This window comes from Micromonospora sp. NPDC047187 (genome assembly GCF_040643355.1).
Classification (GTDB): domain Bacteria; phylum Actinomycetota; class Actinomycetes; order Mycobacteriales; family Micromonosporaceae; genus Micromonospora; species Micromonospora salmantinae.
Window position 1 is genome coordinate 1 of the sequence record NZ_JBEYUF010000015.1, and the last position, 115,343, is coordinate 115,343.

Below are 115,343 nucleotides of genomic sequence, written 5' to 3' on the forward strand. Positions count from 1 at the left end.
CCGGGCACGGCGGGCCCCCGCCCCCACCACCGCAACCCGGCCCCAGCGACCCCCCGGAACGAAGAAAGCTCAGCCGACGACGGAGAACAACCGCCGCCGCGCCCCCAGCAACGCGACGGAAGCCAGCACCAGCCCTACCCCCATCGTGACCAGCAGCGGGCTGGGGTCGCCCGGCAACAGCCCGGCCACCGACCGCGACGCGGTGCCCAGGGCCAGGTAGAGACCGGCCCAGGCGGCCGCGCCGATCGTCGCGCAGCCGAGAAATCGGCGGTACGACATCCGCAGCCCGCCGGCAGCCAGTGGCAGCAGCGCGTTGAAGACCGGCAGGAACGGCGCGACCATCATCATCCGGCCGCCGCCGCGACGCAGGATGCCTTCGGCCGCTGTCCAACGGGCCTCGCCGATCCAGCCGCCGACGCGGCTGTCGCGCAGCCGGTCGGAGTAGCGACGGCCGATCAGGAAGCTCAGCGACCAGCCGGCCAGGCAGCCGATCAGCACCGCGGTGAAGGTGGCCAGCCCGGTGCTCGGGCGGCCGACGCCGACGGCGGCGAGGATCGCGACGTCGCCGGGGACCAGGACACCCAGCAGGGGTACGGCGTCGAAGAGCATGACGAGCCCGAGCGCACCCATCAGCAGCAGAATCGGTAGTTCTCCGATCTGGGCCAGCCATTGCGTCATGCGTCCACGCTATGGCCGTGGCACCACTTCGGACATCGGGTCGTAGCCCCCAGTGACCCCTGGTATCCGCCTCGGGGTCGCCCCTGAGTCGGGGTCCGCCTCAGGCGGGACGCAGCACCTGCACGTGGCGTAGCGACGAGTCGACCGACGGTTCGGTGGTGGGCACCGGGTAGTCGGCCAGCACGGTCAGGCGGTCCGTCGGTAGGTGTCCGCGGCCGGGGTCGCCGACCAGCACGTCGGCACCTGCGGCGGCGGCCCGCTGCAGGAAGGGCAGCATCCGGTCGGCCATCGCGCGGTCGTAGAAGACGTCTCCGGCGACGACCAGGTCGACCTTCGCTTCGGTGCTGTCGAGCAGGTCGTCCCCGGTGGCCTCGACGGCGACGTGGTTGGCTCGCGCGTTGAGGGTGACGGCGGCGACGGCGTACGGGTCGATGTCGTTGGCGGTCACCTCCGCGGCGCCGGCGAGGGCGGCGGCGATGGCTACCAGTCCGGATCCGGCGGCGAGGTCGAGGACCCGGCGGCCGGCGGCCAGCTCCGGGTGGTCGAGGAGGTGGCGGGCCAGGGCCTGTCCTCCGGCCCAGGCGGACGCCCAGTACGGTGCCGGCAGCGCGTGTCCGGCGGCTGCCTCCATCCGGGCCCACCAGACGATCGCGTCCTCGGCCAGGTGCAGCCGCACCTCGGGGACGAACGGGGTGGGCATCAACCGGAGCCGGTCCAGACCGGCGCCGGGCGCGTGAATCTCGCGTTCCAGCTCGGTCAGCGCGTCGGCGGCGGCATCTCTCATCGGCGCAAGCATGCCCCAGCGGCGGTTGGTCGGGGCGGGTTTCACATGCCGCCGCGCAGAGTTCACCCGAGTTCAGTCAAATACCTACGGCACTTCGGCCAGCGGATCGGGGTTTTGCCCGTTACTGTCGAACAGGTACGGGCGATCATCGGCCAGAGGCCGAGGGTCAGCCGCTTTGAACAGGGAGAGATGCATGGCAACCGGCACGGTTAAGTGGTTCAACTCGGAAAAGGGCTTCGGCTTCATCGAGCAGGACGGTGGAGGGCCGGACGTGTTCGTCCACTACTCCGCCATCGCCTCGAGCGGCTACCGGGAGCTCAACGAGGGCCAGAAGGTCGAGTTCGAGGTGACCCAGGGGCAGAAGGGTCCGCAGGCGGACAACGTCCGCCCGATGTAGCTCCGTGCCGGTGACGGCGGCCGGTCTCCGGCCGCCGTCGCAGCGCACTCAAGACGCCGCCGGGGCGGCGGGCAGGTCCCGCCGCCTCCGGAGTGGCCCGACCAACAGAATCATCGGGGTGAGCGCCAGCCAGGCGGTCATCCCGACAATTGCCGTCTCGACGCCGTAACGTGCGCCGATGGCACCGGCCAGCACGGCCGCCAGCGGGATCGTGCCGTAGTTGAACAGATGCATGCTCACCGTCACCCGGCCCAGCAGGTGGTGCGGCGTGTAGGTCTGCCGGAAAGCACCCTTGACCACGTTGCCGACGGCCACCCCGAGACCGATCAGCAGGCCGCCGAGGGCTGGCCAGGCCAGCCCGACGCCGGGCGCGGCGAGCGGGATGAGCAGCGCGGGCGGGCCGGTGAGCGCCGCCGCGATCAGCAGCGCCCGCGCGGTGCCGTAGCGCCGGGCCACAGTGGTGGCGAGCAGCGCGCCGATGATCCCGCCGGCGCTCATCACCCCGACGAGCCCACCCACCAGGCCCGGCTCGAGACGCAGTTCGCGGACCAGGAAGACCACCAGGACGGCCTGGTAGCCGGTCAGCCCGATGTTGCTGGCCGCGCCGAAGAGCGTGAGCACCCGCAGGTACGGGTCCCTGATGACGAAGCGCAGCCCCTCGGTGATGTCCCGGCGCAGCGACCGGGACCGCTCCGAGGGGCGTACACGTGGTTCGCGGGTGCGGATGCGCAGGAGGAACACCGCGGACAGCAGGAACGTGAGCGCGTCCAGCAGCAGCGCGGCGACGGCGCCGATGAGCTGGGCGATCAGACCGGCGAGGCCGGGTCCCACGACGTAGCTGACGGTCTGGGTCGCCTGGAGCTTGGCGTTGCCCTCCGGCAGTTGCCCGGGTCGCAGCAGCACCGGCAGGTAGACCTGGTCGGCGGTTTCGAAGAAGACCCGCGCGGCGCCCGCGCTGAGGGCGACCACGAGCAGTTGTGCGACGGTGAGCCGGTCCACCAGGGCGGCCAGCGGCACGCTGAGGAAGGCCACCGCGCAGAGCAGGTCGCAGATCACCATCACCGGTCGGCGGGGCAGCCGGTCGACCCACGCGCCGGCCGGCAGGCCGATCAGCAACCAGGGCAGCCAGGCCGCGGCGGTGAGCACCGCCACCTGGAAGGTGCCGGCGTCGAGGACGGCGACCGCGACCAGGGGCAGCGCGACAGTGGTGACGTTGCTGCCGACGCTGCTGACCGCCTGGCCGGCCCAGAGCAGCCGGAAGTCGCGGTGCCGCAGCAGCCCTGCGGTCGGCCGGACGTCGCTGGGGTCGCCGCGGGTGGCGGTGGTCACGGTCGGGCCGGTACGCCGTGGACGAACACGAAGACCGGTCTGCGGTCGGCGTCGTCGTCGGGTGGCTCCCGGTCGGCCCAGCGCGCGAGGACGTCGATCACCTCGTGGCTCAGCTCGGCCAGTTCCTCGGGTGTGAGGCGTAGCCAGCGGTCGGTGGAGAACGGCGCGTCGTTCCAGGTGGCCTGGGTGCTGTCGTCGGCGGCGTGCCAGGCCCGGGCCAGGGCGACGTGCCGGTCCAGGTTGAGCGAGGTGGCGGCGTCGGCGACCGCTCGGGCGGCCGGGTCGGCGTCGAAGTCGGCGTTGGACCACCGCAGCCCCCGGGCGACCAGGCGCCACCACCGCTCGCGCCGGTCCCGGGCCAACTCGGGCGCCTCGGTGACCAGGTCGGCGGCGGCGAGGACCTTGAGGTGGTGGCTGACGTTCGCCGGGGCCTGGTCGGTGCGCTCGGCGAGCAGCCCGACGGTGGAGGGCCCGTGGACCTTGAACACGTCCATCAGCCGGCGGCGCAGCGGGTGGGACATGGCGGCCAGCACCCGGGAGTCGGTGATCTGGCGTACGTCGGAGCTGTCCATGTCGACAGGGTGGCATCCGCAACAACTCTTGCGCAATAGTTATTGCTCAACGATCGTTGCGGAGTTCGCCAAGAGGGGCGGCCCGGCGGCCTCGGGCCGCCCCTCGCTCAGGCGACCAGCCGGCGGGCCAGCTCGTCGGCGACCTGCTTGGCCATGGTGGGCGGAATGGCTGCGGCAATCTTCTCCGGCGTCAGCGACGCCAGGACGCCCTGGACGATCGCCGGCTCGTCGGTGAAGTCCCGGTTGGACAGCGCTGTCAGCGCCGCCTGCAACGCACTCACCTGGGCGGCGAGCGACGTCAACGTCGGGTGCGCCGAGACGAAGTTCGGGACCGTGGCATCCTCACCCATCGCCATCCGGGTGTAGATCTGCCCGATCGGGTTGCGACCGTCCAGGACTGTGAGGTTCTTGTGGACGGTGGCCAGCCAGTTGTGTTCTTCGGGGGTCATGTCGTCGTCCTCCAGGAGTCCGATGGAGCTGAGGTAGCGGCGGAACAGGGGCCGCTGGTCGCGGCCCGCCTTGATGGCGTCGCGGAAGAAGCTGAAGTGGGTGTGCCAGCGGTGGGAGCTGTCCCCGCTGGTGCGCTTGCCGAGGCGATCCCACCGCCTCACAGTGGTGCCGTCGGGGCTGTAGATGATCTCCCGGATGTCCCGGGTGTCGGCCGCGTTCGCGGCGCACTGCGCGACGCACCAGACCGAGAAGCTGGGCAGCGTGTTCGTACGACCACCGGAGCGGACATCGAACTGGCCGACGTCCAGCGCCGCCGCGTCGAGGGTCAGCCCGGCCCGGTCGCGGGGCGACTCGACCACCGAGTAGTCGCCGGTGACGACCCGGTCCGATCCGCAGTGGTAGCCGCCCCGGTGGGCCGAGTCGCCGACGATGCCGACCTCGCCCGGGTCCAGGTCGTCTGGCCCAGGGGCGTTGTCGAGGTGAGTGAGGAGCAGGCTTCGGACGGCCAGAAGATTAGCCGGGGCCCGGGTCATGGGGTCCCCCTTTCCGAGAGGCGGGGACCGGGCACGACGTCACACCGCGTACGCGGTGCTGGGCTTCGGGCGAGCCCGGCCTACTGGTGCACGGCGCCGGGCGTTGACTCAACCATAGCCCGCGTTTTGGACAAACGCCCAGCTCAGAGCAGGTCAGTGCAAACTGGAGACTGCCGAGGGTCAGAGTGGACGATTGGCAACAGCAGCGCCGACGGGTGAGCCGGATCGTGCAGAACCTGCCGCCAACCGGCACGCAGCGTCACCGCCGTGCCGAGCGGCTCCCCCGTGCCGGGGTTGCGGGCCCACCGTGGATGGGCGCCGCCGCAGACCTGCACCCGCAGTCGGTGCCCGGCGGCGAAGCGGTACGCGGTCGGCCAGAGTGGCACCGGAATCCGCAGCGCCCCGGAAGAGTCGGGCGGGAAGCGCTCGGGCGTGACCCGCACCAGGCCGTCGCACACGTTCCACGAGCGACCCCGGCGGTCCACGTCGCACAGACGAACGAACACGTCCAGGTACGGCAGATCACTGCGGACGTGGATCTCGGCGCGGACCGGGCCGACCACCTCGACCGGCGCGGTCAGCGGGGCACTGGTGTAGGTCAGCACGTCGGGACGGGCCTCGACGCGCCGGTTGTCGACCGGGCCGGCCCGTTGGGCGACGAGCAGTGGACCGCCCAGCGACGGGGTGGGATCGGCCGGGTCGTAGCGGAACGTGTCCGGTGTCGACGCGACAGGTGGGTGTGCCGCCAGCTCCCCACCGGGTTGCAGGTGCCAGGGGGTCTCGACGGCCGGGGGTGGCCAGTCCGGCAGGTCCCGCCAGCCGCCACCGGCGCCGCCGACGTAGATGTGCACGGGCGGCCGGGCTGGTCCTGCCGGGACGGGCGTACGAGACGCGGCCGGCAGGTGCTCGTCGAGCCAGGCCAACCCCTCGCGCAGCGCGGCCACGAACAGCCCGGGGCTGCCGTGCGTCCACGGCCCGATCACCAGGCGCGGTGGTGTGCCGGCGGCGCGCAGCACGGCGTGGTCGTCGAGCTGGGCGGGCAGGAAGATGTCGTGCCATCCGGTGACCATGACCACCGGCGCCCGCACCTTCGCGACCTGGTCGGCGAAGACCCGGCTCCGCCAGTACGCGGCCTGCGGTGTGTGGTGGCGTAGCCACTCCTGGAAGAACGGGATGGTCACACCGGTGGCCACCCGGTCGGCGTCGGCCAGGGGGAGGTGCTCCAGCGCGGTGGCCAGCCGGGGTTGCCCGCGCTTGAGTTCCCACTGCCGGGCCAGCCACGGCACGGTCTGCGCGTGCAGCAGCTCCGCCCAGGTCAGCACGGTGTCCAGGGCGAAGGACTCCCCCGCGTACGTCGAGTCGCGGGTCGCCGAGGCGGTCACCACGGCGACCATCGCCCGCAGTTCCTCGCCGGCGTCGGCGGCCAGGGCCCACTGGGCGAAGCCCTGGTAGCTGACCCCGAACATCCCGAGTTGCCCGGACCACCAGGGCTGGCGACGCAGCCAGTCCAGCGTGTCCGCGCCGTCGTCGCGCTCGTGCACCAGCGGGGCGAACGTTCCACCGGAGCCGCCGGTGCCCCGGCACGACTGGATCACCGCGTGCCGACCCCGGGCGGCGAGCAGCCGACCGAGCAGCCGCAGCGGTCCACCCCGCCCGTAGGGGGTGCGGATCAGCACGGTCGGCGCGCCGTGGACGGCCGGGGCGTAGTGGTCGGTGCGCAGCACCACACCGTCGCGGGCCCGCACCGGGAGGTCACGGCTGACCCGCACCGGGCCGGGGCGGGTCGGTGGCAGGCGCAGCGCGGCGCTGGCGAGGCGGGTGACGGGGTCCGGCAACGGTCAGCCCGTCGGGCGGCGGGGTGACTCCGGCCGGGCGGCGCGCACCGCGTCGCGGTGCCCGCGCAGCGATTCGCTCATCTCCGCCATGAACCGGTGCACCACCTCCAGCTCGTCCTCGCTGAACCGGGCCATCACCGTGTCGGTACGGGCGCCCAGCGGCCGGAAGAACTCCATGGCCAGGGTGGCGCCCTGGTCGGCGTAGTGCAGCAGCACCTTGCGCCGGTCGACGGTGTCCCGGTCACGGCGGATGTGCCCGGCCCGTTCCAGCCGGTCGATCAGGGCCGTGACGGAGCCGGAGGAGAGGTTCAGCTGCTCGCCGAGACGGCCGGGGGTGATCGGGTCACCGAGCAGCTCGGCGTCCATCACCGCGATCAACGCCTGCAGGTCGGTCGGGTTGAGGCCGTTCAGGTTGGCGAAGGCGTGGCCGACCTGCTGGGCGTCCACCGCGTACCGCCGGAGGTTGTTGGTGATCTCGGCGACCAGCTGCTCGCGGCGCGTGTCGCGCCGTCGGTACATGCCGTGAGTCGCCACCTCGCGCCGCTCTTCCCGTCGTCGGTCTCCCGGGTTGCAGCATAGAACAGCCCCGGATAATCTCGGCTATCAAGATACTCGACTTCCGAAAGACCTTGAGGTCACCTGATGTCTGTGTTCACCAGAGTCGCTCGTGGCCGGCTGGCCGCCTGGCTCACAGTGGCCGCCGCGATCGTCGTGGGCGCTGCCGTCTTCGGCACACCCCAGCCGGACAACCCGGCGCCGGTCTCCGCCACCGGCCTGTCCGTGCAGTGGCAGTCGACCCAGGTGCAACGTCTCCAGGATCAGCTGCCCTCCAGCGACGTGCAGCCGGCCATCGTGGTGATCAGTCGTGGTGACGGCGGCGCGCTGAGCGGGACCGACCGGGCGACCGTCGGCGCTCGCGCCGACGACCTACGCCGACTCGCGGTGGGCGGGCAGGTCAGCCCCGCCCAGGTCTCCCCGGACGGCGCGGTGGCCCTGGTCGCCGTGCCGCTGGACACCGCCGGCGGGCAGGAGGTCGTCACCGACACGGTGACCCAGCTGCGCGCCACCCTCATGAACCTGCCTGACGGGCTGACCGCCGAGGTGACCGGCGCCCCGGCGTTCACCGCCGACCTCTCCTCGGTGTTCGACGGCGCCGACGTCACACTGCTCGTGGTGACCGCCGGCGTGGTCGCGCTGCTCCTGCTGATCACCTATCGCAGCCCGTTCCTGTGGATCGTGCCGCTGGTCGTGGTCGCCGCCACCGAGCAGCTCACCCTGCGCGCGGTGGACGTCATCGTGCCGGGCGTCGGCATCAACCTCCAGCAGGGCCAGGTCACCGGCATCGCCAGCGTGCTGGTCTTCGGCGCCGCCACCGACTACGCGCTGCTGCTCATCGCCCGCTACCGGGAGGAGCTGCGCCGCGAGGAGGACCGGTTCGCGGCGATGCGCGCCGCGCTGCGCCGCACCGCGGAGCCCATCCTCGCCAGCGGCGGCACCGTCGTGCTCGGCGTCCTCACCCTGCTGCTCAGTGAGCAGGAGACCAACCGGGCACTGGCCGTGGCGTGCGCCACCGGTGTGGTCTTCGCCATGCTCTCGGCCCTGTTCGTGCTCCCCGCCGTGCTGGTGCTCTTCGGTCGCGGCCTGTTCTGGCCCTTCGTACCCCGGGTCGGCGGCCCGGTGCGCGAGGGTCGGCTCTGGGGTCGACTCGGCACCGCCGTGCAACGCCGCCCGGTGGTGGTCGCGACGCTGGCCACAGTGCTGCTCGGCGGCCTGGCACTGGGTGGGCTCGGCATCCGTACCGGCCTGTCCGAGACCGAACAGTTCCGGGCCGAGCCCGAGGCGGTGACCGGGGCACAGACCCTGGCCAGGGCCTTCCCCGCCGGCAGCACCCAGCCCGTCGCCGTGATCACCACCCCGGCGGCGGTGCGGGCGGTCACCGCCGCCGCCACCGCCGTACCCGGTGTCGCCTCGGCGCGCCCCGGCGACGCCGGCGCGGCCGTCGCCCAGGTCGACGTGGTCCTCGACGCCGAACCCGGCACCACCGCCTCGGACCGCGCGATCGAGGCGCTACGGGCGGCGGTCGCCGCCGTTCCCGACTCCGCGCCGCCGGCCGCCGCCGGCGCCGACGCCCCGTCCGGGGCGATCGTCGGTGGCTCCGTGGCCGCCACCTACGACTCCGACGAGGCCAACGACCGGGATCTGCGACTCATCCTGCCGATCATCCTGCTGCTGGTCGGCGCCGTGCTCGTGCTGCTGCTACGCGGTCTGCTCGCGCCGCTGCTGTTGGTGCTCACCGTGATCGCGTCGTACTTCGCCAGCCTCGGCGCGGCCTGGCTGCTCTTCGACCACGTGCTGGGCTTCCCGGCCCTGGACAGCGGTGTGCTGCTGCTCGCCTTCGTGTTCCTGGTGGCGCTCGGGGTGGACTACAACATCTTCCTGGTCACCCGGGCCCGGGAGGACGCCCGCAGCGCCGGCACCCGCGCCGGGATGCTCTCCGCCCTGCGGGTCACCGGCGGTGTGATCACCAGCGCCGGAGTGCTGCTCGCCGCGGTCTTCGCCGTGCTCGGCGTGCTCCCGCTGATCACCCTGACCCAGATCGGGATCATCGTCTGCATCGGTGTCCTGCTCGACACCCTGCTGGTCCGCACGGTCCTGGTGCCGGCGCTGGCGTTCCTGCTCGGCGACCGCTTCTGGTGGCCCGGCCGCAACACGCGCGACCCGGTACAGGCCACCCCGCGCTCGCCCGAGCCGGTCGCCGCGCACGACTGACCGACTCGTCGGGGCCGTGGCGAATCCGCCACGGCCCCGACCAGGTCAGTACGCCAGGCAGACGCACTCGCTCATCAGCGCCCGCACGTTGCGCACGTACGACGGGTTGGGGATGGCCAGCGGCTCCCCCTCCTGCGCCACCGCACCGTGACCGAAGTTGTACGCGGCGATGACGGCGTTGAGCAGGCAGGAATTCAGCTCGCTGGTGCACAGTGCCGGATCGAGCCGGAAGTCGGACTCGAAGTACATGTCGCCGATGTACTTCGTCGCCCAGGCCAGGTAGGTGGCGCCGAGGTAGGCGTTGTCCTGGTAGGCGTCGATCTTGTAGCTCTTCTCGAACCGCTGGTTCATCCAGGTAGCGGTGTCCGGCATCACCTGCAACAGCCCGACCCCACCGTCGCAGGCGTAGATGTTGGACTGCCAGCCGCTCTCCTGCCACGCGGTGGCCTTGAGCAGGTTGAGCGGGATCTTGATGTCCGGCGCGGAGACCGGCCAGTAGGTGCGGTTGGCCGCATCGGTCAGCGCTGCCTTCACCTCGGACCGGCTCGCCTGGGTGCCCTTGTAGGTCGGCTTGCAGGAACTGGGTGCCGGCTTCGGGGGCGCCGGCGGAACCTCGGTCTCGGTGGGCGGCTTCGGCACCGCTCGCGGCTTCGGCGCCGCCCGGGTCGGCTTCTTCGTCGTCTTCGGCTTCGGGGTCGCGCTACGACTCGGCGCGGAACCCATCGATTCCACGGCGCTCACCGACGGGCTCGGCTCCCCGTCGACCTCGTCGGAAGGTGCATCGGTCGGCCCGTCGGTGACGGCGACCGGCGCGGCCAGGCCCGATGGGCTCTCCCCCTTGGCGGCGCAGCCGACCAGTGCGCTCGCCAGCAGAAGCCCGGCGAGCACTGCGGCGCCCAGCCGATCGGTGCGTCGAACCATGGCGTTGCCTCCCCCGTGTGATTGTCGCCGCACCCTAACAAGGTTCGACCGGGCGGCGTTGCCCCTGCGAGGGCCGCCGGGGGGCCTGGTCGACCGGGGGCTGACCGTCGCCCACCGCCCGGTCCCGAGTCGCCCAGGCGACCATGAACACCACAGTCCAGAGCACCCCGAGCAGCACCGCCGCGGCCGTCCCGCTCGCCGTGTCCAGTCCGAGGTAGAGCCGCGCGCCGCCGATCCCGAGCACCCCTGCCGCCGCAGCGGTCCAGGCGGCCACCGCCACCGGCCAGTGGGCGCTGCGCGACACCAGCCACGCCAGGGTGCAGAAGCTCGCCGCGACCACGGCGTTCTGGGTGGAGAGCGGAGCCACCTCACCGCCGCCCGGGGCGGTCCCATTCGGGCCGGTCAGTTCGGCCACCAGGGCCAGCACCACCAGCGGCACGAACGCGCCCACAGTGCCGACCACGCTGAGCAGGTCCGCCCGCCAGGGTCGGTTGCGCCACGCCAGCACCGCCGCCACCAGCGCCACCAACAGGATCAGCACCGACCCGCGTACCACCGACACCACTACCAGTGTGGCGTCGGCGGCGTCCGGGGTACGCCGAGCGGCGAACCACCCCGCGATGGCGCCGTCCAGCGCGGCGAGCCCACTGTTGCGGACCGCCACCGCGAGCAGACCGGCGATGGCGAGCCCGGCGGCGAACAGCAGCAACAGCCCGGCGGCCAGATTGAGCAGCAGCGTCCAGGCCGGGCCGATCCGCATGGCCACCAGGAAGAACAGCACCCCGTAGCGGGCGGTGAGCCACCGCACCGGGGGCAGCGCGCCGGCCCGGGACAGCAGCGCGCGCACCGGGTCGGGGTTACGGCCCAGCCATCGACCCACGAGCACCACACCCACCAGGCCGGCCAGCAACAGGAATGTCACCCCGGTGGCCCGGCCGAGCAGCCGGGAGACCGTGTCGTACGACTCACCGGCGAGGTGACCGAGCAGCACCGAACCGCCCACCCAGGTCACCACCCCGGCCAGGTTCCAGAGGGCGAACCGCCGGTACGGCATACCGGCCGCACCGGCCAGCCGGGGCACCAGGGTCCGGGCGAAAGCCACCCATCGGGCGGCGAACACCCCCCGACCACCGAGGCGGGCGAGCATGGCGTCGGCGCGGGCCCACCGTTGCGGCCCGACCCGGTGACCCAGCCCGGCGCGCAGCCGTGGGCCGTACCGCCGTCCGGCCCGAAAGGCCAGCCCATCGCCGAGAACCGCCGCGACGATCATCGCGAGCAACGCCGGCCCGAGCCGCAAGGTACCGTTGTAGGTGAGGAAGCCGACGAGCAGCAGGGTAGCCTCACCCGGCACGAGCAGGCCGAAGATCACCGCGGTCTCGCCCGCCACGATCAGCGCGGCGACCAGGTAGATCCACAGGGTGGGCAGACCCTGCACCCAGGTCAGCAGCTCGTGCACTCAGGCCCCCGGGACACGGGTGCCAGCATGCCAGCCCGGGGAACCACCGGCACAGCGGTTTCACCATAGATCAGGGGCACCTGGGGGTGACCCCGACGCAGCCTGCGCGAGCGCAGGCGGAAGGATAGAGGGTATGCAGCTTCGCACCGACCTCCGCAACGTCGCCATCATCGCTCACGTCGACCACGGCAAGACCACCCTGGTCGACGCCATGTTGCGGCAGGCCGGCGCGTACGGCGCACGCGGCGAGAACACCGAGCGGGTGATGGACTCCGGTGACCTGGAGCGGGAAAAGGGCATCACGATCCTGGCCAAGAACACCGGCGTGCGTTACCTGCCGGCGGACGGCTCCGACCCGGTCACCATCAACATCATCGACACCCCCGGCCACGCCGACTTCGGCGGCGAGGTGGAGCGCGGCCTGACCATGGTCGACGGTGTGGTGCTGCTCGTCGACGCCAGCGAGGGTCCGCTGCCGCAGACCCGCTTCGTGCTGCGTAAGGCGCTGCGGGCCCGGATGCCGATCATCCTGGTGATCAACAAGGTGGACCGTCCGGATGCCCGGATCAAGGAGGTCGTGGACGACACCTACGAGCTCTTCCTCGACCTGGACGCCGACGAGGAGCAGATCGACTTCCCGATCGTCTACGCCTGCGCCCGCGACGGCATCGCCTCGCTGACCCAGCCCGCCGACGGCTCGGTGCCCGACGACAGCACCTCCCTGGAGCCGCTGTTCCGCACCCTGCTGGACACCATCCCGGCACCCTCGTACGAGGACGGCGCGCCGTTGCAGGCCCACGTCACCAACCTGGACGCCTCGCCGTTCCTCGGCCGGCTCGCGCTGTGCCGGGTCCGCCAGGGCACCATCAACAAGGGTCAGACGGTGGCCTGGTGCCGCACCGACGGCAGCACTCAGCGGGTCCGCATCTCCGAGATGCTGATGACCGAGGGCCTGGAGCGCACGTCGGCCGAGACCGCCGGCCCGGGCGACATCATCGCCGTCGCCGGCATCCCGGAGATCATGATCGGTGAGACCCTCGCCGACGTCGAGAACCCGGTCGCGCTGCCGCTGATCACGGTCGACGAGCCGGCCATCTCGATGACCATCGGCACCAACACCTCGCCGCTGGTCGGCCGGGTCAAGGGCTCCAAGGTCACCGCGCGGATGGTCAAGGACCGGCTCGACAAGGAGCTGATCGGCAACGTGTCCCTGCGGGTCCTGCCCACCGAGCGGCCGGACGCCTGGGAGGTGCAGGGCCGCGGCGAGCTGGCGCTGGCCATCCTGGTCGAGCAGATGCGCCGGGAGAGCTACGAGCTGACCGTCGGCAAGCCGCAGGTGGTCACCCGGGAGATCGACGGCAAGACCTGCGAGCCGGTCGAGCGGCTGACCATCGACGCCCCGGAGGAGTACCTGGGCGCGATCACCCAGCTCCTCGCCACCCGCAAGGGCCGGATGGAGCAGCTGGTCAACCACGGCACCGGCTGGATCCGGATGGAGTGGCTGGTGCCGGCGCGCGGCCTGATCGGCTTCCGCACCGAGTTCCTCACCGACACCCGGGGCACCGGCATCCTGCACCACGTCTTCGAGTCCTACGAGCCGTGGTTCGGCGAGCTGCGCACCCGCAACAACGGTTCGCTGGTCGCCGACCGGGCCGGCGCGGTCACCGCCTTCGCGATGATCAACCTTCAGGAGCGTGGCCAGCTCTTCGTCGACCCCACCACCGAGGTGTACGAGGGCATGATCGTCGGGGAGAACTCCCGCTCCGACGACATGGACGTCAACATCACCAAGGAGAAGAAGCTCACCAACATGCGGGCGTCGACCTCCGACGAGACGGAGAAGCTGATCCCGCCGCGCAAGCTCTCGCTGGAGCAGGCCCTGGAGTTCTGCCGCGAGGACGAGTGCGTCGAGGTCACCCCGACCGCGGTGCGCATCCGCAAGGTGGTGCTCGACCAGCAGCTGCGGGGCCGGGCCGCCGCCCGCCGCAAGCACGCCGGCTGACCCACCAGCACCCGACACCGGGCGCGTCGGCCGCAAGCGGCCGGCGCGCCCGGTGATTTTTTCCCCCGACGGGTACGCGAGCCCACCCCCGCTTGATCCGCTACGGTCACCGGCATGACCTGGGATGATCTCGACGCCCACCTGGACCGGGTGCCCGGCACCGTCTCCGCGTACGTGGGGCGGCTCGACGCGCCGCCGACCTGGACCCGCCACGCGGACGCCGGCCACTACGCCGCGAGCACCATGAAGGTGGCGGTGCTCGCCGCGCTGCACCGCGCCGCCGAGGCCGGCACCCTGGACCTGGACGCCCCGGTCCCCGTCGTCAACGACTTCGACTCCGCCCAGCCCGGCGCACCCCGCTTCGCCAACGCGCAGCCCTACGACAACGACGACGCGGTCTGGGACCGCGTCGGCGGCACCGCGACACTGCGCTGGCTGGCCGACCGGATGATCGTGCGCTCCAGCAACCTCGCCACCAACCTCGTCCTCGGCCACGTCGGGCTGCCCGCGGTCGCCGAGGTCTGGGCCCTCGCCGGCGCCCGCAACAGCGTCACCGGCCGCGGCATCGAGGACTTCGCCGCCCGCGAGGCCGGCATCACCAACACGGTCACCGCCGCCGACCTGGCCGCCCTGCTCGGCGCCCTGGCCACCGGGACCGGCACCCCCGGCCCACTCGCCTCACCGGCCGCCTGCACCACAATGCTGGACGTCCTGCTCGCCCAGGAACACCGCGAGGACCTCGCCGCCGGCCTGCCCGAGGGCACCCGCATCGCGCACAAGAACGGTTGGGTACGCGGCGTCCGCCACGGCGCCGGCCTGGTGCTGCCCGACGACGCCCCGCCGTACCTCATCGCCGTCTGCACCACCACCGACCTGGCCGGGGGCGACGACCAGGTGGAGGACGACGCCTGCCTGCTGCTCGCGCACATCTCGGCGCAGGTCTGGGCGGCCCGCCACCAGCTCTGACCCGACAGCCTCGGCGGCGAGGTCAGCGCCACCGACTGCGGCTAGGCTGCTCGCACCCCCACCCCGGAGCCGCCGATGCCCCGCAGTCGCACCGTGCTGATCGCCTTCCTCGTCGTGACGGCCGCGAACCTGTTGGCCAACGCCACCGGCGGCGGCCTGGCCTTCCTGCTGACCAAGCCGCTGCTGATGCCGCTGCTGGCCGCGTACCTCTGGCGGGTCAGCGCCGAACGCGCGGCCCGACCGGACCGGCTGCTACTCGCCGCGCTGGCCTTCGCCACCGGCGGCGACGTCGCCCTGATGATCGACGGCACCGGCTGGTTCCTCGCCGGCATGGCCTGCTTCCTCGGCACGCACCTCTGCTACCTCGCGGCCTTCACCCGACACGGCGCCGCGACAGCGCTGCGCCGCACGCCGCTGGTCGCCGCCCCCCTGGGGTACGCGGTGCTGACCGTCATCGCGCTGACCTGGATGTGGGCGGGGCTGACCGACGTCGGGCTGGCCGTACCGGTGGCCGGCTACGCGATCGCGCTGGCCGCCATGGCGAGCACCGCCGCCACCCAGGGCTGGCGGGTCGGTCTCGGCGCCGCGCTCTTCCTCGGCTCCGACCTGCTGATCGCCGCCGGGGTGGCCGAGGTGGCCCAGCCAGCCGGCGCGCCGGTGCTGGTCATGGCGACCTACGCCGCCGGCCAGGCACTGATCGTCACCGGCCGCGCCGCCGGCACCGGCACCGGCACATCCACCGACGCACCTGTCACTCCAGCAACTGCGCCCGCAACGCCCTGAGGTCGCCATCGGTGAGCCCCAGCCCGTCGCGCAGGTACGCGTCGAACGAGCCGTGCACCCGACGCACCTCGGCGTAACCGGCGTCGAGGTACTCGGCGCGAACCTCCAGCACCGGCAACACCGCGTCGACGTCCAACTCGGGATTCCGCCGACGCATCGCCTCGACGATCACCGCCCGCAGGCTGTCGGTCAGCTCGTTGTTGCGCAGGTAGTCGGCGCGAATGGCCGTCTCGTCCACCCCGAGCGCCGTCAACAGGATGACTGTCAGCCAACCGGTGCGGTCCTTGCCGGCGGAGCAGTGGTAGAGCAGCGGCAGGTTCTCCGGCCGGGACGCCAGCCGCACCGCCTCGGCGAAACCGACCCGCGCCGACTCACCGGTGACGAACCAGCGGTAGATCGCCGCCATCGCCCCCGCCGTGCCCTGCCGGGCCAGCTCCGCGTACGCGTCCAGGTCGTGACCGAGCAGCACCGCCGAGACGTACGTGAAGACCGGGTGCTCCGCGTCGTGCACCGGCAGACGCACCACCAGTGGCTCACCGGCGAACCGGTCCTCCGGCGCGACAGCGATCTCCGAGGCGTCGCGCAGATCCACCACGCACGCCGGCCCCAGCTTCGCCAGCACCGGTAGGTCCTCGTCGGTCAGCCGACCCAGCGCCGGAGTACGGATCAACTGCCCGACCCGGACCCGCCGCCCGTCCGCGCCGACGAGCCCACCCAGGTCACGCGCGTTCGGTGCACCCACCAGCTCCCAGCCCTGCCCGGTCATCCGGTCTCCCCTCCCGCGGTGAACCTTTGTATAGGGTGCCCCATATGACGATCTCGGCGGTACGCACCCACCGGGTTTCCGCCCCCTTACACACCCCGTTCGTCACCGCGCTGCGGCGTACCACCACAGTGGACACCCTGGTCGTCGAACTCGTCGACAGCGACGGCCGGTCCGGCTTCGGTGAGGCGCCCCAGGTCTGGCAGGTCACCGGCGCGTCGGTCGCCGGCGCGCAGGCGTGCGTCCGCGAGTTGCTCGGCCCACAGCTGATCGGCCGTGACCCGGACGACCTGGTGACCCGTTGCGCCGAGGTGCAGCGCGCCGTGGTCGGCAACGAGGCCGCGAAGGCGGCGGTGGACGTCGCCCTGCACGACCTCGCCGCGCGGCGGCTGGGCGTACCCCTGGTGCGGTTGCTCGGGGGCACCACGCTGCGGGTCCCGACGGACGTCACCCTCGCCGCGGGCGACGCGGTGGACCTGGCGACCGCGGCACGGCAGCGGCAGGCCGACGGCTTCGGCGTGCTCAAGTTGAAGGTCGGCACCGACGCGGCCGGCGACCTGGACCGGGTGCGCGCGGTACGGGCGGCCGTCGGCCCCGGCACCCGGATCCGGCTGGACGCCAACCAGGGCTGGACGCCCCGGGAGGCGGTCCGGGTGATCCGCGGCATCGAGGACGCCGGGCTCGACGTGGAGTTGGTCGAGCAGCCGGTGGCCCGTTGGGACCTGGACGGGCTGGCCTGGGTCAGCGACCGGGTGTCCGTGCCGATCCTGGCCGACGAGGCGGTCTTCGGGGTCCGTGACCTGGTGGAGGTGATCCGCCGCCGGGCCGCCGACCTGGTCAACGTCAAGCTGGCCAAGTGCGGTGGGCTGCATCCGGCCCGTACCCTCCTCGACCTGGCCACCGCGCACGGGCTCGGCACTGTGGTCGGCTCGATGATGGAGTGCCAGGTCGGCATCGGGGCGGCCGCGAGCCTGGTCGCCGCGTACGGCACCACAGCGGTCGCCGATCTGGACGCCGCCTGGTGGCTGGCCTGGTCACCGGTGCAGGGCGGCATCCGCTATGACGGGGCGACAGTTGTGCTGCCGGACGCCCCTGGCCTGGGCATCTCCGGCCTCGCTGAAGCAAAAGTGCAAGCTCGTGGTTGATGGCCGTCGGTTTCTTTCATAGGGTTCCCCTGGACAGCCGACACGATCTGGGGGTTGACGTGGAGCTGCAACCGGGCCGCGAGGCCGTCGTCCGGGTCGCCGTGGCGACGCTGTGGACCTCCCCCGAGGCCGTCCGCCCGGTCGACCGTCCGGCGCTGACCGCCGGCGCCGACATCCCGACCTGGGTCTCCGGAATGGACACCGACCAACAGGTCGGCGACTGCGTACTGAGCCAACTCCTGCTCGGCGAACGGGTCCTCGTCAGCGAGCTACGCCCGGACGGCTGGGCCCGGGTCGTCGCGGTCGAACAACCAGCCGCCAAGCTGGACCCCCGCGGCTACCCGGGCTGGCTCCCCGCCGAGCAGCTGGCCGTTCCCGACCCGGCCCACACCAGCATCGACAGTCCGCTGGTGGTGGACGCCACTGTCACCGGGCTGCACGCCGCCCCGAACGGGCCGGTGGTGCTGCCCGGCGTCGTCGTCGGCACCCGGCTCGTCCCGGCCGGCCCCGCGCTCGACGACTGGCGGCCGGTGCACGTCCCCGGCCGGGCCACCCCGCTCTGGCTGCCCGACCGCCACCTGGCCCCGTCCTCGGCCGCGTCGCCGGCCGCCGCGCAGGCACTCGCGGTGGCACAACGCCTGCTGGACGTGGTCTACATCTGGGGCGGTCTCTCCGCGCACGGAATCGACTGCTCGGGGCTGGTGCATCTGGCCTGGCGGCGGTTCGGGGTGCTGCTGCCCCGCGACGCCGACGATCAGGCAGTGGCCACCACCCCGCTGCCACTGGGCGCGGAACGCCCCGGCGATCTCTACTTCTTCGCCCGACCCGGCCGCAAGATCCATCACATCGGCATCGTCACCGCCACCCCAGACGACGGCGGCCAGCGCCGGATGCTGCACGCCTGCTACCGGCGGCGGCGGGTCATCGAAGAGGAACTGCCGGCAGACCGGACCGCCACGCTGGTGGGCGCGCACCGGGTCTGACCGGTTACCGGCCGGGCGCGTGTCCGCACCCGGCCGGTGAACGGTCAGTGTCGGGCGTCGGCCAACTCGCGACGCCGGTCCCGGGAGGACTTGATCAGGCTGGCGGCGGTGGCGACGCCCAGGGTGCCGATGATGACCAGCAGCGACAACCAGATCGGGATGTGCGGCGCCCAGCCGACGTGCTCGCCACCGTTGATGAACGGCAGTTTGTTGTCGGCCAGTGCCTCCAGCACCAGCTTGACCCCGATGAACCCGAGCACGACGGCCAGGCCGTAGCTCAGGTAGATCAGCCGGTCCAGCAGGCCACCAAGCAGGAAGTAGAGCTGCCGGAGGCCCATCAGCGCGAAGACGTTCGCGGTGAAGACCAGGTACGGCTCCTGAGTGATGCCGAAGATCGCCGGGATCGAGTCCAACGCGAAGATCAGGTCGGTGGTGCCGATCGCGATCATCACGATCAGCATCGGGGTGAACAGCCGCTTGCCGGCCACGTGGGTGGTGAGCTTCGCGCCGTCGTAGTCCTTCGAGATCGGCAGCGCCTTGCGGCTCCACCGGATCAGCAGGTTCTCGGAGAACTCGTCCTCGTCCGGCTCACCCTGCCGCGCCAGGTTCACCGCGGTGTAGATCAGGAACGCGCCGAAGATGTAGAAGACCCAGGAGAACTGCGTGATCAGCGCCGCACCCGCGGCGATGAACCCGCCGCGCATCACCAGCGCCAGCACGATGCCGACGAGCAGCACCTTCTGCTGGTACTGCCGAGGCACCCCGAAGCGCGCCATGATGATCACGAAGACGAAGAGGTTGTCCACCGAGAGGCTGTACTCGGTGAGCCAGCCGGTGTAGAACTGGCCGGCCGCGCTGGCCCCGGAGGTCAGCCAGACACCCACACCGAAGAGCAGGGCGAGACCGACGTAGAAGCCGACCCAGAGGCTCGACTCCCGCACACTCGGCTCGTGCGGGCGTCGACCGATGATCAACAGGTCGACGAGCAGGACCGCAGTCAGTGCGACAAGCGTTCCCGCCCACACCAATCCGGACACGTCCAACGTTCATTCCTCCGGCAGACACGCGGCGTCGGGCACACCGTACGCCCCTGCGGGAGCCGGCGTGCCGCTGTCGCTCACTCTGGTGACTGTCGGAGGTCTCTTCCGCCGTCGCCCCGGAGAGGGGCGGCGACCTACGGGGCCGGGTCGGGCGCCGTGGTTCCGGCGATCGACCGTGCTGACGACTCCGTTGCGGGGGAATACTCCCCTCCTCGGTGACCATTGTTGCCCACCACGCCCCGTGATCACACCCCGGGCAGTCGGTGGCGCCGGACACTGCTCGGCGCGTCACATCGCCTTCGGCTTCCTAGGAGGCTAGTGCACGTCTGGTGCGGCGATCGGGTCGGCGAGCGGCCACCCGGCAGCGAGCAGGTCGTCGCAGGCCCGCACCGCCCGGGCCAACCGATCGGCGTGCGACCCGGCCAACTCCACCACCGGCACCCCGCACCCGGCCAGCTCGGCCCGGAAGCGCTCGGTCATCCAGGCCCGCAGGTGCTCACCGTCGCGCAGCCCGTCATCGGTGAACGGCACCCCCTGGTGATCCGTCAGCAGATACAGCGCCGGCCGACGCGCCGCCGCCCGTACCTCCTCCGACGCGCTGCCCAGGTAGCGCTCCTCCCACACCGCCGTCGCCCGCGCGTCGGTGTCGCAGACCAGCAACGGCCCGCTCGTCCGGGCCGCCGCGTCCTCGGCCGCCTGCTGCTCGCGGACCACCGCGCGGAAGTCGTCCCGGTCCCAGGCGACGTCGAAGACGGTCGCCTCCGGCGTTCGTTCCCGCAACCGGGCCAGCTTGCGAGCGGTCAACTCCCGGCCGTACTCCGGCACCCAGGACGTGCCGTAGTGCCCGGCGAGCGCCGCCGCCATCGTCGTGGTCCCGGTCGACTCGGCCCCGACCACCACGACCCGCCGGACGAACCACGCCCGCACCGGCGGGCTGAGCCACCGCCAGTGACCCGCCGGGTCCGCGCGCACCGCCGTCCCGGACACCGGCACGGTCCGCCGGTCCGGATCCACCGACACGGGTACGGCGTGGAAGCGGCGCGCCAGCTCGGCGCCGTACGCCTCGGACGAGAAGACCGCGTCCACCGACCCCGACCCGACCGCCTCGCGGAACACCGCGCAGTGCGCGTCCCAGACCGCCGGATCGGCATAGTCCACCGGGTGGTCGTCGTACCGGCCGACGAAACGGACCCACGGCGTGTCCGCATGCACCTCGCGCAGCCAGTCGAGGCGCAGCGAGAGCGGTACGGACTCCCGACGTGCGGGCGCCACGACGACTGTCACCTCGGCGCAGCGGGCGGCGGCGGCCCGGATCAGCGCGTGGTGCCCGGCGTGCGGTGGATAGAACTTGCCCACCACCATCCCGTGCCCGAACTCCGCGGCGGCCGGACGCGCCGGCCCGCGTGGCGCCGGCGCGCGGCCGGATGTCTCGGCGTTCACGCGGTGACCGGGGCCGGGCCGGGCGGGACCGCGCTCGGCCGGTCGACCCGACGCAGATCCGCGCGCCAGGCCCGCAACCCGAGTACGCACAGGGCGAGGAAGACCAGGTAGAGCACGGCCGTCAGGTGCAGCCCCTTGTACGCGTACAACGGGATGTAGATCAGATCGGCGGCGATCCAGAGCCACCAACTCTCCACCCGCTTGCGGGTCTGCCCGTACGTGGCCAGCAGGGACAGCGCCGTGGTCAACGCGTCCGGCAGCGGCACTGTCGAGTCGGTGGCCCGGTCCAGCAGCACCCAGAGCGCGCCGGTCAGCAGCAGCCCGGCGGCGGCCAGCGCCAGCCACTCCCGCCGCCCCGTCCGACTGACCGTGAGCCGGGTGCGCCGCTCGCCCCCGAACAGCCAGTGCCACCAGCCGTAGCAGCCGAGTGCGACGTAGACGACCTGCAGCCCGGCGTCGGCGTACAGCCCGGCGGTCCAGAACAGCACCATGAGCAGCAGCACGTTCGCGATGCCGATCGGCCAGTTGGCGATCTTCTGCCGGGCCACCAGCCACACGTTGAGCACACCGGTCACGAACCCGAGCAGCTCCGCCCACGTGGTGCCCGTACCGGCCACCCGAAACGCGGTGCCGGTGAGCCAATCGATGATCACGAGGCCACCCTAGGTGCGTCGCCGACGCCGGGCCAGACCCCCGCGACACCGCCCGCCCCGACCGCCGTGGGAGGCTGTCCGACATGGTGCTTGAGGTCGCGCTGATCGACGTACTACCCGGACACGAGGACGCGTTCGCCGCCGCGTACGCCGAGGGTCACCCGGTGCTCGCCGGGGCGACCGGCTGCCGTTCCGTGCGGATGACCCGAGGAATCGAGTCACCGACCCGCTTCGTGCTGCTCGTCGAATGGGACTCGGTCGAGGCGCACGAGAAGAACTTCCGGGCCACCGAACGGTTCGACAAGTGGCGCGCGCTGATCGGGCCGCACTTCGCGGGACCGCCCGTTGTCGAACACTTCCTCGACGTACCGGCCTGAGCCGAGCTGTCGTACCCCGCGGTTATCGTGCCGGGCGCACGCGCCGGCCGCCGGTCCCGACGGGCTCGGGGGCGCCGGGCCCGGTGGCCGCGCGGCGCGTCGTCGTCGGCACCGCTGAGCCGTTACTCGCCAACGCGGCGGGCCAGCGCTGTGACCGTCTCCTCCGGTGACAGCGCCGCGGCCAGCAGCGCCGCGGTCATCCGCTCGTAGCGGTCGACGTCGAGCACGGTGGCCAGCCGGACGTCGGTAGTCAACGCCTCGAGCATGACGGTGCGCGGGTCCGCAGGGTCGGGAAAGGCGTAGCAGGAATACGGTGTGAGCGGATGCAGCCCGCCACCTGCCGCTCCGCGTGGCAACAGCCGCACCGTGACGTGGGACAGGCCGGTCACCGCGACCAGATGACGCAGCTGTTCACGCCAGACCGCCACCGGCAGGTCACCCGGGTCGCAGACCGCCTCGGCGAGCACCGCCGTGTAGCGCGGCGGGTAGGCCCGTCGCAGCACCTCCTGCCGCAGCGCCCTCGCGCGCACCTCGGCCTCCACATCGACCTCCGGCGTGAGCTGGGCGCCGGCGACAACCAACACCCGGGCGTACGCGGGCGTCTGGAGCAGCCCCGGCACCACCGACGGCTGGTACTCGACAATGTCGGCGGCGCCCGCCTCCAACTCGGCGTAGGTGCGTTGCCGTTCGCTCATCTCGCCCAGCGTCTTCCACCAGCCTCGACTGGTCGCCGCGTCCCGGGCGATGACGATCAGCGCCTCCCGGGCGGGCGTGGGCACCTTGTAGACATCCAGCAGATCGAGCACGTCGGCGAGGTCAGGGCGACTCTGGCCCAGCTCGATGCGGGACAGCTTCGACGTCGAGGCCCAGCCCAGCCGGTCGCAGACCTGCTCCAGGGTCAGCGACTCGCGCCGACGGAGTTGGCGCAGCTCTGCGCCGAGACGTGCACGTCGAATGACAGGACTTGTTGGCAGCGGCATCCCGGCCTCCCCACCGAGGGAGACTACGCAGGACGATCACCCAGTGCAATAGCTCGCTCGCGCACCGCAATCAGGGCATTCGACACCGTCGGCCGGCCCGGTCAGCCCGAACACACCGTTCCCGCAGGTCAGTACGGTTTCAGGCCGCGAAGGCCGGGGCCTGCGGCCGCCCGTCCCCCATCGGCGTGGGCGGGCTCAGGGTCGGTAGGTGCCGAAGGACCAGACGTTGCCGGCCAGATCGCGGGCCGCGTAGTCACGGGAGCCGTAGTCGGTGTCGAACGGCTCGCGGATGATCTCGGCGCCGGCCGCGCGGGCCTGGGCGCAGTGGGCGTCGACATCCGGCACGGCCACGTAGACCGACCAGTCGTCGTCGGCCGGCCGGGGCGGGGTGTCAGCCCGACCACCCAGCATGATCATGCCGGTGTCGAGGACCAGTTCGGCGTGCGCGACCGCGCCGTCCGGCGACTCGTGCACGGCATGCGCCCGGAAACCGAAGGCGACACCGAGCCAGTCGATCGCGGCGCGCGGATCGGGATAGCGGAAGATCGGATAGATGGTTCGCATGACCCGATTCTGCGGCCGGCGGTGCGACCCCGGATTGGACGAATGTGACCTCGGCGGGTCGCCGACCCGACTGCGGTCGGCCGGCGGTCGTCAGCGGGCGGAGAGCAGCGCGGCCGGCGTGGCCCCCGCGAACTCGTGGAAGTCCCGGATCAGGTGGGACTGGTCGTAGTAGCCACAGCCCGCCGCCACGGCGGCCCAGTCGACTCCCCGCCCGACCCCGCCGGCCTGCATCGACGCGGCGTGAGCCTGCTGAAAACGCAGCAGCCGGGCCGCCATCTTGGGCGGCAGCCCGACCTCCAGCCGGAACCGGGACGCGAGGTGCCGGCGGCTCCAGCCCAACTCGTCGGCGAGCACACCGACGCTCCCCCGCCCACCGCTGGCGGTCAGCCACTGCCACGCCCAGTCGAGCCGCGGGTCCACCGGCGGGGACGCCGCCAGCCGGGCGGCGAGCACCCGGTCGAGCAGGTCGAACCGTTCCGACCAGCCGGGGGCCTCGGCGAGTCGGCCGCGCAGCCGATCCAGCCAACGGCCCGGGAGCTGCCCGACGCCGACGGCCCGATTGGTCAGCTCACTCAGAGGCAGACCGAGAAGCCGGCGGGCGGTCAGGGGGGCGAGCAGCAACTCGACGCCCTCCCCCACACCCACAGTGCGTGTGGTGCACCAACTGTCGAAGGTGCCGGCCACGAACGAGTCGACAGCGGTGGCGCCACGCTGCGCGCTACGCGGGTCTGTCACGTCCAGCGGAGCGCCCCAGCCCAGGATCAGCACCACGAAGACGCCCGCCGACTCCCGGCGGACCAGCGGCACGTCCGCCCGTTCCCGGTAGCCCACGTACCTGTCGACGAACGGACGCAGGCTGGCGTGGGGCAGCCCGAGGACCATCTCGCCGGTCGGCGCCACCGCCGTCAACAGTGCCCGCCCTTCGCGTGCCCCGGTCGGCCGGGCCCGAGCGGTGCGCTGGGCGGGGCCGACCGGGTGGCCGTCACTTCACGCCGGCGGCGTCCATGCCGCGCAGCTCCTTCTTCAGGTCGGAGACCTCGTCGCGAATCCGGGCCGCCAACTCGAACTGAAGCTCGCGGGCGGCGGCCAACATCTGGTCGTTGAGCTCCTGGATGAGCTGGGCGAGGTCGGCGCGGGCCATCCCCTCCCGTGAGGTGGTGGTCGCGGCGGACCGGCTCCGGCTGCGGGTCTCCTTGACCGGTGCCTTGCCTCGGGAAAGCTGACGCACCGCGCCGCCGACCCGGGAGTTCTCGGTGTCCTCCGCCTCGCGGTAGATGTCGTCCAGGATGTCGTGGATCTTCTTGCGCAGCGGCTCCGGGCTGATGCCGTGCGCCTCGTTGTGCGCGATCTGCTTGGCCCGACGCCGATCGGTCTCGTCGATCGCCGCCGCCATCGACGGGGTGATCTTGTCGGCGTACATGTGCACCTGGCCGGAGACGTTACGGGCGGCCCGCCCGATGGTCTGGATCAGCGACCGGCCACTGCGCAGGAAGCCCTCCTTGTCGGCGTCGAGAATCGCCACCAGCGACACCTCGGGCAGGTCCAGACCTTCGCGGAGCAGGTTGATGCCGACGAGCACGTCGTAGTCGCCCTTGCGCAGCTCGCGCAGCAGCTCCACCCGGCGCAACGTGTCGACCTCCGAGTGCAGGTAGCGCACCCGGATGCCGTTCTCCAGGAGGTAGTCGGACAGGTCCTCGGCCATCTTCTTGGTCAGCGTGGTGACCAGCACCCGCTCGTCCCGGTCGGTCCGCAGCTTGATCTCGTGCATCAGGTCGTCGATCTGGCCCTTGGTCGGCTTGATCACGACCTCCGGGTCGACCAGACCGGTGGGTCGGATCACCTGCTCGACGAACTCGCCCTGGGCCTGCTCCATCTCCCAGGTGCCGGGGGTCGCGGAGAGGTAGACCATCTGGCCGACCCGCTCCAGGAACTCGTCGAAACGCAGTGGCCGGTTGTCGGCCGCGCTGGGCAGCCGGAAGCCGTGGTCGATGAGCATCCGCTTGCGCGACGCGTCGCCCTCGTACATGCCGCCGATCTGCGGGATGGTCACGTGCGACTCGTCGACCACTGTGAGGAAGTCGTCGGGGAAGTAGTCGAGCAGGGCGTGCGGCGGGCTGCCGGGCAGCCGCCCGTCCATGTGCATCGAGTAGTTCTCGATGCCGGAGCAGAAGCCCACCTGCCGCATCATCTCGATGTCGTAGGTGGTGCGCATCCGCAGCCGCTGCGCCTCCAGCAGCTTGCCCTGCCGCTCCAGCTCGGCGAGGCGCTCGGCCAACTCGACCTCGATGTCACGGATCGCCCGTTCCATCCGCTCCGGACCGGCCGCGTAGTGGGTGGCCGGGAAGATCACCAGCTGGTCGACCTCGCGGACCACGTCACCGGTCAACGGGTTGAGGTAGTAGAGCTTCTCCACCTCGTCACCGAACAGCTCGATCCGGATCGCCAGCTCCTCGTACGCCGGGATGATCTCCAGCGTGTCGCCGCGGACCCGGAAGGTGCCCCGCTGGAAGGCCATGTCGTTGCGGGTGTACTGGATGTCGACCAGCCGGCGCAGCAGCTGGTCGCGGTCGAGCTCCTGCCCGATCTGCACCTTCACCGCCCGGTTGAGGTACTCCTCCGGAGTGCCCAGGCCGTAGATCGCCGAGACGGTCGCCACCACGATCACGTCGCGGCGGGTGAGCAGCGACATCGTCGCCGAGTGCCGCAGCCGCTCCACCTCCTCGTTGATCGAGGAGTCCTTCTCGATGTAGGTGTCGGTCTGCGGAATGTACGCCTCGGGCTGGTAGTAGTCGTAGTACGAGACGAAGTATTCGACAGCGTTGTGCGGCAGCAGCTCGCTGAACTCCTTCGCCAGCTGCGCGCAGAGGGTCTTGTTCGGGGCGAGCACCAGGGTGGGGCGTTGCAGCCGCTCGATCAGCCACGCCGTGGTGGCGCTCTTGCCGGTGCCGGTCGCGCCGAGCAGAACGGTGTTGCGGTCGCCGCGCCGAACCCGACGCTCAAGATCGTCGATGGCTGCCGGTTGGTCGCCGGCCGGCTGAAAGTCACTGACGACCTGGAAGCGGCTGTCCAGCCGGGGAATGTCGAGCGCCATGCCGTCAACGGTACGCCGGAGGTCCGACAGGAACGGCCGTCACGCCAGGTACGTGATCGGCTTCAATATTCCCATTGTGTGGCCCATGTCACCGGGACTACCCTCTTCATGTAGGCCGCTCGCGGCGGCCGACCGGGCCGGTGGCCAGGCCAACATCACGGCCGGTCACCCCCGGCACTGCGGTCGCAGCACCCGGCTCGTCCGGCGTGCGCACCCGTGTGGTCGCGCTCGAGGCGCAGACCGGCCGCCGCGAGCGCCCCTGCTCGTCACCCCGGTGCCTCCCCGCCCGTTTCATCTCCGTGGACACCTCTCCGACCCCGGCACCCGACACCGCCCGCACCGCCATGCCCCGACCGGAGGCCGGAAGCCCCGGCAGCGGCCCGGCCAACGGCAGCGGCAGCGGGCGGCACCGCACCGGCTCGACCGGCAGTGCCACGGCGGCCGGCCGAAACAACGACACCAAGAACACGTCCAAGGCCGGCCGAGCCAACGACACCGGAGGCAGGTCCACAGCCGGGCGGTCCGCCGGCGGCGCGCGCCGAGCCACCGCCGGCGGCAAGACCGGCGACACGCGGCGGGCCGCCGCCGAGCGAAGCCTCACGGAGAACCGCGAGACCTCCCGCCCACGCGACACCCCGGACACCGCCGACACCACCGGGGCCGTCGACACCACCGCGCCACCCTCGGCCGGCCGTCGTCGGCGTACGGTGCTGCTGTTGCTCGGTCTGACGGCGGTGACGTCCGCGACGGCGCTGGTGCTCGGGCTGTTGAGCTGGGCGCCCGACCCGCCCGAGCCGGCCCGGCCGCTGACCCTGACGGAGGGCGAGCGGCTGGCCGCCGTGCGGGTCACCAACCTGCGGGACCTGCGCGCCGGCGTACGGGTCACGGCCGGCACCGGCGCCGCCCGCATCGAACTGGTGGGCTGGGTGGACTGGTCCCGGTCACTGCTCTACCTCGACGTGGGCGGGCCGGGAGCGGGCGCCGAACGCGGGCTGTTGCAGAAGAGCGGTCCGGTGCTGGTGATCCGGCCCGATCCGGCGGCGGTGCCCACACCCGCCGCCCCACCACTGATGCCCCCGACGGACCGGTGGCGGCTGCACCGACTGGCACCCGGGGCGCACCTGGCACCGGTGCTCGACCTGCTCCTCGATCTCGCCGCCGACCGTCCCGACACCCCGACCCGGACGGCACCGTCCGACGGAGCGCGCTGGATCGCCCGCGAGGCCGTCCCGGCCGGCCCACTGGACGTGATACAGGCACCACTGCCCACCGGGGCGGCGCCAGCCGCCGGCACGGCCATCGGCACACCCAGCGCCGCGGCGCCCGCCCCGGACCGGCAGACCCGGTACTGGCTCGACCAGGACGCCCGGCTGCACAAGCTGGTGACCCTGCTGCCCGGCGCCGGCCCGGTCACGATGATCTTCAACCGCGCGGACCGGCCGACACTACGGCCGGTCGACGCACTCGGTGGCCGCCCCGGTCTGCCCCGCGCGCTGACCGACGCCGAGCAACGTCGGCTCGACCGGCTGCCGGCGCGGCTGCGCGCCCACGGCGGTGCCACTGTGACGCTGACCGCACCGACGGGCACTGACACGAACCTGCGGGGCGCCGGCTGGTTGAGCTGGACCGCACGCACCGCGTACCTCGCGGTCGCCGACCTGGGCGTACCGGATCGCCGGACCCTGCTGCGCCGCGACGCCGCCGGTCTGGCCCGGGCGGACCTGCGGGCTGCCGATGCCGGCGGCGGCACCGCGGAGGCGCCGGTCCGGCCGCCGCTGCCGCCCCCGGCCGGGGGATGGCGAGTCTCCCGGCCCGGCCGAGACGACCTGAGCGTGCTGGTCGACGCCGCAATCGCCGCCGGGTCGGTCGGGCAGCGCGGCGCGGCAGTGCGGGTACGCGAGGACGTTGCCGCCGGACGGACCGTGGACGTCATCGAGTCGGGTCCGGCCGACGCGCGGCTGCGTTACTGGCTCGACCGGGACGGGTCGCTCCGCCGGCTCGAGTTGCAGACCGACGCCGGCGCGTGGGCGCACCTGGATCTCCAGCCCGCCGTCGTGCCCCGACTGGCTGCCAACCCTCGGCCCGCCGCACCTCGACCTTCGACCCCTCGCTCTCCGAGCCCTCGATCCGGTGCCCGCTGACCGACGCCTCAGGGACGCCAGCCGGTCTGCGCGGCCCACTGCTCGGCCCGCAGGTACTCCTCGTCGAACCACGGGTTGCGAGCCGTGCCGGAATCGCCGGCCTCCGGCGCCGCGTCGACCAGATCCCGCTTGAGCAGCAGGTACGCGGCCCGCTGATCCGGGTCGGCGCGCAGGTGGTCACGCATCAGCAACGCGTACCGCCAACCCGGCGAATCCGCCACCCGCACGTGCAGACGAACCGGGCGGGCCGGGTCCGCACTCCCGTGCAACCGCTTCTCCCACCGGCCCCTACCGGCCGGGCGCGGGTCGTCCCACCACTGCCCCGGCACCCGCGGAAACCCGGCGCTCGCCAGCCGATCGGCAAACGGCCCGTCGGCGTCGGTGAGGCTGGCGACGGCCACCTGCACGTCGATGACGTTCTGGGCGGCCAGGCCGGGCACCGCCGTCGAACCGATGTGATCGATCCGGAGGGCATCCGAGCCGAGCGCGTGCTGGATCCGGGCGGCCAGCCGCGCGTACTGCTCCGGCCAACTCGCGTCGGCCCCGGCCAGCGCGGCCGCGGCCGGCGGGACCACCCGCCGCTGACGCAGGTTGTCCTCGTAGGGCACCAACCGCTGCTTCCAGAGCCTGTCGACGGCGTCGTGCAGCGCCGTCAGACTCCCGTCGTTGGTCAGCACCACGTCCGCCGCCGCCCGGCGACGGGCGTCGTCGGCCTGGGCGGCGATCCTCCGCTCCGCCTCCGCGCGACCCATCCCCCGGTCGCGCGCCAGCCGCTCCAGTCGGGTCGTCACTGCCGTCTGCACCACGACCACCAGGTGGTACGTCGGCGCGAGACCCACCTCGACCAGCAGCGGTACGTCGTTGACGACTATCGCGTCGGGTGCCGCCGCGGCGGCCAGCTCCGCGGTGCGGGCCCGGACCCGGGGGTGGGTGATCGCCTCCAGCCGACGGCGGGCGGTCTCGTCGGCGAACACCACCGCTCCCAGTGCGGCACGGTCCAGTGCGCCGTCGGCGCCCACCACCGCGTCGGAGAAGGCGGCGACGATCTCGGCCAGCCCGTCCGTACCCGGCGCCACCACCTCCCGGGCCACCCGGTCGGCGTCGATCAGCACCGCGCCCCGCTCGACGAGCCGCGCGGCCACCGCGCTCTTGCCTGACCCGATCCCGCCGGTCAACCCCACCCTCAGCACCCGAACAGTCAACCGGATCGACAAGCCCGCCGCCAAACCCACCCATCGCCCGCGTGCCCGCAGGATCGTGGTTGATCCAGGATGTAGTGGTGTGCGGTGCCCGGAAGGCCCCTACATCCTGGATCGAGCACGATCCAGCCGGTCGGTGCCCACCGCCGAGGGTGCCGCGCGGCTGGCGGCGGGTACGGCGAGGGCCCCGCCCCCAGCGATCCGGAGATCGCGGGGACGGGGCCCGTCGTCGTTCAGCGGGTCACTTACCGCCGGCGAGCTTCTCCCGCAGTGCGGCGAGCGCCTCGTCGGTGGCCAGCGTGCCGGCCGGCTCCTCGGCCTGCCGGCTCGGGGCCGGGCTGGACGAGGAGGTGGTGCCACCGCCACCGCCGCCGGCTGCGGCCGGAACGGCCGGAGTCGGGTTGGCGGCAGCCTCGGCGTCGGCAGCCCGAGAGGTCTGCACCTGCTTGGTGTGGGCCTCCCAGCGCAGACGAGCCTCGGCGTACTGGTTCTCCCAGGTCTCGCGCTGCTTGTCGTACCCCTCGAGCCACTCGCCCGTCTCCGGGTCGAAGCCCTCGGGGTAGATGTAGTTGCCCTCGGTGTCGTACGTCGCGGCCATGCCGTAGAGGGTGGGGTCGAAGTGCTCCTCGCCCTCGACGAAGCCCTCGTTGGCCTGCTTGAGCGACAGCGAGATCCGGCGGCGCTCCAGGTCGATGTCGATGACCTTGACCATGACCTCGGAGCCAACCTGGACGACCTGCTCCGGGATCTCCACGTGGCGCTCGGCCAGCTCGGAGATGTGGACCAGGCCCTCGATGCCGTCGTCCACGCGGACGAACGCACCGAACGGAACCAGCTTGGTGACCTTACCCGGCACGATCTGCTGGATCGCGTGGGTGCGGGCGAACTGCCGCCACGGGTCTTCCTGGGTCGCCTTCAGCGACAGCGAGACCCGCTCGCGGTCCAGGTCGACGTCCAGGACCTCGACCTCGACCTCCTGGCCCACCTCGACGACCTCGGACGGGTGGTCGATGTGCTTCCAGGACAGCTCGGAGACGTGCACCAGACCGTCGACGCCGCCCAGGTCCACGAAGGCGCCGAAGTTGACGATCGAGGACACGACGCCCTTGCGGACCTGGCCCTTCTGCAGCTTGTTGAGGAACTCGGTGCGCACCTCGGACTGCGTCTGCTCGAGCCAGGCCCGGCGGGACAGGACCACGTTGTTGCGGTTCTTGTCCAGCTCGATGATCTTGGCCTCGAGCTCCCGCCCGACGTACGGCTGCAGGTCGCGCACACGACGCATCTCGACCAGGGACGCGGGCAGGAAGCCGCGCAGCCCGATGTCGAGGATGAGGCCGCCCTTGACCACCTCGATGACCGAACCGCGGACGACGCCGTCCTCGTCCTTGATCTTCTCGATCGTGCCCCAGGCCCGCTCGTACTGTGCCCGCTTCTTGGAGAGGATCAGACGACCCTCCTTGTCCTCCTTCTGGAGGACCAGGGCCTCGATGTGGTCGCCAACCGTCACAACCTCGGCGGGGTCCACGTCGTGCTTGATCGACAACTCCCGAGAGGGGATGACACCCTCGGTCTTGTAGCCGATGTCGAGCAGGACCTCGTCCCGATCGACCTTGACGACGGTGCCTTCGACAATGTCGCCGTCGTTGAAGTACTTGATGGTCTCGTCGATCGCGGCGAGGAATGCCTCCTCGGAACCGAGATCGTCGTGGGTGACCCGGGTGGCGCTCGAGGGGGCCTCGATGCTGCTCGTCATGTGGGCGGTTGCTCCGGTCGGTGGGTTGTCACAGCAGGCTGGTGTGTCGCAGTGACCTGTTCGCGCCAGCGGATCCGTCGCCGGGCACACCGAACGATCGCCTAGTGAGATCATGATGTGGCTCCGTCGACCGCGCACCTGCTCCCTGCCGAGGCAACGCGATCCGCGAGCGCATCGTCTAGCCTACCGTGCGCATTACCACAGCGTGCAAGCCCTCCCGGGTTCTCTTCGTGCGATGACCTGCGAAAGCCGAACAATCGCCCGGAAAGCACCCCTGCTGTATCCCGCGTCACAGCAGTCCCTCCCGCCCCGCCGGCTCGGACAGCGCGACGTCACCGGAGACGAGTCGATCAAGCCCGCCGCGCGAGGAGTCGCGCAGATCGTGGACGCGCCGCCGTACCCAATGGGGTGGGTGGGGCCTAGCGTGAGCGCGTGGATGACGACAGCCGGGTTACCCGGCGCCGGGTGGGTGACGCCGAGGCCCGGCGCGCCAACCGCGGCTGGTGGGACACCGACGCCGACGACTACCAGGCCGAACACGGCGCGTTCCTCGGCGACGTGGACTTCGTGTGGTGCCCCGAGGGCCTGCGCGAGGCCGACGTCCGGCTGCTCGGCGACGTGTCGGGGCGGCGGGTGCTGGAGGTGGGCGCCGGCGCCGCGGCCGCCGCCCGCTGGCTCGCCACCCAGGGCGCCCGGCCGGTCGCCTTCGACCTGTCCGCCGGCATGTTGCGCCACGCCGCCGAGGCCGCCGACCGCACCGGGGTACGCGTACCGCTGGTGCAGGCCGACGCGCTCGCCCTGCCGTTCGCCGACCGGTCGTTCGACGTCGCCTGCACCGCGTTCGGCGCGATCCCGTTCGTGGACGACTCGGCGGCGCTGCTCGCCGAGGTGCACCGGGTGCTGCGCCCGGGCGGCCGATGGGTGTTCTCGGTGACCCACCCGATGCGGTGGATCTTCCTCGACGACCCCGGCGAGGGCGGCCTGACGGCCGTGCACTCGTACTTCGACCGCTCCCCGTACGTGGAGCAGGACGAGAGCGGCGTGGCCACCTACGTCGAGCAGCACCGCACCCTCGGCGACCGGATCCGCGAGTTGGTCGGCGCCGGGTTCCGGCTGTTGGACCTGGTGGAGCCGGAGTGGCCGGAGGGACACGAGGGGGTCTGGGGGCAGTGGAGCCCGCTGCGCGGACGGCTCTTCCCCGGCACCGCCATCTTCGTCACCGAGAAGCCCGCCGACTGAGCGCGCCGCACCCGTTGTCCGACGTGTGCCCCATCGATCGCCGGTAGGCTCGTGCCCATGAGCGCCGAGCCCGTCCCGACATCACCTGGCCCCTGGTGTCCGGATCCGATGCGGCAGCAGCGTGCCGACTACACGCTGGAGGACCTGCTCACCCTGCCGGACGACGCCCCCCGCGTCGAACTCGTCGACGGAATTATCCAGGTGACACCCTCCCCCACCCTGGGCCATCAAGACATCTCGCTGTTGCTAGCGCACTGGCTGCTGCAACATGTGCCGGCTGACCTCCGGGTCGTCCAGGCCGTCGGAGTCGGACTGAGTCCCAACACCAGCCGACAGCCGGACGTGCTCCTACGGCGGGCCGGCGTGGCGCCATCCCGGTCCACTCTGCGGCCGTCGGACGTCGTGCTCGCCGTGGAGATCGTCTCGCCCGGCACGCGACGGATCGACCGGTTCGCGAAGCCGGGTGAGTACGCCGCCGCCGGCATCCCGTTCTACTGGCGGATCGAGCAGGACCCGGTGCACGTGTACGCGTACCGGATCGGCGACCAGGTGGGGCCGGGCGGTGAGCGGCAGTACGAGCTGGTCGCCGACGGCGCCGACGTGATCGAGTTGGCCGAGCCGTTCGACATCAAGCTGCCGATCGCCGAGATCACCCCGTAGTCGTTTCGCACTGGCCGCCCCGGGTAGCCGAGGACCATGGCCGAACAGCGATTCCACAAGGGCGACCATGTCTCCTGGTCGGCCCACGGCAGCCGCGCGTACGGCGTGGTGCGGGGGACGATCACCGAGCGGACGCGGATCCGCGGGCGGGCCGTGAACGCGGACCCCGACGACCCGCAGTACCGGGTCCGCAGTGTCGGCACGGGCCGCGACGTGGCCCACCGCCCCGAGGCGCTGCGCCATGAGCAGAAGTGACGACGGCCGGGACACCTACCGGGAGTTCACCGAAGCGGTGAACATGAAGCCCGGTGAGCTGTCCACGTGGCTGGAGACCGACGAGTCGAAGCAGGTCGGCTGGCACAAGGGCGGTCGTGCTGGTGGTGGCGAGTCCGTCGGGCACGAATCCGGGCGGAAGATCATCAACCTGCTCCGTCGCAAACGCGGTGACCTGTCCGAGGGCGACTACAAACACATGCGCAAGGTCGTCGGCTACGTACGCCGGCACATGGCGCAGCGTCCCTCCGGCAACGTCCGCGACACCAAGTGGCGCTGGTCCCTCATGAACTGGGGCCACGACCCCCTGAAGTAGCCGGCGCAGCCCGACGACCCTGATCCACCACCCCGGCGGCCGCGACCAGGACGACCCGGTCAGGGGTTCCGGGGCAGCCCCGGAACCCCCACACCGCAACCAAGATCAGTGATCGGCGCTGTTCCAGTCCCGGCCCAGACCGACCGACACCTCCAGCGGCACCGACAGCGGGTAGGCCCCGCCCATCTCCCCCCGGACCAGGGCCTCCAACGACTCCCGCTCACCCGGGGCGACCTCGAAGACCAACTCGTCGTGCACCTGCAACAGCATCCGTGAGCGCAGCCCGGCCTCGCGCAGCGCGGTGTCGACGTGCAGCATCGCCACCTTGATGATGTCGGCGGCGGAGCCCTGGATGGGCGCGTTGAGCGCCATCCGCTCCGCGATGTCACGGCGCTGCCGGTTGTCGCTGACCAGGTCGGGCAGGTAGCGGCGCCGGCCGAGGATGGTGGAGGTGTAACCGTCCTGGCGGGCGCGGGCGACCACCTGCTGGAGGTAGTCGCGCACCCCACCGAAGCCGGCGAAGTAGTTCTCCATCAGCCCGCGCGCCTCTTCGGTGCTGATGCTGAGCTGTTGGGACAGGCCGAAGGCGCTCAGGCCGTACGCCAGGCCGTAGTTCATGGCCTTGATCTTGCGGCGCTGGTCGGGGGTGACCTCGTCGAGCGGCACCCCGAAGACCGACGAGGCGGTGGCGGCGTGGAAGTCGGCGCCGGAGTTGAACGCGTCGATCAGCGCGTCGTCCGAGCTGAGGTGCGCCATGATGCGCATCTCGATCTGGCTGTAGTCGGCGGTGAGCAGACACTCGTAGCCGTCTCCCACCACGAAGGCCCGACGGATCCGACGGCCCTCCTCGGTGCGGATCGGGATGTTCTGCAGGTTGGGCTCGGTGGAGGAGAGCCGACCGGTGGCCGCCACGGTCTGGTTGAAGGTGGTGTGGATCCGACCGTCGTCGGAGACCGACTTCAGCAGCCCGTCGACTGTCGACTTGAGCTTGGCCACGTCCCGGTGACGCAGCAGGTGGGCCAGCACCGGGTGCGGCTGCTGCGCGTAGAGCCACTGCAGGGCGTCGGCGTCGGTGGTGTAGCCCGTCTTGATCTTCTTGGTCTTGGGCAGACCCAGCTCGGTGAAGAGGATCTCCTGCAACTGCTTGGGCGAGCCGAGATTGAACTCCCTACCCACCGCCTCGTACGCGCCCTGCGCGGCGGCCTTCACCTCGGCGGCGAAGTGGGCCTCCAGCTCGGAGAGATAGTGGGTGTCGGCGGCGATACCGGTGCTCTCCATGGTGGCCAGCACCCGCATCAGCGGCAGCTCCACGCCGGCCATCAGCCGGGCGGACTGCTCGCCGTCGCGGGACAGCTCGGCGTCGATCGCGTCGGCCAGGTCGAGGGTGGCCCGGGCCTGGAGCATCAGGTTCTGCTCGACCACCCCTTCGTCGCCGAGACCGTCGAGGGTGAGCTGACCGGACTCCGGGACGTCCACCCGCAGCTCCCGGTGCAGGTAGCGCAGCGCCAGGTCGGTCAGGTCGTAGGAACGCTGGTCGGGGCGGGCCAGGTACGCGGCGATCTGGGTGTCCCGGACGATGCCGGCGAGCTGCCAGCCGTGCGCGGCGCAGGCCAGCACGGCCGGCTTGCTGTCGTGCAGCACCTTGGGGCGCTGCTCGTCGGCCAACCAGCTGGCCAGGGCGCCCTCGTCGGTCGGGTCGAGCCTTGCCGGGTCGACCCAGGCCGCCGCGCCGCCGGCGGTGGCCAGCGCGAGACCGGTGATCGAGGCGGTGTGCCGGCGGTTGGGGCCGGTGTCGAGTTTGACCGCCAACCCGACCGGGGTGCCGGTCGGAACGTGCGTGGTCAGCCACCCGGCCAGCGCGCCGGGCTCGGTGAGCACCTCGCCGGTGAGGTCGAAGCCGGACTCGGCCTCCGGCTCGACCGCCTCCAGGTACTGGTAGAGACGGTCGCGCAGGATGCGGAACTCCAGGGTGTCGAAGACCTGGTGCACCGCCTCCCGGTCCCAACCCGTCCAGCGGCTGTCCTCCGGGCGCAGCGGCAGCTCCAGGTCGGAGACGAGGCAGTTGATCTCGTAGTTGCGGATCACGTCGGCGAGCCGCTCCCGCAGGCTGTCGCCGGCCTTGCCCTTGATCTCGTCGGCCCGGGCGATCACGCCCTCCACCCCGCCGTACGTGGTGATCCACTTGGCCGCGGTCTTCGGGCCGACGCCCGGGATGCCGGGCAGGTTGTCACTGGTCTCGCCGACCAGCGCGGCGAGGTCCCGGTACTGCTGTGGCGGCACGCCGTACTTCGCCTCGATCGCCGCCGGGTCCATCCGGGCCAGGTCGGAGACGCCCTTACGTGGGTAGAGGACGGTGATCTGATCGTCGACCAGCTGGAACGCGTCGCGGTCACCGCTGCTGATCAGCACCGACATGCCCTGGTCGCGGGCCTGGCAGGCGAGCGTGGCGATGACGTCGTCGGCCTCGAAGCCCTCTTTCTCCACCACCGGGATCTGCAGCGCGGCCAGGACTTCCTTGACCAGGCTGACCTGGCCCTTGAAGTCGGTCGGGGTCTCGCTGCGGCCGGCCTTGTACTCCGCGTACTTGTCGGTGCGGAAGGAGTGGCGGGAGACGTCGAAGGCCACGACGATGTGGGTGGGCTGCTCGTCGCGCAGCACGTTGATCAGCATCGAGGTGAAGCCGTACACCGCGTTGGTCGGCTGCCCCGTCGTGGTGGAGAAGTTTTCCACAGGCAGGGCGAAGAACGCCCGGTATGCCATGGAATGTCCGTCAACGAGAAGCAGGCGCGGTGTCGTAGCTGTCACGGCAGCGACTCTAGCCCGCCGCTACGACAGGACGGGACACCGGCACGACGCCCGGCGCGGCCGTTCCGAACGGCCGCGCCGGGTACCGGCTCAGAGCACCTTGGCCAGGAACGCCTTCGTCCGGTCGTGCCGGGGATTGGCGATCACCTCGCGCGGCGCGCCGGACTCCACCACCACGCCGTCGTCCATGAAGACCAGCGAGTCGCCGACCTCCCGGGCGAAGCCGATCTCATGGGTCACCACGATCATCGTCATGCCGTCGCGGGCCAGGTCCTTCATCACGTCGAGCACCTCGCCGACCAGCTCCGGGTCCAGCGCACTGGTGGGCTCGTCGAAGAGCATCAGCTTCGGCTGCATCGCCAACGCCCGGGCGATGGCCACCCGCTGCTGCTGCCCGCCGGAGAGCTGCCCAGGGTAGTTGCCCAGCTTGTCGCCGAGCCCGACCCGCTCGAGCAGCGCGGCGGCCCTTTCCCGGGCGGCGGCCTTGCGCTCCCGGCCCACCAGCACCGGCGCCTCGGCGACGTTCTGCAGGGCGGTCATGTGCGGAAAGAGGTTGAACCGCTGGAACACCATGCCGATCGCGCGGCGCTGGGCGGCGATCTCCTTCTCCCGCATCTCGTGCAGCTTGCCGCCGCGTTCCCGGTAGCCGATCAGGTCGCCGTCCACCCGGATCCGGCCGGCGTTGATCTTCTCCAGGTGGTTGATGCAGCGCAGGAACGTCGACTTGCCCGAGCCGGAGGGCCCGAGCAGACAGCAGACCTCGCCGCTGCGTACCTCGAGGTCGATGCCCTTGAGCACCTCCACCGACCCGAACGACTTGTGCACCTGCTCGGCGCGGACCATCACGCCGTCGCCGGCCGTTCCCGCGGCCCCCGCCGGTGTCGTCACCTGCGTCATCACCGACCCGCCTCGCTCGCGCTACCGCCGGCCTCAGCGGTGATCCCGCGCAGTCTGATCTTCGCTTGGCCGCTCTTGCCGAACCCCTTGGAGAAGTGCCGCTCCAGGTAGTACTGCCCGACGAGCAGCACGCTGGTCAGCAGCAAGTACCACAGGCAGGCCGCCACGTACATCGGGAACACCTGGAAGGTCCGGTTACCCACGGCCTTGAGCTGGAAGAACAGCTCGGTGGAGACCGGCACGAAGGCCACCAGCGAGGTGTCCTTGAGCATCGCGATGGTCTCGTTGCCGGTCGGCGGGATGATCACCCGCATCGCCTGCGGCAGCACGATGCGGCGCAGGATCTGGGTACGGCTCAGGCCCAACGCCTGCGCCGCCTCGGTCTGCCCCTCGTCCACCGACTGGATCCCGGCCCGAACGATCTCGGCCATGTACGCCGCCTCGGAGAGCCCGAGCGCCAGCATGCCGGCGACGAATCCCGTGAGGATCTCCAGCGCGGAGAAGCCGAACAGACGTGCCTCGAAGTCGTCGACACCGAAGAGCGCGCCGATCTGGCGATCGAACGGGAGCCCGAACTCGATCCGGGCCCAGAGGATGCCGAGGTTGCCGAAGAGGATCGCCAGCACCAGCCGGGGCACCGCCCGGAAGAACCAGGTGTACGCCCAGGAGACGCCCCGCAGGATCGGGTTCTCCGACAACCGCATGATGGCGACGACAACGCCGAGACTGACGCCGATCAGCATCGCGAGCACTGTCAGCGCGAGCGTGCCGCGCAGACCCTCCATGATCGGCGGCCGGAACATCTCGTCGACCATGAACGCCCAGTTGAACGCCTTGTTCGTCACCAGCAGGTGGACGAACATGGCCACCAGCACCCCGATCACGGCGACCGCGACCCAACGCCCGGGATGCCGGACGGGCACGGCCTGGATGGGTTCCGGCCGTGCCCGTTCGGTTGTGTCCGTTTCCGACGACATGCGTCAGCTGGCGGGGTTCAGCGCCGAGGAGGTGATGGCGCCGCCCTCGACGCCCCACTTCTTCAACGCGGTCTGGTACGAGCCGTCAGCGATGACCGCCTGGACGGCCTCCTTGAGCACCTCGGCGAAGGCGCTCTGGTCCTTCTTCACGGCGTAGCCGTACGGGGCGGACTCGTAGATCTCGCCGACCAGCTCCAGCGAGCCGTTGCTCTGCTTCACCGCGTACGCCCCGACCGGCGAGTCGGCCAGCATGGCGTCGTTCTTGCCGCTGAACACGGCGGCCGTGGCGTCGCTCTGCGACTGGTACTGGTCGATGCTGATCGCCGGCTTGCCGCCGGTGGTGCACTTCTTCGACCGGGCGGTGATGTCGTCGACCTGCACGGTGCCGGTCTGCACGGCGATCTTCTTGCCGCAGGCGTTCTCAGTGTCGATCTTGGCCGCGTTGCCGGCCTTGGTCACCCACTGGGTGCCGGCGGAGAAGTAGCTCACCATGTTGACGCTCTTGAGCCGCTCGGCGTTGATCGTGAACGACGACACGCCGACCTCGTACTTGGCGGAGTCGACACCGGGCAGGATCGCGTCGAAGGGCGCCGACTCGTACTCGGCCTTGAGACCGAGCTTCTGCGCCACCGCGTTGAACAGCTCGACGTCGAAACCGACCACCGTCTTGCCGTCGGCGTCGAGGAACTCCGCCGGGGCGTACGTCGAGTCGGTGCCGACCTTGATCACACCGTCGGCCTTGATGGCGTCGGGCACCTTCCCGGCCAGCGCCGAGTCGGCCGCCGCCGTGACGGTCGGACCGGCACCGGGCGAGCCGCTGTTCTCCTTCTCCCCACACGCCGTCAGCGAGAGGGCGATCAGCGCCGCACTGGCGGCACCGAGCGCCGCCCGGCGGGCACCGTTGGTATTGAACATGTCTCTGCACTCCTTGCGTGAGGGGTGTGACGGCCGCTCAGGCCACGCCGAGGTATGCCTCTTTGACCGCCGGGTCGTGCAGCAGCTCGGCGCCGGTTCCGGTCTTGACGATCTTGCCGGTCTCGAGCACGTACGCCCGGTGCGCTCGGGCCAGCGCCTGCTGCGCGTTCTGCTCCACCAGCAGGACCGTGGTGCCCTGCTCGTTGATCTCCTTGATGATGTCGAAGATCTGCTGGATCAGCATCGGCGCCAACCCCATCGAGGGCTCGTCGAGCAACAGCAGCTTGGGCCGGCTCATCAACGCCCTACCGACCGCCAGCATCTGCTGCTCGCCGCCGGAAAGGGTACCTCCGGCCTGCTTACGTCGCTCCGCCAGCCTGGGGAAGAGGTCGAGCACCCGGGCCAGGTCCTCGGCGATCCCGGCGCGGTCGCGCCGGGTGTACGCCCCCATGTCCAGATTCTCGAGCACCGACATGCCGGGGAAGATCCCCCGACCCTCGGGCGCCTGGCAGAGCCCCCGCCGGACCCGCAGATCCGCCCGGAGCTTGGAGATGTCCTCACCCTCGAAGCGGATGCTGCCGGTCGCGATCGGCCGAATCCCGGAGATCGCCCGCATGGTGGTCGACTTCCCGGCGCCGTTGGCGCCGATCAGTGCGACGATCTCACCCTCGGCCACGGTCAGGCTGATGCCGTGCAACGCCTGGATCCGCCCGTAGAGCAGGCTCACATCGTCGATCTCAAGCAACATCGTCCGGCACCCCCAGGTACGCCGCGACCACCTTCGGGTTGTCCCGCACCTCGGCGGGAAGCCCTTCGGCGATCTTCTTTCCGAACTCCAGCACGACGATCCGGTCAGTGACGCCCATGACCAGGCGCATGTCGTGCTCGATCAGCAGCACGGTCACGCCGGTGTCCCGGACCTGCCGGATGAGCTGGAGCAGCTCCTCCTTCTCCGCCGGGTTGAAGCCGGCGGCCGGCTCGTCCAGGCAGAGCAGCACCGGATCGGTGGCCAGCGCCCGGGCGATCTCCAACCGCCGCTGCTCCCCGTAGGAGAGGTTGCGGGCGAACTCGTGCAGCCGGTGCCGGATGCCGACGAACTCCAGCAGCCGCTCGGCCTTCTCCCGTCCCTCACGCTCCTCGCGCCGGTGCCGAGGCAACCGGAACAGAGCGGAGACCACGCTGGTCTTGTGGTGCGCGTCCGCGCCGACCTGGACGTTCTCCAGGGCGGTCATCTCCGGGAACAGGCGGATGTTCTGGAACGTCCGGGCCATACCCATCTGGGTGATCTGGTGGCGCTTCTTCCCGCTGATCTTGCCGCCACGGAACCGGATCTCACCGCTGGTGGGCTGGTAGATGCCGGTCATCGCGTTGAAGCAGGTGGTCTTGCCAGCGCCGTTCGGGCCGATCAGCCCGAGAATCTCCCCCTTGTAGAGGGTGAAGTTGACGTTGTCGAGCGCGACCACGCCGCCGAAGCGCAGCGTGACGTTGTCGACCTCCAGCAGCGGCTCCCGGTTGGGGACCGCCTCCATCGCCGGCGCGCCGGCCTGCGCCGGAACAGCCGGCGTCTGATCGGTGTCACTCACCGACGATCACCTCCTTGCGACGGTCTTTGAACTCCGCCGCCCGTCGTCGGTTCGGAATCAGGCCCTCCGGCCGGAAGATCATCATCACCACGAGGACCAGACCGAAGATCAGGAACCGGTACTCGTACAGCTCCACGCCGAACAACTCGATGCCGCGGAACCGCTCGATCATGTACGCCACCAGGCCACCACCGACGATCGCGCCGACGATGTTGCCCGAACCACCGAAGATCACCGCCGCCAGGATGATGATCGAGTTGAGCAGCTCGAAGTTCTGCGAGTTGACGAAGTTCTGCTTACCCGCGAAGAGCGCGCCGGCCAGACCGGCGATCGCGGCACCCGAGGCGAACGCCCAGAGCTTGAACTTGAACGTCGGCACACCCATCAGCTGCGCGGCGTCCTCGTCCTCCCGGATCGAGATCCAGGCCCGACCGACCCGACTGTGCGTCAGGTTCCGCACACCGATCACCACCAGGATGATCAGCGTGAGCACCAGCCAGTAGTACGGCCGGGCGTCCAGCACGCCGAAGAACGGCTTGCCGTCGGCGTACTTGCCGGGCGGGTGCGGGATCTGGTTGAAACCCCGCTGGCCCTTGAGGAACTCCGAGCTGACCGCGGCGATCCGGATCATCTCGGCGAAGCCGAGCGTCACGATCGCCAGGTAGTCACCGCGCAGACGCAGCGTCGGCGTACCGAGCATCACACCCGAGAGCATGGTCAACCCGATCGCCAGCGGCACCACGAGCAGCCACGGCCAGAGCGTCTTGAGGTTGCTGCTCGGCGAGGTCAACACCGCGACGGTGTACGCGCCGACGGCGAAGAACCCGAAGTAGCCCAGGTCGAGCAGGCCGGCGAAACCGACCACGATGTTCAACCCGACGGCCAGCAGCACGTAGATCGAGACGGTGAACAGCACCTGCGTGAAGTTCGCACCAGGGGTCGGGATCGGCCCGAGATACTGGTAGAACTCCCTGTTCGGCAGCGCGTAGAAGAACGCGATCACCGCGACCAGCAACGCCCAACGCACCCAGCGCGGCGCGCCGCGCCACCGTTCTCCGGCCGCCTCGCGGCCAGAGCGCACCCTCTCCAGGACGGTCGTCATGCCCGTGCCCTCCCCAGCGATTCGCCCAGCAGACCGGTCGGCCGGAACATCAGCAGCACCACCAACACCGCGAAGGCAGCGAAGTCCTTCCACTGACTGCCGAACAGACCGGCGGCGTAGTTCTCCACCACGCCCAGCAGCAGGCCACCGATCAGCGCCCCGCGCAGGTTGCCGATACCACCCAGCACCGCGGCGGTGAAGGCCTTGAGCCCCAGCAGGAAGCCGACGCTGTAGGTCAGGGTCTGGATCCGCACGTCGTAGAGCAGACCGGCCACACCGGCCATGGCACCACCGGTGATGAAGACCATCAGGATGATCCGGTCCTTGTTCACGCCCATCAGCGCGGCGGTGTTGGCGTCCTGGGCCACGGCCCGGATGCCCCGGCCGGTACGGCTGCGGTTGATGAACAGGTCCAGCAGGACCATCATCAGCAGCGCCGCGCCAATCGTCAGCAGCTGGATCGAGTCGATCGGCACGCCGAAGAGGTGGAACAGCGGCTTGCTGCTCACCAGACTGGGCGCGCCCTCCGGCAGTCGGCGGGTCCAGATGCCGAAGGCCTCGGAGATCGCGATCGAGGCGCCGATCGCGGTGATCAGGAAGGCCAGCGGCGGGGCGTTGCGCTTACGCAACGGCCGGTACGCCACCCGCTCGATCACCGTCGCGGTGCCCGCCGAGGCGATGGCGGCGACGATCATCGCCACCAGCAGGTAGAACAGGATCGATCCAACCCCGCTGACCTGTGAGTTCTGGTCGAGTCCAAAGCCGTTCCAGGTCCAGATCGCCGCGAACGCGCCGGCGATGAAGACCTCGGAGTGAGCGAAGTTGATGAGTCTCAGCACGCCGTAGACCAGCGTGTAGCCGAGCGCGACCAGGGCGTAGATCGCGCCCTGGGTCAGGCCGGTCGTGGTGAGTTCCCCGAAGTTGGAGAACAGTCCATTGAAGTCCAAGGGAGGGACGCTCCATCACGTCTGGAGAGAAAATTGGGGTGCGGCCGGGAGCGAGCAGCTCCCGGCCGCACCCGCGATCACAACTCAATCGCCGAAGCAGCGACCAACATCAGGACTTCGGGATCTCCTGGTCCGGGACAACCTTGCCGCCGGTGACCTTGAAGGCCCAGACCTTGACCTGAGCCGGGTCCAGCTCGCCGGTCTCGGTGAACTTGTAGCTCGCCGCGACACCCTCGCCGCTGTAGCCCTTCACGAACTCCAGCAGGCCCTCACGGGTGGTCTTGCCAGCCTTGATACCGGCCAGCAGGATGTTCGCCGCGTCGTAGGCGGTGTCGCTGTAGGTGCCCGGGTCGGTGCCGGTGAGCGCCTTGAACTCCTGCACGAAGGTGCCACGGGCCTCAGCGGCCGGCTGGCACGGGCAGGTGAGGATGGTGCCCTCGGCCGCCGCCTGACCAGCGGAGGTGATGTACGCACCGTCGTTGACGCCGTCGCCGGCGACCAGCGGCGCGGTGACCCCGGCAGCGGTGAGCTGCTTACGGATCAGGCCGGCCTCCTGGTAGTAACCGCCGTAGAAGATCGCCTTCACGTTGGCGGCCTTGACCTTGGTGATCACGCCGGAGAACTCGGTCTGCTTGCCCTCGCCCTGGACCTTGTCCGAGCCGACAACCGCCGAGCCGAGCACCTTCTTGACCTCGTCGGCCAGGCCGGCGCCGTACGCGGACTGGTCGTCGATGACGTAGACCTTGTCGGCCTTCATCACGTTCTTCATGTAGTTGCCGGCCGCCGGGCCCTGGCTGAAGTCGTTGCCGACCGCGCGGAAGAAGGTCTTCCACTTCTGGTCGGCCAGGCTCGGCCGGGTCGCGGACGGGGTGATGGTCACCAGGCCAGCCTCGTTGAACAGCGGGCCGGCAGCCTCGGACTCACCCGAGTAGGCCGGGCCGACGACGCCGAGGATCTTGGTGTCGTCGATCGCCTTCTGCGCCAGACCAGGCGCCTGGTCGGGGCTGCCCTGCGAGTCCAGGGAGGCCAGCTCGACCTTGCAGTCGGCGTTTTCCTTGTTGTACTTGTCGACGGCGAGCTTGACACCGTTGTTCTCGTTGATGCCGAGCGCGGCCGAGCTGCCGGTCAGCGCGCCGAAGAATGCGATCTTGCTGCCGCAGGCGTCACCGCCCCCGCCTGCCGCATCGTCGCCACTGGAGCATGCGGTTCCGCCGGCGACGAGCGCCACCATGGCGACCCCACCGATAACGCGCGCGAGCTTTTGCCTCAAGGCCCGAACCCTCCTCGTCCCATGGTCCGAACCACCCGCTGGCTATTGGCCCTTGCGGGGGCGGACGAACCAGACCGTCGTCGCCGGTCTGGGGCCGGACGTTATCCCACCGTGGAGCTGTGACGTAAGCCCCAAGCGAGCGGGTTGACCGAACCGTTACACGCCGTGGCGGATTCGAAACGATCCCTGTAAGAACCTTCGGTCGTGAAGCCTTTTCACCTTTGTTTCGTCGGCACCGGCCAGCAGGCCTCCGTCAGCTACCGATCGAGGTCTGACACCCCCGCCCACCAGGCACGCGACGTCTTCCCATCGTCGGTCACCAGCAGCAGTCGATCTCCCGTCGAGGTCACCGCGACCGCAGTGTCTCCGCTGTCCGGTACCGGCCGCGGCATGATCATCGCCCGCCACGACTCGCCCATATCGACCGAGAGCCACAGTGCGTGACGGTCCCCGTCCCTCGTCACCGCCACCAACCTCCGCCCGACGGCCACCAGCCCGACCACCGACGCCACACCTGGTCCGGCCGCCCCGAACCCGCCCGCCGGCAGCCAGCCCTGCGTCGTCAGCCGCCAACTGCCGAATCCAGCCCGCACCGGCCCGACCGCCACCGGCACGTCACCAAGCACCGCCACCCGTTGCGCCTGCCCCCGCCCGTCCACCACCGGCAGGGCGGCCCGCCGCCAACTCCGGCCGTCCGCCGAGGACCAGGCCAGCGGCACCAACGCGGTACCCCCCGGCGGCAGCAACGCACCCACCAGCAGCCAGCCCGACGGCACGGCGACCGCGTCGTACGCCGCCGTCCGCCCCCGCTCGTCACCGGCCAACTCTGGTGCGCCCTCCACCAGCGCGAACCCGGCCGCGTCCGGGGAGATCCAGACCGCCGCACCGTCGATCCGACTACCCGCGATCAACCAGCCCCGCGGCCCCGCCGCCAACCGGGCCACATTGACCGCGCGCGGCCCGCCGTACCGCTCGAAGGGCGCATCCACCTCGCGCAACGTGCCGTCCGACGCCTGCCTCCAGGTGCCGGTGCGGGGATTGCCGTGCGCGCCCCCACTCTTCGCCCCGACCACCGCCAGCCGCCCGTCCCGGCAGGCCGCCGCGGAAAGCACGTGCTGCTGGCCGTAGAACGTCACCGGCGCCGTCGGCACCGGCCCCCAGGAACTGGCGTCCGGGCTGCTCCAGGCGGCCGGGCGGGTCTCCCCGGCCAGATCGACCACGCCGCCGACCACGTACCACCGGTCGGCACAGGCGGTGGCGTCGCGCAGCACCGGTCGACCCGGCAGACCCGGCGGGTCCGGCAGGACCACCGACTGCCAGGCCGGCCGGACCGGTGGCGGCTGCTCACAGTCGGGACAGGCCGAGGACTCACAGGCGGCCGCCAGCACGGCGAGAACGCCGAGCACTGCCGTCATCCGCCTCGACACGGGTCGATGCCGATCAGGGAGCCGGCAGAGTCACCTCGCCGCCGGCAGTCTCCGCGAGGATCCGCTCGGCAACCTCTTTCATGGTCATCCGGTGGTCCATCGCCGTGCGCTGGATCCACTTGAACGCCTGCGGCTCGGTCATCCCGTACGTGGTCATCAGCGCGCCCTTGGCGCGCTCCACCGACTTACGGATCTCCAGGCGGTCGGTCAGGCTCGCGACCTCCGCCTCCAGGGCCGCGACCTCCGAGTAACGCGACAGCGCGATCTCCACCGCCGGGACCAGGTCGCTCTTCTGGAAGGGCTTCACCAGGTACGCCATCGCGCCCGCCGCCCGCGCCCGCTCCACCAGGTCACGCTGGCTGAACGCGGTCAGAATGATCACCGGGGCGATCCGGGCACCGGCGATGCGCTCGGCGGCCGCCAGCCCGTCCATGATCGGCATCTTGATGTCGAGGATGACGAGGTCGGGCTTCAGCTCCTCGGCGAGGCGTACGGCTGTCTCGCCGTCACCGGCCTCCCCCACCACCTCGTAACCCTCTTCGACCAGCATCTCGGCGAGGTCCAGCCGGATCAGCGCCTCGTCCTCGGCGATCAGTACGCGCCTACGCTCGGCATCCGTCGGCATCTCAGCCACCAGCCCTACCCCCACCAGTCATAAGCCGACACCAACCCGACCGGGTGTCGCCGCCCTCAGCGTAGTAGGTAACCTATGGGAGGCCACCAGAGCATTCGGCCAAGCGTCCCCGTATTCCAACCGGCAGAGAAGCGGAGCTCAAACCTCCGACAGTGTGGGTTCGAATCCCACCGGGGGCACCAAAATTGTCGTACGGCTGTTCCAAAATCGTGCTGTGCACCCACCTGAACTGCGCCTACGAGCACGGCGGCAGCACCTCGCCGGCAGCACGGTCGCTGAGGTCGCCCGACGACTGAGACTTCCCTATCCAACCGTTCGCGGCTGGTGCAGGGGGCAGGCTGAGCCACAACAGCAGTGCACCGAGTCTCGCTGCTTCCGCTGCCGGCCCAACGTCAACATTCAGACAGACCCGTCGTCATACCTATACCTGCTTGGCCTCTACCTGGGCGACGGTCATCTCGTCACGTCCACCCGGGTCCCGGTGCTTCGCATCGCCTGCAGCGACAGGTGGCCAGGCCTGATCGAGGCCTGTGACGCCGCTATGCGAGCAGTGCTCGCCGCGAGGGTGCAGCGCGTCCAGCAGGTCGGCTGCGTCAGCGTGCAAAGTTCCGGCAAGCACTGGCCGTGCCTGCTCCCTCAGCATGGCCCTGGCAAAAAACACGAACGCCCGATCATCTTGGCCGGCTGGCAGCGCGATCTCGTGACGGCACACCCGGGCGACTTCCTGCGTGGGCTGTTCCACTCCGACGGCTGCCGGTTCGCCAACCGGGTGACGGTGCGTGGCAAGGCGTACGTCTACCCGCGCTACATGTTCGTCAACGAGTCGGCCGACATCATGGGGCTCTGCCAGTGGAGCCTCGACCTGCTCGGCGTCGCCTGGCGGATGAACCGACGCAACTCGTTGTCGGTGGCGCGACGCGACGCCGTCGCCACGCTGGACCGGCACGTCGGCCCCAAGTCCTGACCGGTACCGCGCGGATCACGCCGACCGTGGCAGCCTGGCTGACGCGCGGCCGGATGGCCGGTGGCGGTGGCGGCGACAGGGGTGCGATCTGATGCGGGTGGTTGTCTTCGGTGCGACCGGGATGGTCGGTCAGGGCGTGTTGCGCGAGTGCCTGCTCGCCGATGACGTGCGGGAGGTGCTGACTGTCGGTCGGCGGCCGACTGGTGTGCGGGATCCGAAGCTGCGGGAGCTGACGGTCGCGGACGTGGGCGAGCTGGACGCGGTGCGGGCCGAGTTGACCGGTGTCGACGCGTGTTTCTACTGCCTGGGGGTGTCCTCGTTGGGTCTGGATGAGGCCGCGTACACGCGGGTCAGCTACGACTACCCGATGGCGGCGGCGCGGTTGTTCGCGCAGGTGAGCCCGCAGGTCACCTTCGTCTACGTCTCGGGTCAGGGGACCGATTCGTCGGGTCGGGGTCGGGTGATGTGGGCGCGGGTCAAGGGGCGTGCCGAGAACGCGATCCTGGATCTGCTGCCCAACGGTTTCGCGGCGCGGCCGGGGTTCATCCAGCCGACGTACGGGGCGGTGTCGAAGACGCTGTGGTACCGGTTCGGGTACGCGGTCACCCGTCCACTGTTTCCGGTGCTGCGTCGGTTGCTGCCGAACCAGGTCACCACCACCGACGGGATCGGTCGGGCGATGTTGCGGGTGGCTCGGCAGGGTTCGCCGGTGCGGGTGTTGGGCAACCGCGAGCTGCGCTGAGGGTCAGGTGATCGTGTCGAGGGCGTGGGCGAGGTCGGCGCGGAGGTCTTCGGGGTCTTCGAGGCCGACCGAGAGTCGCAGCAGGGCGGCGGCGGGTTTGGCGTCGCCCTCGACCGGCCGGTGGGTGAGCGAGGCGGGGTGCTGGATGAGGGTGTCGACGCCGCCGAGGGACACCGCGTGGGTGATGAGGCGGCAGGCGCCGGCGACGGCGGCCGCGGCGGGCGCGCCGCCGTGTACCTCGAAGGCGAGCAGGCTGCCGGGTCCGGACATCTGCCGCCCGACCAGCGCCGCCGGGTCGTGCACCGAGGGGTGGTGCACCCGGTGTACGGCGGGGTGGTCGGCGAGCCAGCCGGCGAGTTTTTCGGCGGTGGCCTGTTGGGCACGGACCCGCAGCGGCAGGGTTTGCAGGCCGCGGTGCAGCAGGTAGCCGCCGAGGGGGTGCAGGATCGCGCCGGTGACCGCGCGGACCTGGCGTAGCCGTATGGCCCAGGTGTCGTCGCAGGCGACGACGCCGGCGAGGACGTCGCCGTGTCCGCCGATGCTCTTGGTGGCGCTGTGCAGGACGAGGGTGGCGCCGTGGCGGGCGGGTTGTTGCAGGACGGGGGTGGCGACGGTGTTGTCGACCAGCAGTGGGATGTCGCCGGCCGCGGCGGCGAGGGCGGCGATGTCGACCAGGTCGAGGGTGGGGTTGGCGGGTGTCTCGATGATGACCAGTGCGGTGTCGGGGCGGATGGCGGCGGCGACGTCGTCGGGGCGCGTCCAGGTGACTGTGGTGCCGAGCAGGCCGGTGGCGAGGACGTGGTCGGTGCCGCCGTAGAGGGGTCGGACGGCGACGACGTGCCGGCGGTCGTCGCGGGTGGCGGCGAGCAGTGTGGCGGTGAGGGCTGCCATTCCGCTGGCGAAGGCGACGGCTTGGGCGGTGCCTTCCAGTTCGGCGAGGGCGGTTTCGAAGCGGGCGACGGTGGGGTTCCAGAGCCGTTGGTAGACGGCGCCGCCGTCGGTGGGGAGCGTGCCGCCGGTGGCGAGTTGCTCGTACGCGGCGCCGCCGTCGTCGACGGAGGGCAGTGGGTTGGTGGTCGACAGGTCGATGGGTGGTACGTGCACGCCGAGGGTGCGCAGGTCGTCGCGGCCGGCGTGGACGGCCCGGGTGTCCATCGTTGTCATGGCGGTAGCGTCGAACATCTGGCGACTGATGGGCAATGGTTCGGCAGATGATTCTGTGAGTGGGGTTGGTTTCCGTGTTGGGTTCGGGCGAGGATGGCGCAATGCCCTCTGAGCCGAATGATCTGCGGCCGTATTCGGCCCTGGACGAGGTGGATCGCGCGATCCTGACCGAGCTGGCGGCGGACGGCCGGTTGCCGAACAACGCTCTCGCCGAGCGGGTGGGTGTGGCGCCGTCGACGTGCCTGACGCGTACCCGGGCGCTGCGCGAGCGTGGTGCGATCCGTGGTTTTCACGCCGAGGTGGATCCGGCGGCGCTCGGTCTGCCGTTGCAGGCGTTGGTGTCGGTGCGGTTGACAGCGCACGAGCGGGCGGCGGTGGACGCGTTCCGGGCCCGGTCGGTGCGGCTGCCGGGGGTGGTGTCGGTGTTCCACGTGGCCGGTGCGGAGGACTACGTGCTGCACGTGCGGGCGGCGTCCGGCGACGCGTTGCGGGACTTCGTGCTGGACCATCTGGCGGTGGATCCGGTGGTGCAGCACACGCAGACCAGTCTGATCTTCGAGCAGGCGCGTGGGATGGGGTGAGCGGCGGGTGAGGTGGCCGACGAAAACCCGCATGCTGGAACAAAGCCGGTCGGTGACGGGTTGGCTGACCGTGTGATCACCGTACCGTTGTCTGTTCTTGATCTTGCCCCGGTCGCCAAGGGCACCACCGCCGGCGCGGCGCTGCAGGCCACCACCGAGCTGGCCCGGCGCACCGAGGAGTTGGGCTACCACCGGTTCTGGGTGGCCGAGCACCACAACATGCCGGCGATCGCCAGCTCCGCCCCCGCGGTGCTGCTGGCGCACCTGGCGGCGAACACCTCGACGATCCGGCTGGGGTCGGGCGGGGTGATGTTGCCCAACCACGCGCCGCTGGTGGTGGCCGAGCAGTTCGGCACCCTGGAGGCGCTGCACCCGGGTCGGATCGACCTGGGCATCGGGCGGGCGCCGGGCACCGACCAGGTGACCGCGCTGGCGTTGCGGCGCACCATGGAGGGCCTGTCGGCGGAGGGTTTCCCGCGCGAGCTGACGGACCTGATGAACTACTTCAGCGGGGAGAAGCCGGGGCAGATCATCGCGACGCCGGGCCGCGGTGAGCAGCCGGCCGTGTGGCTGTTGGGCTCCAGCGGTTTCAGCGCCCAGCTCGCCGGTCTGCTCGGTCTGCCGTTCTCCTTCGCGCACCACTTCAGCTCGCAGAACACCCTGCCGGCGTTGGCCCTGTACCGGCAGAACTTCCGGCCGTCGCAGTGGTTGGACAAGCCGTACGCGATGGTGGCGGTCAACGCGGTGTGCGCGGAGACCGACGAGCGGGCCGAATGGTTGGCCGGGCCGAGTGCCCTGTCGTTCCTGAAGTTGCGCTCCGGGCGGCCGGAGCCGCTGTCCACGCCCGACGAGGCGGCGGCCTACCCGTATTCGGAGATCGAGCGGGAGTTCGTCGTGGCGCGCCGTGACGGGCAGGCGATGGGCTCGCCGGAGACGGTGCGTCGGCAGCTGACCGACCTGGTGGAGCGCACCGGCGCGGACGAGCTGATGCTGACCACGCTGGTGTACGACGTGCAGGACCGGGTGCGGTCGTACGAGTTGATCGCCGAGCAGGTGGCGGGCGGTCTGCGCCGGAGCGCGTGAAACACGATCTTCACGTCAGCGTCACCCCGCCGACCCGGACGGTGCCTAATGTTGGTGCCGGTGGTGGTACGGCATTCCCGGTCGGGACGGGTTGGGAATGCCGCGGTGTGGCGCACCGGGCCGGAGCTGAGCGGATTCCGCGGCTGCGGCCCGGTGCCTGCCACCCTAGGCGACCCCGCTCGGGACCGCCAGGGGTTGCATCAACGTAGGTGGATGTCCGGTGTGGGTGGGGTGCCCATTCCGTTGCCGATGAAGAACCCCGGGTGCGGCGGCTGGTTGTAGGCGGTGTTCTGCCACGCGATCGCCACCCGATACTGCGGGTCGTGCATCAGGGTGTAGATCCGGGTGCTGGTCGGGGTGGGTGTGCTGTAGATGCGCAGCGCCCGGCTGTCGGTGGTCCGCCAGATCACCTCCTCGCGCCAGTCGCCCAGGATGTCGCCGGAGAGCGTCGGCGTGGACTTGGTGCCGTTGTTGGACGCCACCTGACTGCCGTCGAGCAGCCGGGTCTCACCGCCGGTGCCGTACTTGTCGATCTTCGTGCCGTCGAGCAGTTCCCGCACCGGGTCGCCGTCCCACCAGGCGAGGAAGTTGGCCGAGGACGGTTTGCGTCCGACGTTCTGCCCCCTGGTGTTGGCCAGCCCGGCGACCGCTGACGACCACGACTCCGCGCCGGGGCTGCCCGCCCAGATGTCTGCGGAGACGCCCCGGCCGTTGTCGCCGGACGCCGGCGTGGACCAGAGGACCTGACCGGTACGGGCGTCGGCGAAGTAGGAACTGGGCTTGCTGGCGTCCTCGTCGACCTTGAACACCTCCAGGCCGGCGCGGCCCGGGTCCAGGTCCCCCACGTGCATGGCGTCGCCGTGGCCGTTGCCAGTCGAGTGGAGCAGGCGGCCGTTGTCGTCGATGGTGGCGGCCCCGTACACGATCTCCTGGCGACCGTCGGCGTCGACGTCGGCCACGGAGAGTTGGTGGTTGCCCTGACCGGCGGCGGCGCCGTTGCCGGAGGAGTTCGAGTCGAACGTCCAGCGCTTGGTCAGAGTGCCGTTGCGGAAGTCCCAGGCGGCGATGACCGCGCGGGTGTAGTAACCCCGGGCCATGATCAGCGAGGGGCGCTGCCCGTCCAGGTACGCGGTGCCGGCGAGGAAACGGTCCACCCGATTGCCGTACGAGTCGCCCCAGGACGACACGGTGCCGCGCGGCGGATCGTAGTTGACTGTGGAGACGATCGCGCCGGTCTGCCCGTTGAACATGGTCAGGTACTCCGGGCCGGAGAGCACGTAACCGCTGGAGTTGCGGTGGTCCGCCGACGACGAGCCGATGAGCTGACCGGTGCCGGAGCGGGTGCCGTCGGCGGTCTTCATCGCCACCTCGGCGCGGCCGTCGCCGTCGTAGTCGTACACCTGGAACTGGGTGTAGTGGGCGCCGGCCCGGATGTTGCGGCCCAGGTCGATCCGCCACAACCGGGTGCCGGTGAGTGTGTACGCGTCGACGTAGACGTTGCCGGTGTAGCCGGACTGGGAGTTGTCCTTGGCGTTCGACGGTTCCCACTTGAGCACGATCTCGTAGTTGCCGTCGCCGTTGAGGTCACCGACGGAGGCGTCGCTGGCGCTGTACGAGTAGCTCTCGCCGCTGGGGGTGCTCCCCCCGGCCGGGACCTGCAACGGCACGTCCAGGTAGCCCGCGCCGAACTGCAACGCCGACGCCGACGCCGCCTGCTCGGTGTCGCCCACCACGGCCCGCACGGTGTACGCCGAGCCGGCCGCCGCGCCGCTGTCGAGGTAGTTGGTGGCGCCGGTGATCGGGCTGGCGTTGACCTTGGTGGATCCCCGGTAGAGGTTGAACGCGACCCCGGAGGTTTCGGTGCCGAGCAGGCGCCAGGAGACCAGGTTGCCGTTGCCGGAGCGGACGCTGATCAGCCCTCGGTCCAGCTTTTCCATCTGTACCACGCCGGTCGACGGCGGCGGCGTGGTCGGAGGTGGCGTGGTGGGTGGCGGGGTGGTGGGTGGCGGGGTGGTCGGCTCGTCGGTGGGTGGCGCTCCGGTGCAGGTGGTGCCGTTGAGCGCGAAGCTGCCCGGCACCGGGTTGCTGCCGGTCCACGAACCGTTGAAGCCGAACGACGCGCTGCCGTTCGTGGCGATGGCGGTGTTGTGGTCGACGTTGCGCGCGGTCACCTGCGCGCCGGTCTGGGTGACGGTGGCGTTCCACGCCTGGGTGACCTGTTGGCCTGCGGCGTACGACCAGGTGACGGTCCACCCGTTGACCGGGTCGCCGAGGTTGGTGACTGTGACGTTGGCGCCGAAGCCGCCCTGCCACTGGTTGGTGATCTGATAGTCGATCCGGCAGCCGACGGCGGCGGCCGAGGCGACGACCGTGCCGAGGGTGCCGGCCACGACGGTGGCCGCCGTCGTGGCGGCGAGCAGGATCAGCCGATGTCTGGACGGGTGCATGCACTGCCTCCGGGGATCCGGTGATGATCGCTTCGACCCACCGGCCCTGCCCGGGAAGCACAGTGGACCCGACCCACCGCGACGGCGGCGGACGGCGATCTGATCGGGGTGAAACGCCCTGGAACTCACGGATCCGACTCACCGCGCATCGTAAGGCAAGCGCTTTCCGCCATGCAACATCGATGGTTGTTACTTCCTTCGGGTCTTGCCCTAGCGATCGATGCCTGATCAACTCGTCGGGGTGAGCGCTCACCACATGGACCCTGACGAGTTCCGTCGAGCAGGCCACGCCGTCGTCGACTGGATCGCCGACTACTGGGCGACAGTGGAGCAACGACCGGTCGCCCCGGCCGACCCCCCGGGCACGGTGGCCGCCGCCCTGCCCCGCGAGCCACCCACCACCGGCGGCGAACCGGTCGAGGCGATCCTCGCCGACCTGGACTCGATCGTCGTACCGGGGCTGACCCACTGGCAGCACCCCGGCTTCTTCGGCTACTTCCCCGGCAACACCTCCGGCCCGAGTGTGCTCGGCGACCTGGTCAGCTCCGGGCTCGGCGTCCAAGGGATGCTCTGGGCCTCCAGTCCGGCCTGCACCGAGCTGGAGACGGTGATGATGGACTGGCTGGCCCACCTGATGGACCTGCCACAGCGGTTCCGCTCCACCGGCGCCGGCGGTGGGGTCATCCAGGACTCGGCCTCCTCGGCGACGCTCGTGGCCACCCTGACCGCACTGCACCGGGCCAGCGGCGGCCGCTGGCGGCACACCGGCATCGACCGGCGTTACCGCGCGTACACCTCCGTCCACGGGCACTCGTCCATCGAGAAGGCGGTACGGATCGCCGGGCTGGGCAGCGACGGAATCCGGTCGATCGAGGTGAGCCCGGACACCCAGGCGATGCTGCCGGGCGCGCTGCGGGCCGCCATCGAGGCCGACCTGGCCGCCGGTGACGTGCCGGCCATCGTGGTGGCGACCATCGGCACCACCTCCACCACCGCCGTCGACCCGCTGCCGGAGATCGGGGCCATCTGCGCCGAGTACGGGATCTGGCTGCACGTGGACGCCGCGTACGCGGGCGCCGCCGCCGTCTGCCCCGAACTGCGCTGGACGCACGCCGGCCTGGAGTACGCCGACTCCTACTGCTTCGACCCGCACAAGTGGCTGCTCACCGGCTTCGACTGCGACGCGTTCTGGGTGGCCGACCGGGCCGAACTGATCGAGGCGCTGACCGTACTGCCGGAGTTCCTGCGCAACGCGGCCTCCGAATCCGGCGCGGTGATCGACTACCGGGACTGGCAGGTGCCGCTGGGCCGGCGGTTCCGGTCCCTCAAGCTGTGGTTCGTGCTGCGCTGGTACGGCGCCGAAGGGCTGCGGGCACACATCCGCTCCGGGGTGGCGCTGGCCGAACGGTTCGCCGAGCGGGTCCGCGCCGACGACCGGTTCGAGTTGGCAGCGGCACACCCGTTCTCACTGGTCTGCTTCCGACTGTGCGCCGACGACGACACCAACGCGGCGTTGCTGGCCTCGGTGAACGCCACCGGACGGGTGCACCTCACGCACACCCGGGTCGCCGGCCGCTACACGCTGCGGCTGGCGGTCGGCTCACCCCAGAGCACCGAAGCGCACATCGACGAAGCCTGGAGCCTGCTCTCCGAGGTGGCCGACACCCTGCTCACGCCCTAACCCGGCATCGGCGGGTGGGCGCAACCGGGGTTCAGCGTGGGGTGGCCGTACCGGTGGTGGCCAGATCGGCCGGCACCTCGCCGGCGGACGCGGCGTCGGACGCCTCGGCGGGCACACCGGCAGCGGCGGCGGGAGCAGCGGCGGCTTCGGCGGCCTCGGCGCGGGCGCGGCGGGTACGGCGTAGGGCGCGTACGGCAAACACCAGGGCGGCCAGCCAGCCGGCGGCGAGCAGGGCGTACAGGGCGGGGCGGGCCGGACCGTCCAGTTCGGCGGAGCGGATCAGGGTGCGGGCGTTGGTCAGCACGATCACGCCGCCGACTGCCGCGCCGAGCAGTTGGGCGGGCACGATTCGGACCAGCCAGGCGGCCAGCGGGGCGGCGATGAGCCCGCCGATGAGCAGTGCGGCGACGGTGGGGAGCAGGAATCCCTCCGAGCCCAGCCCGATCAGGAAGCCGATGCTGGCCGCGCCGGCCACGACGAACTCGGAGGTGTCGACCGAGCCGATCACCTTGCGGGGTTCCATGCGGCCGGAGACCAGCAGCGCGGGGGTGGCCACCGGGCCCCATCCGCCGCCACCGGTCGCGTCGACGAAGCCGGCGACCAGGCCCAGGGGGCCGAGGAAACGACTGCGGAGCCGTCCGCCGACCCGGTCGGTGCGCAGTGGCCTGGCGAAGCGGATCAGGAGGTACGCGCCGAGCGTGAAGAGAATGCCGGCCATCCACGGTGCGGCGGCCTCGGTGGAGATCGAGCTGAGCAGTGTGGCGCCGGCGAAGGCGCCGACAGCGCCGGGTAGGGCGATGCGGGTCACCACCCGCCAGTCGACGTTGCCGAACCGCCAGTGCGCGACCCCGGCGGCGAGCGTGGTGCCGATCTCGGCCAGGTGCACCGATGCCGAGGCGGCGGCCGGGGCGACTCCGGCGACCAGCAGCAGAGTGGACGAGGTCAAGCCGTATGCCATGCCGAGCGAACCATCGATCAGTTGCGCGACGAGCCCGACCAGAGCGAGGACCAACAGCTTGCGCACGAGCGCCCCCAGACTTTTCGGCATCTCCTATCGACTTGGTCGACAATGCGGGATGGGGCAGCCGGGGTCAAGCCCCCGATCGGTGGATGGGACGCGCCGGGCGGTGCGCCGGGTCGGCGGCCCGTGGCGCGAGGCCGGGAACCGAGCGGCGGAACCTAGCCGGCGTGCAGATCCAGGCGAAGAAGGCAGCGACCAGGTGACGTGGAGCCGGGAGGCGAGCCGGCGCTCAGATCCAGGCGCGTGGGTCGGCGGCCAGCTCGGTGACCCGTGCGGGCAGGGTGCCGGCGGCCACGTCGGCGACGCTGACCAGCTCCAGGATCTCCCGCTCGCTTGCCCGTAGCGCGATCCAGACCTCCTGGAGGGCGTGGGCCGGGCCGTGGTAGCCGAGCTGCTCGGGGCGTTGCCCGCGTACGTGGGCGAGAGGCCCGTCGATCACCCGGATGACCTCGGCGAGGGAGATCTCCCCGGCGGGGCGGGCCAGCCAGTAGCCGCCCTCCGGGCCACGCTGAGCGTGCACGATGCCGCCCCGGCGCAGCTGCAGAAGGATGCTCTCCAGGAACTTCGGCGGGATCTCCTGGGCGCGGGCGATCTGGTCGGCCGTCACCGGCCGGCCGCGCCCGGGGCCGCTGGCCGTCGCGGCAAGCTCGGCGGCCGCGCGGAGGGCATAGTCGACCCGAGCGGAGAGGCGCATGTCGGCAAGGTTAGTCGCTGGTCAGCCGGGCGGGCGGGCGACCCTCGGCCGATCGGCCACGCATCGATGGGAAGTAGCGCCGCTGACGCCCGTCCGGGTCGCCAGCCGGGACCGATGAACGGCCGCCGGCAGGGAATGGTGAAGTACGTCATGATCCACCGTACGGTGGCGGCCGAAATGCCGGTCCGGAGCGTCCCTATGCTGGGCGGGAGTACGAATGTCCGGCCGTTTACCCGGCCGCGAGCAACATATTGATAAACACCCGGGTGTGCTCGGGGGGAAGGCAACACGATGACCGATATCGCCACACGCACCTGGGACGGCATGACCATCCCGGTGGCCGGCTCCTATCTTCTCGATCAGGCGCACAAGCGGATCGGTTTCCTGTCCCGGCACATGATGGTGAGCCCGGTGCGCGGCGAGTTCGCCGAGGCCACGGCGGAGATTTTCGTGGCGGAGGACCCGCTGCTGTCCTCGGTGACGGCCACCATCATGTCGGCCAGCATCACCACCGGAAGTGTCGACCGGGACACGCATCTGAAGAGTGCCGACTTCCTCGACGTCGAGCGTTTTCCCACCCTCGAATATCGAAGCACGGGCATTAGGTGGCAGGGCAACGAGGACCCCATATTCCAGTGGGCGCGTCTGCGCAACCACCGGTTGGGCGGACGAGGCCGAAGTCACATTGTTCCGCCGCAGTCCGACGGTATTCCCGGGCGATTCGTTCTTACCGGTGAGTTGACCGTGAAGGGGATCACCCGGGCCGTCGACCTGGAGGTGAATTTTGGTGGCGCTCGTCAGGATCCGTACGGGCAGAACATCTTCGGATTCAGCGCGACGGCCGAGATGAACCGTGAGGACTACGGCCTGCTCTGGAATGTCGTCCTGGAGAGCGGCGGGGTGCTGGTCGGCAAGACGGTGCAGATCGAGATCGCCGGCGAAGCCATCTACCAGCCCTGAACCACGTCATCCCCGCCAGTTGCCTGGCGGGGACGAGCGGCAACGTCAGGCGCCGACGCGGCGCAGCAGACCTTCCTGGACGGCGCTGGCGATCTGCTGGCCGTCAGTGGTGAACATCCGGCCGGTGGCCAGCCCACGCGCGCCGGACGCCGACGGGCTGAGGCAGTCGTAGAGGAACCACTCGTCGGCCCGGAACGGCCTGTGGAACCACAGCGCGTGGTCCAGGCTCGCGCCGACCAACCCGCCCGGCCCCCACACCTCGCCGTGCGCGGAGAGCACCGAGTCCAGCAGGGTGAGGTCCGAGGCGTAGGTGAGCGCGCAGGCGTGCAGCAGGGGGTCGTCGGGCAGTTTGCCGTCGATGCGCATCCAGACGCGCTGGTGCGGGTCGGCGGGCCGGTCGCCGGGGCGGACCCAGCCGGGCTCGCCCACGTAGCGCACGTCGATCGGTCGTGGGATCTGGCCCCAGATGCCCAGCCGCTCCGGGTAGCGGGAGAGCCGGTCGGTCATCGTCGGCACCTCCTGCGGCGGGGGCACGTCCAGCGGGGCCGGGGCCTGGTGGTCCAGCCCCTCCTCGGCCCGCTGGAACGACGCCGACATGAAGAAGATCGGCTTGCCGTGCTGGAGGGCGACCGCGCGGCGGACCGAGAAGGACCGGCCGTCGCGGATGTTCTCCACCTCGTACGCGATCGGTTCGACCGGGTCGCCGGGGCGGACGAAGTAGCCGTGCAGCGAGTGCACGAACCGCTCCGGGTCGACGGTGCGGCCGGCGGCGACCAGGGCCTGACCGGCGACCTGGCCGCCGTACACCCGTTGTGGACCGACCGGGGGGCTCATCCCCCGGAAGGTCATCTCCCCGGTCGGGTCGAGGTCCAGCACTTCCAGCAGCTGGTCCACCGCCGCCTGGCCGACCGCGACCCGACCGTCGCTCACTGCAGGGCCCGCGCCGACGCGGCGTCGACCAGCGAGCCGAGCTGGTGTACGCGCAGCGTGTTGGTCGAGCCGGGGGTGCCGGGCGGGCTACCCGCGACGATCACCACGTAGTCACCGGGGTTGGCCCGGTCGAGGCCGAGCAGCGCCTGGTCGACCTGGCGGAACATGTCGTCGGTGTGCTGCACGAACGGCATCAGGAAGGTCTCCACGCCCCAGGTGAGGGCGAGCTGGTCGCGCACCTCGGGGACCGGCGTGAAGGCCAGCAGCGGCAGGTCGCAGTGCAGGCGGGACAGCCGTCGCACGGTGTCGCCGGTCTGCGAGAAGGCGACGAGCGCCTTGGCGTTGATGGCCCGGGCGATCGACGAGGCGGCGACGGTGAGGGCGCCACCGTGGGTACGCGGGTCGTGCTGCAACCGCGGCACGCCGATGGAACCGGCCTCGGTGGTCGTCACGATCTTGGCCATGGTGCTGACGGTGAGCACCGGGTACTTGCCGACGCTGGTCTCGCCGGAGAGCATCACCGCGTCCGCGCCGTCGAGCACCGCGTTGGCGACGTCGGAGGCCTCCGCCCGGGTGGGGCGGGAGTTCTCGATCATGGAGTCGAGCATCTGGGTGGCCACGATGACGGGCTTGGCGTTCTCCCGGCACAGCTGCACGGCGCGCTTCTGCACCAGCGGGACCTCGTCCAGCGGCATCTCGACGCCGAGGTCGCCGCGGGCGACCATGACGCCGTCGAAGGCCAGCACGATGGCCTCCAGGTGCTCCACCGCCTCCGGCTTCTCGACCTTGGCGAGCACCGGCCGGAACACGCCCTCCTCGGCCATGATGTTGTGGACGAGCTTGATGTCCTCGGCGGAGCGGACGAAGGAGAGCGCGACCAGGTCGACGCCGAGACCCAGGGAGAAGCGCAGGTCCTCGGCGTCCTTGTCCGACATGGCGGGCACGCTGACCGCCACGTTGGGCAGCGACACGCCCTTGTTGTTGGAGACCGGGCCACCCTCGGTGACGAGGCAGCGGATGTCGTTGCCGGTGACGTCGGTGACCTCGACGGCGACCCGGCCGTCGTCGATCAGCAGCCGGTCGCCGGGCTTCACCTCGTGGGGCAGCTTCGTGTAGGTGCAGGAGACCCGCTCCTTGGTGCCGATCACGTCGTCGCCGGTGATCACGACCGAGTCACCGGTGCGCCACTCGTGCGGGCCGTCGGCGAACCGACCGAGCCGGATCTTGGGGCCTTGCAGGTCGGCGAGGACGGCGACCGGCTTACCCGTCGCCTCCGACGCCTCCCGGACCAGTCGGTAGACCGCCTCGTGGTCGGCGTGGCTGCCGTGGCTGAAGTTGAGCCTCGCCACGTTCATGCCGGCCTCGACGAGACCCCGGATGCGCTCCGGGGACGAGGTGGCGGGACCAAGAGTGCAGACGATCTTCGCGCGGCGTGTCACGCCCATCAGGCTAGTCTCTCCTTCAGGTCGGACTCGGGGCCGACCCCTTGCAGGCAGTGGAACAGGTGTCCAACGACGCGCGGTGCGCGTCGGGCCGGCGGGCGGAACCGCACCGGGAACGTTGTGGCGACGGGCATCAGCGACCGCGCGCCGGGAATCGTACGCCTCTGTTGGCGTGCGCTGTCGGGGTGCTCCCGGCGGCGGCTCACCGCGGGCGCTCCGGGGGTGGCAGGGTGGGCACCGCGTGCAGCAGGTAGCGGGGGTCGTAGCGGCGCTTGGCGTGGCGCAGCCGCGCCCAGTTCGCGCCGTAGGCGAGCCGGACCCGGTCGGTCTCCTCCGGGGCGAGCAGGTTGGGGTAACCACCGGGCAGGGCCTGCGGGGCGAGCGCCGCAGAGGTCCGCTCGGCCCACTCGCGGTGCGGACCGGCCTGGTCGCCGGGCGCCCACACCGCGATGATCTCGGCCATCAGGTGATCGGTGCGCAGCCCGAACGCCGTGTCGGCGGGTCGGACCCGGGTGGCCGCGCCGTGGAAGTGGTGCACGGCCAGCGCGGAGAACGGTGAGGTGACCTGCCGGGCCGCGTCGACGAGCGTGTCCACCGCGCCGTCGGTGAGCGTGGGCAACCACCGGGTCCGCAGCAGATAGTGGTTGCCGTCGACCATCCCACCGTCGAACATCCGCAGCGCGTCCGCGTACGGCATCGGGCCGATCTGGTCGACCAGCGGGGTGCCCAGCGCGCGCAGCCGGTCCATCCACGGCGACCCGGCGTCCAGGTCGGGACCGCTGTAGAACGGGCAGACGAAAATCACCGGCTCGCCGGCCGGGCCGGGCAGGAAGCCGGCCATCACGGTCAGCTCGTCCGGCGCCTCGGCGACCAGTGCGCCGTAGCCGCGCAGCACGGCCGGTGCCTCGGAGAGCGCGAACATGATCATGCCGGCCAGCACGCCGGGCAGCCGGTGCGCGCGGAAGCGCAGCTCGGTGACGATGCCGAGGTTGCCACCGCCGCCGCGCAGCGCCCAGTACAGCTCGGCGTCGTGCCGGGGGTCGGCGGTGACCCGGCGGCCGTCGGCGAGAACCACCTCCGCGCCGAGCAGACTGTCCACTGCCAGACCGAACCGGCCGCACAGCGGGCCGTACCCGCCGGCGAGGGTGAGCCCGGCCATCCCCACGGCGCCGACCACGCCGGTGGGGACCACCAGGTCGTACGGGCGGGCGGCGGCGAGCAGCTCGGCCGCCGTGGTGCCGCCGCCGATGGTCACCGAGGCCGCGTCCGGATCGACCCGAACGGCGCGCAGCCCGGTCAGGTCGAGCGCCAGAGCGCCGTCGCGCAGCGCCCGACCGGCCCAGTCGTGCCCTCCGGAGCGGACCGAGAGGGGCAGGTGGCACCGGTTGGCGATGCGGACCGCCTCGGCCACCTCGTCGGAATCCTGGCACCTGGCGACCAGCGCGGGCGTGCGCGCCACAGCGCCGTTCCAGAGCCGGGTGGTGGTGGCGTAACCCGGATCGCCCGGCTCGTGCAGCCGGTCGCCGAGCAGGGCACGCAGTCGGGCGGCGGCGGAGGCGACATCGGGGGTGGCGGCGGAGAGCATGGCGACTCCTCGACCGGGGCCGACCCACGACACCGGGTACGCCCCGGCGGCGGCCCGCGCTGGGCGCGACCGTAACACCGGCAGGCGGGCGAGCGCCGTCATCATCACGACAGCCACCGATGGACCGGCGGCTCAGCTGCCCGCCTTGACCAGCGGGAACTCCAGGGAACCGGCCGGGCAGAGGAAGGTCAGCACCTCCACCCGGTAGAGCCCGGCCTGCACCGCCGGGTCGGCCTCCAGGACGCTGCGGACATCGTCGACGCTGCCGGTGCGGGCCAGCCCGAAGCCGATCGGCGGATCCGGCTCGCGCGCCGGCCCGTCCACCGAGCCGGCGACCAGGACGATGCGGCGTCGCTGCAACGCCTGCATGTGTTCGGCGTGCTCGGCCTGCAACCGCTGCACGGTCTCCGCGGGCAGGGCCCGCCCGGCCGCGCCGGGATAGATCACGATGCACTCGTACGTGTCGAGCGCGAAGTTGACCTGTGGCACTCCCATGGGTGCTCCCTCCGCCGTCGCGCCGGAACGCACCGGCTCCGGCCAGCGTCGCACGGACACCCCGGTCGTACCGGGCGCTTCCCGGCAACTCGGTTCGGCGCGCTGACGGCGTGTCCGCGCCCACACTCGGCCGACCGGCGGCATGGCGGCGAGGTTCCGGGGGATGATCCATCGGTGGCGGGTGGGCTCTTCACGCCCGCGCTGTCCACGCTCGCCACGACGAGACGATTGGGGATCGGGCAATGGCGACAAATATCAGTGAGCAGCCCGCGAAGGCGTCCGGCACGTACCGGATCGGCGGCGACGTCACGGTCAACCGGCTCGGCTACGGGGCAATGCAGATCACCGGCCCGGGTGTCTGGGGTGACCCGAAGGACCCGGCCGAGGCGGTTCGCGTGCTGCGCCGTGCGGTCGAGCTGGGCGTGACGTTCATCGACACGGCCGACTCGTACGGGCCGTTCGTGTCGGAGTTGCTGATCCGGGAGGCGCTGCACCCGTACGCCGACGACCTGGTGATCGCGACCAAGGCCGGGCTGAGCCGCTCCGGCCCCGGCGACTGGCGGGCGCTGGGCCGCCCGGAGTACCTGCGCCAGCAGTGCGAGCTGAGCCTGCGTCACCTCGGCCTGGACAGCATCCCGCTGTACCAGCTGCACCGGATCGACCCGTTGGTGCCGCTCGCCGACCAGCTCGGTGAGCTGGCCCTGCTGCGGGAGGAAGGCAAGATCCAGCACATCGGGCTGTCCGAGGTGAGCGTCGCGCAGATCGGGGAGTCCCGGGCGATCACCACGATCGCGTCGGTGCAGAACCTGTACAACCTCGCCAACCGCAGCGCCGAGGACGTGCTGGAGTTCTGCGAGCGCAACGACCTCGCGTTCATCCCGTGGTTCCCGATCGCCACCGGTGAGCTGGCCCGCCCGGGTGGCCCGCTGGACGCCATCTCCACCGCGCACGGCGCGTCACCCGCGCAGCTCGCGTTGGCCTGGCTGCTGCGCCGCTCGCCGGTGATGCTGCCGATCCCTGGCACGTCCTCGGTGGCGCACCTGGAGGAGAACGTCGGCGCGGCCGACGTGCGGCTCACCGACGACGAGTTCGAGGCGCTCGCCAAGGCGAGCTGACCCACCGCTCCGGACGCCGTCGGGTCATCCGGCGGCGTCCGGGCCGGGCTCCGAACCCCGCTCCGGACCGGGCTCCCGGGCGGCGCGTAGCGCCTCGGTCGCCTGGGCCAGCAGGCGAGCGGAGTCGGTCCGACCGCTCACCTGCAACTCCACCTCGGTGTCCCCGGTCTGGATCCGGATGCTGGCCTCGGTGCGCTGTTGGTCCACCCAGGACTGCAAGAGGTTGAACAGCCCCGGGAGCAGCCCCTGGGCCAGCACCGCGATGATCACTGCGTCGCTGAAGCCCGGCCGGCCACCGCCGCCGCCGGCCGGACGGACTCCCGGCCGGTACTCGGGGCGGCGGTGGATCCAGGTCAGCAGGTCGACCGACGGAGGCTGCCGCTGCCGGGGGTTGATGGTCAGCCGGACGGGCAGCCGGGCTGCGGTGTCGCTGTCGGTCACTGTCTGTCTCCCGGTCAGTCGGCGGCGGGTCGGAAGGTCACGTTGTCCCCGTCGGCGGTGGCGACGCCCGTGACGGTGAACGCGTTGTCGTCCTTGAACGGTGAGCTGCCGCCGAAGTAGGTGGTAGTGCCACTGGCCTCCACCCTGCCCTGGGTCTCGGTCGGGGTGGAGACCTGGGCGCTGGCCGGGCCGGTGAGTTCGACGGCGAGTTTCGGGTACTCCAGGATCTTCCAGGTGATCTTCTGGGTGGAGCCGCCGTAGTAGCGGAACGGGCAGCCCGGCGGAGCGGCGACGGTCTGCTTGACGCACTCGTCCAACCAGGCGCGTACCTGCGCCTCGACGGCCTCGGTCGCCGCCGGCTTGAGCACCGGCGCCAGTTGCAGGACGGCGGCGGTCTCCCCCGGGCCGACCAGCATGGTCGTGCTCGGCGTCTCGCTGAGCGCACTGGACGGGCCGGTAGCGGTGTAGCCGCCGGGCAGCAGGACCAGCGGGGCACCCTCGGTGGCGACCGGCAGCTCCACCCCGTTGAGCCGTACCCCGGGGTCGGCGATCGCGGCGTTGAGCGGGGTCGGCCCGCCGCTCAACCGCCAGCCGTGGAACAGCCCGGCGGTGGTCTCGTCCTCGCGGCGCAGGGTGAGGGTGGTGGTCTCCCGCGTGTCACCCAGCCGGTACGCCACTGTGGCGGTGGCGCTGTCGCCGTCGCGCTCCAGCGAGCTGATCTCGACGTCGGTCGGTGGTTGGTAGCCCTTGCCGCGCAGCAGTTGAGCGAGCAGCTTGGTGTCGGTGTCGCTGCCCTGGTCGGTCAGGTAGCCGAGGGCGGCGTCGCTGTCCCGGTCGGCGAGCGCGGAGAAGTAGCCGTCGATCGCCGCCTCGGGCCGGAAGAACGCCCACTGCACCACGCCGAGTCCGCTGGTGCCGAGGCAGGCGGCCACTGTGAGGGCGCCGACCAGCAGCCAGGTGCGGCGGGTGCCGACCGGACCGGCGGAGTTGAACAGCCGGTCGACGGTGACGAGGTCGGGCGCACCGGCCAGCGACGCCCGCTCCAGCGCGTCGAGCCGCAGCTCGTGCGGCGGGTGGGTGGCGCAGACCGCCTCGTCCCAGCCGCTGCGGCCGGTCTCGAAGGACAGCCGCCGTTCCAGGATGCGCCGCAACCCGTCGACGTGCCCGGTGAGCACGGCGCCGAGGTCGGCCCGGTACTCGGCCGCCCGCACGTCACGGGCGTGCAGCGGCAGCACCACGTACCGCATGGTGAGCAGCACCGGCCAGAAGAACACGAAGACCACGAAGTTGGTGCCCGGGTGTGGGAACGTCCGCATCAGCCAGGTCGGCAGGGCGTGCGTGAGGGTCAGCGGCAGGCCGACACCGCGGACGAAGGCGCTGGTGATCTCGTCCCCGGTGCGCCAGTGCACCAGCTCGTGGCTGAGCAGCGCGGCCACCTCGTCGTCCGGTTCGGTCAGCACTGCGGTGGTGACCACCACGTGTCGGGCGTACGTGCGGGCGTTGCTCAGGACCGGGTCGTCCTCCATGAGCAGCCGGGGCACGCTGGGCAGACCGAGTCGTCGGGCGCAGTCGTCGAGGATGGGGCGCAGCCGCGCGTACTCGCGGCGGCTGGGCTGGCGCGCGCCTGAGACGACAAGCAGGCGGGGTTCGAGCAGCACCCGGTAGAGCGTGTAGAGGACCCCGATCAGCGCCGCCGCGACGACGGTGCCGATCAGGCCGGTGAGCAGCGCGAAGGGCTCGTCGGCGACGCCCATCCAGGGCAGGGCCAGCACGGCGAGGAAGCCGACCAGGAAGCCGATGGCGAAGCCGGCGACGCCGCCGAGCAACCCGCCGGAGCGGGTCAGGAACGCCTCGACCAGGGAGCCGATCAGCGGGGCGTCGCGCAGCACCTGGGGCACCTGGTCGTCGGCGCCGGTCCCGACGGCGAAGAGCCCGACGATGCCGAACGTGAGACCGCCCCAGACCGCCAGGAGCAGCGCGACCGGCAGGTAGAACCAGGTGGCGAGGAACGCGCCGAGCACGCCGCGCCAGTCCCGCAGGATCCCGGCGCGCAGCCAGACCAGCGCGCTGGGGTAGCCCGGTGGGCGGTCGGCGAACCCGCCGGTGGGCGGCGGGGTGTCGGCCGACGGCGGTTGGGCGGCCCGGACGTCGAGCTGCGGCACGGTCGGCGGGGTGTTCTCCGGCGGCACTGTGGGCGGCTCGGTCATGAGCGCTGCTCCTTCTCGGAGGATGGCGTCCACTGTCGGGGATGGACAGCCGGAGCAGGCTATCGAGGACGTCTGATGTCTGCCACACCGTTTGGCGGGATCGTCGCGCACCCGACACTCAGCGTCGCGGGTGCGGTGCGGCGGTCCCCTCCGGGACCACCGCACCGCACCGGGTCAGAGCGCGAGGCAGTTGGGTCGCACCGGGCCGTCGACCAGGGCGCCGCGCACGATGGTGTACGCCGTGCCGTCGAGCACCAGGCCGAGGTGCCCCACCACCCGCAGCGGGCAGTACGCCTGGACCAGCACGTTCGTCGCACCGTCGTTGACGGCGGCGTTCCCGGTCGGCCGGACCAACTCGTCCTGCAGGGTGCGGATGGTGGTGTAGCGCACCGCGCCCGGGGTGTCGTCGCCGGCGTTGAGGTCGGCGAGGAACGCCGAGCCGATGGTCATCTGTTGGCAGGCCACGACGCCGGCGCAGCTGCCCAGACCCAGGAACGCCACGATGTTGGCGACGTACGTGCCGTACTGCGGTGTGCCCAGGCTCACGTACCGACCGACGGTGGCGGTGCCGCCGAGCCGCTTGAGGTAGTACCGGCTGACCAGGCCCCCTTCGGAGTGGGCGACGACGTCCACGCTCGCCGCGCCGGTGCTGGCGCGGACCTGGTTGACGTAGCCGGCGAACGCGCGGGCCGAGGTGGGGATGTCACCGAGGCCCAGCCCGGGCAGCTGGTAGATGAAGGCGCGGTAGCCGTCGGCGCGCAGGCGGGCGGCGATCGGCTCGTACGCGACGGCGATGCCGCTGAGCCCGCCGACCACGATGACGGGGTTGGCCCCCGAGGCGGCGAAGGGTGTCGTGGGGGCGGCGGTGGCCGGGGCGGGTTCGGCGGGGGCGGCGGTCGCTGTGGTGGTGGACGCGAGCAGCGCGGCGGTGGCGAGGGCCAGGACGAGGGCGGTCTTTCGGAGCAGCATCGCTGCACCTCCGGGGGGAGGCACCCGGCGAACCGGGCAGGTGGGTGGGGGTGTCCGGTCGACCGTGCGACGATCATCCCCGCAACAATTCAGAAACGTCAATGACTTGTTACGCGCCGGTAACCCGTTGTTCCGACGGAGGCGTAAACGGGCATACCGCCACGCTCCATATCGGACACCGACGGTGGCTGGCATGCTGTGGCCGTGGCCGTCGACGAACCCACCGAGCGCGAGCTGCGGGTGATGCCGTGGTGGCTGGTCCTGGTCGGCCTGCTGGTCGCCATCGCCCTGGGCTGGCTGGTGCTGGACCTGCTACTCACCGAAGCCGACCGGGCCAGCCAACCGGACACCCGCGCCACGCTGCGCATCGACGCGATCCGCACCGGCCTGACCGTCGTCGCCGGCACTGGCGGCGGGCTCGCGCTGCTGCTCGCCGCCCGCCGCCAGTGGATCACCGAACGCGCGCAGCGGCACCAGGAGAGCGTCGCCGCACGGGACCAGGTGCACCGGGACCGGGTGCAGGCGCACGCCGAGGCGGTGGCCGAGGCCGCACAGCGCCACCAGGACCGGCAGTCCGGGGCCGCCGAGCACGACGCGGCGGAGCGTCGACTGACCGAGCTCTACACCCGGGCTGTCGAGCTGCTCGGCAACGACAGCGCGGCGGTACGCCTCGGCGGCCTGCACGCGCTGGAGCGCCTCGGTCAGGACAACCCGGGGCAGCGCCCGACGATCGCGGCGGTGCTCTGCGCGTACCTGCGGATGCCGGCGCCCGACGGCGAGCCGCGCGAGACGGAGGTCCGGCGCAGCGCGCAGCGGGTGCTGACCCGACACCTGCGCGCGGACGACGCGGCGCACTGGCCGGAGCTGAGGCTCGACCTGGCCGGCGCCGCGCTCATCGACTTCGACGCCGCCGGCTGCACGCTCGTCGACGCGAACTTCACCGAGGCGGTGTTCACCGGTACGACCACCTTCGCGGGCGCGACGGCGCGGGGGCGTCTGCTACTCGGGGCGGCGACCCTCGACGAGGTGGTCTTCGAGGGGCTCGCGGCCGACGGCGAGGTCATCCTCGACGACGTTCGCGTCGGCGGTGGGGCCAGCTTCGACGGCGCCGCCCTTCCCGGCGGCCTGTCCTGCCGGCGAGCCAGCTTCACCGGCCCGACCTCGTTTCGCCGGGTGACCTTCGGCCAGCCGACCAGCTTCGACGCCACCCGCTTCGAGGACGCCGCCACCTTCCGGGGGGCCGTCTTCGACGGCGCCCTGTCGATGGAGCACACCGAGTTCGGCCGGTCGGCCACCTTTCACTCGGTCCGTTTCACGAACATGGCGCTGTTCCGCTGGACGGCGTTCGGCGCGGAGGCGCTGTTCGACCGGGCCCGCTTCGTCGACGCCGCGAACTTCGGCCGGGCCCGGTTCCACGGCATGGTCAGCTTCCGTGACACACAGTTCAGCCGGCCACCGCAGGTCGAGCAGGCCCGGGCGGTGGCCGACAGTGGTCACCGCTGGCCGGCGGGCACGACTGTGGAACGCCTCGACGACGAGTGGCTGCTGCTGGTCGACCGCTGACCGGGTCGGACGGGGCGTCAGCGCGGCGTGGCCGGCGGGCGCAGGCCGTCCAGGGCCACGCCGAGCACCCGGTCGCGCTGCTCGGGTGAGGGGAACTGGGCCATGGTGAGGCCACTGATCAGCCGCACCACGTCGTCGAAGCCGATGTCGTCACGGACCACACCGGCGGCCTGTCCGCGACGCATCAGCGGCTCACCGGCGGAGAAGATCTCCGTGCGGCAGCTGGCGAAGATCTCGGAGTCGTGCAACAACTGCTCGGCGAGCGCCCGCTTGGTGGCGACGTACGCGACGAAGCGGTGCAGCCAGGCGACGAACGCGTCCCAGGGTGGCAGCTCGGCCAGGCCCTCGGCGGAGTGGCAGAGAGCCCGGACCTCCTCGACGTAGACGGCCTCGAACAGGTGCCGGCGGGTCGGGAAGTTGCGGTAGAGCGTGCCGATGCCCACGCCGGCCCGACGGGCCACGTCCTCCAGGGAGGCGGCGGCGCCGTGCTCGGCGAACGCCTCGCGGGCCGCCGCGATCAGGGCGTCGTAGTTACGCCGCGCGTCGGCCCGCTTGGGCCGCTGGGCGAAGACCTCGGGCGCCTGCCCCGCACCGGTCATGACGTGCGTCACCTCACCCTGGTTGCATCCGGAGGAGACCCTCCGCTAGCTTAGTGGAGGCACCCCTCCGGAATCCCGGAGGCCTGCCTCCGGTTACCTTACCTCGGGACCCGCCCGATCGCCGCCTGGCCACCCCGATCGCCCGGACCCCGACAGACCACCCCGTCGTAGACGACGGGCGACAAGCCTTCATTCCCGTACGTAATCAGGGAGTTCTCTCTCGTGGCAGTGACCTCCCGACGCGGCTCGCGTCGGCTCACCTTCACCGTGCTCGCGGCCGGCGCCGGGTTCTTCGCGATGCTCCAGTCGCTGATCACCCCGGTGCTGCCGACCATCCAACAGGACCTGCACACCTCCCAGAACACAGTGACCTGGGTCCTGACCGCCTACCTGCTCAGCGCGTCGATCTTCACGCCGATCCTCGGACGCGTCGGCGACATGGTCGGCAAGGAGCGGATGCTCGTCGTCTCGCTCGCCGCCCTCGCCCTCGGCTGCCTGCTGGCCGCCATCGCGCCGAACATCGGCGTGCTCATCCTCGCCCGGGTCGTCCAGGGCATCGGCGGAGCGGTCTTCCCGCTGTCGTTCGGCATCATCCGCGACGAGTTCCCGGCCGCACGGGTCTCCACCGCGGTGGCCGCCATCTCGGCCATCGTCGCCGTCGGCGGTGGCCTGGGCATCGTGCTGGCCGGCCCGATCGTCAGCACGCTGGACTACCGCTGGCTGTTCTGGATCCCGATGGTCGTGGTCGGGCTGACCGCCGTGGCCGCGCACCTGTTCGTGCCCGAGTCGCCGGTCCGTACCCCCGGTCGCATCGACTGGCGCGCCACACTGCTGCTCTCCGGCTGGCTGGTCGCGCTGCTGCTGCCGATCAGCCAGGGCGCCACCTGGGGCTGGACCTCCACCCGGGTGCTCGGTCTGCTGGCGCTGGCAGTGGTGCTGCTGGCCGGTTGGCTGGTCGCCGAGGTGCGCTCGGCCAACCCGCTGATCGACATGCGGATGATGCGCCTGCCCGGCGTCTGGACCACCAACCTGGTCGCCCTGCTCTACGGCGCGTCGATGTTCTCCGTGTACGCGTTCCTTCCCCAGTTCCTGCAGACCCCGACCATCGCCGGCTACGGCTTCGGCGCCAGCATCAGCCAGGCCGGTCTGCTCATGCTGCCGATGCTCGTCGCGATGTTCGTCGCCGGCCTCGTCGCCGGGCGGCTCCAGGCCGTCTTCAGCGCCAAGGCGCAGCTCGCCACCGGTGCCACCTTCAACGTGGCCGCCTCCGCGATGCTCGCCACCGCGCACGACACCCGCTGGGAGGTCGCCATCGCCGGTGGCCTGGTCGGCCTCGGCATCGGCCTGGCCTTCGCGTCGATGGCCAACCTGATCGTCGCCAGCGTGCCCGCCAGCCAGACCGGCGTGGCGACCGGCATGAACGCCAACATCCGCACCATCGGCGGCGCGATCGGCGCCGCCGTGGTCAGCGGCGTGATCACCGCCAACCCGCAGGCCAACGGCCTGCCCCGGGAGGCCGGCTTCACCATGGGGTTTCTCGTCCTCACGGCGATCGCCCTGGCCGCCGCGCTCGCGGCCCTCGCCGTCCCGTCCGCCCGGCGGCCGTCGGCCGGTCGCCGGCCGTCCGCCACGACGATCGTCGAGTCGGAGCTAGCCGGCGAGTTCGCCACCATGCCGGCGACCCGCTGAAAGTTCGCGTCGCAGCCCGGGCGGTTCGCCGCCCGGGCTGCTCCCTGTCCAGGAGTACGCTGGCCGCTCCCCCACCCACCGACCGTCGTCTTTCAGGATGCGCCCATGTCCGAGTTGCTTACCGCCGACCGCATCGAAGAGATCGGCTCCCTGGGCCTCAAGAGCTTCGACCCGGCCGCGCTCGTCGCCGAACTGGTGGGCGCCGTCGACGAGGGGCGCGTCGCGGACCCCCACGACACCGGGTACGCCCTGCTGGTCGCCGTGGACATCCTGGAACAGGCCGGTGACCTGGCCGACGCGCTCGCCCTGGCCACCCGCGCCATCGCCGAGCAGCCGGACGACAACGCGTACCCGCGAGCGGTGCGTGGCGGCCTGCTGCTGCGCCTCGGGCGCACCGACGAGGGCATGGCCGACCTGACCGCACTGCGTCCGCTGTTGGAGACCGACCCCGCGGCCACGTACCTGATCGACGAGCTGGCCGAGTCCGGCCACGCCGACACGGCGTTGGCATGGCTCACCGAGGCGCTGGACGCCATCCTGGAACGGACCCGGACCCAGCAGTACGCGTCCGAGGACGCCCAGGACGAGGCTGCCGCCATGCTCTACGGCCTGGCCCAGCAGCGGCACGACCTGCGCGAAGAGCAGGGCCTACCCCACGACGAGTACGACAACCTCGCCGACCGGCTGCGCGCCGCGAGCACCCACGCGCTCGACGCCCTCGACGACGGCCCGGCGACGCTGCTGTTCTGGCCGAAGGCGGAGTTCACCGCGCTGCTGCTGCGCTGGCCCACCCTCGTCGACAGCTTCCCCGCCACCTGGGACGAGCACCGCGCCCAGCTCGAACGCGCCCTCGTCGACGCCTCCGGGATGGGCGGCATCGACCTGGGGGTGGTCGTCGGCACGGCCGCCGGCCTGGCCGCCTTCGCCGAACGCACCGGAAGCGACCCCACCAGCGAGGAAACGCTCGACGAGTACGCCGACAGCCTCGACGAGGCCGGCGTAACCGCCTGGCCGCCCGGCCGCAACGACACCTGCTGGTGCGGGTCCGGCGCCAAGTACAAGAAGTGCTGCCTGCCGCGCTCACGCGGCTGATCGTCCCGAGCGCGCTGACCCCGACGTATGGTCGATGCGTCCGTTCGACTCGACGATGAAGGCGATGGCGTGACCACACACGAGCAGCACGAGACGGTCGAGGACAGCCCGGTCGGCTGGGTCGCCAGCCACATCCGGCGCTACGTGCGGACCGACGGCGCCGACGGGGGCACCTTCCACGGCGTACCCTCGCTGCTGCTCACCACCCGCGGACGCCGGTCGGGCACGCTGCGCCGCACGGCCCTGATGTACGGGCGCGACGGCGACAACTACCTGCTGGTGGCGTCCAACGGCGGCGCGGCCACGCACCCCGCCTGGTACCTGAACCTGAGCGCCGACCCGGCGGTGGAGATCCAGGTCGGCGCGGAGCGGATCACGGGTCGAGCCCGGACCGCGACCGGCGAGGAGCGCGTCCGGCTGTGGCCGGTGATGACGAAGGTCTTCCCGACGTACGCCCGCTACGCGAAGGAGACCGACCGCGAGATCCCGGTCGTCGTCATCGAGTGTGATTGATGCGCCTCATGGCTGGTGAGGGCTAGGGTGACGGCAGGTAAGCACCCCACTCCGGCAAGGAGGACCGTCGTGCGCCGCATCATCACCGCCATTGCACTACTCGGGCTGTCACTCTCCATCATGCTGGCGCCGACGCCGGCAAGCGCGGCGAGCAGCGTCGACGTCACCTCCGCGACCCTTGTCGCACGAGGCGTCGCCGTGGACATCACCCTCACCGTGACCTGCCCAGCCGGCCTGTCCGGCGCCACCGAGCTGATCGTCCGGCAGCGGTCGGGCGACAGGGTCGCCTACGCGTCCGGCTGGGCGCCCCTCAACAGCTGCACCGGCGAGCCGCAAGCCGTGACCGGGCGAGCGTGGGTGGAAGGCGGCGGACTGGTCCTGCACAGGGGTGTCGCGCTGATCAGCGGTGGCTTCGAACTGTGCAACCAGGACGTCTGCGACTACCCGACCTTCGAGCAGACGTTCCGCATCACTCGCTGAACCGTCGAAAACTCTAGCCAGGAAAGCGGATGACCGGAAGGTCGCCGCCATCGCCGTACGCCTTGCCCTCGCTGGTCAACACCGAGGCGTCGTGCTCCAGGACAGCCATCACGGCGGCGGCGAGGTCAACCCGACCGGTAACGAGGCGCCAGTACGCCAACTCCTGCCAGTCCTCACCCCAGGTGGGCAACACCGCGCAGGCGGGACGTTCGAGCAGTCGGCGCAGCAGCTCGCGATCGCCCGGATCGTCCACCACCGCCAGCACCTCGGCCGCTACCACCGCCGGCACACCGAACCGGACCCCGTCGTGGGCAACCTCGTGGATGGGTTCGGCGACATCCATGGACCCGGCCACGTAGGCGAGCAGCGCGGACCGGTCCAGTATCAGCCGGACCGACGGCGCTTCGGGACTCGTCACGCCGCCGGAGCCTGGCTGCCCGAGCCGTCGAGCATCTCCGCTGCCGCTCGGCGGGAACGGTCCCGCAGCGCGGCGCGTCGACCAGGTGACCATTCCTGCTCGACCTGAGCGCGCTGGGCCCGTGCGCGAGCCTGTCCCTCCGCTGTCACGGTCATGCCCCGGCGAGCGAGCTCGGCGTCGAGATCCTCAGCCCGCATCCGCGCCCGGATCGTGTCGACTACGTACGCGCTGGCGTTGGGCTCACGCTCCAGGCGCTCCGCAACGTCCTGCGGAAGCGAGAACGACTTCTTGCTCACCGATCCGGTCATACCACGGAGCCTATCGGATCGCACCACCCATCCACAGCGACACGCGGCCGGCAGGTCCTCCCACTCAGGCGTGAAGTGCTCGGTCACCCGTGTTCAGTTTCCCAGCGCTCGAACCTTGGCGATCGTCTCCTGCACGTGCTGCTTGGCCGGGTCACCACCCTGGGACGCCTGAGCGAGCGCCTGACGGTACGAGTCGATCATGCCGACGAGCGGACCAGCAGCCACACCCTCCAGCGCACCGGCAACGAGTGCTCGCGCCTCGGCCGCGTCCTGTGCTGCCGCTGCGGTCTTGGCCCTCGCCTCGTCCAGCTTCTGCGACGCCGCCGCCAACCTCGCGATGATCTGTGCTGCGCTCACGCAAACCTCCCCGTGATCGACCATCGCCTCCACCACCGCACCGGCGGAGACCACATGGGAGCGTACGAGATCCGCGCACCCAGCGCGACCGGCCGCTCGCTCCCGCGTCAATCCGTGGGAAGTGGATGCCCCAAGCGAGCGACTCGGACGGAGTTTGTCCACGAGACCTCAACCGGGCCGGAAGGCGACCTAGATCTTGGACACTTTCCGTTACGCGCGAACGGAAAGTGTCCAAGATTGGAGCAACGCGGGACCAAGAGGCGCCCGGGGCGGTCGGACGTTCAGCGTTCGGCAACGAAGACCCCGACTTCAATGAAACCGAGTGGATCATGACCGCCGGCGGGTCAGGACGGGCCGGCCAGACCGGCGGGCCAGGCAGCGCGTTACGGCGACGGCGGGCCGTTCTGGGCCCGGGTGATGAGATCGTGCAACGGCTTGGTGCCGCTGCCGACCATCACACCGGTCACGACGGCGTCGACCCAGACTGCCACGCCGTTCCAGTCGGCTCCGGCCACCGCGTGCAGAACGTAGAACCCGCCGGCGCTGGACGCCACTGTGGCCAACCCGCTGGCGAGGCCCCACGCGACGATGGTGCGGTTCGCCTTCGCCCGCGCGACCTTGGCGGTGGCCACGGCGACCGCCTCGAGATCGGCCTCGGTGGGGCCGCCGACCCGGCTGGTCACGTCGGTCACCGTCCGGGACAACGCGGTCTCGGCGGCGCGTCCTGGCAGCCACCGTGAGAACGGTTCCAGGATCCGCTCGACCGCTGCGGCGAAGACCAACAGGGTGAGGAAGACACCTGTGGTGTCCTCGGGCTGGATCTTCGCCGCGGACGCGCCGCTGCGCCAGAGCAGCCAACCGCCGGCCGCGCCGACGGCAATCAGCCCGAAACCCGCGACCACCGCGCCCGGGCCGGCCTGCTGGGAGGCGGCGATGACCGACGACCCTGGCTCGGAGCGAGGCGTCGCCGTGCCGGCGGCAGCATCGGCGTTGACGGGCGAAGCGGCAAGCCCGCCCTCTGCCGGCATCGGCTCAACCTGGGTGGACGTGTATCCCTGCAATTCCCTGACCAACCTTTCGACCTGCCGCTCCCAGAGACGTCGGGGCGTGACGGTCCAGACCCTCGGCAAGCGGTTTGCGCACCGACTGCGCACGGGGCGCGAGACTACGGCACCGAGGCGAACACAGTGGACCCGCAGGGACAAGCGGTCTTCGGCAAGATCGACACGGGTCTCAGGATGTCGGGGTATCCCACCGGTCCGGACACCCCGGTTTCCGAGTGGATCTGACGACCGGCTGCGCGGCGCAGCGCAGACCGGATGCCAGATCGGTCATCAGCGCAGGCCGCGGACCATCAGCAGGTACGCGCAGTAGGCCATCGGCACCACCAGGAAACAGATCAGGAACCCGAGCGGCAGGTACCGCGGCGGGGTGCCGGCGACCATGGCCGGCCGCCCCCAGCGGCCCAGCACCAGGTACCCGCCGAAGAACGCCACCGCCGGCAACCCCGCGCAGATCCACGCGCCGAGGGTGAACCCGTCCACCAGGCCCACCCCGGAGGCGAGCACCAGCATCAGCACGAGCACCCCGGCCGCCGCGCCGCACCCGGCGTAGACGGCTACCGCCCGGGCCAGCGGCGACCACGTCGGCAACAGCGCCGGCCGCTGGGCCAGCAACTCCGCCTGCTGCCCGTGCCGGTCGGCCTCGTCGGCCATCCGCCGGGCCATCTCCAGCTCCACCGCCGGGTCGGCCGTGGCCACGCGCTGCGCGGGCACCCCGCCGCCCACCGGGCTCACCGCCGTCGGCAGCGCCAGCCGCGCCTCCCCCGCCGGCAGCTGGGGGTACGCCCCGACCCCCGCCCGCCCCGGCGCGCCGGCTGCGCCGGCGGATCCCCCGTCCCCGGTTCCCGGCACTGTGGGAGCGCCGGCAGCGAAGGGCGGGCCGGAGCTGGGAGCGGTGGGCGCCCCGACGCCGGACGGCGGGCCGGGCCAGGCGGCGGTCTCGCCTGGCGTCCGGGTTCCCTGTCCCGCACCTGGGCCTGGGCCCGCCCCATGGCCCGCACTAGGGGCAGGGGCGGCGGATGGCTGGTCGATGCCGATGGCGCGGCCGAGCTGGTCGAGGCGCTGCCCCTGGGCGGTCAGCCGTTGCTGGAGGTAGTCGACGGCGGCGTGCAGGTCGCGGCGGCGCGCGGAATCGGCGGCGGCGTGCTGTTCCCCCGCGCGGTGCTGGGCGGAGAGTTGCCGGGCCAGCGCCGCGTACTCCTCGAAGGACACTGTCACCGCTCCCCGTCGGGGTCGTGCCCGTCGCCGACGAACGGCACGATCAGCCGGGTGCGCTGGTCGTGCCGGTCGATCAGCAGCGCCCGGTCGGGGCGGGGCGTGTAGGCCAGGTCGTGCGCTCCGAGGTGCAGGGCCAGTTCGGCGCCGGGCACGTTGAGCGCGACCAGGCAGGCGACATCGTCGCGGTTCTGGGTGCCGCCGAGGTCGTCGGCGAGTCGGCGCAGCCCTCGCCACCAGCCGAGCAGGTGCACCCCGTGCCCGGGGCCCTGGCGCAGGACGGTACGCAGGTCGTCCAGGCCGGAACGGAAGGTGCCGGGGTCGGTGGCTCCGAGGACGGGCGCGGCGGCGTCCATGCCGAACACCACAAGGTATTCGTGGCCGGTGGGCTCGGCGGCCAGCGCGGCGACCCGGTCGCGCAGCCCTGCCGCGTCGAGGCGCTGCACCGGGTGGCCGGCGGCCCGCAGCAGTGTTTCGGTGTCGTCGGCGACCGGGTCGGCGACGGTGACCAGGCAGGCCAGTTGGAAGCGGGCGTCGCCGGGGGTGTGCTGGCGGGCCAGGCTGAGCGTAGCGGCCCGCAGCACGTCCGCGCCGGTCGGTGCGGTGCCCACCACGGCGAGGTGCCGGCCGGGGGTGGTGTCCATCAGGAACAGCGCGGTGGTGCCGTGCACGTCGACGGTTCGGCCGACCAGGGCCATCGGCCGTCGACCACCGGGGCGCAACCCGGTGAACGTGCTGTCGTCCTCGATCCGCGCGGCTTCGTACCCCTTGAAGACCGCCGGTGCCCGCGAGCCCGGCGGGCGGGCCTGCCACAGGTCGTGGCGCAACGCGGCGAGGTCCGCCGCGGCGGCGTGCGCGTCGGGGAAGCGCAACACGGTGTCGGCGCCGACCGCGCCGGCGGCGGTGTTGACCACGGCGGAGCCGATCGGCAGGGCCGCGGCGGCGTCGTTGAGCTGGTCGAGCACCCCACTGCCGCCGGGCAACGCCACCCGCAACGCGAACTGCCCGAAGATCGCCTCGGCCCGCCCGTAGAGGGCTTCGATGCCGGTCATGCTCTGGCTGGCGAGCACCAGGTGGATGCCGTACGAGCGACCCTTGCGGGCCAACTCCTCCAGCAGGTCGACCGACTCGCGGGCCAGCGCGTCGTTGCCGGCGAGCAGCACGTGGAACTCGTCGATGACCGTCACGATGCGCGGCAGCGGATTGTCAGGGGGCAGGTCGGCGAGCTTGGTGACGCCGTGCCGTTTGAGTGCGGTGGCCCGGCGCTGCGCCTCCCGGCGCAGCTCGCGCAGCACGGCGAGACCGTACTCGCGGTCGGATTCGATGCCGACGGCGCGGGCGTGCGGCAGCCAGGACGGATCCCGGCCGGTGGGCACGAACTCGGTGAAGCTCACGCCCTCCTTGAAGTCGAGCAGGTAGAGCTGCAACTCGGCCGGCGAGTAGCGGGCGGCCAGCCCGTAGAGGACGTCGAGCAGGAACACGGTCTTGCCGGCGCCGGTGCGCCCGCCGACCAGCCAGTGCGGGGTGGCGTCGTCGAACGCGAGCGTCAGCGCGGTGTCGAAGGCGGCACCGCCGCCGGCCCGGCCGATCACCGTCCGCAACCCGTTGCCGGCGGACTCGGCCCAGCGCCGTTCGGGCAGCAGGTCGGTGAAGGGCAACGCGTCGGCGCGGCGGGTGGCGGTGCCGAGGTGCTCGGCGAGCGCGCGAACCGAGGCCGGCGGCGGGTCGCCGTCGAGCAGGACGGGTACGGCGAGCCCGCTGCCGTCGGCGCTGAACGGGTTGCCGGGCGGGTCGCCGACGTGCGCGTACCCCTGGTTGAGCCGCACCGCTGTGGTGCCGCCCAGCGGCGGCACGGTCTCGCCGGGCAGCCGGGACGGGTGGCCGGCGAGCAGCACGCACACGGCGGCGGCCGGGCCGGCGTGGGTGAGCGCGGCGAGCCGGGCCAGCTCGCGCGGCGGCGGCGCGGCGGTGGCGACCACCACCAACAGGCGACGGGCGGCGGGCTGACCGTGCTGGGCGGCACGGGCGTGCTGCTCGGCGGCGTCCAGCAGCGCGGCCACCTCGGCCTCACCGGTGGCCGGCGGGTCGAGCACTCCGGCGTCGAGCAGCGGACGCAGCGGGCCGAAGGTCGCGCCGAGCGCTGCGGTGTCGATGCCGGCGACACGGACCTGACCGGGTGGCGCGGTGGCGACCAGCCGCAGCACCAGCGCCCGCAGCAGCCCGGCGACCTGCGGGTCCCGGGCGTCGGTGTCCAGGGCCAGGTGGTGGCCGCCGCCGAGCGGGACCAGCACCGGAAAACCGCCGTCCGCTGTGGACGCCTCGCCGATCCGCACCGCGGCCGGCTCGTCGGTCAGCGGGGTGACGCCCGGGGCGGGGGTGGCCAGGGCACCGCCGAGGCGGGCGAGGTGGGTCACCAGGTCGTCCGCGCCGACCGGCGCGACGGTGGTCGGTGCCGCCCCCAGTGCGCTGCGGGCGGTCTCCAGATGCGCGCGAGCCGCCCGGTGGGAGTTGACCGCCTGCCCGTACGCCGACGCGAGCCTGCCCACCCTCTGCCCCCAACGCCACGGTCGCCTGGTCCCAGGAACCCTAACGGACACCGGCGGCACCCGGACAGTCCTGCGAGGACGTGTCACGCCGGACCGGTCAGGCGGGGCCGCACGCCGCCGGGCCGGACGAGTCGGCCGCCCCGCAGCGGAACACCTCCACCGGCGCCCTCGCCACGTCGGGCACCTGCTCCACCCGCATCAGGGCCAGCCGCTTGTCGACCGGCTCCCCCGAGTCGGGCGTGAACCGGATCAGCCCGGCCACCCCCGGGTAGCCCTGCCCGGCGTTCTGCCGGAGCACCTCCGCGTGCACGCCCACCGGGTTGACCGAATCCGGCTCCCAGCGTTGCCGGGGGTCGGCGTGGTGCAGCCGGGCGGCGAGGCTCTCCACCGCCCGGACCAGCATCATCGACGCGTCGTAGGCGAGGCTGACCCGCTCCCCGACCTGCTCCTCGGAGCCGGGCCGGCAGCGCGGCGGGTCGAGCAGGTCGTCGGCCTGGATCCAGGACAGGAAGCTGGCCCGGGCGTCGTCGCGCCGGTCCTCGGCGGCCCGCAGCGCCGCGCAGGTGGCCAGGGCCGCCTTGGAGACGTACGTGACGGGCAGGTTGCCGGGCGCGGCGGCGCGCAGCCCCGGGTTGGCCATGTACCGGTTGGCCGAGTCGTCGGCGACGAGGTGTCGGGGCGGGTTGCCGCCGCACTCGCGCAACGCCCGCAGGAAACCGTCGAACTCCGACCATCGGCCCGCGTAGAAGAGCAGCCCGGCGTAGCCGCACTCGTCGGTCAGCCGCTGGCCGGTGCGCCACTCGTCGAGGCGGGTGATCCGGGGGCCGAACTGTTGCCGGAGCCCGTCGACGAGGGTGCCCACGTAGAGGTCCTCGGTGAGCGAACTGCCCTCCAGTGTGGTGTAGAAGACGTGCGCCTCGTTGACCTTCAACACCTGTTTGGCGTACGCGTCGACCAGCTTCACCTGGTCCTTGTTCGGCGCGGAGATCTGGAGGTAGAGCCGGGAGTTGGCGTCCATCTTGTCGGCGGAGAGGGTGGGCGCCAGCACCGGCAGCCCGACCTGGTTCAGCTCGCGCAGCGCCCGGGCGGTGCTGGTGCGGCTCTCCACCAGCCCGACCACCCCGAGCACCGTGGGGTCGTCCCGGGCCAGCTCGGCAAGCATCGCCACCGCCCGGTCGGCGTAGATCATCTGCCGGCCGCCGTTGGCCACCACGATCCGCAGCAACGCGGCGCCGTCGGCGCCGGCCGACTCCTTCAGCAACGCGTACTGGGCGGTGGCCATCCCTTCGAGCTCCTCGCGCTCGGAGACGTACGACTCCTCGTCCGCGCGGGTCCGGTTGCCGGTGAGGGTGCCGAGGTAGACCAGGGTGAGGAAGGGCCGTCGTCGGTCGCTACGCTGCCAGACCTCCTCGGCGGCGCGGTTCTGCGCGAAGATGCGCTCCTGAACTGTGCGCAGCCGGTCCTGGCCGGGGTCGTTGTTGAACACCTGGGCGGCGCTGTCGCTGTAGCCGACACACTCGCCGCTGCCGACCACCTCGACCGATACCTGGCCGGTGAGCGAGGGGTGACAGCCCGGCCCCCACCGGCTGGCCGCCCACAGGTCGAGCACCGCCACCAGCACCAGGCAGAGCGCCGCCGGCAGGAAGCGCCGCGACCACCACGGCGGGTCGGGCGCGGAGAAGGGCCGCAGCCCGCCACGTGACGGTGGGCCGGTGTCGGTCTCATCGGGACGCAGCGCCACCAGCCAGGTGGCCGGGCGGCGCAGCCGTCGCATCTCCGGCAGCGCCCCGGCCCACTCGTCGTACGCCTCGTCGGCCTCGGTCAACGGGTGCGGTTCGGGCAGGTCCGGTGGGGGTTGCCCACCGGACGCGACGATCAGCAGCGGGTCGTTGCGGCCGGTCTCGGTGCGGACGTCGCCGATCAGGCGGACCAGTTCCCCGCCGACGTTGCCGGGGGCGACGGAATCGATCAGCAGAGCCGGGTACGCGGTGCGCCGCCAGTCCGACGGGCGCCACGGCCGACGCCGGTACGCCTGCCGCAGGTCCTCCAGGAACGCGTGCAGCAGAAGCTTGTTGACCTGGTCGGGTTGCTCCCCGTCGCGCCAGCCCGCGGTGAGGCGCTCGGCGAAGCCGAGGAAGGTGACCGACTGCCGGGGCGCCAGGTACTGCTGGCGCATGAACCAGTTGTAGTGCCGCCCGAGCACCGGCACCCGACCGGAGACGGCAGCCCGGAAGACCACCCCCGGCACGGCGCGACGGACCAGCCAGAGCAGCACCTGCGAGACGATGCTGACCGCGTCGCCGCCGGACGGCAGCGCCTCCGGCGTACGCGGGCCCCTGCGGTCGCGCAGCCGGCGGACCAGGGCCGCGCGGCTGTCGTCGGCGTCGATGCCCAGGCTGAGGCTCTGCTGCATCAGCCAGTCGGCCAGCGGATAGTGCCGGAAGCGCAGTCGGGCGGCGCCGAATGCCTCCAGGGAGAGCTGACGGTGCAGCTCGCGCAGCAGCGCCGGCACGTCCCCGGCGCCGGGCGGCGCGTCGGCGTCCAGCACGGCGTGCGGGACCCGCCGCCGGGGGCCCTGGCCGAGGAAGCGGCGCAGCGGCATCATCAGATCCGCTGTGTCGGAGCGGACCAGCCACAGCAGCGGCAGCCGGCGGTCGCCGCGACGGGGTCGCCGCAGCAGCCGGGCGAGCAGCGCGAACAACTCCAACCCGCCGGCCGGCAGCCGTTCCCGGCCCGCTGTCGACTGCCGTTGGCCGATCAATTCCCGTCTGGGCAACTCCGAGCGTCGCACGTGTCACCTCCGATCAACACAGTGTGACCTTGCGGTGCAAGGCACGCCAGGGGGGCGACGACCGACGATGGGTGTGGCGGGCCGGCGACGTTCACAGTTGTCGATTAGGTTGACCTGGCGAACACCCGATGGAGGGAGTCCACCCCGTGCGACGAGTCCTCACGGCGGCCACCACCGCCCTGACCCTCACCACCGCCGGCACCATGCTCGCCGGCACCCCCGGCCAGGCCGCCCCGACGGGCTGGGGCCGTCCGGTCGTCTCCGCGGCGCCGCAACCCGGCGCGCCCGGAGTGGGCGACAGCTACTTCCCCGACTACGGCAACGGGGGCTACGACGTCGAGCACTACGACGTCCGGCTGCGCTACGAACCGGCCAGTGACCTGCTCACCGGCACCACCACCATCCTCGCCACCGCCACTGCGGACCTTTCGACGTTCAATCTGGACTTCCTGCTCGACGTCGAGTCGGTCCGGGTCAACGGTTGGGCGGCGAGCACCAGCACCGCCGGGGTGCACGAGTTGGTGGTCACCCCGGCCCGCACGGTGACCCGGGGCCAGCAGCTCACCATCGTCGTGCGCTACTCCGGTGTCCCGTCGGAGGCCCTGGTCAACGGCTACACCGGTTGGACGCGTACCGACGACGGCGCCCTCGCCGTCAACGAGCCCGAGTCGGCGTGGTGGTGGTTCCCGAGCAACGACCACCCGCTGGACAAGGCCACCTACGACATCTCGGTGTCGGTGCCCACCGGCGTCGAGGTGATCAGCAACGGCGTGCAGCCGAGGCCGCCGCTGGCCGAGGCCGGCAACCGCACCCGGTGGATCTGGCGGACCACCTCCCCCACCGCCACCTACCTGGCCTTCATGGCCATCGGCCAGTACGACATCGTCACCGACACCACCCCGAGCGGCCAGCCGGTGATCAACGCGTACAGCACCTCGCTGGGCGCACTCGGGCCGGCCGCGCGGGCCAGCATCGAGCGGACCGCCGAGATCGTCGACTGGGAGAGCGGGATCTTCGGCCCGTACCCCTTCGAGGCGCAGGGCGGCGTGGCCGGGCCGATCGACGGCATCAGCTTCGCGCTGGAGACGCAGACCCGACCGGTGTACGGGCCGGGCTTCTGGCGACGCGGCGCCAACACCTACGTGGTGACGCACGAACTGGCCCACCAGTGGTTCGGCGACTCGGTCTCGGTGGCCGACTGGCGCAACATCTGGCTCAACGAGGGCTTCGCCTCGTACGCCGAGTGGCTCTGGTCGGAGGAGCAGGGCGAGGGCACCGCACAGGAGGTCTTCGACTTCACCTACGCCAGCTACCCGGCCGACGACGGGTTCTGGCAGGTGCTGCCCGGCGACCCGGGTGCCGCTCGGGTCTTCGACAACGCCGTCTACGACCGGGGTGCGATGACCCTGCACCAGCTGCGGCTGGCCGTCGGCGACGACGCGTTCTTCGAGATCCTGCCGACCTGGACCGCCGAGCGCCGGTACGGCAACGGCACCATCGAGCAGTTCCAGGCCCTGGCCGAGCGGATCTCCGGACTGGACCTGGACGACCTGTTCACCACCTGGCTGTTCACCGCCGGCCGGCCCGAGGTGGCCAGCGCCGCCCGCAAGGCGGCACCGCCGACCGAGCCCAAGTCCTGGGCCAAGATCCGCGAGTCGCACCACCTGATGTCGCACTGACCGCACCAACCCGGCCCCCGCCCAGGTCGATCATGGAGTTGTGGTGCCTCGCGTATCCGGCACTGGTGAGCATTCCGCCCACCACAACTCCATGATCGACGGGGCAGGGGTGCAGCAGCCCCGTCCGACGAAGGCGTGCGGCGTGCGGGTGGAGTTTTACGGGGTCAGGGCCGGCCGGGCGTTTGTCGCCTCGGCCGTGCTCGCCTCGACGGCGCGGATGTGCCGGTACGCGAACCAGAGCGGCGGGAACGCCCCGACCGCGAAGGACAGGTCGACGAGCGTCCAGAACCAGGGTTGCCCTGTCCCGGAAGGGGCCGGCGAGGGGTGACCGCTGTCTCAGCGGTTCGTCACCGGCCCGGCGGTGGCCAACTCCCGGAGCCGGACCCCGCCCGACCGCACCGCACCGGCTTCGGCGGGCACGATGACGCAGACCGCGCCGGTGGGCCGGACGATGCGAGCGGCCCGGAACGCCGCTCGTCGTACCGGATGGCGGGGTCGCGGAACGACAAGCGCGAGGGTCTCCGCGCGGCCGCGCTGCCGGTCCAGGGCGACGCCCGCCGCCGTCGTGGCGATCGCCGCGGCGGCTCCGGCGAGGACCAGCGTCTGCCGGGGCCCGGCGTGTTCGGCGAGCCAGCCGAGCAGCGGGGCGCCGACCGCGGCGGAGACCGAGCCCGTGACCGCCAGGGCGGCGAGCACCCGGCCCCGCATCGCGCCGTCGGTGTCGAGCTGGGCGCGGGTGCCGACGGTGGTGTCGATGACCACCGCGGCGGCGGCGATCGGCAGGATCACCGCGGCGAAGCTCCAGGTGCCCGGTGCGAGGCCGGCGACGATCTGCAGCCCGCTGGCGAGCAGGCCCGCGACGACGAGCGTCCGGTAGCCCAGGGAACGCCGCCGGGCCGCGACGAGCGCACCCACCACCGTTCCGACAGCGAACACCGTCGACAGCAGGCCGTACCCGGAGGCGCCGGCGTCCAGCGGCCCGTCGCTCATCGCGGCCATTGTCACCTGGTAGTTGCGGCCCAGGCTGCCGAGCACGAACGACAGGGCGAGCGCGAGGAGCAGCACCGGCTGCCCACGCAGGTAGGCGAACCCGGCGCGAACACCGCCCCGTGCCCGGCCGGCGTCCGGGACCGGGAGGCCGGGCACGGCTCCCGGGCGTACGGCGAACAGCGCCACCACCACGGCGGCGAAGCTGGCCGCGTTGATGCCGAACAGCGGGGCGGGTCCGACGGCGGCCACCACCACGGCGCCGAGGCTCATGCCGAGGATGCGGCCGGCGGAGTTGGTGAGCGAGCCGAGCGCCAGCGCGTTGCCCAGCGTCTCCCGGTCGACGAGGCTGGCGGCCCAGCGCCCCATCACCGGGCCTTCGATCGCCGAGACGGCACCGGTGGCCAGCGAGATCGCGAAGATCAGCGGCAGGCCGCCGACCCCGGTCAGGGCGACCGCCGCCAGTCCGGCGGCGAGCACCGCGTGGGCGCCCTGGGCGGCGATCAGCAGCGGGCGGGCGGGCAGCCGGTCGGCCAGCACGCCACCCCAGACGCTGAGCAGCAGCGTGGGCGCCGCCTGGAGCAGCACGGCGAAGCCCATGGACGTCGCCGAGCCGGTTTCCTTCAGGACGTACCAGTTGACTCCGAGGACCTGCATCCAGGTGCCGATGACGGAGACGAAGCCGGCGAGCGCCCAGATCCGGTAGTTGCGGTGGCGCAACGCGGCGAAGGTGGCACCTCGGGCCACGACGAACCTCCAGCGATCGGCAGGATGATCATTCACACCGATCGCAGCGCGGTTCGGCAGCCGGCAAGTCTTGCCGGCTTAAACCTTTTTGCCCACAGTTGTGAGCGGCTTCACCAGCGGGAATGTCCGGTCGGTGCGGTGGCGGACCTGCCGCACCGACCGGACACCCGCACCTCAGCGAGCGGCGAGAGCCTGCGCGGCCGGGCCCACCGGGGCCGGCAGCGTACCGACACCGCCCAGATAGTCGTGGATGGCGGCGGCGACCGCCCGCCCCTCGGCGATGGCCCAGACGATCAACGAGGCGCCCCGGTGCATGTCACCGGCCACGAACACCCCGTCGGCGTCGGTCTGCCAGTCGTCGCGGGCGTCGATGGAGCCCCGAGGGTTGCGCTCCACGCCGAACTGGGCCAGCAGCGGCTGCTGCTCGGTGCCCTCGAAGCCGATCGCCAGCAGCACCAGATCGGCCGGCAACTCCCGCTCGGAGCCCGGCACCACTGTGACGACCCGCCGGCCGTCGCGCTTCTCCACTGTCACCTCGGCGACCCGCACCGCCCGCACCTGGCCGGTGCCGTCGTCCACGAACTCCTGCACCGCCACGGCGAAGACCCGCTCGCCACCCTCCTCGTGCGCCGGGTAGCTGCGCAGCACCCACGGCCAGGTCGGCCACGGATCCCGTGCCTCGTCGCGCTCCTGCGGCGGCTGCGGGTACAGGTCGAGTTGGTGCACGCCCGCGGCGCCCTGGCGGTGCGCGACGCCGAGACAGTCGGCCGCCGTGTCACCGCCACCGATGATCACCACGTGCTTGCCGGCCGCGTCGATCGGCGTGCCGTCCGGCAACACCGCCCGCGCCAGCCGACGCTCGGCGGTGGCCACCACGCCGGCCTGGTCGGTGGCCGCCGTGGCAACCGCGCGATTCGCCGCGACCAGGTGCGCCATCGCCTGGTGTACGCCCCGAAGCGCCCGCCCCGGGGTCTCCGGGGTGTCCCGGCCCTGCAACGCCCCACAGGCCAGCAGCACCGCGTCGTGCTCGGCGCGCAACTGCTCGGCGGTCACGTCCACCCCGACGTTCACGCCGGTGCGGAAGCGCACCCCCTCGGCGGTGAGTTGGGCCAGCCGGGCATCGATGTGCCGCTTCTCCAACTTGAAGTCGGGAATGCCGTACCGGAGCAGGCCACCGATCGCGTCGTCGCGTTCGTACACGGTCACCGCGTGACCGGCGCGGGCCAACTGCTGGGCGGCGGCGAGGCCGGCGGGCCCGGAGCCGACGACGGCGACCGACCGGCCCGACGGCGCCGGCACCGGACGGGGGGTGAACCCGCGCGCCGCGGCGGCGTCGGCGATCTCCACCTCGACCTGCTTGATGGTCACCGGTTGACCGCCGGAAATGCCGAGCACGCAGGCCGCCTCGCAGGGCGCCGGGCAGAGCCGGCCGGTGAACTCCGGGAAGTTGTTCGTGGCGTGCAGCGACTCCACAGCGGCGTCCCAGGTGCCGGTACGCACCAGGTCGTTCCAGTCCGGGATGCGATTGCCCAGCGGGCAGCCGTCGTGGCAGAACGGGATGCCGCAGTCCATGCATCGGGTGGCCTGCTCACGGACCAACTCCTCGCCGGCCGGCGGGTACACCTCCCGCCAGTCGCTGATCCGCACCGGCACCGGGCGGCGGGCCGGCAGCCGCCGGTCGTAGCGCAGGAAACCGTTCGGGTCAGGCACGTGCCACCTCCTGGGCAGCCACCCGCGGGGCGGGCGGCACCGGCATCGCCGGCACAGCGGGCGCGGTCAGTTCTGTCATGACCGCGTCGTCGACGTCGCGGCCGGCTGCTTCGGCGGCCCGCATGATCTCCAGCACCCGGCGGTAGTCGCGGGGTACCACGGCGGTGAACTCGGCCACCGCCTCCGGCCACCGCTTGAGCAGATCCTCGGCGACCGCCGACCCGGTCTCGGCGACGTGCCGTTGGATCAGCTCGTGCAGGAGTGACTGCTCCTGCTCGCCCAGCGGCAACAGGTCGACCAGCTCCGCGTTGACCCGGGCCCGGTCCAGATGGTGCACGTACGCCGTGCCGCCGGACATGCCCGCCGCGAAGTTCCGGCCGGTCGCACCGAGCACCACCACGGTGCCGCCGGTCATGTACTCGCAGCCATGGTCGCCGACGCCCTCGACCACGGCGATCGCGCCGGAGTTGCGCACCGCGAACCGCTCCCCCACCCGGCCGCGCAGGAAGACCTCGCCGGCCGTGGCCCCGTACAGGATGGTGTTGCCGGCGATGATCTGATCCTCGGCCCGCTGCCCCGGCCCGGCGTCCGGGTCGAGGAACGGCGCGGCGGCGTCCGGACGGACGACGAGCCGACCCCCGGAGAGGCCCTTGCCCACGTAGTCGTTGGCGTCGCCGTGCAGGCGCAGGGTCACCCCGCGCGGCAGGAAGGCGCCGAACGACTGCCCAGCCGTGCCGTGCAGCACGAACTCGATGGTGTCCTCGGGAAGGCCGGCGCCGCCGAAGCGACGGGTCACCTCACCGCCGAGCATCGCGCCGACGCTGCGATGCTCGTTGCGCACCGCCACCTCGACCCGCACCGGCGCCCCGTCCGTCAGAGCCGGACGGGCCAGCGCGATCAGCTCGTTGTCGAGCGCCTGATCCAGGCCGTGATCCTGCGCGCGGATCCCGCGTCGGGCCGCGCCGGCGGGCAGCTCCGGCAGGTGCAGGACGGGCGCCAGGTCCAACCCGTGCGCCTTCCAGTGCGTCACCGCCGGGGCCACGTCGAGCAGCTCGGACTGCCCGATCGCCTCCTCGATCGACCGGAAACCCAGCTCGGCCAGGTACCCCCGGACCTCCTCGGCGAGGAAGAGGAAGAAGCTCTCCACGAACTCCGGCTTGCCGGTGAAACGCTCCCGCAGCACCGGATTCTGGGTGGCGATGCCGACCGGGCAGGTGTCCAGGTGGCAGACCCGCATCATCACGCAACCCTCGACGATCAGCGGTGCGGTCGCGAAGCCGAACTCCTCCGCGCCGAGCAGCGCCGCGATCAGCACGTCCCGGCCGGTCTTGAGCTGGCCGTCGACCTGCACCGTGACCCGGTCGCGCAGCTTGTTGAGCAACAGCGTCTGCTGGGCCTCGGCCAACCCCAGCTCCCACGGGGTGCCGGCGTGCTTGAGCGAGTTCAGCGGAGAGGCGCCCGTGCCGCCGTCGTGGCCGGAGATCAGGATGACGTCCGCCTTGAGCTTCGCCACCCCGGCGGCGACGGTGCCGACGCCGACCTCGCTGACCAGCTTGACGTGCACCCGGGCCGCCGGGTTGACGCACTTCAGGTCGTGCACCAACTGGGCGAGGTCCTCGATGGAGTAGATGTCGTGGTGCGGCGGCGGGGAGATCAGACCCACGCCGGGGGTGGCGTGCCGGGTGCGGGCGATCCACGGCCAGACCTTGTTGCCGGGCAGCTGACCGCCCTCGCCCGGCTTGGCGCCCTGGGCCATCTTGATCTGGAGGTCGTCGGCGTTGACCAGGTATTCGCTGGTCACACCGAAGCGGCCGCTGGCGATCTGCTTGACCGCCGAACGCCGGGCCGGGTCGTGCAGCCGCTCGACGTCCTCGCCGCCCTCACCGGTGTTGGACTTGCCGCCGAGCCGGTTCATGGCGATGGCCAGCGTCTCGTGCGCCTCCGCCGAGATCGACCCGTACGACATGGCGCCGGTGGCGAACCGCTTCACGATCTCGGTGGCCGGCTCGACCTGCTCGATCGGCACCGCCGGACGGACCCCGGTGCGCAGCGTGAACAGCCCGCGCAGCGAGCCGGCCTGCGCGGCGAGCGCGTCGACCTTGGCGGTGTACTGCCGGAAGACGTCGTACTGCCGGCTGCGGGTGGCGTGCTGCAGCAGGAACACCGTCTCCGGGTTGAACAGGTGCAACTCACCCTCGCGGCGCCACTGGTACTCGCCACCGACCTCCAACCGGTCGGAGCTGGCGGTGCCGGCCGGCGGCCAGGCCAGCGCGTGCCGGGCGGCCACCTCGGTGTGCACGCCCGCGAGACCCACCCCGCCGATGCGGCTCGGGGTGCCCCGGAAGTAGCGCTCGACCAGCCGGCTGTCCAGGCCGACCGCCTCGAAGACCTGCGCACCGCAGTACGAGGAGACAGTCGAGATGCCCATCTTGGACATGATCTTCAGGACGCCCTTGCCGAGCGCCTTCGCGTAGTTGCGCACCGCTGCGGCGGGCTCCACCCCGGCCAACGCGCCGGTGTGGATCAGGTCCTCCACCGACTCGAACGCCAGGTACGGGTTGACCGCCGCCGCGCCGTAGCCGATCAGCACCGCCGCGTGGTGCACCTCCCGGCAGTCGCCGGACTCCACGATCAGCGCCGCCTGCGTACGGGTCTGCTCGCGCACCAGGTGCTGGTGCACGGCGGCGGTGAGCAGCAGCGACGGGATCGGCGCCAGGTCGGCGTTGGAGTCCCGGTCGGAGAGCACCAGGATGCGCACGCCGTCCTCGATCGCCTCGGAGACGTGCCGGCAGATCTCGGTCAGCCGCGCCTTGATCCCGGCGGCGCCCTCCCGGATCCGGTACAGCCCGGAGACCCGGACCGCCTTGAAGCCGGGCAGGTCGCCGTCCTCGTCGATGGAGAGGATCTTCGCCAGCTCGTCGTTGTCGATGATCGGGTGCGGGAGCACGATCTGCCGGCAGCTCGCGGCGCCCGGGTCGAGCAGGTTGCCCTCCGGCCCGATGGTCGACGCCAGGCTGGTCACCAACTCCTCGCGGATGGCGTCCAGCGGCGGGTTGGTGACCTGGGCGAAGAGCTGGTGGAAGTAGTCGTAGAGCAGCCGCGGCCGGGTGGACAGCGGCGCGATCGGGGTGTCCGTACCCATCGAACCGAGCGGCTCGGCGCCGGTGCGGGCCATCGGCCCGAGCAGGATCTTCAGCTCCTCCACCGTGTAGCCGAAGGTCTGCTGCCGGCGGCGCACCGAGTCGTGCGTGTAGACGGTGTGCTCGCGGGCCGGCAGGTCGTTCAGCTCGATCAGCCCGGCGTGCAGCCACTCGCCGTACGGCTGGGCGGCGGCCAACTCGGACTTGATCTCCTCGTCGTGCACGATCCGCCCGGCCACCGTGTCGACCAGGAACATCCGGCCCGGCTGGAGTCGCCCCTTGGCGACCACGTGGGCCGGGTCGAGGTCGAGGACACCCGCCTCGGAGCCGAGCACCACGAGCCCGTCGTCGGTCTGCCACCAGCGCCCCGGGCGCAGCCCGTTGCGGTCCAGCACCGCGCCGACGATCTCGCCGTCGGTGAAGGCCACCGACGCCGGACCGTCCCACGGCTCCATCAGGCTGGCGTGGAAGCGGTAGAAGGCGCGCTTGGCCGGGTCCATCCCCGGGTCGTTCTCCCAGGCCTCGGGGATCATCATGAGCACCGCGTGCGGCAGGCTTCGCCCGGCCAGGTGCAGCAGCTCCAGGACCTCATCGAAGTTCGCCGAGTCGGAGGCGGCGGGGGTGCAGACCGGGAAGACCCGCCGGATGTTGCCCGGCACGTTCGGCGAGCGCAGGAGCGCCTCGCGGGCCTGCATCCAGTTGCGGTTGCCCCGGATCGTGTTGATCTCGCCGTTGTGGGCGATGAACCGGTACGGGTGCGCCAGCGGCCAGGACGGGAAGGTGTTCGTGGAGAAGCGGGAGTGCACCAGCGCGATGGCGCTGTCCACCCGCTCGTCGCGCAGGTCCGGGTAGAACGCCGGCAACTGGTCGGGCGTGAGCATGCCCTTGTAGACCATGGTGCGGCTGGACAGCGACGGGAAGTACGCCGGAACGCCGCGCTCGGCGGTCTCCCGTTCGGCCTGCTTGCGCAGACAGAACGCCACCCGGTCCAGCTCGATGCCGCGCAGCGGGGAGCCGGCCGGCCCGCCGGGCGTGTCGGTGAGGCGGTGCGCGGCCAGGAAGAGCTGCCGGACCCGGGGCATCGCCGCCAGGGCGGTCTCGCCCAGGTCACTCGGGTCGATCGGCACGTCCCGCCAACCGAGCAGGTCGGCGCCCTCGACCAACGCGTACTTCTCGACCACCCGGCGGGCACGCGCCTCGGCGGCATCGTCGTCGGGAAGGAAGACCAGCCCCGTGGCGTACTCGCCCGCCGGGGGAAGCGCGACGTCGGCCACCGCGCGCAGGAACGCGTCCGGCACCTGGATCATGATGCCTGCACCGTCGCCGGTGTTCGGCTCCGCGCCACGGGCGCCCCGGTGGTCCAGCCGACAGAGCGCGCCGAGCCCGTTGGCGACGACCGAGTGTGAACGCCGGCCGTGCAGGTCCGCCACGAAGGCCACGCCGCAGGCATCGTGCTCCTGCGCTGGGTCGTAGAGGCCCTGGGCGGACGGACGGGGATGGGGCGTCGGGGACGCCTGCGGGCTGTGCGGGTGCGGCTGTTCTGTGTCCGCGTACGGCTGAGCCACCGGGCCTCCTGTCGTCACTCAGGTTGGATCATGGTGGGGACGACGTCGGCCCGTGGGTCTATTGAGTCTACGTTAGGGCCGGGGTCGCACGGCCACCCGAGATTGATCACACCGTCCACTGGCTGGGACATGTAGTCTCGCGCGGTGGATCCGCGACACAAGAACGTCTTCGACCGGTTGGAACGCTTCTACGACGCGGTGCCCCGCGACGTCGCCGGTGCGGAGGATCATGGCGGACTGGTGCTGTTCGTCCGCGAAGGTGCCGGCTGGCCGTTCTACGCCCGCCCCCGGATCGACGCCACCGAGCCGCCGTCGCTGGCCGACGTTACCTCGGTCCGCGAGCGCCAGCGGAAGTTGGGCCTGCCAGAAGCCTTCGAGTGGGTGCACGAGACGACCCCGGAGCTGCTGGCGGTGGCCCGCTCGGCGGGGCTCAGCGTGCTGGAGGCGCCGCTGATGGTGCTCGACCCGAGCGCGCTGCCCGACCCGGCGACGCTCTCCGACGCGGCGGTGCGGGTGCTGGCGGCGGACTCCCCCGGCTTCGCCGCCGACGTCGCCGCCCGGCGTGCGGTGGCAGCGGTGGCGTTCGCCGCCGCCGGCACCGCCCCCGGCGAGGCCGGCCCGGCCGAACGCGACGCCGCCGTCACCGAACTCGAACTGGCCGCGCTCGACGAGGAGCGCGTCCGGATCGCCGACGGGCGACGGATCTCCGCGCTGGCCGGCACGCCGACCGAGGGGGCGCTGGCCAGCGGCATGGCTATGCGGGTGGACGACGTCGCGGAGATCGCCGGGGTGGCCACCCTGCCGTCCGCCCGACGACGCGGGCTGGGCGCCGCGCTCACCGCCACCCTGGCCCGGGAGCTGCTGGCGGCCGGTACCGAGCTGGTCTTCCTCTCCGCGGGCAGCGAGGAGATCGCACGGGTCTACCTGCGGGTCGGCTTCCGCCGAATCGGCACCGCGTGCATCGCCGAACCCGCCGCGCTCATCCCCTGACCTGCCTCGCTCCGCTAGCTGCCTCGCGGCCGAGGTCAGGTCGGTGGGCGCCACTGGGCGGCGGAGGCGGCGGCGCTGGAGAGCAGTCGGGAGTTGATCGTGCCCAGTGCGGCGTCCCGGGCACGCAGCGCCAACCGGCCCCGGGTCTGGAGCACCGCCGACATCCGCCGGGTCTGCCGGACCACTGTCGCGGCCCGAGGGCGGCGCACCCGGTCGTACGCCTGGACGGCGTCGGGCAGCCGGGCCTCCCGCAGCAACGACGCGAGCGTGGCGGCGTCCTCGAACGCGAGGCAGGCGCCCTGCCCGAGGTGGGGCGGCATGGCGTGCGCCGCGTCGCCGAGCAGCACCACCCCACCGGGCCCGACCGGAAAGCCGTACGCCCGGGGCAGCGGGCGCAGCTCGCGAACCTCCTGTTGGACCAGGTCGGCCGGGTCGGTGGCGTCGAGCAGCGCGCCGACCGGCGCGGGCCAGCCCGCGTACCAGCGGCGCAGCAGGGCGAGCTGGGTCTCCGGTGGTTCCGGGCGGGGCGCGCCGGCGGCGGTGGCCACCCAGTAGATGCCGCCCCGGGTGGACCCGCCCGAGGAACCGCGCTCGCCCAGCGACGCGGCCACGAACCGGTAACCCGCGCCGAGGATCTCGCCGGCCAGCGGCTGATCGTCGGGAAGTCGAGGTGCCTGGTACCAGGGGATGACGGCCCGCCAGGCTGCGCACCCGGAGCTGACCACCCGGGACTCGGGCGCGAGTTGGCGGCGGATGCCGCTGTCCGTGCCGTCGGCGGCCACCACCAGATCGGCCTCGATGGTGTGCCGCCCGTCGCTGACTCCCGGTCGCTCGCCCGGCTCGACGCGGACGTGGCGCACTGTCACCCCGGTCCGCAACTCGACCCGCTCGCCGAGGCCGGCGATCAGCGCATCATGCAGATCCTCCCGGTGCACCACCACCGGCATCCGGTCGGCCGGGATGGGCCGGGGCTGCACGAGCCAGTGCCCGTCCGGGCGACGGACCCCGCCGTCGGGCAACGGGGTGGCGATGGCGGCCAGGCCGGCGCCGAGGCCGAGGGCCTGGAGCGCGCGGACGCCGTTGGGCCAGAGCACCACCGCGGTCGGCTCGGGGCGGACCCGTTCGGCGCGTTCCAAGACTGTGACCTGCCAGCCGGAACGGGCCAGCGCGCCGGCCACCGCGAGGCCACCGACCCCTGCGCCGACCACCACCGCGCTTCGCATCGGTGCCGCTCAGCTGTCCCGGTCGGCGGGACGCGCGCCCGTGGCGTCGGCCCGGTCGGTGCGAGCGGCGGACGGATCGTCCACCGGCTCGTCGTCGCTCGGCGTGAGGTCGGCGGCTGCCGTGTCGTCGGACGGCCGGCCATCATCCGGCCGGGAGTCGTCGTCGTTCGCCGGCGGTACGACACCGGTGTCCTGCCAGGCGGCGTACTGCTCCTCGCTCACCACCCGGTAGCCCTCCGGCGCGGCAGCCCGCGTCGGGGTCTCCCGCTCGGAGAGGTCGACCTGGGACAGGTCGGACGTGGGAGGCGGGGTCGTCGTCGCTGCCGGGCCGAGCGGGATCAGGTAGTCCCGAGGGCCACGCACCCGTACGAAGTAGATGAGGGCGCCGAGGAAGACCAGGGCGGCGGTCCAGACGTTGAGCCGGACGCCGAGGATCTGGTTGGCCTCGTCGGTGCGCATCAGCTCGATCCAGAACCGCCCGACGGTGTACCCCATCACGTAGAGCGCGAAGGCCCGGCCCCGGCCCAGCTTCAGCCGGCGGTCGAGGAGGAGGACCAGAGCTACGACGCCGAGGTTCCACAGCGCCTCGTAGAGGAAGGTCGGCTGGTAGAGGCCCGGTTCGAGGATCGGCTGCCCGGCGTCGTCGCGGAGGGCGTGCCCGGGGTTGTCCGGGTCCATCCGGTGGATCTCCAGACCCCACGGCAGGGTCGTCCGGCCACCGAAGAGCTCGTTGTTGAACCAGTTGCCGATCCGGCCGACGGCCTGGGCCAGCGGCAGCCCGGGGGCCAGCGCGTCGGCCACCACGCCGAACGGAATGCCGAGCTGTCGGGCCGCGATCCAGGCGCCGAGCGCGCCACCGGCGACCGCGCCCCAGATGCCGAGACCGCCCTCCCAGATGGCGAACGCCTTCATCGGGTCACCACCGGCCCCGAAGTACTTCTCGGGTGAGGTGACCACGTGGTAGATCCGGGCGCCGATGATGCCGGCGGGCACCGCCCAGACGGCAATGTCGAGCACCGCGCCGGGCGCGACGCCGCGCTGCCGCAGCCGGCGCTCCGTCAGCCAGCAGGCCAGCACGATGCCGGCGATGATGCAGAGCGCGTAGGCCCGGATCGGCACCGGCCCGAGCTGCCAGACCGCGGTGCTGGGGCTGGGCAGGGCCGCCTGGGGGGAGAGCGAGGCGAGGGTCACGGGTGCACACGCTACCGCTGGACACCCCCGCAGCGGCACCCCGGGCCGCCGGAGGGCGCATCCCGGTGACTTCTGGTTTGCGCCGCCGTAGGCTCTTTGTCCATGAGCGCGCTCACCTGGGCGGTCGCCGCGGTCGTCACCGACGACACCGGTCGGGTGCTGCTCTGCCGGCAGGGTCGGGGAGAACGCCGCTACGCGTTGCCCGGCGGGCGGCTGCGCCCGGCCGAGGGCCCGGTGCGGGCGGCGCTACGGGACATTCGCGCGGAGACCGGCTGGGACATCGAGCTGACCGACCTGGTCGGCATCTACCAGGTGAGCGGCCCTTCGGGGGAGGGCGCGGCCGGACGCGCCGGCCCGCTGCCGGACGTCCTCGTGCACGTGTTCCGGGCCCGCGCGGCCGGGGTCCGACCCGCCACCGACCCACCGCCGGGCTGCCGACTGTCCTGGCACTCCCCCGACGGGCTGCCCGAGGCGGTCACCCCACTCACCCGGGCCGCCGTCACCGACGCGACCGCCGGCCGCTCCGGCGTGCTCCGCGACGTCCCCTGCGCGCCCGGCACCGTCGCCTCCGCGCCGCTGCCGGCGGCCCGCCCAGCCGAGGACGGCCGCCCGACACGGTCCCTGCACCCCTGACGAGCCGCAACCCGTCCCGAGGTCCGCCGCGGGGTCGCGGACAGCCCCACCTGCCGGACACATCCGATGAGGCGAGGCCGGGCTCAGCGGGTGGGGTTACGGACGCCCTCGGCGAGTTCGGCGCTGAGCGTGCGCAGGGCGGCCAGCCCGTCGGCCTCGGTGGGCGCGTCGAGCACACACCGGACCAGCGCGCTGCCCACGATCACCCCGTCGGCGTAACCGGCGACGGTGCCGGCCTGCGCGCCGGTACCCACACCCAGCCCGACACCGATCGGCAGGTCGGTGACCGCGCGGGCCCGGGAGACCAGCGTCGGGGCGGCGTCGGAGGTACGCGCCCGGGCGCCGGTCACCCCCATCACGGCGGTCGCGTAGACGAAGCCACGGCAGTGCTGCACCGTCATCGCCAGCCGGGCGTCGGTGGACGACGGCGAGACCAGGAACGTGCGGTCCAGCCCGTGGGCGTCCGAGGCGGCCAGCCACTCGTCGGCCTCGTCAGGGATGAGGTCCGGGGTGATCAGACCGGTGCCGCCGGCGGAGGCCAGGTCACGGGCGAAGACGTCCACGCCGTACCGCTCGACCGGGTTCCAGTAGGTCATGGTGACCACCGGAGCGCCGGTGGCCGCCACCGCCTCGATGATGCGCATCGTGTCCGCGGTGCGTACGCCCCCGGCCAGCGCGATGTCGCTGGCCCGCTGGATCACCGGCCCGTCCATCACCGGGTCGGAGTAGGGGATCTCCACCTCGATCACGTCGACGCCGGCCTCGACCATGGCGGTCATCGCGGCGATGCTGCCCTCGACGGTGGGGAACCCGGCCGGCATGCAGCCGACCAGCAGTGCCCGTCCGTCGGCGCGGGCCTTGTCGAAGGCCACCCCGATCCGGCTCATCTCACCGCTCCTTGTCGAGGATGCCGAAGTAGTCGCCGGCGGTGTGCACGTCCTTGTCGCCCCGCCCGGAGAGGTTGACCACGATGGTGGGCTCCCGGCCCAGCTCCGCGGCGAGCTTCGGAGCCAGCGCGACGGTGCCGGCGAGCGCGTGTGCGCTCTCGATCGCCGGGATGATGCCCTCGGTACGGCAGAGCAGCTCGAACGCGGCCATCGCCTCGTCGTCGGTGACCGGCAGGTAGTTCGCCCGGCCGGTGTCGTGCAGCCACGCGTGCTCGGGCCCGACGCCCGGGTAGTCCAGGCCGGCGGAGATCGAGTGCGACTCCAGGGTCTGCCCGTCGGCGTCCTGGAGCACGAAGGTGCGGGTGCCGTGCAGCACCCCGGCGGACCCGCCGGTGATACTCGCCGCGTGCCGCCCGGTGGCCACCCCGTCGCCACCGGCTTCGAAGCCGTACAGCCGCACGGCCTCGTCGCCAACGAACGCGTGGAAGATGCCCAGCGCGTTGGAGCCGCCGCCGACGCAGGCGGTGACGGCGTCCGGCAGCCCGCCGGTGAGGTCCAGGCACTGCTGGCGGGCCTCGTCACCGATGCCCCGGACGAAGTCGCGCACCATCGCCGGGAACGGGTGCGGGCCCGCGGCGGTGCCGATCAGGTAGTGCGTCTCGTCGACGTTGGCCACCCAGTCGCGCATCGCCTCGTTCATCGCGTCCTTGAGGGTGCGCGAGCCGTTGGTGACCGGGACGACGGTCGCGCCGAGCATCCGCATCCGGGCCACGTTGAGCGCCTGCCGCTCGGTGTCGACCTGGCCCATGTAGACCACGCACTCCAGGTCGAACAGGGCCGCGGCGGTCGCGGTGGCGACACCGTGCTGGCCGGCGCCGGTCTCGGCGATCACCCGGGTCTTGCCCATCCGCTTGGTGAGCAGCGCCTGGCCGAGCACGTTGCGCACCTTGTGCGCACCCGTGTGGTTGAGGTCCTCGCGCTTGAGCAGCACCCGCGCGCCGACCTTCGCGGAGAACCGCCGGGCCTCGTAGAGCAGCGAAGGCGTGCCCGCGTAGTCGCGCAACAGCGCGCCGAACTCCGCCCGGAAGGACTCGTCCGCCACCGCCGTACGCCACGCCCCGTCGAGCTCGTCCAGCGCGGCCACCAGGGCCTCGGGAACGAACCGACCGCCGAAGCGGCCGAAGTGGCCGGCGGAGTCGGGCTGCGGGCCGGCCACCGGGGCCAGCGCGTCGGCGCTCATCGGGAATCCTCTCGGTGGGACGTCGGACCGGCGCGGGGTCAGCGCACCGGCCGGGGCGTTGCCGGGTGGTTGCCGGCGTTGACCAACTCGGCGACCGCCTCGCGGGGGCTCTTCTGGGTGACCAGGCCCTCGCCCACGAGGACCGCGTCGGCGCCCGCGGAGGCGTACCGGATCAGGTCGTGCGGGCCTCGAACGCCGGATTCGGCGATCTTGACGACGCTGCTGGGCAGGCCGGGCGCGATCCGCTCGAACACCGACCGGTCGACCTCCAGGGTACGCAGGTCACGGGCGTTGACGCCGATCACCTGCGCGCCGGCCTCCAGCGCACGGTCGGCCTCTTCCTCGTCGTGCACCTCGACCAGGGCGGTCATGCCCAGCGACTCGATCCGCTCCAGCAGGCCCATCAGGACGTTCTGCTCGAGGGCGGCGACGATCAGCAGAACCAGGTCGGCGCCGTGCGCGCGGGCCTCGTGGATCTGATAGCTGGAGACCACGAAGTCCTTACGCAGCACCGGCACGGTGACCGCGGCACGCACGGCCGCGAGGTCGTCCAGCGAACCGCCGAACCAGCGGCCCTCGGTCAGCACGCTGATCGCCCGCGCCCCACCGGCCGCGTAGTCGACAGCGAGGTCGGCCGGATCGGCGATCTCGGCCAACCGACCCTTGGACGGTGACGAACGCTTCACCTCGGCGATCACGGCCACGCCGGGCTTGCGCAGCGCCGCGTACGCGTCCATGGGCGGCGGCGCCGCCGCTGCCAGTTCACGGATCCGCTCCAGCGGAACCTGCTCCTGGCGTCGGGCGACGTCTTCACGCACGCCGGCCAGAATCTCGTCGAGCACGCTAACGGACGCTGCCTGGCCGGCCTCGTCCCCCTCCGCGTGCGCATGCTCAGCAGTCACGAACGGACTCCCCTCTCCGGGCGTCATGGGCCGATGCTAGGGGCAGCCGACCGACGCCGAATGCCGGGGGTATGGCGCTACTCACGAAAAGGGCTGCGGCATAATGGCCGACTTGTCGTGAAGGGGTTGTCACGCAGCGCCACCTCCGGTATCGACCACCGTCACGCGGTATGGAGCCTGGCGGCCGCAGTCAGACCGGGCCGATCCATCGATCATGCCACCAGTTTCCGCTCGCCGCCTGACTGCAGCGATGCCAATCGATGCTGTGAGCAAGCTCAAGGCCGAACGGACGGTGCCTGGTCACGGCCGAGGCGAGACAGTTGACCGGGCGGTCACCGCGGCGAAACGTCGACGGGCGAGCATCGTCCTCGGGCAGACTCGATGGCGCGCCTGCCCCGACCGCAGCAACTCCTCGTGCGAGGTGACCATGAGCATTTCCGAGCCGACCCCGACCATCGGACTGACCACCATCTCGCGGACGGTGGCATCGCTCGCCGTCGGGGTGGTACACAGCGTGGAACGGGCCGTGGTGGGCGAGGGACGGATGCGGACGGCACGGGGCAACGCCTGGGAGGCGGTCTGCGCCGACCGGGCCCGCGCCGACCAACGGGCCGAGCTGAACCGCCTGGTCGCCGAACTGACCGCCGCCCGCGCCGCCAGTAGCCGCGCCCAGTGGGAGCGCCAGCCGGTCGGCTGACCGCCCGCCGGCCGCCGCGTCAGTCAGCCACACGTCAGCCGGCCGCCGCGTCAGTCGGCCGTCGGGTCCTCGCCCCGGTCCAGCGCGTCCCACGCCTCGGTGGTCCGCCGCCCCGCCAACGGCGTCGGCGGCACGGCCGGGTCGCTCTGCGCCGGCGTGGCCTGCGGCGCGGTCCGCGCCGGACGTTCGTACCGGGCGCCCATCGCCGGCCAGGCACCGCCACGCATCGCCGTCCAGCAGCCGCCCCCGGCGGCCAGCAGGCCGCCGAGCAGGCAGAGCGCCGGCCACTGCCGGCTCACGGCGCCGCCCACGTCGGCTACCAGCCCATACCCGCCGCCGGCCGCCACGGCCAGACCGAGCACGCCGAGCAGTGCCCCGAGCACCCGACGCAGGCGGCCCCGGGTGGCCAGCACCGCGCCACCCCCGGCCAAGGTGACCAGGGCCAACGCCGGCAGCCAGGGCAGCAGGCTCGCACCGCTGCGGGTGTCACGCACCGGCGGCAGCGGCGCCGGACGTACCGTCAGCTCGACCGACCAGCTGCGCGTCGCGGCCCACAGCGCCAGGCCCGCGCCGGCCAGGCAGAGCAGCACGGCGTACGTCAACGCGCGCCGGCCCAGGACGGCCCGCTCCCCGCCGCTCACGAACTCATCCCGTCGTTCGCGACTGCGGGACTCCGCTTCGCCGCACCCCTCGCGCTCACCGTGCCGGCCGGAGGGTTTCGGCGGCCGCGATCGCGGCCAGCACGGCCGCTGCCTTGTTCCGCGTCTCCTGGTCCTCGGCGGCCGGGTCCGAGTCGGCGACCACCCCCGCCCCGGCCTGGACGTAGGCGCGGCCGTCGCGGATGAGCGCCGTCCGGATGGCGATCGCCATGTCCAGGTCGCCGCCGAAGCCGAAGTAGCCGACGGTGCCGCCGTAGAGGCCACGACGGACCGGTTCCAACTCCTCGATGATCTCCATGGCGCGCACCTTGGGCGCCCCGGAGAGCGTGCCGGCCGGGAAGGTCGCGGCCAGCGCGTCGAAGGCGCTCTGGTCGTCACGCAGCGTTCCGGTGACTGTGGAGACGATGTGCATGACGTGGCTGTACCGCTCGATGGTCGCGAACTCGGGCACCTCCACGCTGCCGGGCTGACAGACCCGTCCCAGGTCGTTGCGGCCGAGGTCGACCAGCATCACGTGCTCGGCTCGTTCCTTCGGGTCGGCGAGCAGCTCGGCGGCGAGCGCGGCGTCGCCGGCGGGGGTGCCGCCCCGGGGCCGGGTGCCGGCGATCGGGTGCAACAACGCCCGGCGCCGCCCGTTCGCGGCCCCGGTGACCTTCAGGTGCGCCTCGGGAGACGAGCCGACGATGTCGAACCCGTCGAAGCGCAGCAGGTACATGTACGGGCTCGGGTTGCTGGTGCGCAGCACCCGGTAGACGTCCAGCGGGTCGGCGTGGGTCGTCCGCTCGAAGCGCTGGGAGAGCACGATCTGGAAGCACTCACCGGCCCTGATCGCTTCCTTGGCCGCCTCCACCGCCTTCGGGTAACCGCCGTCGGGCGTACGGCAGAGCACCTCGCCGGCCGGCGGACGCTCGACCGTGGAGATCATCGGCGGGATGGGCCGGGACAGCGCCGTGGTCATCGCGTCCAACCTGCCCACCGCGTGGTGGTAGGCGGCGGCGACCTGCGGGGCGCGGTCCGGGGCGTCCAACGGCGGCAGCACCGCGTTGGCGACCAGAATCGCGGAGCCGTCGTAGTGGTCGAGCACCACCAGGTCGGTGGCGAGCATCATGCCCAGCTCCGGGACGCCCAGGTCGTCCTCGGTCAGCTCGGGCAACCGCTCGAAGCGCCGGATCAGGTCGTAGCCGAGGTAGCCGACCATGCCCCCGGTCAGCGGCGGCAGACCGTCGGTCGGGTCCCCGACCGGGCCGGCCAGCGCCGCCACCGTCTCCCGGAGCATCCGCACCGGGTCACCCTCGGTGCTCAGCCCGGCCGGCGGCTGGCCGAGCCAGGTCGCCACGCCGTCGCGCTCGATCAGTGTCGCGCTGCTGCGTACGCCGATGAACGAGTACCGCGACCAGGCCATGCCGGCTGAGCCGACGCCCTGCTCGGCCGATTCCAACAGGAACGTGCCCGGTCCACCGGCCAGCTTCCGGTAAACCCCGACCGGGGTCTCCGCGTCGGCCAGCAGCCGCCGGGTGACCGGCACCACCCGCCAGTCGGCGGCCAGCGCGGTGAAGGTGGCCTGGTCGGGGCTGAGGGTGCCGTCGGTCATCAGCCGACCCGCCTTTCGGTAGCGACTGCGGTGCCTCGCCGCGCTGCACTCCGCGTGCTCACGGTGCCTCCGTCCCGGTGACGGGCAGCTCGGTGAAGAAGCAGGTCCGGTGCCCGGTGTGGCAGGCCGCGCCGACCTGGTCCACGCTCACCAGCAGCGCGTCGCCGTCGCAGTCCAGGGCGACCGACCGCACGTACTGGTGGTGCCCGGAGGTGGCGCCCTTGACCCAGTATTCGCGGCGGCTGCGCGACCAGTAGGTGGCCCGGCCGGTGGTGAGGGTGCGGTGCAACGCCTCGTCGTCCATCCAGGCGACCATCAGCACCTCACCGGAGTCGTGCGCGCGCACCACGGCGGCGACCAGACCGTCGGCGGTACGGCGCAGCTGGGCCGCGATGGCCGGGTCGAGCCGGGACGGGCGCGCCGGCGCGGGCGCGGCCAGCTCGTTCGGATCGCTGGGGACGCCGGTCACCGGCGAGTCAGGTACGGGCACAGTCACCAATTCTCCCGCACGCGGCGCGGGCACCGCCGACCGCTCCCGCCAGGGCTGCGACGGAAGCCCCGAGAGCCACGGCTGCGACGAGAGCCGAGGCTGCGACGCGGGCCCGGACTGCGGCGAGAGCCAGGGCTGCGACGCGGGCCCGGCCGGCCGGGCCAGCTGGGCGACGTAGCGGTCCAGCCGGCCGTCGACCAGGGCGGCGGCCAGGTCCGCGCCGGCCGTGTCGGCGATCTCCTCGGCGTACGGCCGGATCAACGGCAGTGTGCCGGCGACCAGCCGTACGGCGGCGGCCCAGAGCTGCCCGGTGGCGCCCGGGCGCAGCCCGAGGCAGAGCAGCATGTCCGTCCGGTAGCCGGGTGGTGCCACCGGCAGTTCCAGGGCCGCCGCGAAGGCCGCCCGGCGGGAGTGGACCCTTACGGACGGGTTGGCCGGCCGCAGCACCGAGGGGCACAGCCGCGCCAGGTCGGCGACGGCGAGCCGGACCCCGAGGCGGTCGCTGGCCGCGCGGGCGGCGGCGGCCTTACCCAGAGTGGCGATCATCTCTTCCAGCCGGGGTGGCTCGGCGGGTTGGCAGAGCACCGGCAGATCGATCCGGGGCCGCCAGTGCGGGTCGGCCCAGAGCAGCCGCGCCGGCGCGGTGACCGGCAGCCCGAACGCCCAGTCGGCCGGTTCGCCCAGTCGGTCCACCCAGGACCGGATGTCCCGGGCGGCCACCGAGACGTGAGTCACCTGGCCTGCGGACTCGTCCAGGTAGGCCCGGCGGGCCGCGTACGGGGCGCCGCCGACCAACACGTCGAGGTCGACGTCGCTGTGCGCGGTGGCGGCACGGCGGGCGTGGCTGCCGCGCAACAGGATGCCGACCACCGGCCGCTCGGCGGCCTGCCGCAACCGCGCGGCCCAATCCTCAAGAAAACCGCTATCCGGTAACGGAGCGTGACCCACCGCGCCATCGTGCCGTACGTCCGATCGGCGCGCAATGCCCGTTGGCGGACTTCGTGTCCGGTCCGGAGCCTACTGCCCGTTCTCGCGCTTCGCGCGACGGTCGGCCAGTCGGACACCGGTGCGGGCGTTGCGCCCGGCGCGGTATTTCATCTAGCGTTGAGTTCAACAGGTGATGAGTTTCTGTGGAGGTGTGTGATGGACGATGCGATAGCCGTCCGAGACCTGGTCGTGGACCGGGGTGGGCGGCGGGTGCTGGACGGCATCAGCTGCCGGGTCCCGCGCGGCGCGGTCACCGGGCTGCTCGGCCCCAGCGGCAGTGGCAAGACCACGTTCATGCGCGCGGTGGTCGGGGTGCAGGTGGTCAGTGGCGGGACGGTCACCGTGCTCGGTCAACCGGCGGGCACCCCCGCGCTGCGGCACCGGGTGGGCTACCTGACCCAGGCGCCGAGCGTCTACGCCGACCTGACCGTCCGGGAGAACGCCCGCTACTTCGCGGCCCTGTACGGGCGTGGGCGCGTCGAGGCCGACCGGGCGATCAGCGACGTCGGGCTCGCCGAGGCCGCCGGTCAGCTGGTCGGCACCCTCTCCGGCGGTCAACGCAGCCGAGCCTCACTGGCGTGCGCCCTGGTCGGGGAGCCGGAGCTGGTCATCCTCGACGAGCCGACAGTCGGTCAGGACCCGGTGCTGCGGGCCGACCTGTGGGCCCGGTTCCACGCGATGGCCGCCGCCGGCACCACGCTGTTGGTGTCCAGCCACGTGATGGACGAGGCGGCGCGCTGCGACCAACTGCTGCTGATCCGCCAGGGGCGGTTGATCGCCGACGACAGCCCCGCCGCGATCCGCGCCGCCGCCGGTGTGGACGACCTCGACGAGGCGTTCCTGCGGCTCATCCGGGCCGGCGAGGCCGCTTCCACCAGCACCGACGCGACAGCCGCACGGGAGACAGCATGAACGCGCGAATTCTCGCCGCCACCACCGGGCGCATCCTGCGTCAGCTCCGGCACGACCGGCGGACCATCGCGCTGCTCGTGGTGGTGCCGGCCGTCCTGCTCACCCTCGTCTACTTCATGTACGCCGACCAACCGACCCCGCCCGGCCAGCCGACAACCTTCGACCGGATCGCGCTGGTGATGCTCGGCATCTTCCCCTTCGTGATCATGTTTCTGGTGACCAGCATCGCCATGCTGCGGGAACGCACCTCGGGCACGCTGGAGCGGCTGCTCACCACCCCGCTGGGCAAGCTCGATCTGCTCTTCGGGTACGGCATCGCGTTCGGGCTGGCCGCCGCCGTGCAGGCAGCCGTCGCCGCCGTGGTGGCGTACTGGATCTTCGATCTGGACACCGCCGGCAGCATCGGGCTGGTGCTCGGGATCGCCGTGCTCGACGCCGTGCTCGGCGTCGCCCTCGGGCTGCTGTGCAGTGCCTTCGCGCGCACCGAGTTCCAGGCAGTACAGTTTCTGCCAGTCGTGGTGATCCCCCAACTGCTGCTCTGTGGGCTGTTCGTGGCCCGCGATCAGATGGCCGGCTGGCTCCAGGTGCTCAGTGACGCCTTCCCCCTGTCGTACGCCATCGAGGCGTTGCAGGAGGTCGGCGCTCACGCCGAACCGACCGGCCGGATGTGGCGCGACGTCGCGGTGGTGTTCGGCGCGGTGGTGCTGGCGCTGGTGCTCGCGGCGGCCACCCTGCGCCGACGCAGCGGCTGACCGCCGGCGCCGGGGGCGGCGGCCAGCGCGGCAGCCGACCCCGGCGTGAGCCGGGCCGGCCCACGACCGGCCGAGGCGGACGAACGAAGGGCGGCGATGACGCGGCGGACCGGCCGGCGACCCGGCAACCCGGGCACCCGGGAGGCGATTCTCGACGCGGCGCGGACGGCGTTCGCCGAACGTGGTTACGACGCCGCCTCGATCCGGGGCATCGCCGGTACGGCGCAGGTCGACCCGGCGCTCGTGCACCACTACTTCGGCAGCAAGGACCAGCTCTTCCTGGCCGCGATGAACTTTCCGGTCGACCCCGGTCAACTGGTGCCGAAGGTGCTCGCCGGCGACCGGGACGGCGTCGGTGAGCGGATGGTGCGCATCTTCCTCGCTGTGTGGGACTCCCCGACCGGCAGCGCCGCACAGGCACTGCTGCGCTCGGCGGTGAGCAACGAGTGGACCGCTCGGCTGCTGCGTGAGTTCGTCACCACCCAGGTGCTGCGCCGGGTGCTGGAAAACCTCGACGTCGACCCGGTCGAGCTACCGCTGCGGGGCTCCCTGGTGGCCACCCAGATGATCGGCCTGGCCATGATGCGGCACGTGGTTCGCCTTGAGCCGGTCGCCTCGGCGGACCCGGAAACCCTGGTGGCCGCGATCGGCCCCACGATCCAGCGTTACCTGACCGGCCCGCTGCCAAGCTGACCCGACAGCGCCCGCCCGACCTCGCTGTCCCGGACACCTCCGCGATCTTGCACTTTCTGCCCCGACTAAAGGGACAAACCACGCGTATCGACGACAGAAAGTGCAAGATCGGCAGGGTGGGGCGGGGGCGGGACGGTCAGTGTGGGGGGTGGGCTTCGGCCTTCAGTCGCAGCGGCGGCAGCAGTTGGGGCAGCTCGGCCGGGTCGGCCACCGGGCCCGGGAAGGCCAGCCGGACCCGACGCCGGGCACCGGGTTGGCCGAGGGCCACCACCAGCCCGTAGCGGTCGATGCGCACCACCCGGGGCGGCCCGCCGGGGGTCTGCTCGGTCAACCCGAGCTGCCGGCGCAGATACTCCGTCACCTGGGCGCCATGGCACTCGGCGAGGTCGGCGAGCAGGCGGGCCTCGACCGGGTGCACCGGGTCCGGCTCGGCCTCGGCGTACTCCACCGGGTCGATCCGGTGCACGACGCCGGCCCGCTCCCAACGGACCTCGACCACCTCGAAGCGGAACAGCCGGAACCGGGTGCCCAGGTCGAGCAGGTCGCCGGTCGGTTCCACAGCGGCGAACTCGACCGCCGCGTGGCGGGACTCGTCGCCGCGCAGCTCGGCCGCCCAGCCGGACACCCAGGCGCGGCCGAGGCCGGGCGCGCCGGCGGCGGGCGGCAGGTCGAGCACGTCGAGCACCACAGCGACGTCACTGCCTCCGGCGGCCGGTTGCAGGGCGGCGGCAAGGTGGCTGGCCACCGGCACCAGCAGCAGCACCCGCCCGTCCGAGTCGGTGACGTGCCGGGCGTGGTGCGGGCCCGGCCGGTGGGCCAGGTGCACCAGGCCGGGCAGGCGGCCGGCAACGAGGGTACGGACGATCTCGGCGGAGTTGGGCCGCATGGGCGCGACCTCCTTCAGAGGTTAGGCTTACCTAACTCGGAGCCTAGAGCACCCGCTCGTCGGCGTCCACCACACCGCCGCACCTCACCGGGTCTGCTCCAACCAGGAGGCGTAGAGCAGGCCGTACACCGAGTCGGCGTCACGAACCAGCTCGTCGTGCGGGCCGCGCTGCACCACCCGACCCCGGTCCACCACTATCACCTCGTCGGCGGCCTGCGCCGTGGAGAGCCGGTGCGCGATGGCGAGGGTGGTCCGACCCCGGGTGACAGCGTCCAACGTGCGTTGCAACCGCACCTCCGTCGCCGGGTCCACCGCGCTGGTCGCCTCGTCGAGCACCAGCAGGTCCGGGTCGGCCACGTACGCGCGGGCCAACGCGACAAGCTGCCGCTCCCCGACGCTGAGCGCCTCGCCGCGCTCCCCGACCGGAGTGTCCAGGCCCGCCGGCAGACCCTCCAGCCAGTCCGACAGGCCCAGCTCGGTGAAGGCGGCGCTCAACTGCTCGTCGGTCAGCTCCGGCCGGGCGAACCGGACGTTGTCCCCCACCGTCGCGTCGAACAGGAACCCGTCCTGCGGCACCATCACCACACGGGAGCGCAGCGAGCCGAACCGGACGTCGGTCAGCGGCACCCCGGACAGCAGCACCGCCCCGGCCGACGGGTCCATCAGCCGGGTCAGCAACTTGGCGAACGTGGTCTTGCCGCTGCCGGTCTCACCGACCACCGCCACCCGGCTCTTCGCCGGGATCTCCAGGTCGATGTCGTGCAGCACCGGCGGACCACCCGGATAGGCGAACCGCACACCGGAGAACCGGATGTCCAACGGCCCGCCCGGCAACTCCCGCCCCTGCTCCCCCGGGTCGGCCACGTCCGGGGCGACGTCCAGCACGTCCAGCACCCGACGCCAGCCGGCGATCGCGTTCTGCGCCTCGTTGAGCACCTCGGTGGCGATCTGCACCGGCTGGATGAAGAGCGTCACCAGGAAGAGGAACGCGGTCAGCTGACCGATCGACAGCGTGCCGTCCACCCCCAACAGCACGCCGAGCACCACCACGCCGGCCAGCGCCAGCCCCGCCGCCAACTCACCGACCGAGCTGCCCACGATGCTGATCCGGATCGCCCGCTGCTGCGCCAGCCGCTGCCTGTCGATCGCCTCGTCCAGCCGCCGCTCGGTGCGCCCGGCGATCCCGTACGCCCGGATCACCGGCGCGCCCACCACGCTCTCGCCGATCGCGCCGAGCAACGTCCCGGTGCGTTGACGCACCGTCGCGTACGCGCTGCCGAGACGACGTTGCAACTGCCGGATGACGAACACCGCCGGCAGGAACGCGGCCAACACCACAAGGGTCAACTGCCAGGAGTACGCCAGCATGACGGCGGTGGTGACCACCAGCTGACCGAGGTTGACCAGCAGGATCACCCCGCCCCACTGAAGGAACTGGGTGATCTGGTCCACGTCGCTGGTGACCCGCGAGACCAGCGAACCACGCCGCTCCGACTGCTGGTGCAACATCGACAGGTCGTGCACGTGGCGGAACGCGCGGGTGCGGACGTTGGCCAGCGCCGTCTCGCTCACCGTGAACAGCCGGCGCATCATCAGGTAGCCGCAGATCGTGGTGATCGTCAGGATCGCCGCGGTGATCGCCACCACCGTCCAGACCACGTTCAGGTTCAGACCACCGACGAGGCCCCGGTCGATGCCCTGCTGCACGGCGACCGGCACGGCGACCCGCCCGACCATGTAGACCAACGCCAGGGCCAACGTGCCGGCCAGACCGATCCGTAGCTCCGGCGAGAGCGCCAGGCCACGCCGCAGGGTCTGCCAGGTCGTCTCCTGCCGGGCCTCCTGCTCGTCAGTCCCCAAAGTCGTCGTACTCACCGGGCCCGCCTTTCGTTCGCGACTGCGGGGCTCCGCTGCGCTGCACTCCTCGCGCTCACCGATCCACCTCGATCTCCAGGCCCGACGGCAGCGGCGCCACGTCGTCGCCGTAGGAACTTTCCTGCGCCCGCTCCACCTCGGCCTGCTCGTAGGCGGTGACCAGGTCGACGTAGCCGGGCACGGTGGCCAACAACTCGCTGTGGGTGCCCCGGGCGACCACCCGTCCCTGCTCGACGTAGATGACCTCGTCGGCGAGCGCGATGGTGGCCCGGCGGTACGCCACCACCAGGATCGACGCGGCGGGAACTCCGGCCTGCGTGGTCGACGACCGCAGCCCCGCCAGGATGGCCGCCTCCACTCGAGGATCGACAGCGCTCGTCGCGTCGTCGAGCACCAGCAGGCGCGGTCGACCGGCCAGCGCGCGGGCCAGGGTGAGCCGCTGCCGCTGACCGCCGGAGAGCGAGGTGCCCCGCTCCCCGACCATGGTGTCCAGACCGTCGGGCAGCGCGGCGACGAAGCCGTCCGCCTCGGCCAGCCGCAGCGCCGCCCAGACCACCTCGTCGTCGACACCGGGCCGGTCGAGGGCGATGTTGGCGCGGACCGTGTCGTCGAAGATGAAGGGCACCTGGGCGACCAGGGCCACAGTGCCGGCCAACGACGCGGAGGTCAGCTCGCGCACGTCCACGCCGTCCAGGCTCACCGTGCCGGAGTCCGGGTCGACGAGGCGCACCGCCAGCGAGGCGATGGTGGACTTGCCGGCGCCGGTCGGCCCCACCAGGGCCACCGTCCGACCGGCGGGCACCGTGAAGCCGACCTCGCCGAGGACCTGCGCGCCGGGCGGGTGGGCTTCGGCCGGCGGGTAGGAGTAGTGCACGTCGGTGAAGGTGAGGGTGGCCGGGCCGGCGCCGGCCGGGTCGAGCACCCGCTGCCCGTACGGCATCTCGCCGGTGGCGTCGAGCACCCGGCGCACCCGGTCCCAGCCGGCGACGCTGCGCGGCAGCTCGGCCAGCACCCAACCGATGGCCCGCACCGGGAAGGCCAGCACTGTGAAGAGGAAGGCCACGCTGACCAGCTCGGTCACGCTGATCGCGCCCTGGCGCAGCCGGAACGCCCCGACCACCAGTACGGCCAGGGTGCCGAGGCTGGGCAGCGTCTCCAGCAGCGGATCGAAGATGCCGCGCAGTCGGCCGACAGCGATCAGTGAGTCGCGCAGCTCACCGGCGCGCCCCGCGAACCGGGCGGTCTCCTGGGCCTCGCGACCCATCGTCTTGACCACCAGGGCGCCGTCGAAGCTCTCGTGGGCGATGCCGCTGACCTCGGCGCGCAGGCGCTGCGCCCGGGCCTGCCGGGGGGCCATCCGGCGGGAGTAGACGACGTTGAGCGCGAACAGCGCGGGAAAGACCGCGAGCCCGACCAGGGCGAGCGCCCAGTCGGTGGCGAAGAGCGACACGATCGCGCCGACCAGCATCACCAACGTGCCGACGGCGAACGGCAGCGGCGCGATCGGGTACCAGGCCGCCTCCACGTCGGAGTTGGCGTTGGACAGCAGGGTGCCGGTGGAGTTGCGGTGGTGCCAGGACAGCGGCAGCTCCAGGTACCGACGGGTCACCCTGCGACGGTAGGAGGCCTGGAGGCGGTACTGCATGTAGCCGGCGCCGAGCCGGCGGCCGAAGATGCCCGCCACCCGCAGCACGCTGATCCCGAACAACGCGGCCGCGGCCAGCGCCAGGGTGCCGGCGCCCACCTCGCCGCGTTCGATGGCCGGAAGCGCCACCTCACCGATGACCGACCCGACGACCCGGGCGCTGACAATGATCATCCCGCCGAAGAGCACGCTGCCGACGACCGCCACCGAGAAGATCCGCGGTTGCTCACGGATCGCCTGCCGCAGGACCCCCAGCCCTCGACTGAGAACGTCCCGACTTGTCTTGCTCGCCACGCTCTCCCCCGCCGTAAGCCGCAATTATCTCCCTCATCCTTACCGGTCGGGGCCAGTGCCGCCGACCCTGACCGGATATGTCGACCATCACGTACCGGACGGCGGCGTGCCGCAGGCGCCGACCGGCGTCCGCTGTCGCGCGCCGACGGGCCGCCCGGCCTACGATCGGGCCATGCCGCGGTACGCCCGAGCCGAGCGCGAGGCGCTGGCCGATCTTCTCCTGGCCCTCGGGCCGGACGCCCCGACCATCAACGAGGGCTGGGCGACCCGCGACCTCGCCGCGCATCTGGTGCTGCGGGAGCGTCGTCCGGACGCGGCGGGTGGGATCGTGCTGTCGCCGCTGCGCGGTTATTCCGAGCGGGTCCGGCGGCGACTCGCCGCGCGGCCCTACCCCGAGCTGGTGGCCCAGGTACGCCGACCGCCGGTGTGGAGCCCGGTCAGCAACCCGCTGACCGACGAGCTGGCCAACACGATGGAGTTCTTCATCCATCACGAGGACGTCCGGCGGGCAAGCTCCGGGTGGCAGCCACGCGATCTGCCGGCCGGCCTGCAGAGCGCGCTCTGGAAACGCGCGGCCCCGATGGCTCGGCTGGCGCTGCGCCGCTTCCCGGCGGACCTCTACGTGCAGGCGCCCGGCCACGGTGAGGTCTCCCTGGGTCGCGGTGGTGAGCCACTGCGCCTGGTCGGCGCCCCGGCCGAGCTGGTGCTGTTCTTCTCCGGCCGGCAACGGGTGGCCCGGGTCCAACTGAACGGCTCGGCGGAAGCGGCTCAGCGGCTACGCGCCGCCAACCTGGGCATGTGACTACCTGTACGTAAACGGTCACCGAACGACTGTGGAATTTCCCACACCCAGCGAAACACGCTGATACCTCCTCCCGTACGCTTCACCGCGCCGCTCCGCGCCGAGCGGCACGGAGTGGGGGCACATTGTGCGGGACTTCGCGATTTCGGCGCTGCGGGAACCCCCGTTTCCCACGGGCCGTCACGGGGCCACGGACCAGGTGGCGAGTGAGAGCATCGATTGGGCGCGCACGTTCGGGCTGGTCGATTCCAGCCAACGCGTGCACCGCCTGGAACGGGCCGACGCCGCCGGACTGGCCGGTCGCGCCTGCCCGGACGGCTCGGTCGAGGGCCTGCGGCTGCTCACCGACCTGATCAGCTGGCTCTTCGTGATGGATGACGCCTGCGACGAGGACGGCCTCGGCGCCGACCCGGTCCGACTGGGCCCGGCGGTCAGCACCCTGCTCGACGTGTTGGACCGGTGCGGTGACCCGTACGTCGTACCGCCCGCCGTCGGGCCGCTGGGTGACGCGCTGCACGACCTCTGCCGCCGGACCCGACTGCACGATCACGCCGGACTGCTGCTGCGGTTCGTCAGCCAGATGCGCGAGTACCTGTTGGCGCTGCTCTGGGAGGCGGGCAACCGGGAACGTCGGCGCGTACCCGAGGTGGCGGAGTACGTGCAGCTACGCCGGCACATCGGCGGCGTGCACCCCTGCCTCACCCTGACCGACCTGGCGTCGACGCGGCCCTCCGGGCCAACCCAGCGCGCCAACCCGGGGCTGGTCGCCCTGGACCTGCTGGCGGTGGACCTGGTCTGCTGGTGCAACGACCTCTTCTCCTACGGCAAGGAGAGCCAGGGCGACCCGGACGCGCACAACCTCGTCACGGTGCTCGCCCAGGACAGCGAGGCGGACGAGGTGACGGCGCTCCGGAGTGCGGCACACCGGTTCAACCAGGGGTTGGCGACGTACCTGGACGCGGAGGAGGCGCTGCGCGCCGCCGGCGACGACGGGATCCGCGACGCCCTGGCCGCCCGGCGCAACTGGGTCCGGGCCACCTACGACTGGTCAGTGGTGGCTGCCCGGTACGCCTGATCGGCCGTACCGGTTGATGGGATGGGCCGGCCGGACGATCACCAGGGCTAGCCGATGCACGGCAACAGGCAATACTCTTCGGTAACCATTATGACGTGACAACCGTCACGCCACCACCCCCGAAGGCGGCTACAGCGATGGCTCTCGATGTACCGTACCGCTCCATCCCGGACATGTTCCTCAAGCGCGTGGCGGCCACCCCCGACCGGTTCGCGTTCGCGTCCCCGAACCCCGACGACTCGGGGCCCGTCTGGCTGACCTGGGCGCAGGTCGGCCAGCGCGCCAAGGCGGTCGCCGCCGGCCTGCACGGCCTGGGCGTCGGCCAGGAGGACCCGGTGGCGATCCTCGCCAACACCCGGCTGGAATGGGTGATCGCCGACCTCGGCATCATGTGCGCCGGCGGCGCGACCACCACCGTCTACCCGACCACCGAGCCGGCCGACGCGACGTACATCATCGCCGACTCCGGGTCGAAGGTGCTGTTCGCGGAGAACCCGGCCCAGGCCGCGAAGATCGCGGGGGCGTCCCTGCCCGCGCTCACCCACGTGGTGCTCCTGGACGGCGCCGTCGACCCGAACGCCGCGATCGCGCAGTTGACGCTCACCGACCTGGAGGAGCGCGGCACCCAGGCGCTGGCCGCCGAGCCGGAGCTGATCGACATGCTGGTGGCCGGCATCGGCCCGGACCACCTGGCCACCCTGATCTACACCTCCGGCACCACCGGCCAGCCCAAGGGCGTCGAGCTGCTGCACGGCGGCTGGTGCTGGGAGGCAGTGGCGCAGGCCGACGTCGGGCTGCTGCGCGACGACGACCTTCAGTACCTGTGGCTGCCGCTGGCCCACTCGTTCGGCAAGACCCTGCTCTGCGGCGCCATCCACGTCGGCCTGCCCACCTACGTCGACGGGCGGGTGGACAAGCTGGTCGACCTTCTCTCGGTCATCCGTCCGACGCTGATGTGCGGCGCTCCCCGGGTGTTCGAGAAGGTCTACAACAAGGCCGTGACCACCGCGCAGGGCGCCGGCGGCGCGAAGGCGAAGATCTTCGGCTGGGCCGTCGGCGTCGGCAAGGAGAAGGTCACCCTGGAGCAGGCCGGCAAGCCGGTGCCGGCCGGGCTGAAGCTGCGCTATGGGCTGGCCGAGAAGCTGGTGTTCAGCAAGCTCCAGGCCCGCCTGGGCGGCCGGATGCGGGTGCTGGTGTCCGGCGCCGCGCCGCTCAGCCCGGAGATCGCCACCTTCTTCGCCGCCGCGAACCTGCCGATCTCCGAGGGCTACGGCCTGACCGAGACCAGCGCCGGCAACTTCGTCAACCCCCCGGCCGGGCTGCGGATCGGCACGGTGGGCCGGGCGATGGGCGACCTGGAGTGCAAGATCGACACCGACGGGGAGATCCTGGTGCGGGGTCGGCCGGTGATGCGCGGTTACCACAATCTGCCGGAGGAGACCGCCGCCTCGTTCACCGAGGACGGCTTCTTCCGTACCGGTGATATCGGCACCCTGGACGAGCAGGGCTACCTCCGCATCACCGACCGCAAGAAGGACCTGGTCAAGACCTCGGGCGGCAAGTACATCGCGCCGTCGCACATCGAGGGCATGTTCAAGGCCATCTGCCCGTACACCTCGCAGGCGGTCGTCGTCGGTCAGGCCCGCAACTTCTGCACGATGCTGGTCACTCTGGACCCGGACGCCATCCGGGGCTGGGTCGCCGGCGGCCCGCTCGAAGGACGCAGCTACACCGAGATCGTCGCGTCGGCTGAGGCCCAGACGATGGTCGAGGAGTACGTCGCCCAGCTCAACGCCAAGCTCAACCGCTGGGAGACGATCAAGAAGGTGGCCATCCTGCCTCGCGACCTGACGATCGAGGACGGCGAGATCACCCCGTCGTTGAAGATCAAGCGGCGTGGGGTGGAGAGCAACTTCTCCGCCGAGATCGACAAGATGTACGCCGGCACCCTCGCCGAACTCTGAGCCCGCCGAGGGTCCCGTGCCGGCGAGGAAGCCGGCACGGGGCCCTCACAGGTGGTGACCCCGCCACCTCGTGTGTTCCTCTTCCGCGGCGAGCTGCTCCTCGAGCGCCATCTGCCGGACCCCGGCCCGACGCCGCGAGTCGACGACCGTCTGCCCGGCCACGGCCAGCGTCGTGGCCAGGGCCAACATGCCCAACGCGATCAGCTCGGGTAGCGACCCGGCAACCGGCACCAGCGCAATCAGCAGCAGGATCCCGCCGATGGTGGGCCAGCGGGGGACGCCGAGCATCAACCGGCCGAGCACGATGAGCGCGAGCAGGTAGAGCGCGACCCCACCGTGGAGCGCCAGCAGGTCGAAGCTCGGCAGCGGAACGCCCCAGGTCGGTGTGCTGGGATCGGCGCCTTCGTGGATCAGCTCCTTGAGCCCGAGCGCGAACAGGATGACGCCGGCGATGACCGGCAGGTGCAGGTAGCTGTAGGCGTTGCGGGCCAGGACGGCGCGCGCGCCCGGGTCGCGGGTGCGGTGCAGGGTCTGTTCCATGCCGAGCGCCAGGGTGTCGAAGTACGCCCACCACATCGCGGCGGCCACCGCGATGCCGAGCACCGCCGCGAACAGCACCGGCCAGGTCAGCGGCAGACCCGCGGTCGCGTTGGGGCTGAACCCGAGCGCGATGATCGCCTCGCCGAGGGCGACCAGGACGATCTGACCGTGCCGCTCCGCCCAGTGCCCGGCGGAGAGCACAGTCCACCCGGTGCCCCGCAGCGCCAGTCCGGCCCCGTACTCCACGCCAATGGCCGCGAGCCAGCACAACAGGCGGGCCACCGACTCGGCTGTTCCGTCGAAGAGCCGCTGTGGCAGCAGCCCGGCGACCACGATGAGGCCCGTGGCCACGAACGCCGGCAGGGCGAGCAGCTGCCAGCGTCGACGCACGTCGCGGTTGCGGCGGCCGATCCACAGGAAGATCACACTCTCGCTCACCCGGACCAGAAAGTAACAGGTCGCGAAGACCAGCGGACCGAACACTCCACCGGGGCGGTCGACGAACGCCTTCGGCAGACTCAGCGCCAGCACGAAGGCGGCGGCGATGGTGACGAAGCCGACCGCCGGGACGATCCCCTGGTCGGTACGGATCAGATTGCCCAGCACGGCGAACCCCGACCAGCACCACCAGAGCAGGGCCAGCAGCACCAGGCACCGGACCAGGCCACGGGCGGTCGGATTGCCGGCGGTGGCCGTGGTGACGTGCAGGAACGCGAAGACGAAGACCAGGTCGTAGAAGAGTTCCAGCGGGGTCGCCCGCGAGCCCGGCGCACTCCGGCGGACCC

At 71.9% G+C, this 115,343-nt stretch carries 99 protein-coding genes, 1 tRNA gene and 1 pseudogene (1 of these 101 running past the window's edge); 36 read left to right on the forward strand and 65 right to left on the reverse strand.

Features of this window, described 5'->3' with window-relative positions; all coding sequences use genetic code 11:
• Positions 1-69: 69 nt before the first annotated feature.
• On the reverse strand, positions 70-678 hold the full coding sequence (locus tag ABZ794_RS22295; protein ID WP_238688156.1) for a VTT domain-containing protein: 609 nt from the start codon (positions 676-678) through the stop codon (positions 70-72).
• Positions 679-778: 100 nt separating this feature from the next.
• A complete protein-coding gene (locus ABZ794_RS22300) occupies positions 779-1,462 on the reverse strand; it encodes a 50S ribosomal protein L11 methyltransferase (RefSeq protein WP_307850698.1) in 684 nt (227 codons plus the stop codon).
• Positions 1,463-1,655: 193 nt separating this feature from the next.
• On the opposite strand from ABZ794_RS22300, the gene ABZ794_RS22305 reads away from it, so the two are divergent.
• The gene (locus tag ABZ794_RS22305) at positions 1,656-1,859 is read left to right on the forward strand and encodes a cold-shock protein (RefSeq protein WP_007462771.1); all 204 of its coding nucleotides are present in this window, start codon (positions 1,656-1,658) and stop codon (positions 1,857-1,859) included.
• A 48-nt stretch (positions 1,860-1,907) separates the two neighbouring features.
• On the opposite strand, the gene ABZ794_RS22310 is transcribed toward ABZ794_RS22305, so the two are convergent.
• The 5 genes from ABZ794_RS22310 to ABZ794_RS22330 form a co-directional block, all read right to left on the reverse strand.
• The gene (locus ABZ794_RS22310) at positions 1,908-3,188 is read right to left on the reverse strand and encodes an MFS transporter (RefSeq protein ID WP_357517344.1); all 1,281 of its coding nucleotides are present in this window, start codon (positions 3,186-3,188) and stop codon (positions 1,908-1,910) included.
• A complete protein-coding gene (locus ABZ794_RS22315; protein ID WP_210787189.1) occupies positions 3,185-3,760 on the reverse strand; it encodes a helix-turn-helix domain-containing protein in 576 nt (191 codons plus the stop codon). Before ABZ794_RS22315 ends, ABZ794_RS22310 begins: the two co-directional genes overlap by 4 nt.
• A gap of 107 nt (positions 3,761-3,867) precedes the next feature.
• Complete coding sequence (locus ABZ794_RS22320; RefSeq protein WP_357517346.1) at positions 3,868-4,743, reverse strand: hypothetical protein; 876 nt, start codon at positions 4,741-4,743, stop codon at positions 3,868-3,870.
• A 143-nt stretch (positions 4,744-4,886) separates the two neighbouring features.
• Positions 4,887-6,578, reverse strand: a complete 1,692-nt coding sequence (locus ABZ794_RS22325; protein ID WP_210787198.1) for a CocE/NonD family hydrolase — start codon at positions 6,576-6,578, stop codon at positions 4,887-4,889.
• Positions 6,579-6,581: 3 nt separating this feature from the next.
• Positions 6,582-7,097: a MarR family transcriptional regulator gene (locus ABZ794_RS22330; protein ID WP_210787200.1), complete on the reverse strand. Its 516-nt coding sequence runs from the start codon at positions 7,095-7,097 to the stop codon at positions 6,582-6,584.
• A gap of 123 nt (positions 7,098-7,220) precedes the next feature.
• Between ABZ794_RS22330 and ABZ794_RS22335 the strand changes: the two genes are divergently transcribed.
• A complete protein-coding gene (locus ABZ794_RS22335; protein ID WP_210787202.1) occupies positions 7,221-9,347 on the forward strand; it encodes an efflux RND transporter permease subunit in 2,127 nt (708 codons plus the stop codon).
• Positions 9,348-9,392: 45 nt separating this feature from the next.
• Here the strand turns inward: ABZ794_RS22335 and ABZ794_RS22340 are convergent, their stop codons facing one another.
• Both ABZ794_RS22340 and ABZ794_RS22345 read right to left on the reverse strand, forming a co-directional pair.
• On the reverse strand, positions 9,393-10,268 hold the full coding sequence (locus ABZ794_RS22340) for a lytic transglycosylase domain-containing protein (protein ID WP_210787204.1): 876 nt from the start codon (positions 10,266-10,268) through the stop codon (positions 9,393-9,395).
• A gap of 34 nt (positions 10,269-10,302) precedes the next feature.
• Complete coding sequence (locus tag ABZ794_RS22345) at positions 10,303-11,724, reverse strand: DedA family protein (protein WP_210787206.1); 1,422 nt, start codon at positions 11,722-11,724, stop codon at positions 10,303-10,305.
• A gap of 133 nt (positions 11,725-11,857) precedes the next feature.
• Between ABZ794_RS22345 and typA the strand changes: the two genes are divergently transcribed.
• The 3 genes from typA to ABZ794_RS22360 all read left to right on the forward strand — a co-directional run bounded on the left by typA (position 11,858) and on the right by ABZ794_RS22360 (position 15,475).
• Entirely contained in the window at positions 11,858-13,726 is a 1,869-nt protein-coding gene (typA, locus tag ABZ794_RS22350; RefSeq protein WP_124858831.1) for a translational GTPase TypA, read from the forward strand.
• A gap of 114 nt (positions 13,727-13,840) precedes the next feature.
• A complete protein-coding gene (locus tag ABZ794_RS22355) occupies positions 13,841-14,692 on the forward strand; it encodes a serine hydrolase (protein ID WP_238688150.1) in 852 nt (283 codons plus the stop codon).
• A gap of 75 nt (positions 14,693-14,767) precedes the next feature.
• Positions 14,768-15,475, forward strand: coding sequence for a lysoplasmalogenase (locus ABZ794_RS22360; RefSeq protein WP_357517351.1), 708 nt, complete (start codon positions 14,768-14,770; stop codon positions 15,473-15,475).
• On the opposite strand, the gene ABZ794_RS22365 is transcribed toward ABZ794_RS22360, so the two are convergent.
• Complete coding sequence (locus ABZ794_RS22365) at positions 15,444-16,241, reverse strand: tyrosine-protein phosphatase (RefSeq protein ID WP_210785899.1); 798 nt, start codon at positions 16,239-16,241, stop codon at positions 15,444-15,446. The two genes, ABZ794_RS22360 and ABZ794_RS22365, sit on opposite strands and share 32 nt — an antisense overlap.
• Positions 16,242-16,285: 44 nt before the next feature.
• On the opposite strand from ABZ794_RS22365, the gene ABZ794_RS22370 reads away from it, so the two are divergent.
• Positions 16,286-17,383: a dipeptide epimerase gene (locus ABZ794_RS22370; RefSeq protein WP_357517353.1), complete on the forward strand. Its 1,098-nt coding sequence runs from the start codon at positions 16,286-16,288 to the stop codon at positions 17,381-17,383.
• Between the two features lie 59 nt (positions 17,384-17,442).
• Positions 17,443-18,366, forward strand: a complete 924-nt coding sequence (locus tag ABZ794_RS22375) for an NlpC/P60 family protein (RefSeq protein ID WP_357517355.1) — start codon at positions 17,443-17,445, stop codon at positions 18,364-18,366.
• A gap of 44 nt (positions 18,367-18,410) precedes the next feature.
• Here the strand turns inward: ABZ794_RS22375 and ABZ794_RS22380 are convergent, their stop codons facing one another.
• The 3 genes from ABZ794_RS22380 to pnuC form a co-directional block, all read right to left on the reverse strand.
• Positions 18,411-19,409, reverse strand: a complete 999-nt coding sequence (locus ABZ794_RS22380) for a TerC family protein (RefSeq protein ID WP_210785902.1) — start codon at positions 19,407-19,409, stop codon at positions 18,411-18,413.
• A gap of 312 nt (positions 19,410-19,721) precedes the next feature.
• Positions 19,722-20,846: an AAA family ATPase gene (locus ABZ794_RS22385; RefSeq protein WP_357517357.1), complete on the reverse strand. Its 1,125-nt coding sequence runs from the start codon at positions 20,844-20,846 to the stop codon at positions 19,722-19,724.
• Positions 20,843-21,499: a nicotinamide riboside transporter PnuC gene (gene pnuC / locus ABZ794_RS22390; RefSeq protein ID WP_210785903.1), complete on the reverse strand. Its 657-nt coding sequence runs from the start codon at positions 21,497-21,499 to the stop codon at positions 20,843-20,845. The genes ABZ794_RS22385 and pnuC overlap by 4 nt, the downstream gene beginning before the upstream one ends.
• Positions 21,500-21,582: 83 nt before the next feature.
• Here pnuC and ABZ794_RS22395 point away from each other — a divergent pair, with 83 nt between their 5' ends.
• On the forward strand, positions 21,583-21,876 hold the full coding sequence (locus tag ABZ794_RS22395) for an antibiotic biosynthesis monooxygenase family protein (RefSeq protein ID WP_210785904.1): 294 nt from the start codon (positions 21,583-21,585) through the stop codon (positions 21,874-21,876).
• Positions 21,877-21,998: 122 nt separating this feature from the next.
• Here ABZ794_RS22395 and ABZ794_RS22400 read toward each other — a convergent pair whose 3' ends face one another.
• From ABZ794_RS22400 to uvrB, 4 genes are all read right to left on the reverse strand, one after another.
• Positions 21,999-22,856: a helix-turn-helix transcriptional regulator gene (locus ABZ794_RS22400; RefSeq protein WP_210785905.1), complete on the reverse strand. Its 858-nt coding sequence runs from the start codon at positions 22,854-22,856 to the stop codon at positions 21,999-22,001.
• 195 nt (positions 22,857-23,051) lie between these two features.
• Positions 23,052-23,420: a VOC family protein gene (locus tag ABZ794_RS22405; protein ID WP_210785906.1), complete on the reverse strand. Its 369-nt coding sequence runs from the start codon at positions 23,418-23,420 to the stop codon at positions 23,052-23,054.
• 90 nt (positions 23,421-23,510) lie between these two features.
• Positions 23,511-24,320, reverse strand: a complete 810-nt coding sequence (locus tag ABZ794_RS22410) for a helix-turn-helix domain-containing protein (RefSeq protein ID WP_238688144.1) — start codon at positions 24,318-24,320, stop codon at positions 23,511-23,513.
• Between the two features lie 82 nt (positions 24,321-24,402).
• Positions 24,403-26,511 (reverse strand): excinuclease ABC subunit UvrB, encoded by a 2,109-nt coding sequence (gene uvrB / locus ABZ794_RS22415; RefSeq protein ID WP_210785907.1) that lies wholly within the window; start codon positions 26,509-26,511, stop codon positions 24,403-24,405.
• A gap of 206 nt (positions 26,512-26,717) precedes the next feature.
• Between uvrB and ABZ794_RS22420 the strand changes: the two genes are divergently transcribed.
• A complete protein-coding gene (locus ABZ794_RS22420) occupies positions 26,718-28,652 on the forward strand; it encodes a hypothetical protein (RefSeq protein ID WP_357517361.1) in 1,935 nt (644 codons plus the stop codon).
• 8 nt (positions 28,653-28,660) lie between these two features.
• Here ABZ794_RS22420 and coaE read toward each other — a convergent pair whose 3' ends face one another.
• Both coaE and rpsA read right to left on the reverse strand, forming a co-directional pair.
• Positions 28,661-29,842: a dephospho-CoA kinase gene (coaE, locus tag ABZ794_RS22425; RefSeq protein WP_357517362.1), complete on the reverse strand. Its 1,182-nt coding sequence runs from the start codon at positions 29,840-29,842 to the stop codon at positions 28,661-28,663.
• Positions 29,843-30,092: 250 nt separating this feature from the next.
• A complete protein-coding gene (gene rpsA / locus ABZ794_RS22430; RefSeq protein WP_091407939.1) occupies positions 30,093-31,604 on the reverse strand; it encodes a 30S ribosomal protein S1 in 1,512 nt (503 codons plus the stop codon).
• A 432-nt stretch (positions 31,605-32,036) separates the two neighbouring features.
• Here rpsA and ABZ794_RS22435 point away from each other — a divergent pair, with 432 nt between their 5' ends.
• From ABZ794_RS22435 to ABZ794_RS22450, 4 genes are all read left to right on the forward strand, one after another.
• Positions 32,037-32,843, forward strand: a complete 807-nt coding sequence (locus ABZ794_RS22435) for a class I SAM-dependent methyltransferase (protein WP_210785910.1) — start codon at positions 32,037-32,039, stop codon at positions 32,841-32,843.
• Positions 32,844-32,951: 108 nt separating this feature from the next.
• Positions 32,952-33,503: a Uma2 family endonuclease gene (locus ABZ794_RS22440; RefSeq protein ID WP_357517364.1), complete on the forward strand. Its 552-nt coding sequence runs from the start codon at positions 32,952-32,954 to the stop codon at positions 33,501-33,503.
• Positions 33,504-33,539: 36 nt separating this feature from the next.
• Entirely contained in the window at positions 33,540-33,758 is a 219-nt protein-coding gene (locus ABZ794_RS22445; RefSeq protein ID WP_238688138.1) for a DUF2945 domain-containing protein, read from the forward strand.
• Positions 33,745-34,092, forward strand: a complete 348-nt coding sequence (locus ABZ794_RS22450; RefSeq protein WP_030489062.1) for a DUF3140 domain-containing protein — start codon at positions 33,745-33,747, stop codon at positions 34,090-34,092. Before ABZ794_RS22445 ends, ABZ794_RS22450 begins: the two co-directional genes overlap by 14 nt.
• 105 nt (positions 34,093-34,197) lie before the next feature.
• Here ABZ794_RS22450 and polA read toward each other — a convergent pair whose 3' ends face one another.
• The 11 genes from polA to ABZ794_RS22505 all read right to left on the reverse strand — a co-directional run bounded on the left by polA (position 34,198) and on the right by ABZ794_RS22505 (position 46,649).
• Positions 34,198-36,897, reverse strand: coding sequence for a DNA polymerase I (gene polA / locus ABZ794_RS22455; RefSeq protein ID WP_357517367.1), 2,700 nt, complete (start codon positions 36,895-36,897; stop codon positions 34,198-34,200).
• Between the two features lie 90 nt (positions 36,898-36,987).
• Complete coding sequence (locus ABZ794_RS22460) at positions 36,988-37,794, reverse strand: amino acid ABC transporter ATP-binding protein (protein ID WP_282102895.1); 807 nt, start codon at positions 37,792-37,794, stop codon at positions 36,988-36,990.
• Positions 37,794-38,771, reverse strand: a complete 978-nt coding sequence (locus ABZ794_RS22465; RefSeq protein ID WP_210785913.1) for an amino acid ABC transporter permease — start codon at positions 38,769-38,771, stop codon at positions 37,794-37,796. The genes ABZ794_RS22460 and ABZ794_RS22465 overlap by 1 nt, the downstream gene beginning before the upstream one ends.
• Before the next feature lie 3 nt (positions 38,772-38,774).
• On the reverse strand, positions 38,775-39,686 hold the full coding sequence (locus ABZ794_RS22470; RefSeq protein WP_210785914.1) for an ABC transporter substrate-binding protein: 912 nt from the start codon (positions 39,684-39,686) through the stop codon (positions 38,775-38,777).
• Between the two features lie 37 nt (positions 39,687-39,723).
• Entirely contained in the window at positions 39,724-40,434 is a 711-nt protein-coding gene (locus tag ABZ794_RS22475; RefSeq protein ID WP_091407914.1) for an ABC transporter ATP-binding protein, read from the reverse strand.
• Entirely contained in the window at positions 40,424-41,215 is a 792-nt protein-coding gene (locus tag ABZ794_RS22480; RefSeq protein WP_210785926.1) for an ABC transporter ATP-binding protein, read from the reverse strand. The genes ABZ794_RS22475 and ABZ794_RS22480 overlap by 11 nt, the downstream gene beginning before the upstream one ends.
• A gap of 46 nt (positions 41,216-41,261) precedes the next feature.
• Positions 41,262-42,371, reverse strand: a complete 1,110-nt coding sequence (locus ABZ794_RS22485) for a branched-chain amino acid ABC transporter permease (protein WP_091407909.1) — start codon at positions 42,369-42,371, stop codon at positions 41,262-41,264.
• On the reverse strand, positions 42,368-43,318 hold the full coding sequence (locus ABZ794_RS22490; protein ID WP_210785915.1) for a branched-chain amino acid ABC transporter permease: 951 nt from the start codon (positions 43,316-43,318) through the stop codon (positions 42,368-42,370). Before ABZ794_RS22490 ends, ABZ794_RS22485 begins: the two co-directional genes overlap by 4 nt.
• Positions 43,319-43,427: 109 nt before the next feature.
• Positions 43,428-44,588 carry a branched-chain amino acid ABC transporter substrate-binding protein gene (locus ABZ794_RS22495; protein WP_210785916.1) on the reverse strand — a complete coding sequence of 387 codons (1,161 nt, stop codon included), beginning with the start codon at positions 44,586-44,588 and terminating at the stop codon, positions 43,428-43,430.
• A gap of 257 nt (positions 44,589-44,845) precedes the next feature.
• Positions 44,846-46,015: a hypothetical protein gene (locus ABZ794_RS22500; RefSeq protein WP_357517370.1), complete on the reverse strand. Its 1,170-nt coding sequence runs from the start codon at positions 46,013-46,015 to the stop codon at positions 44,846-44,848.
• A 13-nt stretch (positions 46,016-46,028) separates the two neighbouring features.
• The gene (locus tag ABZ794_RS22505) at positions 46,029-46,649 is read right to left on the reverse strand and encodes a response regulator (RefSeq protein ID WP_112582684.1); all 621 of its coding nucleotides are present in this window, start codon (positions 46,647-46,649) and stop codon (positions 46,029-46,031) included.
• A gap of 105 nt (positions 46,650-46,754) precedes the next feature.
• On the opposite strand from ABZ794_RS22505, the gene ABZ794_RS22510 reads away from it, so the two are divergent.
• The 3 genes from ABZ794_RS22510 (at position 46,755) to ABZ794_RS22520 (ending at position 48,355) form a co-directional block, all read left to right on the forward strand.
• Positions 46,755-46,831, forward strand: a tRNA-Leu gene (locus ABZ794_RS22510).
• 518 nt (positions 46,832-47,349) lie between these two features.
• On the forward strand, positions 47,350-47,613 hold the full coding sequence (locus ABZ794_RS22515; RefSeq protein WP_238688135.1) for a hypothetical protein: 264 nt from the start codon (positions 47,350-47,352) through the stop codon (positions 47,611-47,613).
• 91 nt (positions 47,614-47,704) lie between these two features.
• On the forward strand, positions 47,705-48,355 hold the full coding sequence (locus ABZ794_RS22520; RefSeq protein WP_210785918.1) for an NAD-dependent epimerase/dehydratase family protein: 651 nt from the start codon (positions 47,705-47,707) through the stop codon (positions 48,353-48,355).
• Positions 48,356-48,358: 3 nt separating this feature from the next.
• Here the strand turns inward: ABZ794_RS22520 and ABZ794_RS22525 are convergent, their stop codons facing one another.
• Positions 48,359-49,537: an aminotransferase class I/II-fold pyridoxal phosphate-dependent enzyme gene (locus tag ABZ794_RS22525; protein ID WP_357517373.1), complete on the reverse strand. Its 1,179-nt coding sequence runs from the start codon at positions 49,535-49,537 to the stop codon at positions 48,359-48,361.
• Between the two features lie 83 nt (positions 49,538-49,620).
• On the opposite strand from ABZ794_RS22525, the gene ABZ794_RS22530 reads away from it, so the two are divergent.
• Together ABZ794_RS22530 and ABZ794_RS22535 are read left to right on the forward strand one after the other, a co-directional pair.
• On the forward strand, positions 49,621-50,100 hold the full coding sequence (locus ABZ794_RS22530; RefSeq protein WP_210785920.1) for an Lrp/AsnC family transcriptional regulator: 480 nt from the start codon (positions 49,621-49,623) through the stop codon (positions 50,098-50,100).
• 72 nt (positions 50,101-50,172) lie between these two features.
• Positions 50,173-51,183, forward strand: a complete 1,011-nt coding sequence (locus tag ABZ794_RS22535) for an LLM class flavin-dependent oxidoreductase (protein WP_181545351.1) — start codon at positions 50,173-50,175, stop codon at positions 51,181-51,183.
• Between the two features lie 200 nt (positions 51,184-51,383).
• Here ABZ794_RS22535 and ABZ794_RS22540 read toward each other — a convergent pair whose 3' ends face one another.
• Entirely contained in the window at positions 51,384-53,630 is a 2,247-nt protein-coding gene (locus ABZ794_RS22540) for a cellulose binding domain-containing protein (protein WP_357517375.1), read from the reverse strand.
• Between the two features lie 220 nt (positions 53,631-53,850).
• Here ABZ794_RS22540 and ABZ794_RS22545 point away from each other — a divergent pair, with 220 nt between their 5' ends.
• A complete protein-coding gene (locus ABZ794_RS22545) occupies positions 53,851-55,311 on the forward strand; it encodes a pyridoxal-dependent decarboxylase (protein ID WP_357517377.1) in 1,461 nt (486 codons plus the stop codon).
• 31 nt (positions 55,312-55,342) lie between these two features.
• On the opposite strand, the gene ABZ794_RS22550 is transcribed toward ABZ794_RS22545, so the two are convergent.
• Both ABZ794_RS22550 and ABZ794_RS22555 read right to left on the reverse strand, forming a co-directional pair.
• Complete coding sequence (locus ABZ794_RS22550; protein WP_357517441.1) at positions 55,343-56,335, reverse strand: sulfite exporter TauE/SafE family protein; 993 nt, start codon at positions 56,333-56,335, stop codon at positions 55,343-55,345.
• Between the two features lie 226 nt (positions 56,336-56,561).
• Positions 56,562-57,026 (reverse strand): Rrf2 family transcriptional regulator, encoded by a 465-nt coding sequence (locus tag ABZ794_RS22555; RefSeq protein WP_210786214.1) that lies wholly within the window; start codon positions 57,024-57,026, stop codon positions 56,562-56,564.
• Between the two features lie 291 nt (positions 57,027-57,317).
• On the opposite strand from ABZ794_RS22555, the gene ABZ794_RS22560 reads away from it, so the two are divergent.
• The gene (locus ABZ794_RS22560) at positions 57,318-57,986 is read left to right on the forward strand and encodes a YceI family protein (RefSeq protein ID WP_210786215.1); all 669 of its coding nucleotides are present in this window, start codon (positions 57,318-57,320) and stop codon (positions 57,984-57,986) included.
• Between the two features lie 45 nt (positions 57,987-58,031).
• Here the strand turns inward: ABZ794_RS22560 and ABZ794_RS22565 are convergent, their stop codons facing one another.
• The 4 genes from ABZ794_RS22565 to ABZ794_RS22580 all read right to left on the reverse strand — a co-directional run bounded on the left by ABZ794_RS22565 (position 58,032) and on the right by ABZ794_RS22580 (position 62,438).
• The gene (locus tag ABZ794_RS22565; protein WP_210786216.1) at positions 58,032-58,916 is read right to left on the reverse strand and encodes an acyl-CoA thioesterase II; all 885 of its coding nucleotides are present in this window, start codon (positions 58,914-58,916) and stop codon (positions 58,032-58,034) included.
• Positions 58,913-60,361, reverse strand: a complete 1,449-nt coding sequence (pyk, locus tag ABZ794_RS22570) for a pyruvate kinase (protein ID WP_210786217.1) — start codon at positions 60,359-60,361, stop codon at positions 58,913-58,915. Before pyk ends, ABZ794_RS22565 begins: the two co-directional genes overlap by 4 nt.
• Positions 60,362-60,560: 199 nt before the next feature.
• The gene (locus tag ABZ794_RS22575) at positions 60,561-61,943 is read right to left on the reverse strand and encodes an FAD-binding protein (RefSeq protein ID WP_357517381.1); all 1,383 of its coding nucleotides are present in this window, start codon (positions 61,941-61,943) and stop codon (positions 60,561-60,563) included.
• 132 nt (positions 61,944-62,075) lie between these two features.
• A complete protein-coding gene (locus ABZ794_RS22580) occupies positions 62,076-62,438 on the reverse strand; it encodes a YciI family protein (RefSeq protein ID WP_357517383.1) in 363 nt (120 codons plus the stop codon).
• Positions 62,439-62,680: 242 nt separating this feature from the next.
• Between ABZ794_RS22580 and ABZ794_RS22585 the strand changes: the two genes are divergently transcribed.
• Positions 62,681-63,553, forward strand: coding sequence for an aldo/keto reductase (locus tag ABZ794_RS22585; RefSeq protein ID WP_357517385.1), 873 nt, complete (start codon positions 62,681-62,683; stop codon positions 63,551-63,553).
• A gap of 24 nt (positions 63,554-63,577) precedes the next feature.
• Here the strand turns inward: ABZ794_RS22585 and ABZ794_RS22590 are convergent, their stop codons facing one another.
• The 3 genes from ABZ794_RS22590 to ABZ794_RS22600 form a co-directional block, all read right to left on the reverse strand.
• Positions 63,578-63,994: a hypothetical protein gene (locus ABZ794_RS22590; protein WP_210786220.1), complete on the reverse strand. Its 417-nt coding sequence runs from the start codon at positions 63,992-63,994 to the stop codon at positions 63,578-63,580.
• 14 nt (positions 63,995-64,008) lie between these two features.
• Entirely contained in the window at positions 64,009-66,201 is a 2,193-nt protein-coding gene (locus ABZ794_RS22595) for a M48 family metalloprotease (protein ID WP_357517388.1), read from the reverse strand.
• Between the two features lie 174 nt (positions 66,202-66,375).
• Positions 66,376-67,170, reverse strand: a complete 795-nt coding sequence (locus tag ABZ794_RS22600; RefSeq protein WP_238690678.1) for an alpha/beta fold hydrolase — start codon at positions 67,168-67,170, stop codon at positions 66,376-66,378.
• 204 nt (positions 67,171-67,374) lie between these two features.
• Here ABZ794_RS22600 and ABZ794_RS22605 point away from each other — a divergent pair, with 204 nt between their 5' ends.
• Positions 67,375-68,733: a pentapeptide repeat-containing protein gene (locus ABZ794_RS22605; protein ID WP_357517390.1), complete on the forward strand. Its 1,359-nt coding sequence runs from the start codon at positions 67,375-67,377 to the stop codon at positions 68,731-68,733.
• A gap of 17 nt (positions 68,734-68,750) precedes the next feature.
• Here ABZ794_RS22605 and ABZ794_RS22610 read toward each other — a convergent pair whose 3' ends face one another.
• A complete protein-coding gene (locus tag ABZ794_RS22610) occupies positions 68,751-69,332 on the reverse strand; it encodes a TetR/AcrR family transcriptional regulator (protein ID WP_210786224.1) in 582 nt (193 codons plus the stop codon).
• A 222-nt stretch (positions 69,333-69,554) separates the two neighbouring features.
• Between ABZ794_RS22610 and ABZ794_RS22615 the strand changes: the two genes are divergently transcribed.
• The 4 genes from ABZ794_RS22615 to ABZ794_RS22630 all read left to right on the forward strand — a co-directional run bounded on the left by ABZ794_RS22615 (position 69,555) and on the right by ABZ794_RS22630 (position 73,106).
• Complete coding sequence (locus ABZ794_RS22615; RefSeq protein ID WP_210786225.1) at positions 69,555-71,021, forward strand: MFS transporter; 1,467 nt, start codon at positions 69,555-69,557, stop codon at positions 71,019-71,021.
• Positions 71,022-71,126: 105 nt separating this feature from the next.
• On the forward strand, positions 71,127-72,113 hold the full coding sequence (locus ABZ794_RS22620; RefSeq protein WP_357517392.1) for an SEC-C domain-containing protein: 987 nt from the start codon (positions 71,127-71,129) through the stop codon (positions 72,111-72,113).
• A gap of 69 nt (positions 72,114-72,182) precedes the next feature.
• Complete coding sequence (locus ABZ794_RS22625; protein WP_307850664.1) at positions 72,183-72,626, forward strand: nitroreductase family deazaflavin-dependent oxidoreductase; 444 nt, start codon at positions 72,183-72,185, stop codon at positions 72,624-72,626.
• A gap of 69 nt (positions 72,627-72,695) precedes the next feature.
• On the forward strand, positions 72,696-73,106 hold the full coding sequence (locus ABZ794_RS22630) for a hypothetical protein (protein ID WP_357517394.1): 411 nt from the start codon (positions 72,696-72,698) through the stop codon (positions 73,104-73,106).
• A gap of 13 nt (positions 73,107-73,119) precedes the next feature.
• Here the strand turns inward: ABZ794_RS22630 and ABZ794_RS22635 are convergent, their stop codons facing one another.
• The 7 genes from ABZ794_RS22635 to ABZ794_RS22665 all read right to left on the reverse strand — a co-directional run bounded on the left by ABZ794_RS22635 (position 73,120) and on the right by ABZ794_RS22665 (position 81,802).
• Complete coding sequence (locus ABZ794_RS22635; RefSeq protein WP_247670158.1) at positions 73,120-73,449, reverse strand: hypothetical protein; 330 nt, start codon at positions 73,447-73,449, stop codon at positions 73,120-73,122.
• Positions 73,450-73,520: 71 nt separating this feature from the next.
• Positions 73,521-73,832 carry a hypothetical protein gene (locus ABZ794_RS22640; protein ID WP_210786230.1) on the reverse strand — a complete coding sequence of 104 codons (312 nt, stop codon included), beginning with the start codon at positions 73,830-73,832 and terminating at the stop codon, positions 73,521-73,523.
• A 93-nt stretch (positions 73,833-73,925) separates the two neighbouring features.
• Complete coding sequence (locus ABZ794_RS22645) at positions 73,926-74,189, reverse strand: DUF6244 family protein (protein ID WP_210786231.1); 264 nt, start codon at positions 74,187-74,189, stop codon at positions 73,926-73,928.
• A gap of 383 nt (positions 74,190-74,572) precedes the next feature.
• A complete protein-coding gene (locus tag ABZ794_RS22650; protein ID WP_357517397.1) occupies positions 74,573-75,217 on the reverse strand; it encodes a hypothetical protein in 645 nt (214 codons plus the stop codon).
• 306 nt (positions 75,218-75,523) lie between these two features.
• Positions 75,524-76,462: a hypothetical protein gene (locus ABZ794_RS22655; RefSeq protein ID WP_357517399.1), complete on the reverse strand. Its 939-nt coding sequence runs from the start codon at positions 76,460-76,462 to the stop codon at positions 75,524-75,526.
• Positions 76,463-76,464: 2 nt separating this feature from the next.
• The gene (locus tag ABZ794_RS22660; protein ID WP_357517401.1) at positions 76,465-79,011 is read right to left on the reverse strand and encodes an FtsK/SpoIIIE domain-containing protein; all 2,547 of its coding nucleotides are present in this window, start codon (positions 79,009-79,011) and stop codon (positions 76,465-76,467) included.
• 97 nt (positions 79,012-79,108) lie between these two features.
• Positions 79,109-81,802: a hypothetical protein gene (locus tag ABZ794_RS22665; protein WP_357517403.1), complete on the reverse strand. Its 2,694-nt coding sequence runs from the start codon at positions 81,800-81,802 to the stop codon at positions 79,109-79,111.
• A gap of 146 nt (positions 81,803-81,948) precedes the next feature.
• Between ABZ794_RS22665 and ABZ794_RS22670 the strand changes: the two genes are divergently transcribed.
• Entirely contained in the window at positions 81,949-83,481 is a 1,533-nt protein-coding gene (locus ABZ794_RS22670; RefSeq protein WP_238690658.1) for a M1 family metallopeptidase, read from the forward strand.
• A gap of 336 nt (positions 83,482-83,817) precedes the next feature.
• Here the strand turns inward: ABZ794_RS22670 and ABZ794_RS22675 are convergent, their stop codons facing one another.
• The 3 genes from ABZ794_RS22675 to gltB all read right to left on the reverse strand — a co-directional run bounded on the left by ABZ794_RS22675 (position 83,818) and on the right by gltB (position 91,630).
• Positions 83,818-85,215, reverse strand: a complete 1,398-nt coding sequence (locus tag ABZ794_RS22675; RefSeq protein ID WP_238690656.1) for an MFS transporter — start codon at positions 85,213-85,215, stop codon at positions 83,818-83,820.
• 174 nt (positions 85,216-85,389) lie between these two features.
• Positions 85,390-86,925: a glutamate synthase subunit beta gene (locus tag ABZ794_RS22680; RefSeq protein ID WP_357517406.1), complete on the reverse strand. Its 1,536-nt coding sequence runs from the start codon at positions 86,923-86,925 to the stop codon at positions 85,390-85,392.
• Positions 86,918-91,630 carry a glutamate synthase large subunit gene (gene gltB, locus ABZ794_RS22685; protein ID WP_238690655.1) on the reverse strand — a complete coding sequence of 1,571 codons (4,713 nt, stop codon included), beginning with the start codon at positions 91,628-91,630 and terminating at the stop codon, positions 86,918-86,920. Before gltB ends, ABZ794_RS22680 begins: the two co-directional genes overlap by 8 nt.
• A gap of 144 nt (positions 91,631-91,774) precedes the next feature.
• Between gltB and ABZ794_RS22690 the strand changes: the two genes are divergently transcribed.
• Entirely contained in the window at positions 91,775-92,620 is an 846-nt protein-coding gene (locus ABZ794_RS22690; RefSeq protein WP_238690654.1) for a GNAT family N-acetyltransferase, read from the forward strand.
• Between the two features lie 35 nt (positions 92,621-92,655).
• Here the strand turns inward: ABZ794_RS22690 and ABZ794_RS22695 are convergent, their stop codons facing one another.
• Both ABZ794_RS22695 and lgt read right to left on the reverse strand, forming a co-directional pair.
• Positions 92,656-93,843 carry an NAD(P)/FAD-dependent oxidoreductase gene (locus ABZ794_RS22695; protein WP_210786619.1) on the reverse strand — a complete coding sequence of 396 codons (1,188 nt, stop codon included), beginning with the start codon at positions 93,841-93,843 and terminating at the stop codon, positions 92,656-92,658.
• A gap of 9 nt (positions 93,844-93,852) precedes the next feature.
• The gene (lgt, locus tag ABZ794_RS22700) at positions 93,853-95,034 is read right to left on the reverse strand and encodes a prolipoprotein diacylglyceryl transferase (protein WP_238690653.1); all 1,182 of its coding nucleotides are present in this window, start codon (positions 95,032-95,034) and stop codon (positions 93,853-93,855) included.
• Positions 95,035-95,136: 102 nt separating this feature from the next.
• Between lgt and ABZ794_RS22705 the strand changes: the two genes are divergently transcribed.
• Positions 95,137-95,667, forward strand: coding sequence for an NUDIX domain-containing protein (locus ABZ794_RS22705; RefSeq protein ID WP_357517409.1), 531 nt, complete (start codon positions 95,137-95,139; stop codon positions 95,665-95,667).
• Between the two features lie 83 nt (positions 95,668-95,750).
• Here ABZ794_RS22705 and trpA read toward each other — a convergent pair whose 3' ends face one another.
• Genes trpA through trpC form a run of 3 tightly spaced genes read right to left on the reverse strand, consistent with a single transcriptional unit; the run spans position 95,751 to position 98,636 of the window.
• Positions 95,751-96,554, reverse strand: a complete 804-nt coding sequence (gene trpA / locus ABZ794_RS22710) for a tryptophan synthase subunit alpha (protein ID WP_091407799.1) — start codon at positions 96,552-96,554, stop codon at positions 95,751-95,753.
• A gap of 1 nt (position 96,555) precedes the next feature.
• The gene (trpB, locus tag ABZ794_RS22715; protein ID WP_210786627.1) at positions 96,556-97,794 is read right to left on the reverse strand and encodes a tryptophan synthase subunit beta; all 1,239 of its coding nucleotides are present in this window, start codon (positions 97,792-97,794) and stop codon (positions 96,556-96,558) included.
• Positions 97,795-97,832: 38 nt separating this feature from the next.
• Positions 97,833-98,636, reverse strand: a complete 804-nt coding sequence (gene trpC, locus ABZ794_RS22720; RefSeq protein ID WP_030334428.1) for an indole-3-glycerol phosphate synthase TrpC — start codon at positions 98,634-98,636, stop codon at positions 97,833-97,835.
• A 487-nt stretch (positions 98,637-99,123) separates the two neighbouring features.
• On the opposite strand from trpC, the gene ABZ794_RS22725 reads away from it, so the two are divergent.
• On the forward strand, positions 99,124-99,393 hold the full coding sequence (locus tag ABZ794_RS22725; RefSeq protein WP_238690697.1) for a hypothetical protein: 270 nt from the start codon (positions 99,124-99,126) through the stop codon (positions 99,391-99,393).
• Positions 99,394-99,443: 50 nt separating this feature from the next.
• Here the strand turns inward: ABZ794_RS22725 and ABZ794_RS22730 are convergent, their stop codons facing one another.
• The 4 genes and pseudogenes from ABZ794_RS22730 to ABZ794_RS22745 all read right to left on the reverse strand — a co-directional run.
• A complete protein-coding gene (locus ABZ794_RS22730; protein WP_357517412.1) occupies positions 99,444-100,034 on the reverse strand; it encodes a Trp biosynthesis-associated membrane protein in 591 nt (196 codons plus the stop codon).
• A gap of 55 nt (positions 100,035-100,089) precedes the next feature.
• Positions 100,090-101,643 (reverse strand): anthranilate synthase component I, encoded by a 1,554-nt coding sequence (locus ABZ794_RS22735; RefSeq protein ID WP_357517413.1) that lies wholly within the window; start codon positions 101,641-101,643, stop codon positions 100,090-100,092.
• A 58-nt stretch (positions 101,644-101,701) separates the two neighbouring features.
• On the reverse strand, positions 101,702-102,133 hold the full coding sequence (gene hisI, locus ABZ794_RS22740; protein ID WP_112676797.1) for a phosphoribosyl-AMP cyclohydrolase: 432 nt from the start codon (positions 102,131-102,133) through the stop codon (positions 101,702-101,704).
• A gap of 261 nt (positions 102,134-102,394) precedes the next feature.
• A pseudogene (locus tag ABZ794_RS22745) lies at positions 102,395-102,679 on the reverse strand (phosphoribosyl-AMP cyclohydrolase); the annotation flags it as partial.
• 597 nt (positions 102,680-103,276) lie between these two features.
• Between ABZ794_RS22745 and ABZ794_RS22750 the strand changes: the two are divergent.
• The 3 genes from ABZ794_RS22750 to ABZ794_RS22760 all read left to right on the forward strand — a co-directional run bounded on the left by ABZ794_RS22750 (position 103,277) and on the right by ABZ794_RS22760 (position 105,477).
• The gene (locus ABZ794_RS22750) at positions 103,277-104,032 is read left to right on the forward strand and encodes an ABC transporter ATP-binding protein (protein WP_210786636.1); all 756 of its coding nucleotides are present in this window, start codon (positions 103,277-103,279) and stop codon (positions 104,030-104,032) included.
• Entirely contained in the window at positions 104,029-104,784 is a 756-nt protein-coding gene (locus ABZ794_RS22755; RefSeq protein WP_238690649.1) for an ABC transporter permease, read from the forward strand. The genes ABZ794_RS22750 and ABZ794_RS22755 overlap by 4 nt, the downstream gene beginning before the upstream one ends.
• 96 nt (positions 104,785-104,880) lie before the next feature.
• Positions 104,881-105,477 (forward strand): TetR family transcriptional regulator, encoded by a 597-nt coding sequence (locus ABZ794_RS22760; protein WP_357517416.1) that lies wholly within the window; start codon positions 104,881-104,883, stop codon positions 105,475-105,477.
• Between the two features lie 136 nt (positions 105,478-105,613).
• Here ABZ794_RS22760 and ABZ794_RS22765 read toward each other — a convergent pair whose 3' ends face one another.
• The 3 genes from ABZ794_RS22765 to ABZ794_RS22775 all read right to left on the reverse strand — a co-directional run bounded on the left by ABZ794_RS22765 (position 105,614) and on the right by ABZ794_RS22775 (position 110,177).
• On the reverse strand, positions 105,614-106,363 hold the full coding sequence (locus ABZ794_RS22765; RefSeq protein ID WP_357517418.1) for a DUF2470 domain-containing protein: 750 nt from the start codon (positions 106,361-106,363) through the stop codon (positions 105,614-105,616).
• 84 nt (positions 106,364-106,447) lie between these two features.
• A complete protein-coding gene (locus tag ABZ794_RS22770; protein ID WP_210787547.1) occupies positions 106,448-108,223 on the reverse strand; it encodes an ABC transporter ATP-binding protein in 1,776 nt (591 codons plus the stop codon).
• A 70-nt stretch (positions 108,224-108,293) separates the two neighbouring features.
• Positions 108,294-110,177 carry an ABC transporter ATP-binding protein gene (locus tag ABZ794_RS22775; RefSeq protein WP_238690647.1) on the reverse strand — a complete coding sequence of 628 codons (1,884 nt, stop codon included), beginning with the start codon at positions 110,175-110,177 and terminating at the stop codon, positions 108,294-108,296.
• Positions 110,178-110,349: 172 nt separating this feature from the next.
• Here ABZ794_RS22775 and ABZ794_RS22780 point away from each other — a divergent pair, with 172 nt between their 5' ends.
• The 3 genes from ABZ794_RS22780 to ABZ794_RS22790 all read left to right on the forward strand — a co-directional run bounded on the left by ABZ794_RS22780 (position 110,350) and on the right by ABZ794_RS22790 (position 114,018).
• On the forward strand, positions 110,350-110,979 hold the full coding sequence (locus tag ABZ794_RS22780) for a TIGR03085 family metal-binding protein (RefSeq protein WP_357517420.1): 630 nt from the start codon (positions 110,350-110,352) through the stop codon (positions 110,977-110,979).
• 199 nt (positions 110,980-111,178) lie between these two features.
• Positions 111,179-112,054, forward strand: a complete 876-nt coding sequence (locus tag ABZ794_RS22785) for a terpene synthase (protein WP_307850663.1) — start codon at positions 111,179-111,181, stop codon at positions 112,052-112,054.
• 137 nt (positions 112,055-112,191) lie between these two features.
• Complete coding sequence (locus ABZ794_RS22790; protein WP_210786189.1) at positions 112,192-114,018, forward strand: long-chain fatty acid--CoA ligase; 1,827 nt, start codon at positions 112,192-112,194, stop codon at positions 114,016-114,018.
• Positions 114,019-114,063: 45 nt separating this feature from the next.
• Here the strand turns inward: ABZ794_RS22790 and ABZ794_RS22795 are convergent, their stop codons facing one another.
• Positions 114,064-115,343 carry the 3' portion of a low temperature requirement protein A gene (locus tag ABZ794_RS22795; protein WP_238690644.1) on the reverse strand. Its footprint extends 25 nt past the window's final position, so 1,280 of the gene's 1,305 nt are visible here — the last part of the coding sequence; its start codon lies beyond the right edge, outside the window; its stop codon occupies positions 114,064-114,066.

Excerpts from the sequence above, each read along its gene's own strand:
- ABZ794_RS22295 (WP_238688156.1), bottom strand. The coding sequence starts at position 678 with ATGACGCAATGGCTGGCCCAGATCGGAGAACTACCGATTCTGCTGCTG.
- ABZ794_RS22300 (WP_307850698.1), bottom strand. The coding sequence starts at position 1,462 with ATGAGAGATGCCGCCGCCGACGCGCTGACCGAGCTGGAACGCGAGATT.
- ABZ794_RS22305 (WP_007462771.1), top strand. The coding sequence starts at position 1,656 with ATGGCAACCGGCACGGTTAAGTGGTTCAACTCGGAAAAGGGCTTCGGC.
- ABZ794_RS22315 (WP_210787189.1), bottom strand. The coding sequence starts at position 3,760 with ATGGACAGCTCCGACGTACGCCAGATCACCGACTCCCGGGTGCTGGCC.
- ABZ794_RS22320 (WP_357517346.1), bottom strand. The coding sequence starts at position 4,743 with ATGACCCGGGCCCCGGCTAATCTTCTGGCCGTCCGAAGCCTGCTCCTC.
- ABZ794_RS22330 (WP_210787200.1), bottom strand. The coding sequence starts at position 7,097 with ATGTACCGACGGCGCGACACGCGCCGCGAGCAGCTGGTCGCCGAGATC.
- ABZ794_RS22335 (WP_210787202.1), top strand. The coding sequence starts at position 7,221 with ATGTCTGTGTTCACCAGAGTCGCTCGTGGCCGGCTGGCCGCCTGGCTC.
- ABZ794_RS22340 (WP_210787204.1), bottom strand. The coding sequence starts at position 10,268 with ATGGTTCGACGCACCGATCGGCTGGGCGCCGCAGTGCTCGCCGGGCTT.
- typA (WP_124858831.1), top strand. The coding sequence starts at position 11,858 with ATGCAGCTTCGCACCGACCTCCGCAACGTCGCCATCATCGCTCACGTC.
- ABZ794_RS22355 (WP_238688150.1), top strand. The coding sequence starts at position 13,841 with ATGACCTGGGATGATCTCGACGCCCACCTGGACCGGGTGCCCGGCACC.
- ABZ794_RS22360 (WP_357517351.1), top strand. The coding sequence starts at position 14,768 with ATGCCCCGCAGTCGCACCGTGCTGATCGCCTTCCTCGTCGTGACGGCC.
- ABZ794_RS22365 (WP_210785899.1), bottom strand. The coding sequence starts at position 16,241 with ATGACCGGGCAGGGCTGGGAGCTGGTGGGTGCACCGAACGCGCGTGAC.
- ABZ794_RS22370 (WP_357517353.1), top strand. The coding sequence starts at position 16,286 with ATGACGATCTCGGCGGTACGCACCCACCGGGTTTCCGCCCCCTTACAC.
- ABZ794_RS22395 (WP_210785904.1), top strand. The coding sequence starts at position 21,583 with ATGGTGCTTGAGGTCGCGCTGATCGACGTACTACCCGGACACGAGGAC.
- ABZ794_RS22400 (WP_210785905.1), bottom strand. The coding sequence starts at position 22,856 with ATGCCGCTGCCAACAAGTCCTGTCATTCGACGTGCACGTCTCGGCGCA.
- ABZ794_RS22405 (WP_210785906.1), bottom strand. The coding sequence starts at position 23,420 with ATGCGAACCATCTATCCGATCTTCCGCTATCCCGATCCGCGCGCCGCG.
- uvrB (WP_210785907.1), bottom strand. The coding sequence starts at position 26,511 with ATGGCGCTCGACATTCCCCGGCTGGACAGCCGCTTCCAGGTCGTCAGT.
- rpsA (WP_091407939.1), bottom strand. The coding sequence starts at position 31,604 with ATGACGAGCAGCATCGAGGCCCCCTCGAGCGCCACCCGGGTCACCCAC.
- ABZ794_RS22440 (WP_357517364.1), top strand. The coding sequence starts at position 32,952 with ATGCGGCAGCAGCGTGCCGACTACACGCTGGAGGACCTGCTCACCCTG.
- ABZ794_RS22445 (WP_238688138.1), top strand. The coding sequence starts at position 33,540 with ATGGCCGAACAGCGATTCCACAAGGGCGACCATGTCTCCTGGTCGGCC.
- ABZ794_RS22450 (WP_030489062.1), top strand. The coding sequence starts at position 33,745 with ATGAGCAGAAGTGACGACGGCCGGGACACCTACCGGGAGTTCACCGAA.
- ABZ794_RS22460 (WP_282102895.1), bottom strand. The coding sequence starts at position 37,794 with ATGACGCAGGTGACGACACCGGCGGGGGCCGCGGGAACGGCCGGCGAC.
- ABZ794_RS22465 (WP_210785913.1), bottom strand. The coding sequence starts at position 38,771 with ATGTCGTCGGAAACGGACACAACCGAACGGGCACGGCCGGAACCCATC.
- ABZ794_RS22470 (WP_210785914.1), bottom strand. The coding sequence starts at position 39,686 with ATGTTCAATACCAACGGTGCCCGCCGGGCGGCGCTCGGTGCCGCCAGT.
- ABZ794_RS22475 (WP_091407914.1), bottom strand. The coding sequence starts at position 40,434 with ATGTTGCTTGAGATCGACGATGTGAGCCTGCTCTACGGGCGGATCCAG.
- ABZ794_RS22480 (WP_210785926.1), bottom strand. The coding sequence starts at position 41,215 with ATGGAGGCGGTCCCCAACCGGGAGCCGCTGCTGGAGGTCGACAACGTC.
- ABZ794_RS22485 (WP_091407909.1), bottom strand. The coding sequence starts at position 42,371 with ATGACGACCGTCCTGGAGAGGGTGCGCTCTGGCCGCGAGGCGGCCGGA.
- ABZ794_RS22520 (WP_210785918.1), top strand. The coding sequence starts at position 47,705 with ATGCGGGTGGTTGTCTTCGGTGCGACCGGGATGGTCGGTCAGGGCGTG.
- ABZ794_RS22525 (WP_357517373.1), bottom strand. The coding sequence starts at position 49,537 with ATGTTCGACGCTACCGCCATGACAACGATGGACACCCGGGCCGTCCAC.
- ABZ794_RS22530 (WP_210785920.1), top strand. The coding sequence starts at position 49,621 with ATGCCCTCTGAGCCGAATGATCTGCGGCCGTATTCGGCCCTGGACGAG.
- ABZ794_RS22540 (WP_357517375.1), bottom strand. The coding sequence starts at position 53,630 with ATGCACCCGTCCAGACATCGGCTGATCCTGCTCGCCGCCACGACGGCG.
- ABZ794_RS22545 (WP_357517377.1), top strand. The coding sequence starts at position 53,851 with ATGCCTGATCAACTCGTCGGGGTGAGCGCTCACCACATGGACCCTGAC.
- ABZ794_RS22555 (WP_210786214.1), bottom strand. The coding sequence starts at position 57,026 with ATGCGCCTCTCCGCTCGGGTCGACTATGCCCTCCGCGCGGCCGCCGAG.
- ABZ794_RS22560 (WP_210786215.1), top strand. The coding sequence starts at position 57,318 with ATGACCGATATCGCCACACGCACCTGGGACGGCATGACCATCCCGGTG.
- pyk (WP_210786217.1), bottom strand. The coding sequence starts at position 60,361 with ATGGGCGTGACACGCCGCGCGAAGATCGTCTGCACTCTTGGTCCCGCC.
- ABZ794_RS22575 (WP_357517381.1), bottom strand. The coding sequence starts at position 61,943 with ATGCTCTCCGCCGCCACCCCCGATGTCGCCTCCGCCGCCGCCCGACTG.
- ABZ794_RS22580 (WP_357517383.1), bottom strand. The coding sequence starts at position 62,438 with ATGGGAGTGCCACAGGTCAACTTCGCGCTCGACACGTACGAGTGCATC.
- ABZ794_RS22585 (WP_357517385.1), top strand. The coding sequence starts at position 62,681 with ATGGCGACAAATATCAGTGAGCAGCCCGCGAAGGCGTCCGGCACGTAC.
- ABZ794_RS22595 (WP_357517388.1), bottom strand. The coding sequence starts at position 66,201 with ATGACCGAGCCGCCCACAGTGCCGCCGGAGAACACCCCGCCGACCGTG.
- ABZ794_RS22600 (WP_238690678.1), bottom strand. The coding sequence starts at position 67,170 with ATGCTGCTCCGAAAGACCGCCCTCGTCCTGGCCCTCGCCACCGCCGCG.
- ABZ794_RS22610 (WP_210786224.1), bottom strand. The coding sequence starts at position 69,332 with ATGACCGGTGCGGGGCAGGCGCCCGAGGTCTTCGCCCAGCGGCCCAAG.
- ABZ794_RS22620 (WP_357517392.1), top strand. The coding sequence starts at position 71,127 with ATGTCCGAGTTGCTTACCGCCGACCGCATCGAAGAGATCGGCTCCCTG.
- ABZ794_RS22635 (WP_247670158.1), bottom strand. The coding sequence starts at position 73,449 with ATGGATGTCGCCGAACCCATCCACGAGGTTGCCCACGACGGGGTCCGG.
- ABZ794_RS22640 (WP_210786230.1), bottom strand. The coding sequence starts at position 73,832 with ATGACCGGATCGGTGAGCAAGAAGTCGTTCTCGCTTCCGCAGGACGTT.
- ABZ794_RS22650 (WP_357517397.1), bottom strand. The coding sequence starts at position 75,217 with ATGCCGGCAGAGGGCGGGCTTGCCGCTTCGCCCGTCAACGCCGATGCT.
- ABZ794_RS22695 (WP_210786619.1), bottom strand. The coding sequence starts at position 93,843 with ATGCGAAGCGCGGTGGTGGTCGGCGCAGGGGTCGGTGGCCTCGCGGTG.
- ABZ794_RS22705 (WP_357517409.1), top strand. The coding sequence starts at position 95,137 with ATGAGCGCGCTCACCTGGGCGGTCGCCGCGGTCGTCACCGACGACACC.
- trpA (WP_091407799.1), bottom strand. The coding sequence starts at position 96,554 with ATGAGCCGGATCGGGGTGGCCTTCGACAAGGCCCGCGCCGACGGACGG.
- trpB (WP_210786627.1), bottom strand. The coding sequence starts at position 97,794 with ATGAGCGCCGACGCGCTGGCCCCGGTGGCCGGCCCGCAGCCCGACTCC.
- ABZ794_RS22725 (WP_238690697.1), top strand. The coding sequence starts at position 99,124 with ATGAGCATTTCCGAGCCGACCCCGACCATCGGACTGACCACCATCTCG.
- ABZ794_RS22735 (WP_357517413.1), bottom strand. The coding sequence starts at position 101,643 with ATGACCGACGGCACCCTCAGCCCCGACCAGGCCACCTTCACCGCGCTG.
- ABZ794_RS22750 (WP_210786636.1), top strand. The coding sequence starts at position 103,277 with ATGGACGATGCGATAGCCGTCCGAGACCTGGTCGTGGACCGGGGTGGG.
- ABZ794_RS22755 (WP_238690649.1), top strand. The coding sequence starts at position 104,029 with ATGAACGCGCGAATTCTCGCCGCCACCACCGGGCGCATCCTGCGTCAG.
- ABZ794_RS22760 (WP_357517416.1), top strand. The coding sequence starts at position 104,881 with ATGACGCGGCGGACCGGCCGGCGACCCGGCAACCCGGGCACCCGGGAG.
- ABZ794_RS22765 (WP_357517418.1), bottom strand. The coding sequence starts at position 106,363 with ATGCGGCCCAACTCCGCCGAGATCGTCCGTACCCTCGTTGCCGGCCGC.
- ABZ794_RS22780 (WP_357517420.1), top strand. The coding sequence starts at position 110,350 with ATGCCGCGGTACGCCCGAGCCGAGCGCGAGGCGCTGGCCGATCTTCTC.
- ABZ794_RS22790 (WP_210786189.1), top strand. The coding sequence starts at position 112,192 with ATGGCTCTCGATGTACCGTACCGCTCCATCCCGGACATGTTCCTCAAG.